General features: G+C 72.6%; 102 protein-coding genes, 1 tRNA gene and 1 pseudogene (2 of these 104 only partly in view). 44 read left to right on the forward strand and 60 right to left on the reverse strand.

From position 1 onward, the window contains the following. Positions 1-434, reverse strand: partial view of a helical backbone metal receptor gene (locus tag ACIA79_RS15145; RefSeq protein ID WP_399428697.1) — the 5' portion only. It extends 283 nt beyond the left edge of the window; 434 of the gene's 717 nt are visible here — the first part of the coding sequence; it begins with the start codon at positions 432-434; its stop codon lies beyond the left edge, outside the window. Further along, positions 427-978 (reverse strand): helix-turn-helix domain-containing protein, encoded by a 552-nt coding sequence (locus ACIA79_RS15150; RefSeq protein ID WP_399428698.1) that lies wholly within the window; start codon positions 976-978, stop codon positions 427-429. Before ACIA79_RS15150 ends, ACIA79_RS15145 begins: the two co-directional genes overlap by 8 nt. A gap of 256 nt (positions 979-1,234) precedes the next feature. Between ACIA79_RS15150 and ACIA79_RS15155 the strand changes: the two genes are divergently transcribed. Then, positions 1,235-2,146: a 5'-3' exonuclease H3TH domain-containing protein gene (locus ACIA79_RS15155; protein WP_399428878.1), complete on the forward strand. Its 912-nt coding sequence runs from the start codon at positions 1,235-1,237 to the stop codon at positions 2,144-2,146. A gap of 58 nt (positions 2,147-2,204) precedes the next feature. Beyond that, a complete protein-coding gene (locus ACIA79_RS15160) occupies positions 2,205-3,053 on the forward strand; it encodes a siderophore-interacting protein (protein ID WP_399428699.1) in 849 nt (282 codons plus the stop codon). Between the two features lie 281 nt (positions 3,054-3,334). Here ACIA79_RS15160 and ACIA79_RS15165 read toward each other — a convergent pair whose 3' ends face one another. The 11 genes from ACIA79_RS15165 to ACIA79_RS15215 all read right to left on the reverse strand — a co-directional run bounded on the left by ACIA79_RS15165 (position 3,335) and on the right by ACIA79_RS15215 (position 14,625). Next, complete coding sequence (locus tag ACIA79_RS15165) at positions 3,335-6,160, reverse strand: DEAD/DEAH box helicase (RefSeq protein ID WP_399428700.1); 2,826 nt, start codon at positions 6,158-6,160, stop codon at positions 3,335-3,337. 103 nt (positions 6,161-6,263) lie between these two features. Further along, entirely contained in the window at positions 6,264-7,166 is a 903-nt protein-coding gene (gene tatC, locus ACIA79_RS15170) for a twin-arginine translocase subunit TatC (RefSeq protein ID WP_399428880.1), read from the reverse strand. A 96-nt stretch (positions 7,167-7,262) separates the two neighbouring features. Continuing rightward, positions 7,263-7,541 carry a Sec-independent protein translocase subunit TatA gene (gene tatA, locus ACIA79_RS15175; RefSeq protein ID WP_031075385.1) on the reverse strand — a complete coding sequence of 93 codons (279 nt, stop codon included), beginning with the start codon at positions 7,539-7,541 and terminating at the stop codon, positions 7,263-7,265. A 213-nt stretch (positions 7,542-7,754) separates the two neighbouring features. Next, positions 7,755-7,952, reverse strand: a complete 198-nt coding sequence (locus ACIA79_RS15180) for a hypothetical protein (protein ID WP_399428701.1) — start codon at positions 7,950-7,952, stop codon at positions 7,755-7,757. A 19-nt stretch (positions 7,953-7,971) separates the two neighbouring features. Then, on the reverse strand, positions 7,972-8,220 hold the full coding sequence (locus ACIA79_RS15185) for a hypothetical protein (RefSeq protein ID WP_399428702.1): 249 nt from the start codon (positions 8,218-8,220) through the stop codon (positions 7,972-7,974). A 79-nt stretch (positions 8,221-8,299) separates the two neighbouring features. Continuing rightward, complete coding sequence (locus ACIA79_RS15190) at positions 8,300-9,268, reverse strand: helix-turn-helix transcriptional regulator (RefSeq protein ID WP_399428703.1); 969 nt, start codon at positions 9,266-9,268, stop codon at positions 8,300-8,302. A 16-nt stretch (positions 9,269-9,284) separates the two neighbouring features. Continuing rightward, a complete protein-coding gene (locus tag ACIA79_RS15195; RefSeq protein ID WP_399428704.1) occupies positions 9,285-10,241 on the reverse strand; it encodes a helix-turn-helix transcriptional regulator in 957 nt (318 codons plus the stop codon). Positions 10,242-10,418: 177 nt separating this feature from the next. After that, positions 10,419-10,793, reverse strand: a complete 375-nt coding sequence (locus tag ACIA79_RS15200) for an FKBP-type peptidyl-prolyl cis-trans isomerase (RefSeq protein ID WP_399428705.1) — start codon at positions 10,791-10,793, stop codon at positions 10,419-10,421. Between the two features lie 41 nt (positions 10,794-10,834). Beyond that, positions 10,835-11,845 (reverse strand): FKBP-type peptidyl-prolyl cis-trans isomerase, encoded by a 1,011-nt coding sequence (locus tag ACIA79_RS15205; RefSeq protein WP_399428706.1) that lies wholly within the window; start codon positions 11,843-11,845, stop codon positions 10,835-10,837. A gap of 128 nt (positions 11,846-11,973) precedes the next feature. Continuing rightward, positions 11,974-13,335, reverse strand: coding sequence for a Pup--protein ligase (pafA, locus tag ACIA79_RS15210; RefSeq protein ID WP_031075399.1), 1,362 nt, complete (start codon positions 13,333-13,335; stop codon positions 11,974-11,976). A 9-nt stretch (positions 13,336-13,344) separates the two neighbouring features. Beyond that, entirely contained in the window at positions 13,345-14,625 is a 1,281-nt protein-coding gene (locus ACIA79_RS15215) for an MFS transporter (RefSeq protein WP_399428707.1), read from the reverse strand. 133 nt (positions 14,626-14,758) lie between these two features. On the opposite strand from ACIA79_RS15215, the gene ACIA79_RS15220 reads away from it, so the two are divergent. Further along, positions 14,759-15,784, forward strand: coding sequence for a LacI family DNA-binding transcriptional regulator (locus ACIA79_RS15220; protein WP_399428708.1), 1,026 nt, complete (start codon positions 14,759-14,761; stop codon positions 15,782-15,784). 99 nt (positions 15,785-15,883) lie between these two features. Here ACIA79_RS15220 and prcA read toward each other — a convergent pair whose 3' ends face one another. The 5 genes from prcA to arc form a co-directional block, all read right to left on the reverse strand. Further along, positions 15,884-16,636 carry a proteasome subunit alpha gene (gene prcA / locus ACIA79_RS15225; protein ID WP_399428709.1) on the reverse strand — a complete coding sequence of 251 codons (753 nt, stop codon included), beginning with the start codon at positions 16,634-16,636 and terminating at the stop codon, positions 15,884-15,886. A 34-nt stretch (positions 16,637-16,670) separates the two neighbouring features. After that, positions 16,671-17,516 carry a proteasome subunit beta gene (gene prcB, locus ACIA79_RS15230; RefSeq protein ID WP_399428710.1) on the reverse strand — a complete coding sequence of 282 codons (846 nt, stop codon included), beginning with the start codon at positions 17,514-17,516 and terminating at the stop codon, positions 16,671-16,673. Between the two features lie 161 nt (positions 17,517-17,677). Next, a complete protein-coding gene (locus ACIA79_RS15235; RefSeq protein ID WP_016325855.1) occupies positions 17,678-17,896 on the reverse strand; it encodes a ubiquitin-like protein Pup in 219 nt (72 codons plus the stop codon). Positions 17,897-18,073: 177 nt separating this feature from the next. After that, complete coding sequence (dop, locus tag ACIA79_RS15240; protein ID WP_399428711.1) at positions 18,074-19,585, reverse strand: depupylase/deamidase Dop; 1,512 nt, start codon at positions 19,583-19,585, stop codon at positions 18,074-18,076. A gap of 267 nt (positions 19,586-19,852) precedes the next feature. Next, on the reverse strand, positions 19,853-21,619 hold the full coding sequence (gene arc, locus ACIA79_RS15245; protein WP_031075408.1) for a proteasome ATPase: 1,767 nt from the start codon (positions 21,617-21,619) through the stop codon (positions 19,853-19,855). Between the two features lie 244 nt (positions 21,620-21,863). Here arc and ACIA79_RS15250 point away from each other — a divergent pair, with 244 nt between their 5' ends. Further along, positions 21,864-22,175: a ferredoxin gene (locus tag ACIA79_RS15250; RefSeq protein ID WP_399428712.1), complete on the forward strand. Its 312-nt coding sequence runs from the start codon at positions 21,864-21,866 to the stop codon at positions 22,173-22,175. Positions 22,176-22,179: 4 nt separating this feature from the next. On the opposite strand, the gene ACIA79_RS15255 is transcribed toward ACIA79_RS15250, so the two are convergent. The 3 genes from ACIA79_RS15255 to ACIA79_RS15265 form a co-directional block, all read right to left on the reverse strand. Further along, positions 22,180-22,758, reverse strand: a complete 579-nt coding sequence (locus tag ACIA79_RS15255) for a hypothetical protein (RefSeq protein ID WP_399428713.1) — start codon at positions 22,756-22,758, stop codon at positions 22,180-22,182. Positions 22,759-22,922: 164 nt separating this feature from the next. Next, complete coding sequence (locus ACIA79_RS15260; RefSeq protein WP_031075415.1) at positions 22,923-23,810, reverse strand: tRNA (adenine-N1)-methyltransferase; 888 nt, start codon at positions 23,808-23,810, stop codon at positions 22,923-22,925. Positions 23,811-23,828: 18 nt separating this feature from the next. Next, the gene (locus ACIA79_RS15265; RefSeq protein WP_399428714.1) at positions 23,829-25,058 is read right to left on the reverse strand and encodes a site-2 protease family protein; all 1,230 of its coding nucleotides are present in this window, start codon (positions 25,056-25,058) and stop codon (positions 23,829-23,831) included. Positions 25,059-25,172: 114 nt separating this feature from the next. Between ACIA79_RS15265 and ACIA79_RS15270 the strand changes: the two genes are divergently transcribed. Both ACIA79_RS15270 and ACIA79_RS15275 read left to right on the forward strand, forming a co-directional pair. After that, positions 25,173-26,123, forward strand: coding sequence for a RecB family exonuclease (locus tag ACIA79_RS15270; protein WP_399428715.1), 951 nt, complete (start codon positions 25,173-25,175; stop codon positions 26,121-26,123). Positions 26,124-26,140: 17 nt separating this feature from the next. Then, a complete protein-coding gene (locus ACIA79_RS15275) occupies positions 26,141-26,812 on the forward strand; it encodes a response regulator (RefSeq protein ID WP_399428716.1) in 672 nt (223 codons plus the stop codon). Positions 26,813-26,928: 116 nt separating this feature from the next. On the opposite strand, the gene ACIA79_RS15280 is transcribed toward ACIA79_RS15275, so the two are convergent. The 4 genes from ACIA79_RS15280 to metH form a co-directional block, all read right to left on the reverse strand. Further along, entirely contained in the window at positions 26,929-28,512 is a 1,584-nt protein-coding gene (locus tag ACIA79_RS15280; RefSeq protein WP_399428717.1) for an ABC transporter substrate-binding protein, read from the reverse strand. 66 nt (positions 28,513-28,578) lie between these two features. Beyond that, entirely contained in the window at positions 28,579-30,180 is a 1,602-nt protein-coding gene (locus tag ACIA79_RS15285) for an ABC transporter substrate-binding protein (RefSeq protein ID WP_399428718.1), read from the reverse strand. A gap of 475 nt (positions 30,181-30,655) precedes the next feature. Beyond that, positions 30,656-31,357: an HAD family hydrolase gene (locus ACIA79_RS15290; protein WP_399428719.1), complete on the reverse strand. Its 702-nt coding sequence runs from the start codon at positions 31,355-31,357 to the stop codon at positions 30,656-30,658. Positions 31,358-31,500: 143 nt separating this feature from the next. Then, positions 31,501-35,037, reverse strand: coding sequence for a methionine synthase (gene metH / locus ACIA79_RS15295; protein ID WP_399428720.1), 3,537 nt, complete (start codon positions 35,035-35,037; stop codon positions 31,501-31,503). A gap of 248 nt (positions 35,038-35,285) precedes the next feature. Between metH and ACIA79_RS15300 the strand changes: the two genes are divergently transcribed. The 5 genes from ACIA79_RS15300 to ACIA79_RS15320 all read left to right on the forward strand — a co-directional run bounded on the left by ACIA79_RS15300 (position 35,286) and on the right by ACIA79_RS15320 (position 41,469). Beyond that, a complete protein-coding gene (locus tag ACIA79_RS15300) occupies positions 35,286-36,053 on the forward strand; it encodes an IclR family transcriptional regulator (RefSeq protein ID WP_399428721.1) in 768 nt (255 codons plus the stop codon). Between the two features lie 233 nt (positions 36,054-36,286). Further along, a complete protein-coding gene (locus ACIA79_RS15305; protein ID WP_399428722.1) occupies positions 36,287-37,078 on the forward strand; it encodes an MIP/aquaporin family protein in 792 nt (263 codons plus the stop codon). 38 nt (positions 37,079-37,116) lie between these two features. Next, positions 37,117-38,664 (forward strand): glycerol kinase GlpK, encoded by a 1,548-nt coding sequence (glpK, locus tag ACIA79_RS15310; protein WP_399428723.1) that lies wholly within the window; start codon positions 37,117-37,119, stop codon positions 38,662-38,664. Positions 38,665-38,670: 6 nt separating this feature from the next. Continuing rightward, complete coding sequence (locus ACIA79_RS15315; protein WP_399428724.1) at positions 38,671-40,281, forward strand: FAD-dependent oxidoreductase; 1,611 nt, start codon at positions 38,671-38,673, stop codon at positions 40,279-40,281. A gap of 165 nt (positions 40,282-40,446) precedes the next feature. Continuing rightward, on the forward strand, positions 40,447-41,469 hold the full coding sequence (locus tag ACIA79_RS15320; protein WP_399428725.1) for a PAC2 family protein: 1,023 nt from the start codon (positions 40,447-40,449) through the stop codon (positions 41,467-41,469). A 277-nt stretch (positions 41,470-41,746) separates the two neighbouring features. On the opposite strand, the gene mshC is transcribed toward ACIA79_RS15320, so the two are convergent. The 4 genes from mshC to ACIA79_RS15340 form a co-directional block, all read right to left on the reverse strand. Beyond that, positions 41,747-42,976 (reverse strand): cysteine--1-D-myo-inosityl 2-amino-2-deoxy-alpha-D-glucopyranoside ligase, encoded by a 1,230-nt coding sequence (mshC, locus tag ACIA79_RS15325; protein ID WP_399428726.1) that lies wholly within the window; start codon positions 42,974-42,976, stop codon positions 41,747-41,749. Between the two features lie 112 nt (positions 42,977-43,088). Continuing rightward, positions 43,089-43,916 (reverse strand): SCO1664 family protein, encoded by an 828-nt coding sequence (locus ACIA79_RS15330; RefSeq protein WP_399428727.1) that lies wholly within the window; start codon positions 43,914-43,916, stop codon positions 43,089-43,091. Further along, on the reverse strand, positions 43,880-44,470 hold the full coding sequence (locus ACIA79_RS15335) for a DUF3090 domain-containing protein (protein WP_399428728.1): 591 nt from the start codon (positions 44,468-44,470) through the stop codon (positions 43,880-43,882). The genes ACIA79_RS15330 and ACIA79_RS15335 overlap by 37 nt, the downstream gene beginning before the upstream one ends. Positions 44,471-44,545: 75 nt before the next feature. Further along, positions 44,546-45,232, reverse strand: a complete 687-nt coding sequence (locus ACIA79_RS15340; RefSeq protein WP_399428729.1) for a histidine phosphatase family protein — start codon at positions 45,230-45,232, stop codon at positions 44,546-44,548. Positions 45,233-45,516: 284 nt separating this feature from the next. Between ACIA79_RS15340 and corA the strand changes: the two genes are divergently transcribed. Next, a complete protein-coding gene (gene corA / locus ACIA79_RS15345; protein WP_399428882.1) occupies positions 45,517-46,512 on the forward strand; it encodes a magnesium/cobalt transporter CorA in 996 nt (331 codons plus the stop codon). 34 nt (positions 46,513-46,546) lie between these two features. Here the strand turns inward: corA and ACIA79_RS15350 are convergent, their stop codons facing one another. Together ACIA79_RS15350 and ACIA79_RS15355 are read right to left on the reverse strand one after the other, a co-directional pair. Next, positions 46,547-47,332 (reverse strand): ferritin-like domain-containing protein, encoded by a 786-nt coding sequence (locus tag ACIA79_RS15350; protein WP_399428730.1) that lies wholly within the window; start codon positions 47,330-47,332, stop codon positions 46,547-46,549. Positions 47,333-47,643: 311 nt separating this feature from the next. Then, the gene (locus ACIA79_RS15355) at positions 47,644-48,696 is read right to left on the reverse strand and encodes an LLM class F420-dependent oxidoreductase (RefSeq protein WP_399428884.1); all 1,053 of its coding nucleotides are present in this window, start codon (positions 48,694-48,696) and stop codon (positions 47,644-47,646) included. A 155-nt stretch (positions 48,697-48,851) separates the two neighbouring features. Between ACIA79_RS15355 and ACIA79_RS15360 the strand changes: the two genes are divergently transcribed. Together ACIA79_RS15360 and ACIA79_RS15365 are read left to right on the forward strand one after the other, a co-directional pair. After that, positions 48,852-49,835, forward strand: a complete 984-nt coding sequence (locus ACIA79_RS15360) for an aldo/keto reductase (protein ID WP_399428731.1) — start codon at positions 48,852-48,854, stop codon at positions 49,833-49,835. Continuing rightward, positions 49,832-52,078 carry a helix-hairpin-helix domain-containing protein gene (locus ACIA79_RS15365; protein WP_399428732.1) on the forward strand — a complete coding sequence of 749 codons (2,247 nt, stop codon included), beginning with the start codon at positions 49,832-49,834 and terminating at the stop codon, positions 52,076-52,078. Before ACIA79_RS15360 ends, ACIA79_RS15365 begins: the two co-directional genes overlap by 4 nt. Before the next feature lie 75 nt (positions 52,079-52,153). Here ACIA79_RS15365 and ACIA79_RS15370 read toward each other — a convergent pair whose 3' ends face one another. Then, positions 52,154-52,813 (reverse strand): hypothetical protein, encoded by a 660-nt coding sequence (locus ACIA79_RS15370; protein ID WP_399428733.1) that lies wholly within the window; start codon positions 52,811-52,813, stop codon positions 52,154-52,156. 47 nt (positions 52,814-52,860) lie between these two features. Here ACIA79_RS15370 and ACIA79_RS15375 point away from each other — a divergent pair, with 47 nt between their 5' ends. Continuing rightward, the gene (locus tag ACIA79_RS15375) at positions 52,861-53,049 is read left to right on the forward strand and encodes a DUF5703 family protein (protein WP_014671721.1); all 189 of its coding nucleotides are present in this window, start codon (positions 52,861-52,863) and stop codon (positions 53,047-53,049) included. A gap of 81 nt (positions 53,050-53,130) precedes the next feature. On the opposite strand, the gene ACIA79_RS15380 is transcribed toward ACIA79_RS15375, so the two are convergent. From ACIA79_RS15380 to ACIA79_RS15390, 3 genes are all read right to left on the reverse strand, one after another. After that, the gene (locus ACIA79_RS15380; protein WP_399428734.1) at positions 53,131-53,931 is read right to left on the reverse strand and encodes a chaplin; all 801 of its coding nucleotides are present in this window, start codon (positions 53,929-53,931) and stop codon (positions 53,131-53,133) included. 137 nt (positions 53,932-54,068) lie between these two features. Further along, positions 54,069-54,302: a chaplin ChpH gene (gene chpH, locus ACIA79_RS15385; protein ID WP_399428735.1), complete on the reverse strand. Its 234-nt coding sequence runs from the start codon at positions 54,300-54,302 to the stop codon at positions 54,069-54,071. 256 nt (positions 54,303-54,558) lie between these two features. Next, positions 54,559-55,893 carry a M20/M25/M40 family metallo-hydrolase gene (locus ACIA79_RS15390; RefSeq protein ID WP_399428736.1) on the reverse strand — a complete coding sequence of 445 codons (1,335 nt, stop codon included), beginning with the start codon at positions 55,891-55,893 and terminating at the stop codon, positions 54,559-54,561. Positions 55,894-56,035: 142 nt separating this feature from the next. Between ACIA79_RS15390 and ACIA79_RS15395 the strand changes: the two genes are divergently transcribed. Together ACIA79_RS15395 and ACIA79_RS15400 are read left to right on the forward strand one after the other, a co-directional pair. After that, a tRNA-Leu gene (locus tag ACIA79_RS15395) sits at positions 56,036-56,120 on the forward strand. 76 nt (positions 56,121-56,196) lie between these two features. After that, positions 56,197-57,432, forward strand: a complete 1,236-nt coding sequence (locus tag ACIA79_RS15400; protein ID WP_399428737.1) for an ROK family protein — start codon at positions 56,197-56,199, stop codon at positions 57,430-57,432. 218 nt (positions 57,433-57,650) lie between these two features. Here the strand turns inward: ACIA79_RS15400 and xylA are convergent, their stop codons facing one another. Next, complete coding sequence (gene xylA, locus ACIA79_RS15405; protein WP_399428738.1) at positions 57,651-58,820, reverse strand: xylose isomerase; 1,170 nt, start codon at positions 58,818-58,820, stop codon at positions 57,651-57,653. Positions 58,821-58,943: 123 nt separating this feature from the next. Here xylA and xylB point away from each other — a divergent pair, with 123 nt between their 5' ends. The 4 genes from xylB to ACIA79_RS15425 all read left to right on the forward strand — a co-directional run bounded on the left by xylB (position 58,944) and on the right by ACIA79_RS15425 (position 65,678). Next, the gene (xylB, locus tag ACIA79_RS15410) at positions 58,944-60,389 is read left to right on the forward strand and encodes a xylulokinase (protein WP_399428739.1); all 1,446 of its coding nucleotides are present in this window, start codon (positions 58,944-58,946) and stop codon (positions 60,387-60,389) included. Then, positions 60,386-62,728 (forward strand): alpha-xylosidase, encoded by a 2,343-nt coding sequence (gene yicI, locus ACIA79_RS15415; RefSeq protein WP_399428740.1) that lies wholly within the window; start codon positions 60,386-60,388, stop codon positions 62,726-62,728. The genes xylB and yicI overlap by 4 nt, the downstream gene beginning before the upstream one ends. Before the next feature lie 70 nt (positions 62,729-62,798). Further along, positions 62,799-63,755 (forward strand): pseudouridine synthase, encoded by a 957-nt coding sequence (locus ACIA79_RS15420; protein ID WP_399428741.1) that lies wholly within the window; start codon positions 62,799-62,801, stop codon positions 63,753-63,755. Between the two features lie 75 nt (positions 63,756-63,830). Then, the gene (locus tag ACIA79_RS15425) at positions 63,831-65,678 is read left to right on the forward strand and encodes a multicopper oxidase family protein (RefSeq protein WP_399428742.1); all 1,848 of its coding nucleotides are present in this window, start codon (positions 63,831-63,833) and stop codon (positions 65,676-65,678) included. A 132-nt stretch (positions 65,679-65,810) separates the two neighbouring features. Here ACIA79_RS15425 and ACIA79_RS15430 read toward each other — a convergent pair whose 3' ends face one another. Both ACIA79_RS15430 and ACIA79_RS15435 read right to left on the reverse strand, forming a co-directional pair. Then, on the reverse strand, positions 65,811-67,277 hold the full coding sequence (locus tag ACIA79_RS15430; RefSeq protein ID WP_399428743.1) for an amino acid permease: 1,467 nt from the start codon (positions 67,275-67,277) through the stop codon (positions 65,811-65,813). A 200-nt stretch (positions 67,278-67,477) separates the two neighbouring features. Continuing rightward, positions 67,478-68,179, reverse strand: coding sequence for a FadR/GntR family transcriptional regulator (locus tag ACIA79_RS15435; RefSeq protein WP_399428744.1), 702 nt, complete (start codon positions 68,177-68,179; stop codon positions 67,478-67,480). Between the two features lie 166 nt (positions 68,180-68,345). Here ACIA79_RS15435 and ACIA79_RS15440 point away from each other — a divergent pair, with 166 nt between their 5' ends. The 3 genes from ACIA79_RS15440 to ACIA79_RS15450 all read left to right on the forward strand — a co-directional run bounded on the left by ACIA79_RS15440 (position 68,346) and on the right by ACIA79_RS15450 (position 70,944). Then, positions 68,346-68,855 (forward strand): gluconokinase, encoded by a 510-nt coding sequence (locus ACIA79_RS15440; protein WP_399428745.1) that lies wholly within the window; start codon positions 68,346-68,348, stop codon positions 68,853-68,855. A 199-nt stretch (positions 68,856-69,054) separates the two neighbouring features. Continuing rightward, positions 69,055-70,452 (forward strand): gluconate:H+ symporter, encoded by a 1,398-nt coding sequence (locus ACIA79_RS15445; protein ID WP_399428746.1) that lies wholly within the window; start codon positions 69,055-69,057, stop codon positions 70,450-70,452. A gap of 105 nt (positions 70,453-70,557) precedes the next feature. Next, complete coding sequence (locus tag ACIA79_RS15450) at positions 70,558-70,944, forward strand: VOC family protein (RefSeq protein ID WP_399428747.1); 387 nt, start codon at positions 70,558-70,560, stop codon at positions 70,942-70,944. Positions 70,945-71,093: 149 nt separating this feature from the next. Here ACIA79_RS15450 and ACIA79_RS15455 read toward each other — a convergent pair whose 3' ends face one another. Further along, positions 71,094-72,749, reverse strand: coding sequence for an FAD-binding dehydrogenase (locus ACIA79_RS15455; RefSeq protein ID WP_399428748.1), 1,656 nt, complete (start codon positions 72,747-72,749; stop codon positions 71,094-71,096). Between the two features lie 233 nt (positions 72,750-72,982). Here ACIA79_RS15455 and ACIA79_RS15460 point away from each other — a divergent pair, with 233 nt between their 5' ends. The 3 genes from ACIA79_RS15460 (at position 72,983) to ACIA79_RS15470 (ending at position 74,366) form a co-directional block, all read left to right on the forward strand. Further along, the gene (locus ACIA79_RS15460; RefSeq protein ID WP_399428749.1) at positions 72,983-73,549 is read left to right on the forward strand and encodes an NUDIX domain-containing protein; all 567 of its coding nucleotides are present in this window, start codon (positions 72,983-72,985) and stop codon (positions 73,547-73,549) included. 92 nt (positions 73,550-73,641) lie between these two features. After that, positions 73,642-74,034, forward strand: a complete 393-nt coding sequence (locus tag ACIA79_RS15465; RefSeq protein WP_399428750.1) for a YidH family protein — start codon at positions 73,642-73,644, stop codon at positions 74,032-74,034. Beyond that, complete coding sequence (locus ACIA79_RS15470; RefSeq protein WP_399428751.1) at positions 74,022-74,366, forward strand: DUF202 domain-containing protein; 345 nt, start codon at positions 74,022-74,024, stop codon at positions 74,364-74,366. The genes ACIA79_RS15465 and ACIA79_RS15470 overlap by 13 nt, the downstream gene beginning before the upstream one ends. Before the next feature lie 15 nt (positions 74,367-74,381). Here the strand turns inward: ACIA79_RS15470 and ACIA79_RS15475 are convergent, their stop codons facing one another. Continuing rightward, positions 74,382-75,308 (reverse strand): NADP-dependent oxidoreductase, encoded by a 927-nt coding sequence (locus ACIA79_RS15475; protein ID WP_399428752.1) that lies wholly within the window; start codon positions 75,306-75,308, stop codon positions 74,382-74,384. 115 nt (positions 75,309-75,423) lie between these two features. Here ACIA79_RS15475 and ACIA79_RS15480 point away from each other — a divergent pair, with 115 nt between their 5' ends. Continuing rightward, a complete protein-coding gene (locus tag ACIA79_RS15480; RefSeq protein WP_399428753.1) occupies positions 75,424-75,723 on the forward strand; it encodes a hypothetical protein in 300 nt (99 codons plus the stop codon). 109 nt (positions 75,724-75,832) lie between these two features. Further along, positions 75,833-76,744, forward strand: a complete 912-nt coding sequence (locus tag ACIA79_RS15485; protein WP_399428754.1) for an MBL fold metallo-hydrolase — start codon at positions 75,833-75,835, stop codon at positions 76,742-76,744. Between the two features lie 53 nt (positions 76,745-76,797). Here the strand turns inward: ACIA79_RS15485 and ACIA79_RS15490 are convergent, their stop codons facing one another. Further along, entirely contained in the window at positions 76,798-78,096 is a 1,299-nt protein-coding gene (locus tag ACIA79_RS15490; protein ID WP_399428755.1) for an enolase C-terminal domain-like protein, read from the reverse strand. A 141-nt stretch (positions 78,097-78,237) separates the two neighbouring features. Here ACIA79_RS15490 and ACIA79_RS15495 point away from each other — a divergent pair, with 141 nt between their 5' ends. Further along, positions 78,238-79,266 (forward strand): phosphotransferase family protein, encoded by a 1,029-nt coding sequence (locus ACIA79_RS15495; protein ID WP_399428756.1) that lies wholly within the window; start codon positions 78,238-78,240, stop codon positions 79,264-79,266. A gap of 5 nt (positions 79,267-79,271) precedes the next feature. After that, positions 79,272-80,486, forward strand: a complete 1,215-nt coding sequence (locus ACIA79_RS15500) for an acyl-CoA dehydrogenase family protein (protein WP_399428757.1) — start codon at positions 79,272-79,274, stop codon at positions 80,484-80,486. A 219-nt stretch (positions 80,487-80,705) separates the two neighbouring features. Here the strand turns inward: ACIA79_RS15500 and ACIA79_RS15505 are convergent, their stop codons facing one another. Both ACIA79_RS15505 and ACIA79_RS15510 read right to left on the reverse strand, forming a co-directional pair. Next, a complete protein-coding gene (locus ACIA79_RS15505; protein WP_399428758.1) occupies positions 80,706-81,248 on the reverse strand; it encodes a hypothetical protein in 543 nt (180 codons plus the stop codon). 31 nt (positions 81,249-81,279) lie between these two features. Further along, on the reverse strand, positions 81,280-81,711 hold the full coding sequence (locus tag ACIA79_RS15510) for a matrixin family metalloprotease (protein ID WP_399428759.1): 432 nt from the start codon (positions 81,709-81,711) through the stop codon (positions 81,280-81,282). A 688-nt stretch (positions 81,712-82,399) separates the two neighbouring features. Between ACIA79_RS15510 and ACIA79_RS15515 the strand changes: the two genes are divergently transcribed. Next, positions 82,400-83,683: an ABC transporter substrate-binding protein gene (locus tag ACIA79_RS15515; protein WP_399428761.1), complete on the forward strand. Its 1,284-nt coding sequence runs from the start codon at positions 82,400-82,402 to the stop codon at positions 83,681-83,683. Between the two features lie 24 nt (positions 83,684-83,707). Here ACIA79_RS15515 and ACIA79_RS15520 read toward each other — a convergent pair whose 3' ends face one another. Next, positions 83,708-84,709 carry a hypothetical protein gene (locus ACIA79_RS15520; protein WP_399428762.1) on the reverse strand — a complete coding sequence of 334 codons (1,002 nt, stop codon included), beginning with the start codon at positions 84,707-84,709 and terminating at the stop codon, positions 83,708-83,710. Beyond that, positions 84,702-85,307 carry an RNA polymerase sigma factor gene (locus ACIA79_RS15525; protein WP_399428763.1) on the reverse strand — a complete coding sequence of 202 codons (606 nt, stop codon included), beginning with the start codon at positions 85,305-85,307 and terminating at the stop codon, positions 84,702-84,704. The genes ACIA79_RS15520 and ACIA79_RS15525 overlap by 8 nt, the downstream gene beginning before the upstream one ends. A gap of 195 nt (positions 85,308-85,502) precedes the next feature. On the opposite strand from ACIA79_RS15525, the gene ACIA79_RS15530 reads away from it, so the two are divergent. Beyond that, the gene (locus ACIA79_RS15530) at positions 85,503-86,654 is read left to right on the forward strand and encodes a hypothetical protein (RefSeq protein ID WP_399428764.1); all 1,152 of its coding nucleotides are present in this window, start codon (positions 85,503-85,505) and stop codon (positions 86,652-86,654) included. 60 nt (positions 86,655-86,714) lie between these two features. Here the strand turns inward: ACIA79_RS15530 and ACIA79_RS15535 are convergent, their stop codons facing one another. The 3 genes from ACIA79_RS15535 to ACIA79_RS15545 are packed head-to-tail and all read right to left on the reverse strand — an operon-like array spanning position 86,715 to position 89,801. Further along, entirely contained in the window at positions 86,715-87,308 is a 594-nt protein-coding gene (locus ACIA79_RS15535) for a TetR/AcrR family transcriptional regulator (protein ID WP_399428765.1), read from the reverse strand. Between the two features lie 46 nt (positions 87,309-87,354). Further along, positions 87,355-89,040 (reverse strand): AMP-binding protein, encoded by a 1,686-nt coding sequence (locus ACIA79_RS15540; RefSeq protein WP_399428766.1) that lies wholly within the window; start codon positions 89,038-89,040, stop codon positions 87,355-87,357. Then, the gene (locus ACIA79_RS15545) at positions 89,037-89,801 is read right to left on the reverse strand and encodes an SDR family oxidoreductase (protein WP_399428767.1); all 765 of its coding nucleotides are present in this window, start codon (positions 89,799-89,801) and stop codon (positions 89,037-89,039) included. Before ACIA79_RS15545 ends, ACIA79_RS15540 begins: the two co-directional genes overlap by 4 nt. A 155-nt stretch (positions 89,802-89,956) precedes the next feature. Between ACIA79_RS15545 and ACIA79_RS15550 the strand changes: the two genes are divergently transcribed. From ACIA79_RS15550 to ACIA79_RS15580, 7 genes are all read left to right on the forward strand, one after another. Beyond that, positions 89,957-91,201 (forward strand): exo-beta-N-acetylmuramidase NamZ domain-containing protein, encoded by a 1,245-nt coding sequence (locus ACIA79_RS15550; RefSeq protein ID WP_399428768.1) that lies wholly within the window; start codon positions 89,957-89,959, stop codon positions 91,199-91,201. A gap of 95 nt (positions 91,202-91,296) precedes the next feature. Next, a complete protein-coding gene (locus ACIA79_RS15555; RefSeq protein WP_399428769.1) occupies positions 91,297-92,568 on the forward strand; it encodes a serine-threonine protein kinase in 1,272 nt (423 codons plus the stop codon). Positions 92,569-92,882: 314 nt separating this feature from the next. Next, a complete protein-coding gene (locus ACIA79_RS15560; RefSeq protein WP_399428770.1) occupies positions 92,883-93,506 on the forward strand; it encodes a hypothetical protein in 624 nt (207 codons plus the stop codon). Positions 93,507-93,639: 133 nt separating this feature from the next. Further along, positions 93,640-94,356, forward strand: a complete 717-nt coding sequence (locus ACIA79_RS15565) for a 3-keto-5-aminohexanoate cleavage protein (RefSeq protein WP_399428771.1) — start codon at positions 93,640-93,642, stop codon at positions 94,354-94,356. A gap of 140 nt (positions 94,357-94,496) precedes the next feature. After that, complete coding sequence (locus tag ACIA79_RS15570; protein WP_399428772.1) at positions 94,497-95,564, forward strand: RNA ligase (ATP); 1,068 nt, start codon at positions 94,497-94,499, stop codon at positions 95,562-95,564. A gap of 104 nt (positions 95,565-95,668) precedes the next feature. After that, positions 95,669-96,091: an Hsp20/alpha crystallin family protein gene (locus ACIA79_RS15575; protein WP_399428885.1), complete on the forward strand. Its 423-nt coding sequence runs from the start codon at positions 95,669-95,671 to the stop codon at positions 96,089-96,091. A 99-nt stretch (positions 96,092-96,190) separates the two neighbouring features. Beyond that, entirely contained in the window at positions 96,191-96,595 is a 405-nt protein-coding gene (locus tag ACIA79_RS15580) for a DUF2267 domain-containing protein (protein ID WP_391812554.1), read from the forward strand. Here ACIA79_RS15580 and soxR read toward each other — a convergent pair. Continuing rightward, positions 96,550-97,071: a redox-sensitive transcriptional activator SoxR gene (soxR, locus tag ACIA79_RS15585; protein WP_399428773.1), complete on the reverse strand. Its 522-nt coding sequence runs from the start codon at positions 97,069-97,071 to the stop codon at positions 96,550-96,552. The two genes, ACIA79_RS15580 and soxR, sit on opposite strands and share 46 nt — an antisense overlap. A 103-nt stretch (positions 97,072-97,174) precedes the next feature. On the opposite strand from soxR, the gene ACIA79_RS15590 reads away from it, so the two are divergent. Beyond that, entirely contained in the window at positions 97,175-97,636 is a 462-nt protein-coding gene (locus ACIA79_RS15590) for a MaoC family dehydratase (protein WP_399428774.1), read from the forward strand. Between the two features lie 46 nt (positions 97,637-97,682). Here the strand turns inward: ACIA79_RS15590 and ACIA79_RS15595 are convergent, their stop codons facing one another. The 3 genes from ACIA79_RS15595 to ACIA79_RS15605 all read right to left on the reverse strand — a co-directional run bounded on the left by ACIA79_RS15595 (position 97,683) and on the right by ACIA79_RS15605 (position 99,912). Further along, positions 97,683-98,309: a TetR/AcrR family transcriptional regulator gene (locus ACIA79_RS15595; protein ID WP_399428775.1), complete on the reverse strand. Its 627-nt coding sequence runs from the start codon at positions 98,307-98,309 to the stop codon at positions 97,683-97,685. Between the two features lie 71 nt (positions 98,310-98,380). After that, positions 98,381-98,668: a YiaA/YiaB family inner membrane protein gene (locus ACIA79_RS15600; protein WP_399428777.1), complete on the reverse strand. Its 288-nt coding sequence runs from the start codon at positions 98,666-98,668 to the stop codon at positions 98,381-98,383. Between the two features lie 92 nt (positions 98,669-98,760). Then, entirely contained in the window at positions 98,761-99,912 is a 1,152-nt protein-coding gene (locus ACIA79_RS15605; RefSeq protein WP_399428778.1) for an acyl-CoA dehydrogenase family protein, read from the reverse strand. Positions 99,913-99,977: 65 nt separating this feature from the next. On the opposite strand from ACIA79_RS15605, the gene ACIA79_RS15610 reads away from it, so the two are divergent. From ACIA79_RS15610 to ACIA79_RS15620, 3 genes are all read left to right on the forward strand, one after another. Continuing rightward, positions 99,978-100,658, forward strand: a complete 681-nt coding sequence (locus tag ACIA79_RS15610; protein ID WP_399428779.1) for a TetR/AcrR family transcriptional regulator — start codon at positions 99,978-99,980, stop codon at positions 100,656-100,658. A gap of 107 nt (positions 100,659-100,765) precedes the next feature. After that, on the forward strand, positions 100,766-101,464 hold the full coding sequence (locus ACIA79_RS15615) for an ArsR/SmtB family transcription factor (protein ID WP_399428780.1): 699 nt from the start codon (positions 100,766-100,768) through the stop codon (positions 101,462-101,464). Between the two features lie 227 nt (positions 101,465-101,691). After that, on the forward strand, positions 101,692-102,639 hold the full coding sequence (locus ACIA79_RS15620) for a DMT family transporter (protein WP_399428781.1): 948 nt from the start codon (positions 101,692-101,694) through the stop codon (positions 102,637-102,639). Here the strand turns inward: ACIA79_RS15620 and ACIA79_RS15625 are convergent. The 8 genes and pseudogenes from ACIA79_RS15625 to ACIA79_RS15660 all read right to left on the reverse strand — a co-directional run. After that, on the reverse strand, positions 102,605-103,924 hold the full coding sequence (locus ACIA79_RS15625; RefSeq protein ID WP_399428782.1) for an MFS transporter: 1,320 nt from the start codon (positions 103,922-103,924) through the stop codon (positions 102,605-102,607). The two genes, ACIA79_RS15620 and ACIA79_RS15625, sit on opposite strands and share 35 nt — an antisense overlap. A 304-nt stretch (positions 103,925-104,228) precedes the next feature. Then, the gene (locus ACIA79_RS15630; RefSeq protein ID WP_399428783.1) at positions 104,229-105,308 is read right to left on the reverse strand and encodes a zinc-binding dehydrogenase; all 1,080 of its coding nucleotides are present in this window, start codon (positions 105,306-105,308) and stop codon (positions 104,229-104,231) included. A gap of 151 nt (positions 105,309-105,459) precedes the next feature. After that, positions 105,460-106,857, reverse strand: coding sequence for an aldehyde dehydrogenase family protein (locus ACIA79_RS15635; protein ID WP_399428784.1), 1,398 nt, complete (start codon positions 106,855-106,857; stop codon positions 105,460-105,462). A 99-nt stretch (positions 106,858-106,956) separates the two neighbouring features. Then, positions 106,957-107,439, reverse strand: a complete 483-nt coding sequence (locus ACIA79_RS15640; protein WP_399428785.1) for a DUF3574 domain-containing protein — start codon at positions 107,437-107,439, stop codon at positions 106,957-106,959. Positions 107,440-107,515: 76 nt separating this feature from the next. Beyond that, on the reverse strand, positions 107,516-108,913 hold the full coding sequence (locus tag ACIA79_RS15645) for an APC family permease (protein WP_399428786.1): 1,398 nt from the start codon (positions 108,911-108,913) through the stop codon (positions 107,516-107,518). Between the two features lie 631 nt (positions 108,914-109,544). Then, positions 109,545-109,733: pseudogene (locus ACIA79_RS15650) on the reverse strand (MFS transporter); the annotation flags it as partial. Between the two features lie 16 nt (positions 109,734-109,749). Continuing rightward, a complete protein-coding gene (locus ACIA79_RS15655; RefSeq protein WP_399428787.1) occupies positions 109,750-111,240 on the reverse strand; it encodes a CitMHS family transporter in 1,491 nt (496 codons plus the stop codon). 122 nt (positions 111,241-111,362) lie between these two features. After that, positions 111,363-112,867, reverse strand: the 3' portion of a protein-coding gene (locus ACIA79_RS15660; RefSeq protein ID WP_399428788.1) for a molybdopterin oxidoreductase family protein. The gene runs 706 nt beyond the window's last position; the window shows 1,505 of its 2,211 coding nt (coding positions 707-2,211); its start codon lies beyond the right edge, outside the window; it ends in the stop codon at positions 111,363-111,365.

The following is a 112,867-nucleotide window of genomic DNA, read 5'->3' on the forward strand; positions in this document are numbered from 1 at the left end:
ACCATCCAGGGGCGGCGCCAGATCGGCACGACGGCCCTGCGGTACGGGCCCGGCGGGAGCGCCGCCCACGCGGCCTCCGCCTCGTCCAGCCAGCGCGGCCGGCCGCGTACCCCGCAGGCGGCGAGCACCCGGTCCAGCTCGGCGAACGCCTGCTCCAGCGTGCGGACCTCGGTGACCAGCACCTCCAGTCCGGCGGCGCGCAGGGCGGCCAGGTCGGGGGCGCGGTTCTCCTCCTCGTTGGCCAGGACGAGGTCGGGGCGCAGGGCCGTGACGGCGGCGACGTCGGGGTTCTTCGTACCGCCGATACGGGTGACGTCCAGTCCCGCGGGGCGGGTGCACCAGTCCGTGGCGCCGACCAGCAGCCCGGGGGCCGTGACGGCGACGGTCTCGGTGAGGGACGGGACGAGCGAGACGACACGGCGGACGTCAGCCATCGTGCGGCGCCGTCCCCAGGTGCTCGGCGACGGCCACCACCAGGATGCGGGTGGCCGGGCCGGTGGCGCGCCAGCGGTGGCGCACGCCGCCGGAGAGGTAGAGCGTGTCGCCGCGTTCGAGCCGGTACGCCCGGCCCTCCGCCTCCACCTGGGCGGCGCCGTCGGCGACGTACAGCAGGGCGTCGTTGCGCAGGACGAGCTCGCGTCCGGCGTCGTGCTCGCCGGTGAACTCGTCCGCGTGCATCTGGTGCTCGCCGCGCACCAGGGGCCGTACGCCGGCCACGCCGGAGGTGTCACCGGCCCGTACGACGTCGACGGTGCGCGTCGAGTCGGCCGCGTACAGCAGCTCCACCGCGGTGGTCTCCAGGGCGTCGGCGACGCGCTCCAGGGACCGGGTGCTGGGGCGGGCGCGTTCGTTCTCGATCTGGCTGAGGAACGGAACGGACAGCCCGCTGCGCGCGGCGACCGCGGCGAGGGTGAGCGACAGTGCTCTGCGCCTCCTGCGGACGGCCGCTCCCACGCGGAGCGTCTCCTTGTCGTCCATCTCTTCGGCTCCCTCCCTCTCCGACCACCTTACGCAGCGGCGGTACCACCGAGTAGCGCAACGGAGGGGAAAGGCGGACGGCGGACGCTCCGGGAGGGCCTGCGGGGAGGGGCCGGCTCGTCGGCGCGACCGGGTTCTCCCCCGGCCGGGCGGGGGCGGCAGGCCGCTTCCCGCACCTGCCGGCCGCGGTCCGCCCCCGGGCTCCGGGGCGCTGTCGGTGGGGTGGTGCATGATCGGGGGTGTGACGCGACGCCTGATGCTCCTCGACACCGCTTCCCTGTACTTCCGCGCCTATTTCGGGGTGCCGGACTCCGTGAAGGCCCCGGACGGCACGCCGGTGAACGCCGTGCGCGGGCTGCTGGACTTCATCGCCCGGCTGGTCCAGGACCACCGGCCGGACGACCTCGTGGCGTGCATGGACGCGGACTGGCGGCCGCACTGGCGGGTGGAGCTGATCCCGTCGTACAAGGCGCACCGGGTGGCGCAGGAGGCCGGGCCGGGGGCGGGGCCGGACGAGGAGGAGGTCCCGGACACGCTCTCGCCGCAGGTGCCGGTGATCGAGGCGGTGCTGGACGCGGTGGGGATCGCCCGGGTGGGCGTCGCCGGGTACGAGGCGGACGACGTCATCGGCACGCTCGCGGGGCGGGCCGCCGGACCGGTGGACATCGTGACCGGCGACCGCGACCTGTACCAGCTGGTGGACGACGCCCGCGGTGTGCGGGTGCTGTACCCGCTCAAGGGCGTCGGCAGCCTGCAGGTGACGGACGAGGACTGGCTGCGGTCCAAGTACGGCGTGGACGGCTCGGGATACGCCGACCTGGCGCTGCTGCGCGGCGACCCGAGCGACGGGCTGCCGGGGGTGCCGGGCATCGGCGAGAAGACCGCCGCGAAGCTGCTGGCGACCTACGGGGACCTGGCCGGGATCATGGCGGCGGTCGGCGACCGGGCGTCGAAGCTGACGCCTGCGCAGCGCAGGCGGCTGGACGAGGCACGGGACTACCTGGCGGTGGCGCCGAAGGTGGTACGGGTGGCCGGCGACGTGCCGCTGCCCGACTTCGACCCGGCTCTGCCCGCCGGACCGGCCCGGCCGGCGGAACTGGAGGAGCTGGCGGAGCGCTGGGGGCTGGGGGGTTCGCTCGACCGGTTGCTCTCCATTCTCCGGAAGTGAGGTGTTAGCTTAGGTAAGCCTAAGCAGACATCCTTTTCCGGGAGACGGGGAGATCACCGTGGCGGACCAGCCTGCCCGCAAGGCACCCAGGGCCCATGAGGCCCGGGTGGTGCGTACCGAGCGCCTCACGCCGCACATGGTGCGCGTCGTCCTCGGCGGAGAGGGCCTGTCCGCGTTCACGACGGGCGAGTACACCGACCACTACATCAAGCTGCTGTTCGCCGCCCCCGGGGTGACGTATCCCGAGCCGTTCGACATGGACCGGATCCGCGAGGAGTTCCCGCGCGACCAGTGGCCGACGACGCGCACGTACACGGTGCGGGCGTGGGACGCCGACCAGCGCGAGCTGACCGTCGACTTCGTCGTGCACGGCGACGAGGGGCTGGCCGGCCCCTGGGCGGCGCGTGCCGAGGCGGGCGAGACGGTGCGCTTCCTGGGGCCGGGCGGCGGGTACGCGCCGGACCCGGCGGCGGACTGGCACCTGTTGGTGGGCGACGAGAGCGCGCTGCCGGCGATCGCCGCGTCGCTGGAGCGGCTGCCGGAGGGCGCGGTGGGGCACGCCCTCATCGAGGTCGAGACCCCCGCCGACGAGCAGAAGATCACGGCTCCCTCCGGTGTCGAGCTCCGCTGGCTGCACCGCGGCGCGCGCCCGGTCGGCGAGGCGCTCCTGGCCGCGGTCGAGGAGCTGGACTTCCCGTCCGGGGACGTCCACGCCTTCGTCCACGGCGAGGCCGGCTTCGTCAAGGAGCTGCGCCGCCACCTGCGCCTGGAGCGCGGGATCCCGCGCGAGCGGCTCTCCATCTCGGGTTACTGGCGCCTGGGCCAGACGGACGAGGCATGGCGCGCGGTCAAGCGCGACTGGAACGCCCAGGTCGAGCGCGAGCAGGAGTCCCCGGCGGCGGCCTGACCCGCCGGGCCGCGGCAGCATCGTGCACTGGGTGAAGTACCGTCCGCCTGTGCGCGCCTGACGCCTCCTGAGCCCACGTCATGGCCGCACCGACCGCCCGGACCGGCCACCGGCGCCGTCGCCGGCCCAGCTCGGCGGCGCCTCGGCGCGAACCGAGGTGACAGCCGAGAAGGACCCGACAGTCTGCCCGGTGCGGGGACGGCCCGGACCTTGCCCGGACACGCCGAGGGCCCGGCCGGTCTCCCCGGCCGGGCCCTCGGCGGTGGACGCGAACGGGGGCGTCAGCCCACCGAGCTGTACGCCACCACGCCGCGCAGCAGCCCGTCGACCGCCTTGCGTGCGCTCTTGGCGACCGTGCTGTCCTCACGCGGCGCCGCCGCGGCGATCTGGCCCAGGACGTCGATGACCTGCTTGCACCACCGGACGAAGTCACCGGCGGGCATCTCGGCCTCGCGCAGCACCTCGTCCAGCCCCCGTCCGGAGGCCCACTGGTGGGCGGCCCAGGCGAAGCCGAGGTCCGGCTCGCGCTGGCCCACGCCCTCGGTCTGGTTGATCCTGAAGTCCTCCTCCAGGGCGTCCAGCCGTCCCCAGATCCGCACCATCTCGCCGAGCGCGGCCTTGGCGCGTCCCGTCGGCACCTTCGGGGCGACGGCGTCGTCGGCCTGCCGCGCCTCGTACACCAGGGCAGAGACGCACGCGGCCAGTTCGGCCGGATTGAGCCCCTCCCACACGCCTTCGCGCAGGCATTCGCTGGCCAGCAGGTCCAGTTCGCCGTACAGCCGGGCGAGCCGCTTGCCGTGCTCGGTGACCTCGTCGCCGCGGAGGTAGTCCATCTCGGTCAGCAGCGCCACGATCCGGTCGAAGGTGCGGGCGATGGTGTTCGTCCGCCCCTCGATGCGGCGCTCGAGCTGCCGGGTGTCCCGCTGCAGCCGGTGGTACCGCTCGGCCCACCGGGCGTGGTCCTCGCGCTCGTCGCACCCGTGGCAGGGGTGCGCCCGGAGAGCCGCGCGGAGCCGGGCGATCTCGCGGTCGTCGACGGCGGCGGAGCGCTGCTTGCGGTGCCGGTCCGGCACGATGTGCCCGGCCTTGGTGCGCAGCGCGGAGGCGAGGTCCCGCCGCGACTGCGGGGAGCGCGGGTTGAACGTGCGCGGGATGCGCATGCGCTCCAGCGGTTCCACCGGCACCGGGAAGTCGATCGACGCCAGCCGCTTGACCTGCCGCTCGGCTGTGAGCACGAGCGGGCGCGGCCCGTCCGCGTGCTCGAAGCCGCGGTGGCCGTTGGACCGGCCGGCGGACAGGCCCGGGTCCAGGACGAGCGCCAGGCCGGCGAACTTCCCCGTCGGGACGTGGATCACGTCGCCCGGCTTGAGCTTCTCCAGGGAGGAGGCGGCGGCCGCCCGGCGCTGCGCCGCGCCCTGCTTGGCCAGCTCGGTCTCCCGGTCCTTGAGTTCGCGGCGGAGCCGCGCGTACTCCTCGAAGTCGCCGAGGTGGCAGGTCATGCCCTCGCGGTAGCCCTCCAGGCCCTCCTCGTTGCGCTGGACCTGCCGGGAGATGCCGACGACGGACTTGTCGGCCTGGAACTGCGCGAACGAGGTCTCGAGCAGTTCGCGCGAGCGGTGCCGCCCGAACTGGTCGACGAGGTTCACGGCCATGTTGTACGACGGCTTGAAGCTGGAGCGCAGCGGGTACGTCCGGGTGCCGGCCAGGCCCGCGAGGTACTCGGGGTCCATACCGCGCTGCCACAGCACGACGGCGTGGCCCTCGACGTCGATGCCGCGCCGCCCGGCCCGCCCGGTGAGCTGGGTGTACTCGCCGGGGGTGATGTCGGCGTGCTGTTCGCCGTTCCACTTGACGAGCTTCTCCAGCACCACGGACCGCGCGGGCATGTTGATGCCCAGCGCGAGGGTCTCGGTGGCGAAGACGGCCTTCACCAGGCCGCGGACGAACAGCTCCTCGACGACCTCCTTGAAGGTCGGCAGCATGCCGGCGTGGTGCGCGGCGATGCCCCGCTCCAGGCCCTCCAGCCACTCGTAGTACCCGAGGACGTGCAGGTCCTCGGACGGGATGGACGCGGTGCGCTGCTCGACGATCTCCCGCACCCGGCGGCGCGCCTCCTCGTCGTTGAGCCGCAGCCCCGCGTACAGGCACTGCTGTACGGCGGACTCGCAGCCGGCCCGGCTGAAGATGAAGGTGATGGCGGGCAGGAGTCCCTCGGCGTCGAGGCGCTCGATCACCTCGGGCCGCCCGGGCGTCCAGATCCGCGAGCGCTGGCGGCGCTCGCGCTCCCGGTCGGCCTCGCTCATCCGGCCGCGCCGGCGGTCACGGCCGTTGAACGGTCGTGAGTTCTCCATGCGGGCGAGGCGGACGAGGTCGGGGTTGACCTCGCGCCGGCCGGCGCCGCGGCCGCCGTGGTCGGTCTCCTCCTCGAAGAGGTCGTACATCCGGCGGCCGGCCAGGACGTGCTGCCACAGCGGCACGGGACGGCTCTCGGAGACGATCACCTCCGTGTCGCCGCGGACGGTGTCCAGCCAGTCGCCGAACTCCTCGGCATTGGACACGGTCGCGGAGAGCGACACCAGGGTCACCGACTCGGGGAGGTGGATGATGACTTCCTCCCACACCGCGCCGCGGAACCGGTCGGATAGGTAGTGCACCTCGTCCATCACCACGTAGCCGAGGCCGCGCAGCGACTGGGAGCCGGCGTACAGCATGTTCCGCAGGACCTCGGTGGTCATCACGACCACCGGCGCCTCGGAATTGACGCTGTTGTCGCCGGTGAGCAGGCCGACCTTGTCGGCTCCGTAGCGTTTGACCAGGTCGGCGTACTTCTGGTTGGACAGCGCCTTGATGGGCGTGGTGTAGAAGCACTTGCGCCCCTGCTCCAGGGCCAGGTGCACGGCGAACTCGCCGACGATGGTCTTCCCGGAGCCGGTGGGCGCCGCGACGAGTACGCCCTTGCCCGCCTCAAGGGCCCGGCATGCCTCGATCTGGAAGGGGTCCAGTTCGAACTCGTACAGGTCTCGGAAGGGCGCGAACGCGGTGGCCTGCTCGGCGGCGCGGCGCCGGGCGGCCGCGTACGCCTCCGCGGGTGTGAGGTCCTCTGTCATCGTGTTATCGAGCCTACCCGTCGGCACTGACAGTCAGCTCGATCTTTAATCCGCCTTGCACAACGGTGCGTACGGCGACCCGGTGACCACCGGGCGTCACCGGTCAGGTGATGTCGTCGTAGCCGTTCAGCCGCTGCGGGCGGGTGCCGGAGTCGCCGCCGGCCTGCTCGGGGAGGGCGGCCCGGGTGGACGTCAGGGCCTCCACCTCGCCGATGGGGGCGGGCGTGAGGTCGACCGCGGACGCCTCGTCGTCGTCCAGCTCGGCGTCGGGGTTCTTGCGCCGCCTGCGCCGGTCGTTGAGCAGGGCCACGCCGACCGCGAGGAAGTAGAGCACGATGATGGGCCCGGAGAGGGCGATCATGCCGAGCGGGTCCGTCGACGGGGTGGCGATCGCGCCGAAGACGAAAATGCCCATGACCACACCGCGCCACCAGCCGGCCATCCGCCGGCCGGTGACGACACCGGCCGCGTTGAGCATGATCAGCAGCACGGGCAGTTCGAAGGAGAAGCCGAAGATCAGGACCATCCGGACGGTGAAGTCCAGGATCTTGTCGACGTCGAGAAGGTTCGCCGCGGGGTCGGGCGTGATGCTCAGCAGCACCTTCATGCTGACCGGCATGATCAGGTACGCGACGTAGACGCCGGCCGCGAAGAGGGGCACCGCTGCGGCGGCGAAGTAGTACGTGTACTTCTTCTCGTTCCGGTGCAGACCGGGCGCGACGAAGGCCCACAGCTGGTACAGCCAGACCGGGCAGGACAGGACGATGCCCGCCATCAGGACCACCTTGACCGTGGTCGTGAACGGCGAGAGCAGGTCGTTGTAGACGATGGTGGCGCACTTGCCGCCGGTCTCCATGACGCCCTTGGGGCACCGCTCGACCGGTGACGAGAGGAAGTCCATCAGCTCCTGGCTGTAGAAAGCCGCCGCGATGGACGTGATGACGATCGCCAGCATCGCCTTCGCGAGCCGGTTGCGAAGCTCGCGCAGGTGGTCCGCGAGCGGCATGCGCCCCTCGGGATCCTTCTCCTTCTTACTGCGGGCAGGCTTGAGCAACCCACGTCCTCATCTCGTGCGGCAGGCCGCGGGCGGGCGGCCTTGGGGTCAGCGCTGGGTGGTGTCGGACGGCTCGGTGACCGGACGGGCGCTGGTGACGTCGCCGGGCGCCGCCTTGATGGTGCGCTGGGCCGGGGGCTGCTCGGCCGGCGGGTCGGCCGGGGCGGGCTGCTGACCCTCCGACTTCATCGCCTTGGCCTCGCTCTTCAGGATTCGGGCCGACTTGCCCAGCGAACGCGCCATCTCCGGGAGCTTCTTGGCACCGAAGAGGAGGACGACGACGAGGAGGATCAGGATGATCTCGGTGGGGCCGATCTGTCGGAACATAAGTGGTGTCTACCTTCTCACCGAGGCGGCATGGGGCGGGCTGTCGGCCTGGAAGCGGACGGGTGTCCGCACCGCGACCGTCAGCGATCGTAACGCGCACGGGTGAACGCCCGGCAATCCCCGTGCGTACGCCCGTTTGCGGCGGATGGTGGGAAACCGCCGCGACCAGCAGCGTACCTCCCGGCCCCGGACGGCAGGAGGCCGCCGATGCTTTCACCGCAAGGTCTGGCCCGACTTGGCCAGGTCGGTGGCCGCCCGCTCCAGTTCCTCGGCGGCGCGGTTGATGCGCTCTGTGGTACGCGTCACTTGACGGCCGAGGCGCTGGGCCTCCAGGAACACCCGGACGCCGAGGACGCCGAGGACGGCGATGCCGAGGAAGCCGAGGGCGATGGCGAGCATGGGCCAGAACATGCGCAGAGCCTAGGGGTAGTCAGACCGTGGAGTGGAGCCGCAGCGTCCGCACGCCGCCCCCGGTGAGGAGTTCGACGATGCGTTCGCCCGCGGGTTTGCGTACGGCGGAGCCGCACGCGGGGCAGGTGAAGGAGTAGAAGGTGGTGCGGCGGCTCGCGCCGATGGCGAGCCGCAGGGAGCCGGCGGCGAGCTCGAAGCGGGCCCGGCAGTGGGGGCAGGCGGCCTTGAAGAGGACCGGCGCGAGCTGCGGCGAGACAGTTCCGGACATCGCGGACATATCCCTCAATTACCTCGATTCCTCAACTCGCTGTACCCCTGCTTCCCCGGCGCTCCGAAGCACGTCCCGTTCACGGCGCGCTGTCGTACGCGGCCAGCGCCTCGGCGGCCGCCCGGCGCGCGCTGTCGGCGAGGTCCGGCGGCGTGACGATCCGCCCGTCCCGGCCGAGCCGCAGCGCCAAGCGGCGCAGGGAGGCCGGATCCGGCGTCCGCAGGCTGATGCGCAGCCCGCCGTCGGGCAGTTCCTCCGCGCTGTCGTGCGGGTAGTACTCGGCGACCCAGCGGCCGCCGGGTCCGACCTCCACGACCACTTCGGGGTCGTCGGCCGACGGCTGGACCAGCCCTTCGGAGAGGTCGCGCAGTTCTATCTCCGGCGGCGCCGACGGCTCGTCCAGGATCCGGATCTCGGCCACGCGGTCGAGCCGGAAGGTCCGCCGCGCCTCGGAGAGCCGGCACCAGGCCTCCATGTAGGTGTGGCCGACGGCGAAGAGCCGGATCGGGTCGACCTCGCGCTCGGTCAGCTCGTCGCGCGCGGGCGAGTAGTACCGCACCCAGAGCCGGCGCCGCTCCGAGATGGCCCGGTCGACCTCGGCGAAGACACCGCCCTCCGACTCGAAGGTCACCGACAGCCGGGAGCTCGCCCCCGCCGCCTCACCGGCCGCGGCCTCCAGCTTCGCGGTGGCGCGCAGCAGCGCCTCGCGGTCGCCCTCGCGCAGCCCGGGCAGGGTGGCGACGGCCCGCGCGGCGACCAGCAGCGCGGTGGCCTCGTCGGCCGCGAGCCGCAGCGGCTCGGCCGCCTCCGCCGCGAGGGCGGCCGGGTTGTGCCACCAGATCCGCTCGCCGTCGGTGTCGATGTCCAGCAGGTCCCCGCCGCGGAAGCTGGTGCCGCACATCGGCAGCACGTCGAGGTCGGAGATCAGCTCGTCCTCGGTGATCCCGAAGGCCCGGGCGACGTCGCCGACGTGGGCGCCGGGGCGCTCACGGAGGTACGTCACCAGCGAGAGCATCCGCCGGGTCTGGTCGATCGCGTTCGTGGCCATCGTTCCCACGTCCCCCTCAGCCCTTGGCCACGGCGCGCAGCCGGTCCACCACGTCGGCCCGCAGATCGGCCGGTTCCAGTACGACGACGTCCGGCCCGAACTCGACGAGCCAGGCGTCCAGTCCGTGTCCGTACGGGATCTCCAGCTCGTCCCAGCCGTTGCCCAGCTCCCGTACGGACAGGGCGCGGGCGCGCAGCGGGTAGCCGCAGTCGGTGCGCAGCCGGATCAGCGCGGAGCGGGTCGCGGTCTCCCCCGCCCACCGCTCGACGGTCTCGCGGACGGTGGAGACGTCCGGGACCGGGGCGGTGAAGGCACCGGCCCGGGAACGGACCCTGCCGGTGATCCGGGAGAGGCGGAAGACGCGCTCGGCGCCGCGCTCGCGGTCCCAGCCGGCCAGGTACCAGTGGCCGCGCCAGCACTCCAGCGTCCACGGCTCGACCTGACGGGTCTCGGGCCGGGCGGCGTTGGCCTTGCGGTACTCGAAGACGACGGGGCGGCGGTCGCGGCAGGCCAGCATGAGCGGTTCGAAGGCGGCCTCGTGGACGGGGATGCGCGGTTCGAGGGCGCTGTGCCGGTCGTCGTACGCGTCCTGCGTCTCGGGCATGCCGGCGGCGCGCAGCTTCTGCAGGGCACCGCTGGCGGCGCCGGCGAGCCGGGCCTGCTGCCACACCTTGGCGGCGAGGCCCAGGGCGGCGGCCTCCTCGGCGTCGAGCTGGATGGGCGGCAGACGGTTGGAGTCGCGGCGGGCGAGGTAGCCGGTCTCGCCGTCGAGGTTCTCCACGGTCTCGATGACCAGCCCGAGTTCGCGCAGATCGTCCTTGTCCCGCTCGAACATGCGGTTGAAGGAGTCGTCGGAACCGGCCTCCAGGTAGGCCTCGATGGAACCGCGCAACTCGCGCTTGCTCAGCGGGCGCCGGGTTCCCAGCAGGCACAGCGCCAGATTCATCAGCCGCTCGGCCTTGGCAATGGCCATCGACGCCCTGCACCTCTTCTTATGGAGTCGTAGTCGCCCGGTCAACGTACCGCCCCGGGGTGTCGCGGCAAAAGTCGCGGCGGAAGCCGAGGGCCCGTGCCGCGGCCCCGGGACGGGAGTCCGGGGTGGGCGGCACGGGCCCTCGGGAACGGCCTGTCACCGGCCGTGGGTCACCGGTCAGCCGACCGCGACGAGGTCGCAGACGAAGATCAGCGTCTCGCCCGGGGCGATGGCCGAGCCGGCACCCCGGTCGCCGTACGCCAGGTGGGCGGGGATGACCAGCTGACGGCGGCCGCCGACCTTCATGCCCTGCACGCCCTGGTCCCAGCCCGGGATGACCTGGCCGACTCCGAGCTGGAACTGCAGCGGCGTGCCGCGGTTCCAGGACGCGTCGAACTCCTCGCCGGTGGAGAAGGCCACGCCCACGTAGTGGACCTTGACGCGGTCACCGGCCTTGGCCACGGCGCCGTCGCCCTCCCAGATGTCCTTGATCTCCAGCTCGGCCGGCGGCTCGCCACCCGGGAAGTCGACCTCGGGCTTGTCGATGCTCACTGAGTGCTCCTACTTGATCGCTTGTGTGCAAGGAGACAGTCTTACATTGCGCCCAGGATGTCGACGACGAAGACCAGCGTGGAGTTCGCCGGCAGCTCCGGGCCCTTGTCCTGGTCGCCGTACGCCTGGTCCGGCGGGATGACCAGCAGGACGCGGCTGCCGACCTTCTTGCCGATGAGGCCCTTGTCCCAGCCCGGGATGACCTGGCCCTGACCGATGATCGTGTCGAACGGCTTGCCGGCGTTCCAGGAGGAGTCGAAGTTCTTCGCCGGGTCCTTGCCCTCGTTGATCTTCCAGGCGGCACCGGTGTACTGCATGAACACCCGCTGCCCGCTCTTGACCTCGGCGCCCTTGCCCTCGATGAGGACATCGCTGACGAGCTTCGCCGGCGGGTCGTTCTTGGGGATCCTGATGGTGGCCGGCGCCTCCTTCGAGGCGTCGATCTGCGGCAGGTTCGCCGGGATCTCCTTCTGCTGTCCCTCGGCCTTCTTCGGCATGATGCTCTCGATGTCGAGGACGAAGACCAGGGTGTCGGTGCCGGAGACGCCGATCTGCGGGTTGCCGGAGGGCCCGAAGGCGGCGGCGGGCGGGGCGACGACCAGGACGCGGCTGCCGACCTTCTGGCCGGTCACGGCATCGGCGAAGGCCGGGATCACGGTCGGGGAGCCGGCGGTGATGACCTGCGGGACGCCGCCCTCGTCGTAGGAGCTGCCGAGGTTCTTGTTGCCCTTCCAGATCTTGGCGGTGAAGTCGGCGACCACCAGGTCGTCCTTCTTCACCTCGGCGCCCGTGCCCGGGGTGAGGGTCTTCACGACGAACGACGTGCTCGGCTCGTCCTTGGGGACGGTGATCGTCGCCTTCTTGCCCTTGTCACCGCTGACCTGCGGCAGCGGGGAGGCCGACTCGACCGGCTTCGGCACCGGCGGCCGCGAGGGCGACTGCGTCGCGCTGGGCGACGCGGAGGCGTCGTCCTTCGGCTTCTCGTCCTCACCCCCGCAGGCCGTCAGCAGCAGGGCGGGCACGATGACCAGAGCAGCGAGTCGACGTCGCACAGTTGTCCTCGGGGGGTTGGTGGGATGTCAGTGCGGTCACTCTACGGCCCGCCCTTCCCCCGGCCCCCGTCCGGCATGCGCCGGGCCCCGCACCCGAGGGGGTGCGGGGCCCGGTGCGGCCGGCCGGGTCACATCCCGGCGATCAGCTTCTCCACCCGGTCGTCGACCGACCGGAAGGGGTCCTTGCAGAGCACGGTGCGCTGGGCCTGGTCGTTGAGCTTGAGGTGGACCCAGTCGACGGTGAAGTCCCGGCGCTGCTCCTGGGCGCGGCGGATGAAATCGCCGCGCAGCCTGGCCCGGGTGGTCTGCGGGGGCACCGACTTGCCCTCGAAGATCTTCAGGTCGTTGCAGATCCGGGCGGCCTGGCCCTTCTTCTCCAGCAGGTAGTACAGCCCGCGCCGGCGGTGGATGTCGTGGTAGGCGAGGTCTATCTGGGCGACCCTCGGGTGCGACATGGTCATGTTGTGCTTGGCGCGGTAGCGCTCGAGGAGCTTGTACTTCATGACCCAGTCGATCTCGGTGTCGATCCGGTCGAGGTCCTCCTGCTCGATGGCGTCGAGCGTGCGGCCCCACAGCTCCAGGACCTGGGCGACCGTGCCGGTGCGGATGCCGCGCCGGTCCACGAAGTCGACGGCCTTGTCGTAGTACTCCCGCTGGACCTCCAGGGCGGACGCCTCGCGCCCGCTGGCCAGGCGCACCTTGCGCTGGCCGGTGATGTCGTGGCTGACCTCGCGGATCGCCCGGATGGGGTTCTCCAGGGTGAGGTCGCGCATCACGGTGCCCGCCTCGATCATGCGCAGCACGAGGTCGGTGGCGCCGACCTTGAGCAGCATGGTCGTCTCGGACATGTTCGAGTCGCCGACGATGACGTGGAGGCGGCGGTAGCGCTCGGCGTCGGCGTGCGGTTCGTCGCGGGTGTTGATGATGGGCCGGGAGCGGGTGGTGGCGGAACTGACGCCCTCCCAGATGTGCTCGGCGCGCTGGCTGACGCAGTACACGGCGCCGCGCGGGGTCTGCAGCACCTTGCCGGCGCCGCAGATCAGTTGCCGGGTCACCAGGAAGGGAATGAGGATGTCCGCGAGCCGGGAGAACTCTCCGTGACGGGCGACGAGGTAGTTCTCGTGGCAACCGTAGGAGTTTCCCGCCGAGTCGGTGTTGTTCTTGAAGAGGTAGACGTCGCCCGCGATTCCCTCCTCGTGCAGACGGCGTTCTGCGTCGACGAGCAGACCTTCCAGAATGCGCTCGCCGGCCTTGTCGTGGGTGACCAGTTCGGTCACGTTGTCGCATTCGGGCGTTGCATATTCCGGATGCGATCCCACGTCCAGATACAGGCGGGCGCCGTTCCGCAGGAAGACGTTGCTGCTGCGGCCCCATGACACGACACGGCGGAAGAGGTAGCGCGCCACTTCGTCAGGAGACAGCCGGCGCTGTCCCCTGAACGTGCACGTGACGCCGTACTCGTTCTCCAGCCCGAAAATGCGGCGGTCCATGACTGAACATTACGCCTGATGACGTGAGCTGAAACCGGGTTCGACGGTACCGTTTCGATCATTTTCCGATACCGCCACCACGTCACCGGCGGGTTGTGCCGTACGAGGGGGAACTGCCAGTACGCGCCGGGTGGCCAGCAGGACCAGCAGGGCGGCGAATCCGGCCGCCGCGGCGACGCCGAAACCGGCGGTCGTGCCGGACAGCTCCACGGCCGGGCCGGCCGCGGCCGTTCCGGCGGCGGCGCCCACGCCGAACGTGGTCACGAGCCAGGAGAACGCCTCGGTGACCGTGCCGCGCGGGGCGTGCCGGTCGACGACGATGAACGCGCAGGCGATGGCCGGCGCCAGGAAGAGGCCGGCGACCGCGGCCAGGGCCGTCATCGGGGCGACACCGGGCGTGAGGAGCAGCGGCAGGTAGCCGAGCGCCAGCAGGCCGATGAGGAGCCGCAGCCGGCGTTCGGGGGCCCCGGCCCACTGGCGGGCGCCGTAGAGGCCGCCGCCGATCAGCGCGCCGAGGCCGAGGGCGGCCATCAGCCAGCCGTAGACGGACTCCCGGCCGTGGTCGTCGGCGTAGGCGACCCCGGCCACGGTGATGGACCCCATGGCCAGGCCCACGAAGAAGAAGGCGCCGAGCAGGGCGAGCAGCCCGGGCGAGCGCAGGGCGCCCAGCCAGTGCGCCTCGCGGGGCGCGGAGCGCCAGGTCCGCGAGGGCTCGGACAGGACGACGGACAGCGCGCCGAGTACCCCGAGGGCGTTGATGACGAGCAGCGCGGCGGCCGGCGACTGGAGGGCGACCAGCAGCGTCACCAGCAGCGGGCCGACGGTGAACATGATCTCCTGGGCGACCGCGTCGAGGGCGTAGGCCCGGTGGACCCGGTCCTCACCGCCGAGGACGCCGGGCCACAGCGCCCGCAGACCGCCTTCCAGCGGCGGGGTGAACAGACCCGCGACGGCCACGGCCGTGTACGCGAGCGGGAGCGCCCCGGTGCCGGCCAGGACCAGCAGCGCCATGCCGAGCGCGGAGAGGACGGCCGCGGGGAGCTGGACGCGCGGCTGGCCGTGGAGGTCCACGGCGCGGCCGAGGAGGGGCTGCCCGACGGCGTTGGCCAGGCCGTACACGGCGGCGAGGGCTCCCGCGAGGCTGTAGCTGCCGCCTTCGGCGCGGGTGAACAGCACGATCGCGATGGGAGCGGTGGCGTTGGGCAGCCGCCCCACGAGGGTGCCGGCCAGGAGCCGGACGGCGTGGGGCGCCCTGAGTATGTCGGCGTATCCGCCGGAGGCCGCGGCCATGGAGTACCCCTCTCCCCCGGACTGCCGGGGCGACCGGACCGAGGTTTTACGTATAACGTCTCCGTCATACGTACCATGACGGCATTCCCCGGGTCCACCTCGCGGCCCGTGATCGTCGACCGCGGAGGCGTGCGTGCACCACCCGGAGAGCCCCGGCGGGCGTCCGACCAGCCGGGACGTGGCGCGGGAGGCCGGGGTGTCGCAGGCCACCGTGTCCCTCGTCCTCGGCGACAAGTGGCGCGGGCGGGTCTCGGAGCGCACCGCCGCCCTGGTGCGCGACACCGCCGACCGGCTCGGGTACCGGCCCAACCTCGCGGCACGCCATCTGCGGCTCGGCCGTACCCGCACGGCGCTGCTGGTCGTCCCGGCCCTCACGAACGAGTTCTTCGCCCGCGTCTACACCGGCGCCGCCGCGGTCGCCGCCGAGCACGGCTTCGGCGTGGTGCTGTACCCCTCCCCCGAGGGTGTCGGCCCGGCGAGGGACCCGTTCGCCTCCGCGCGGGCCGCGCTGGACGGTGTCATCGCCTCCTCGATGGCCGCCGGCGCGCTGCGGGCGATCCGCGGGACCGACCTCCCGCTGGTGATGCTGGACAGCGACCCGGACGACCCGGACGCGGCCGCGCACGTGAACCTGGACATCCCCGACGGAATGCGCCAGGTGACGGAGCATCTGCTGGGCCTGGGCCACCGCCGCTTCCTGCACCTGTCGTCGGCCGTGGCGTCCTGGACGTTCGACGTACGGGCCCGGGCGCTGGCCTCGTGCCTGCGCGGCGTCCCCGGCGTCGAGCTGCGGACCGTGCCCGCACCGCTGGACGTGGCGGGCGCGCGGGAGGCGGCGGAGCGTGCGCTGAGCGGGCCGGGGCCCCGCCCGACGGCCGTGGTGTGCGACGACGACATCCTGGCGGCCGGCGCCTGCAAGGCGGTGCGGCGCCTGGGTCTGCGGGTCCCCGAGGACGTGTCGGTCACCGGCTTCGACGACCTGGCGCTGGCGATGGCGGTGGAGCCGGAGCTGACCACCGTGCGGCTGCCGGCGGAACGGATCGGCGAGCGCGGCATGGCGGCGCTGCTCGCGGTGCTGGGAGGCCGCCCGCCCGAGGCCGGCGACCTGCCCGTCACCCTGGTGCCCCGCGGTTCCTCGGGCCCCGCGCCCACCGCCTGAGACGCCGGTGCCCCGGACCGCACGGGCGGTCCGGGGCACCGGTGATGGCGCGGTGCGTCGGTGAAGGGCACCGGCGCAGCGGCTCTGCGGCGGCCGGGGCTACTCCTCCTCGGCCTCGTCGGACGGGGCGTCCGTCGGCGTGGAGGCCGCTCCGTCCGCCTCCAGCAGGCGGACCAGCTGGCGTCCGACGATCCGCTTGAACTTGCGCTGCTGCGGACGCGTGCGGTCCAGGACGGCCACCTCCAGCCGCTCCGCGGGGATCTCCCGCTCGCTGCCGTTGGTGTCCCGGGAGAGGGCCTGGACGGCGAGCTTCAGCGCCTCGGCGAGCGACATCCCGTCCCGGTGGCGCTGGTCGAGGAAGTTGCTGATCTGCTCGGCGTTGCCGCCGACCGCGACCGAGCCGTGCTCGTCCACGATCGAGCCGTCGTGCGGCAGCCGGTAGATCTGGTCGCCCTCCGGGGAGGTGCCCACCTCGGCGACGACCAGCTCGACCTCGTACGGCTTCTCGCCCGCGCTGGAGAAGATGGTGCCCAGCGTCTGGGCGTAGACGTTGGCGAGCCCGCGGGCCGTCACGTCGTCCCGGTCGTAGGTGTAGCCGCGCAGGTCGGCGTAGCGCACGCCGCCGATCCGCAGGTTCTCGTACTCGTTGTACTTACCGGCCGCGGCGAAGCCGATCCGGTCGTAGATCTCGCTGAACTTGTGCAGGGCGCGGGACGGGTTCTCACCGACGAAGACGATGCCGTCGGCGTACTGCATCACAACCAGGCTGCGACCGCGGGCGATGCCCTTGCGGGCGTACTCCGCACGGTCCTGCATGGCCTGTGCGGGCGAGACATAGAACGGCGTCGTCACCGGCTATCCGTCCCTTTCTTCAGTGGCGGGTTCATCAGAGCAGCGCGGCGCGCGGGCCGTCGGGCTGTTCGAGGCGGCGCTCCAGGATCGAGCGGGCGGTCTCGGAGGCCTCGGCCTCGGTGAGCCGCCGGAATCCCTCGTCCGTGATCACGGTGATGATCGGGTAGATCCGGCGCGCCACGTCCGGCCCGCCGGTGGCCGAGTCGTCGTCGGCGGCGTCGTAGAGCGCCTGCACGACCAGGGTGACCGCCTGCTGCTCCGTGAGGTCGTCGCGGAAGAGCTTCTTCATCGAGCCGCGCGCGAAGATCGAACCGGAGCCGGTGGCGGCGAAGCCGTGCTCCTCGGAGCGGCCGCCGGTCACGTCGTACGAGAAGATGCGGCCCTTCTCGCGGTCGACGTCCCAGCCGGCGAAGAGCGGGACCACGGCCAGGCCCTGCATGGCCATGCCCAGATTGCTGCGGATCATGGTCGAGAGCCGGTTCGCCTTGCCCTCCAGGGAGAGCTGCGTGCCCTCGACCTTCTCGAAGTGCTCCAGCTCCAGCTGGAAGAGCTTGACCATCTCCACGGCGAGACCGGCGGTGCCGGCGATGCCCACAGCCGAGTACTCGTCGGCCGGGAAGACCTTCTCGATGTCGCGCTGCGCGATCATGTTACCCATCGTCGCCCGCCGGTCACCGGCGAGGACGACGCCGCCGGGGAACGTGGCGGCCACGATGGTGGTGCCGTGCGGGGCCTCGATGACACCCTGCACCGGCGGCAGCGTGCGCTTGCCGGGGAGCAGCTCCGGTGAGTGGTCGGCCAGGAAGTCCATGAACGAGGACGAGCCGGGCGTCAGGAAGGCTGCCGGCAGACGCCCGGTGCTACGAGGGTTGGCTTCCACGCGATTCCTTCCGAAATGTGGCGGCGGCCCGCCGCAGCGGCGGTCGGGCCGATCATGCGTGCTGTGCACGGACCTTACCCGTGCCGTCGCCGGTCATCCGTCCCGGTGCCGCCGGGCTTCGGGCTGGGCCCCCCGGCGGCACCGGACACGGACAACGTCCTTTACTGCCCGCCCTTTTGCACGAAGGACCGGACGAAGTCCTCGGCGTTCTCCTCGAGCACGTCGTCGATCTCGTCCAGTACGGAGTCGACGTCGTCGGACAGTTTCTCCTGGCGCTCCTTGAGGTCCTCGGAAGCCTGCGCGTCCTGCGCCTGCTCCTCGACCTCCTCCGTGGAGCGCGTCGCCTTCTGCTGCCCGCCGCCGGTGTCCTTGGTCGCCATATCCCTCACCCCGCTCGGTTTGCCCGCTTGGTTCGGTCTCTCAAGATCAGACCCTACAAGGAGGGTCCGACATCGGCCCTGTGGTTTCCTCAACGTCCGGGGACCATCCCCATGATTCCCCCGGAGCCCCGGGCGAAGCTCTTTTCGAACGATCGCGTAGCGTGACCGGCCGTGGTCTCAGTGGCCGGACAGGACGCGGACCAGCTCCTCTGCCGTGCGGCAGCGGTCCAGCAGCTCCTTGACGTGGTTACGTGTACCACGCAACGGTTCCAGGGTGGGAACCCGCTGCAGCGAGTCGCGGCCCGGCAGGTCGAAGATCACGGAATCCCAGGAGGCCGCGGCGACGTCGTCCGCGTACTGCTCCAGGCACCGGCCCCGGAAATAGGCCCTGGTGTCCTCAGGAGGGCTGCTCTGGGCCCGCAGGACCGCGTCCTCGTCCAGCAGCCGCTTCATCCTCCCCCGGGCCGCCAGGCGGTTGTACAGGCCCTTGTCGGGCCGTACGTCGGCGTACTGGAGGTCCACCAGGTGCAGGCGCGCGGCGTCCCAGTCCAGGCCGTCCCGGCGGCGGTAGCCCTCCATGAGCTCCCGCTTCGCGATCCAGTCCAGCTCGCCGGAGAGGCTCATCGGATCGTTCTCGAGCCGGTTGAGGGTGTCCTCCCAGCGGGAGAGCACGTCCTTGGTCTGCTCGTCGGCGTCCGCCCCGAACCGTTCCTCCACGTACTTCCGGGCCAGCTCGAAGTACTCCATCTGCAGCTGGACAGCGGTGAGCGTCCGGCCGTTACGGAGGGTGATCAACCGCTTCAGATCCGGATCGTGCGAGACCTGGTGGAGCGTGCGGACGGGCTGGTCGACGGCGAGGTCGACGGTGACGAAACCGTCCTCGATCATGGAGAGGACCAGCGCCGTCGTGCCGAGCTTCAGGTACGTCGAGATCTCGGACAGGTTCGCGTCACCGATGATCACGTGGAGCCGGCGGTACTTCTCGGCGTCCGCGTGGGGCTCGTCGCGGGTGTTGATGATCGGCCGCTTGAGGGTGGTCTCCAGGCCGACCTCGACCTCGAAGTAGTCCGCCCGCTGGCTGATCTGGAAGCCGTGCTCGCGGCCGTCCTGGCCGATGCCGACCCGGCCGGCGCCGGTGACCACCTGCCGGGAGACGAAGAACGGCGTCAGGTGCCGCACGATGTCCGAGAAGGGGGTCTCCCGCTTCATCAGGTAGTTCTCGTGCGTGCCGTAGGAGGCGCCCTTGTTGTCGGTGTTGTTCTTGTAGAGGTGGATCGGCTGGGCCCCGGGCAGCTGGGCCGCCCGCTCGGCGGCCTCCGCCATGATCCGCTCGCCGGCCTTGTCCCACAGGACGGCGTCCCGCGGATTGGTGACCTCGGGGGCGCTGTACTCGGGGTGGGCGTGGTCCACGTAGAGCCGTGCGCCGTTCGTGAGGATCACATTGGCCAGGCCGATGTCCTCGTCGGTCAGCTGACTGGAGTCGGCGGCCTCGCGGGCGAGGTCGAAGCCGCGGGCGTCCCGCAGCGGGTTCTCCTCCTCGAAATCCCAGCGGGCGCGGCGCGCCCGGTGCATCGCCGCCGCGTACGCGTTGACGATCTGGGACGAGGTGAGCATGGCATTGGCGTTCGGGTGGCCAGGGACGGAGATGCCGTACTCCGTCTCGATGCCCATTACTCGCCGTACAGTCATGCGGCCCTCCTTGCCCGGCGGCGTTCCCCTGCGGGTACGCCGCTAAGTACCGCGGCTTCCCCGAGGCGTATGCGGTGCCCGTCCCCGCACTGCGCGACTCGGCGGTACGGAAGAGCCTAGAACGCCTCCGCGCCGGTGGGGAGATCAATTGCGTCATTGCTGCGGTGTGGTCGGAATGATGCCCCCGACCGTGGAATGCAACCGGCTGCGGATGCCCTTCCTGCCTCCGGCGAGGAAGGCCCAGGACATCCGCAGCCGGTCCGCGCCCTACAGGTACTGGCCGGTATTCGCCACCGTGTCGATGGAGCGACCGGTGTCCGCGCCCTGCTTTCCGGTGACGAGGGTGCGGATGAAGACGATCCGCTCGCCCTTCTTTCCGGAAATACGGGCCCAGTCGTCCGGGTTCGTGGTGTTCGGCAGGTCCTCGTTCTCCTTGAACTCGTCCACGCAAGCCTGGAGGAGGTGGGAGACCCGGAGGCCCTTCTGGTTGTGGTCGAGGAATGCCTTGATGGCCATCTTCTTGGCCCGGTCGACGATGTTCTGGATCATCGCGCCGGAGTTGAAGTCCTTGAAGTACAGGACTTCCTTGTCACCATTGGCGTACGTGACCTCGAGGAACCGGTTCTCCTCGGATTCCGCGTACATCTGCTCCACGACCGACTGGATCATGGCGTCGACCGCGGCTTCCTTGGAGCCGTTGTGCTCGGCCAGGTCGTCCGCGTGCAGCGGCAGCGAGGATGTCAGGTACTTGGCGAAGATGTCCTTGGCCGCCTCCGCGTCCGGACGCTCGATCTTGATCTTCACGTCGAGCCGGCCGGGCCGCAGGATGGCGGGGTCGATCATGTCCTCGCGGTTGGAGGCGCCGATGACGATGACGTTCTCCAGGCCCTCCACACCGTCGATCTCGGCGAGCAGCTGCGGGACGATGGTGTTCTCCACGTCCGAGCTGACACCTGAGCCGCGGGTGCGGAAGAGGGACTCCATCTCGTCGAAGAAGACGATGACCGGGGTGCCCTCGCTCGCCTTCTCACGAGCGCGCTGGAAGACCAGGCGGATGTGCCGCTCGGTCTCGCCCACGTACTTGTTGAGGAGCTCGGGGCCCTTGATGTTGAGGAAGTAGCTCTTCCCCGCGGGCTGGCCGGTCACCTCGGCGACCTTCTTGGCAAGGGAGTTGGCGACGGCCTTCGCGATCAGCGTCTTGCCGCAGCCGGGCGGGCCGTAGAGCAGGATGCCCTTCGGCGGCCGCAGTTCGTGCTCCTGGAAGAGGTCCGGGTAGAGGTACGGGAGCTCGACCGCGTCACGGATCAGCTCGATCTGGTTGCCCAAGCCGCCGATCTTGGTGTAGTCGACGTCCGGGACCTCCTCGAGGACGAGCTCCTCGACCTCGCTCTTCGGGATGACCTCGTAGACGTAGCCGGACCTGGGCTCCAGCAGCAGGGCGTCGCCGGGGCGGATGGTGGTGTCCAGCAGCGGCTCGGCGAGCCTCACCACCCGCTCCTCGTCGGTGTGCCCGATCACCAGGGCGCGCTCGCCGTCCTCGAGGATCTCCTTGAGGGTGACGATGTCCCCGGCGCGCTCGTACTCCATGGCCTCGACCACGTTGAGCGCCTCGTTGAGCATGACTTCCTGGCCGCGCCGGAGCTCTTCGAGCTCGACGCTGGGGCTCACGTTCACCCGGAGCTTGCGGCCCCCGGTGAAGATGTCGCACGTGCCGTCCTCGTTGGCCTGAAGGAACACACCGAAGCCCGCCGGCGGCTGCGCGAGCCGGTCGACTTCCTCCTTGAGAGCCACGATCTGGTCACGGGCCTCACGGAGCGTGTTGGCGAGCCGCTCGTTCTGCGCGGACACGCCGGCCAGATTGGTCTGCAGCTCGACGATCCGCTCCTCGAGAATCCTCGTGTGCCGCGGAGAGTCGGCGAGCTTGCGTCGCAGGACGGCGATTTCCTGCTCGAGATAGGCAACCTGGCCGGCTGGGTCCTCAGACCCCCGCCCCGGCCGGATGCCGCGGTTGATGTCGTCGTCGTGGGCTGCCACGGTCCTCACCTCCTCCAAGGGGAGCTGGACGCTTCCTGACCCTACCTGGGTGGGTGGTGATTGAAACCCCTAGATCACAAAGACTCTCGGGGTGTGTCCGATCTTCACCCTTGCGCTCTCCCTCACTGCCAGGGGGATACCCACCCATCAACATTCGAAAGCGGGCGGTTGTATGGTCGGAGTGGTCAACACCCGTCAGGGGTGGCCCGACTGAGAAGAACGACGCTCCGGAATGGCAGGCGATATGACCGCGCAGCACGAGGCTCCGACCACGGGCGCCGACGAGGCGCTGGAGGTCTGGATCGACCAGGACCTCTGCACCGGTGACGGGATCTGCGCGCAGTACGCCCCCGAGGTCTTTGAACTGGACATCGACGGCCTGGCGTATGTCAAGAGTTCCGACGACGAGCTGCTGCAGGAGAAGGGCGCCACGACGCCCGTGCCGCTGCCCCTGCTGCAGGACGTCGTCGACTCCGCCAAGGAGTGCCCGGGCGACTGCATCCACGTGCGCCGCGTTTCGGACAGCGTGGAGGTCTACGGTCCGGACGCGGAGTGACGGATCACATACCGCGCGCTTCCAGCGGCCCCGACCGCACGAACTTTCCGCCCGTCCACCGCCACTTGACCGTTTCCTCCTGATCGGGGCAGCAGCGCGGTACGTCCGCCGAGGAGTACCCCAGCAGGGTGGCGGTGACGGCTCCGTCACGGACCGCCAGATCGCGCAGGAGCAGCCGCTCGGCCGGTTCCACCAGGGTGGCCACCACACGGGGCGCGGAGCCCTCCCCCCGGGTGAGGACGTAGACGCCGCTCGGCGGGGTACCGGAACCGGCGTCGCAGTGGGCGGCCGCGACCGTCTCGGGGCGGCCGTCGCCGTCGAGGTCCCCGGACGCCTGCTTCGCCACCACGCCGGGGGCGCCCGCGCAGTCCAGCGGATACGTCACGGCGCTCGCGTCCGGGGCGGGCGCCGGGGCCGCGGGGGCGGCGGCGGTGGCGATGCCGCCCGTCTGCGAAGCCGTGGCGGCTCCCGGCTGCAGCAGCGCGGCGAGCGCGACCACCGCGGCCATCGCCGTCGCCGTGGCCAGCCAGTGCACCGGGCGGGCGTGGGTGTGCGCGAGGTCCGGGACGGCGGAGGTCTGCACGCGGAGTGTCTCCTGTGGGCTGTGCGACGGGGTGGCCAGCATCGTGCCATACGTCACAGAGGGGCGGAACCGCGGGGTCGGTAAGGCGAACGTAAAGGAGCCGCCGTCCAGTTCCCGGTGGCGGATCGGGAACTGGACGGCGGCAGGCGTGCGTTGTCGGGGCGTCAGCCCTTGTTCGGGCCCTCGTAGTCCTCGCCGTACGCGCCCTTGGCGGGACGGCGGCGGCGCATCGGGGGCTCGACGCCGTCGGCGAGGCGGCGGGCGGTGACCAGGAAGCCGGTGTGTCCGATCATCCGGTGGTCGGGCCGGACGGCCAGGCCCTCGACGTGCCAGTTGCGGATCATCGACTCCCACGGCTGCGGCTCGGCGTAGCAGCCGATCTCGCGGATCGATTCCACGGTGCGCGCGAGCTGGGTGGTCGTGGCGACGTAGCAGCAGAGGATGCCGCCGGGGACGAGCGCCTTGGACACGGCGTCGAGGCACTCCCAGGGGGCGAGCATGTCCAGGATGACCCGGTCGACGTCGGTGTCCGAGAGGTTGTCCTGGAGGTCGCCGACGGTGAGCTGCCAGGCCGGGTGCGGGCCGCCGAAGTAGCGCTCCACATTGGCCTTGGCGATCTCGGCGAAGTCCTCGCGGCGCTCGTAGGAGTGCAGCATGCCGCTGTCGCCGATGGCGCGCAGCAGGAAGCTGCTGAGCGACCCGGAGCCCACCCCCGCCTCCACGACGCGCGCGCCGGGGAAGATGTCGGCGAAGGCCAGGATCTGCCCCGCGTCCTTGGGGTAGACCACGGCGGCGCCGCGGGGCATGGACAGGACGTAGTCGGGGAGCAGGGGGCGCAGCGCGAGGTAGGCGACGTTTCCCGTGGTACGGACAACACTGCCCTCGGGAGCACCGATCAGCTCGTCGTGCGGGAAGGAACCCTTGTGGGTGTGGAAATTCTTCCCGGCCTCGAGCGTGAACGTGTAGTGGCGTCCCTTGGGGTCGGTGAGCTGGACCTGGTCCCCGACCTTGAAGGGCCCGCGACGGCGGGCGGCACCGGTCGGTTCGGACATGTGACCAGTGTATGGGGTTTACGAACCGGGCCGTGCCATGGCCTGGACGAAGGCGCGCTCCACGTCGGCCGTGGACAGGACGCCGTAGATCTCGCCGGTCTCCTCGACGACGAGGTACTCGGTGGCGGGGGTGGCCCGCAGGCGCTCCAGGAGGGCCTCGCCGGCCAGCTCGGCGGGGACCTTCATGCCCTCGGTGAGCTCCTGCGCGAGCCCGCTGACCGCGACCCAGGGGCGGCGGTGCTGGGGGACGCCGACGATGGCGGTCTCGCGGACCAGCGCGGTCGGCTCGCCCTGGCCGTCGACCACGACGAGGGCGCGGGCGCCGGCGTCGTTGGCGCGGCGCAGGGCCTCGGAGAGGGGGGTGTCGGACTCGACGGGGACCGCGCGGCGGGTCAGGGTACGGGCGCGCAGGTCGGGGAGGTGCTCGCGCAGCCGGGCCATGCGCAGGCTGTTGCCGGCGCCGGTCCAGATGATCGCGGCGAGGATGGCGGCCAGCAGGGCGTCGGTGACGGTCTCCATGCCGCTGATCCCCTCGCCGGCGGCGCCGGTGTGGGTGAGCAGCGGCAGGCCGACGAGGACGGCGACGGCCAGTGCGCGGCCCACCCAGGCGGCGGCGACGGTGCCGGTCATGGGCCTGCCGGTGACCTTCCACACGACGGCGCGGAGCATGCGGCCGCCGTCCAGGGGGAGGCCGGGCAGCAGGTTGAAGGCCGCCACGAGCAGGTTGGAGGCCATCAGGCCGCCGAGCAGGAAGCCGGGGACCGTGCCCGGTTCGACGGCGTGCATCGCGGCGTAGAAGCCTCCCGCGAGGACCAGGGAGAGCAGCGGGCCGACGAAGGCGAGGACGAACTCTCGGCCCGGTGTCTCGGATTCCTTCTCGATCTCGGAGACGCCGCCGAAGAACTGGAGCTGGATGCGCCGCACCGGCAGCTTGAAGCGGAGCGCCGCCACGGTGTGGGCCAGTTCGTGGACGAGCACGGAGGCGTAGAAGGCGACGGCGAAGAAGAGGGAGACCAGGTACCGGACGCTGCCGAGCTCGGGCAGCACGCGGTCGAGCTGGGCGCCGAACACCCAGGTGATGAGGGCGGCCACGAGGAACCAGCTGGGGGCCACGTACACGGGCACGCCGAAGATGCGGCCCATGAGGATGCCGCCGCCCGGTCCCTGCGGTTTGCCGCTGTCGGGCGTGGATCCGGCCGTGTCGGACCGGGGGCGGGGGGTCTCGCCGCTCTCGTCGTCCTTGTTCACGCGTTCCCTTCGGGTGCGAAGCGTCACTCGCCAGTCACGATCATGCAATGTCGGGGGGTCTGGCGTCGATGGTATGCCGCTCGGTGTCAGTGGCGGGCCGTAGGGTTCTTCACCATGACCACGAGCCCTTCCAGCTCCCCGAGCACACCGCCCGGCTCTCCGGAGGCCGGCCCGGCCGGTTCCGCGAGCGCCGGTCCGGCCGGCGCTCCGGGCGCCCGGCCGCCCGTCTCGCTGTCGCCGTCGCGGGCGAGCGACTTCATGCAGTGCCCGCTGCTGTACCGGTTCCGGGTGATCGACAAGCTGCCGGAGAAGCCGAGCGAGGCGGCGACGCGGGGCACGCTGGTGCACGCGGTGCTGGAGCGGCTCTTCGACGCCCCGGCGGCCGAGCGTACGGCTCCGCGGGCCAGGGCGATGGTGCCGGGCCAGTGGGAGCGGCTGCTGGAGGCGCGGCCGGAGCTCGGGGAGCTGTTCGAGGGTGACGCCGAGGGCGAGCGGCTGACGCGCTGGCTGGCCGAGGCGGAGCAGCTGGTCGAGCGGTGGTTCACGCTGGAGGACCCGACGCGGCTGCAGCCCGCGGAGCGCGAGCTGTTCGTGGAGACGGAACTGGAGTCGGGGCTGCGGCTGCGGGGAGTGATCGACCGGGTGGACGTGGCGCCGACGGGTGAGGTGCGGATCGTCGACTACAAGACGGGCAAGGCGCCGCGGCCGGAGTACAGCGAGGGGGCGCTGTTCCAGATGACGTTCTACGCCCTGGTGGTGTGGCGGCTGAAGGGCGTGGTGCCGCGCCGGCTGCAGCTGGTGTACCTGGGGAGCGGCGATGTGATGACGTACGACCCGGTGGAGGCGGATCTGCTGCGGGTGGAGCGCAAGCTGCTCGCGCTGTGGGACGCGATCCGCCGGGCGACGGAGACGGGCGACTGGCGGCCGCGGCCGACGAAGCTGTGCGGGTGGTGCGATCACCAGTCGTTCTGCCCGGAGTTCGGCGGTACGCCGCCGGTGTACCCGCTGCCGGTGGTCCCGGCGCAGCGGACCGAGGGGCCAGGGCAGAATGGGACGGTCAGCTGAGCCCCTAAGGAGTACCCGTGGCGATCCGCGTCCTACTGGTCGACGACCAGCCGCTGCTGCGCACCGGCTTCCGGATGATTCTGGAGGCGGAGCAGGACATCGCGGTGGTCGGGGAGGCCGGGGACGGCCTCCAGGCCCTCGACCAGGTGCGGGCGCTCCAGCCCGACGTGGTGCTGATGGACATCCGGATGCCGCGGATGGACGGGGTGGAGGCGACCCGTCAGATCACCGGGCCGGGGCGGGACGGGCCGGCGAAGGTGCTCGTGCTGACGACGTTCGACCTGGACGAGTACGTGGTGGAGGCGCTGCGCGCCGGTGCGAGCGGTTTCCTGCTGAAGGACGCCCCCGCCCATGAGCTGGTGCAGGCGATCCGGGTGGTCGCCGCGGGCGAGGCGCTGCTGGCGCCGAGCATCACGCGCCGGCTCCTGGACAAGTACGCCGGGCACCTGCCGTCCGGCGAGGAGCCGGTGCCGGACGCGCTGAACAGCCTGACGGACCGTGAGGTCGAGGTGCTGAAGCTGGTGGCGCGCGGGCTGTCGAACGCGGAGATCGCCGCCGACCTGTTCGTCAGCGAGACGACGGTCAAGACGCACGTGGGCCATGTGCTGACCAAGCTGGGCCTGCGTGACCGGGTGCAGGCGGCGGTGTACGCGTACGAGAGCGGACTGGTGCGCCCCGGCGCGCAGTGAGCGCGGCCCCGCCGCGGTGCGGGGCGGAGAGAGCACCGAGGGGGGTACCCGGCCGGAGCCGGGTACCCCCCTTTCGTGTGCGGGGCCTGCGGGCAGGCCCGCTGCCGCGCCGGGCGTCAGCCCTTCTTGATCTCCCAGAAGCGGAAGACGGTGGAGGCGTCCAGCGTCCACTCCAGGCCCGTGATGCCGTCGCGCGCCACGGCGTACTGCTTGGCCTGCCACAACGGGAGGATCGGAAGGTCCTGGGCCACCATGTCCTGGATCTTCGCGTAGTCCTCCTCGGTGGAGGTCCGGTCGGGAGAGGCCGCCGTCTTGGGGATGATGGCCTCGACCCGGCTGTTCTCGTAGTTGTTCCCGAGGACGTTGCCCTCGCCGAAGAAGGGCGCCGTGAAGTTGTCCGCGTCCGGGTAGTCGGGGACCCAGCCCTTGACGTACACGCCGTACTTACCGGCCTTGATGTCCTTCTCGTACTGCTCGTACTCGGCGGACTTCACGGTCGCGTCGAACAGGCCACTGGTGTTGAGCTGCTTGGCGATCGCCTTCAACTCCTGCTCGGTGGAGGCGCCGTAGCGGCTCGGCGTCGACCACAGGGTGAGCTCCACCTTGCTGGTGATCCCGGCGGAGCGCAGCGCCTGCTTGGCCTTCTCGGGCTGCGGGCGGTCGCCGTAGGTGTCGAAGAAGGCGGTGTTGTGGCCGGTGATGCCGGCCGGGACGATCGAGTACAGCGAGGAGGCGGTCGCCCGGTGGATGTCCTCGACGAGCTCGTCGCGGTCGACGAGGTACGCGATCGCCTTGCGGACGCCGAGCTTGCCGACGACCGGGTCCTTCATGTTGAAGACCAGGTGCTGCACCTCGGCGCTGGTGCCCTCGACGACCTCGATGCCCTTGGAGCCCGACGCCGTGGACTCCTTCAGCTCGGCGATGTCGGCCGGGGCGAGGCCGCGGTAGGCGACGTCGACGTCGCCCTTCTTCAGGGCCTCGCCCAGGGACTTGCGGTCGCCGTTGTAGAACTTCAGCGTGACACCGCTGTTCTTCACCTTGGCGGTGCCGTTGTACTCGGAGTTGACCGAGAAGACGGCCTGGCCCTCGGAGTAGGAGTCCAGCTTGTACGGGCCGGACCCGACGGCCTTGCCGTCCTTGCGCAGCGCGTCCTCCGGGTACTCGCGGTGGTCCACGATGGAGCCGGCGCCCGAGGCGATCTTGCTGGGGAAGGTGGCGTCCGGCACCTTCAGCTTGAAGACGACGTTCTGCTCGTCCGGGGTGTCGATCGAGTCGATCGTGGAGAGCAGCGGGGCCGGGCCGGCCGGGTCGTTGATCTTCAGGGCCCGCTCGAAGGAGAACTTGACGTCCTTCGCGGTGAGCGGGTTGCCGTTGCTGAACTTCAGGCCGTCGCGCAGCGTGCACCGGAAGACGGTGCTGCCGCCTTGGTCGAAGCCGCACTTCTCGGCCGCCTCCGGCTGGGGCGTCGAGGCGCCCTTGGGGAAGCTGAGCAGGGACTGGAAGACGTTGTTGAACAGCAGCCAGGAGCCGGGGTCGTAGCCGGCGGCCGGGTCGGTCGCCACGACGTCGTCGGACATGCCGATGAGCACCGTGACGCCGTCGTCACCGGCGGCGCCCTTCTCCGAACCGCAGCCGCTCAGCATCGCGGCCGCCAGCGCCGCCGAGAGGGGGGCGGTCAGCCACTTGTTGTGCACCTTCACAGGAACCTTGCCTCTGGATCTTCATGGCGCCGGCCGCGCCCATCGCGCGGCCGGGTACATCGTGGGTCAGGCGATGCCTCGGCCGAGCTCCCAGAGCTGCAGGTCCGAGGAGGTGTTGAGGGCCCATTCGACGCCGTTCAGGTCGTCCCGGTGGGCGACGTACTGCTTGCCCTGCCAGAGCGGCAGCACGGGAACGTCGTCGGCGACGATCTCCTGCAGCTGCTCGAAGGCGGGGGACGCGGCGTTGCGGTCGGCGGCGCGGCGCGACTGCGGGATGAGCCGGTTGCGCGCCTCGCTGCTGGTGTAGGGCGAGTTGAGGAAGTTGTCCGCGTCGAGGAACGGCGCGATGTAGTTGTCCGGGTCCGGGAAGTCGGGGACCCAGCCGAGCCCGTAGACGGCGTACTCGCCCCGCTTCTGCGCGGGCCGGAACTCGGACCACACGCTGCCCTGGACGCGGACGTCGAAGAGCCCGGTGGCGTTGAGCTGGTCGCGCAGCGCCTCGAACTCCTTGGCCGTGCCCGGCCCGTAGTAGTCGCTCGTGTAGTGCAGCGTCAGCTTGACCGGGGTGGTGATGCGGGCGCCGCTCAGGATGCCGGCGGCCTTCTGGCGGCTGGGCTCGCCGTACTTGTTGAAGAACGAGTTGGTGTGCGCGGCGATCGTCGAGGGGATCAGCGAGTAGAGCGGGGTCGCGGTGGAGCCGTAGACCTTGCCGGCGATCTGGTCGCGGTCGACGACGGCGGCGATGGCCTGGCGGACGGCCTTGTCCTGGACGGAGCCCGCCTTGGTGTTGAAGGCGAGGTAGCGGATCTCCAGGCCGGGCATCTCGCGCAGCTCGATGCCGTCCTTGGGGTGCTCGGCCAGGTCCTTGATCTGCTCGGGCGACATCGTGCGGGTCATCATGTCGATGTCACCGGCTTCCAGGGCCTTGCCCATGGCGTCGGTGTCGTCGAAGGAGCGCAGCTCGACCTTGTCGTTGCGGAGCTTGATGTCGCCCTTGTAGTGCTCGTTGCGGGTGAACACGATCTTCGTGACCCGGTCGTCCCGGACCTGGGCCTCCATCGTGTACGGGCCCGAGCCGTCGATCCGGAAGCCGTCGCGGAGCTTGCCGGCGTCGTACTTCTCGCTGCTCAGAATGCCCGCGACGGGCGTCGAGAGCTTGTACGGGAAGGTGGCGTCGGGGGTCCTCAGGTGGAAGACGATCTCGTCGTCGCCCTTGGGCTCGATGGTGTCGATGTTCGCCAGGAGGCCGGCGGCGCCGTTGTCGGACTTGATGGCGAGGACGCGCTCGATGGAGAACTTCACGTCCTTGGCGGTGATCGGCGTGCCGTCGGAGAACGCGAGCCCCTCGCGCAGGGTGCAGCGGTAGCTCTCGCTGGCCCGGTCGGTGAAGGAGCACCGGGAGGCCGCCTCGGGCACCGGCGCGCCGCCGCCGCGCGGGATGCGCATCAGCGTCTGGACGGTCTGGCGCAGGACGTTCCAGGCGCCGGCGTCGTACGCGAAGGCCGGGTCGAAGGGGGCGGAGGCGTCCTTGGTGGCGGTGAACCGGTCCGTGGTGCCGACGACGATGCCGTCGTGGTCGCCGGAGCCGGCCTGCGCGCCTCCGCAGGCGGCGAGCGCGGGGGCCAGGAGGCCCACTACGGCCGGCAGCACCAGGGTCTTGCGGTTCATCGTGGACGTTCTCCTCATCCGGCACTGGGTACGGCGTGCGGTGCACTCCGCCGCGGCCGCCCGGTCGGGGCGGGGCGATCGGGCCGGGATACAGAGCGATCGGACCTGTGTTCACGGTGGCTGATGGCTTGACGCGAACACGCGGATTAGTGCGGCGAAGTTCTCGGCAAGAGATTAGTCGGAGGCGTCAGGCATGCCGGAACCACCTTGAGTTGAGGCGGCATCAGAGGGTGATGAGTAATGCGTGACCGTCGATCACTATGCGCCGGAATGATTCGTACACCCGCTCATGAATCGGGACACATGGCAGCTCCCGAAGGACCACGAACCAGGCGTCACGCCCCTCGACCGCCCGCGGGAGCACCACGCTGCGTGACCAACATCACGCCGAATTCCCTTTTCAGCGGTCACGGAAAACACCCGTCCGGATGCCCTGTGTTTCGACTGCATTCACGCAGCACGCACCGTGCGCGTATCAGTTCGTCCGCGTGATCAATGTACGCAGAAAGCGGAGGTCGACCTCTTCCAGGGACCGGACGACGACCCGTCCGTCGGCGGGTGCGATGGGGGCGACGGACGGTACGGCGACCACGCGGCAGCCCGCGGCCTCGGCGGCCGCCACCCCGGTGGCGGTGTCCTCGATGACGGCGCATCTCGCCGGCTCGGCACCCACTCCGCGGGCGGCCAGCAGGTACGGGTCTGGGTGCGGCTTGGTCCGGGGCACCTCGTCGCCCGCGACGGTGAGCGTGAAGCGCTCGGGCCCGAGCGAGCGCACGACACGGTCGATGATGCGGCGGTGCGAGGCGGAGACCAGGGCGGTGGGGACGTCGTGCGCGGTGAGCTCGGCGAGCAGCCGCTCGGCGCCCGGCATCATCGGCACGCCGCGCTCGATCCGCTGTTCGAAGCGGTCGTTGAGCAGCACGGTCAGCTCGGGCAGGGTGATGTCGGCGCCGGTGGCCTCGATGAGGAACCCGGCGCTGCGGGTCATGGGCCCGCCGACCACCACGTCGCGCCAGGACTCGTCGAGCCGGTGACCCAAATCGGCGAAGACCTCGACCTCCGCGTCCCACCAGAAGCCCTCGGTGTCGACCAGTGTGCCGTCCATGTCGAGGAAGACGGCCTGGAGGGCGGCTCCGTCGGCCGTACGGGTCAAGGACGCGGGGACCGTGCTGGTCATCCGGCACACCTCCATCGGGGACGAGAAGGCCGGTCGCGCCCCCGCGGGGAATCCCCCGGTGGGGAACGGCGACCGGCCTGCACTGGACCGACCAGTGTACGTCGCGTTCCGCTGATCCGCGCTGACGGCGGCGCGCGGCGCCGTCAGCGGGCGTTGAAGTATTTCGCCTCCGGGTGGTGGATGACGATGGCGTCCGTGGACTGTTCGGGGTGGAGCTGGAACTCCTCGGACAGGTGGACGCCGATCCGCTCCGGCTGCAGGAGGTCGGCGATCTTCGCGCGGTCCTCCAGGTCGGGGCAGGCGCCGTAGCCGAGGGAGAAGCGGGCGCCCCGGTACTTCAGGGCGAACATGTCCTCGACGTCGGCCGGGTCCTCCCCGGCGAAGCCCAGCTCCGCCCGCACGCGCGCGTGCCAGTACTCGGCGAGGGCCTCGGCGAGCTGGACGGACAGGCCGTGCAGTTCGAGGTAGTCGCGGTAGGAGTCGGCGGCGAACAGCTCGGCGGTGGCCTCGCCGATCCTTGATCCGACCGTGACGACCTGCAGCCCGACGACATCGGTCTCGCCGGAGTCCTCGGGGCGGAAGAAGTCGGCCAGGCACAGCCGCCGTCCGCGGCGCTGGCGCGGGAAGGTGAAGCGGGTGCGCTCGTTGCCGCTGTCGTCCAGGATGATCAGGTCGTCGCCCTTGGACACGCACGGGAAGTAGCCGTAGACCACGGCCGCTTCGAGCATGTTCCGGGTGTGGAGCTGGTCCAGCCAGCCGCGCAGCCGCGGCCGGCCCTCCGTCTCCACGAGCTCCTCGTAGGTCGGACCCTCACCGGTGCGGGCCTGCTTCAGGCCCCACTGGCCCTTGAACAGCGCGCCCTCGTCCAGCCAGGAGGCGTACTCCTTGAGCTGGATGCCCTTGATCACGCGGGTGCCCCAGAAAGGGGGCTGCGGGACGGGGTTGTCGGTGGCGACGTCGGAGCGGACGCCGCCCTCCGGGGCGGGCTCGTCGGCCGGCACGGCGCTCGTCGCGCGGACGCGGCGCTGCTTGAGCTCGGGCAGGGTGGCGCCGGGCACCCCCCGCTTGACCGCGATGAGGGCGTCCATCAGGCGCAGGCCCTCGAAGGCGTCGCGGGCGTAGCGCACTTCGCCCTGGTAGATCTCGTGGAGGTCCTGCTCGACGTACGCACGGGTGAGGGCGGCGCCGCCCAGGATGACCGGGTAGTCGGCGGCCAGGCCCCGCTGGTTGAGCTCCTCCAGGTTCTCCTTCATGATCACGGTCGACTTGACCAGGAGACCCGACATGCCGATGACATCGGCCTTGTGCTCGTCCGCGGCCTCCAGGATGGCCGAAACCGGCTGCTTGATACCGAGGTTGACGACGTTGTAGCCGTTGTTGGACAGGATGATGTCGACCAGGTTCTTGCCGATGTCGTGCACGTCACCGCGGACGGTCGCCAGCACGATGGTGCCCTTGCCCGCCTCTTCGCCCTCCACCTTCTCCATGTGCGGTTCGAGGTGGGCGACGGCGGACTTCATCACCTCCGCCGACTGGAGCACGAACGGCAGCTGCATCTGCCCGGAGCCGAACAGCTCCCCGACCACCTTCATGCCGTCCAGCAGCGTCTCGTTGACGATGTCCAGCGCCGGCCGGGTCGTCAGCGCCTCGTCGAGGTCGGCCTCCAGGCCGTTCTTCTCCCCGTCGATGATGCGCCGCTTGAGCCGCTCCTCCAGCGGGAGCGCCGCCAGCTCCTCGGCCTTGCCCGCCTTCAGGGACTTGGCCGTGGCGCCCTCGAAGAGCGCCATCAGCTTCTGCAGCGGGTCGTAGCCCTCGGTGCGCCGGTCGTGGATGAGGTCCAGGGCGGTGGTGACCTGCTCCTCGTCGAACCGGGCGATCGGCAGGATCTTCGACGCGTGGACGATCGCCGAGTCCAGGCCCGCCTTGACGCACTCGTCCAGGAAGACGGAGTTCAGCAGGATCCGGGCCGCCGGGTTCAGCCCGAAGGAGATGTTCGACAGGCCCAGCGTGGTCTGCACCTTCGGGTGGCGCCGCTTGAGCTCGCGGATCGCCTCGATGGTGGCGATGCCGTCCTTGCGGGACTCCTCCTGGCCGGTGCAGATGGTGAAGGTCAGGGTGTCGATGAGGATGTCCTCCTCATGGATGCCCCAGTTGCCCGTCAGGTCCGCGATCAGCCGCTCGGCGATCTCGACCTTCTTCTCCGGCGTACGGGCCTGGCCCTCCTCGTCGATGGTCAGCGCGATCAGCGCCGCCCCGTGCTCCTTGGCCAGGGCCGCGACCTTCGCGAACCGCGACTCGGGGCCGTCGCCGTCCTCGTAGTTCACCGAGTTGATCACGGCGCGGCCGCCGAGCTTCTCCAGCCCGGCGCGGAGGACCTCGACCTCGGTGGAGTCCAGCACGATCGGCAGCGTGGAGGCGGTGGCGAACCGTCCCGCGAGCTCCTCCATGTCCGCCACGCCGTCCCGTCCGACGTAGTCGACGCACAGGTCGAGCATGTGGGCGCCCTCGCGGATCTGGTCGCGGGCCATCTCCACGCAGTCGTCCCAGCGGCCCTCCAGCATCGCCTCACGGAACTTCTTGGAGCCGTTGGCGTTCGTCCGCTCGCCGATCGCCAGGTACGACGTGTCCTGGCGGAACGGCACGGTCTGGTACAGCGAGGCGGCACCCGGCTCGGGGTGCGGCTCACGCGGCGCCGGGGCCAGGTCGCGCACCCGCTCGACGACCTGGCGCAGGTGCTCCGGCGTCGTACCGCAGCAGCCGCCGACCAGCGACAGCCCGTACTCGCGGACGAAGTTCTCCTGCGCGTCGGCCAGCTCCGGCGCGGTCAGCGGGTAGTGCGCCCCGTCCTTGCCCAGCACGGGCAGACCGGCGTTGGGCATGCACGACAGCGGGATGCGGGAGTGCCGGGCCAGGTAGCGCAGGTGCTCGCTCATCTCCGCCGGGCCGGTGGCGCAGTTCAGTCCGATCATGTCGATGCCGAGCGGCTCCAGCGCCGTCAGGGCCGCGCCGATCTCGGAACCGAGGAGCATGGTGCCGGTGGTCTCCACGGTCACGGAGACGATCAGCGGCAGGTCGGTGCCGGTGGCCTCCAGGGCGCGGCGGGCGCCCAGGACGGCGGCCTTGGTCTGCAGCAGGTCCTGGGTGGTCTCCACCAGCAGCGCGTCGGCGCCGCCGGCGATCATGCCCTCGGCGTTCTGCTGGTAGGCGTCGCGGAGCGTGGTGTAGGGGGCGTGGCCGAGCGTCGGCAGCTTGGTGCCGGGGCCCATGGAGCCGAGGACCCAGCGCTGCCGGCCGGTGGAGGCGGTGAACTCGTCGGCGACCTCGCGGGCGATCCGGGCTCCCGCCTCGGACAGCTCGTGGACGCGCTCGGAGATGTCGTACTCCCCCAGGGCGCTGTGGTTCGCGCCGAAGGTGTTGGTCTCCACGCAGTCGACGCCGACGGCGAAGTACGCCTCGTGAACCGAGCGCACGATGTCGGGACGGGTGATGTTGAGGACCTCGTTGCAGCCCTCCAGGTTCTGGAAGTCCTCGAGGGTGGGGTCCTGCGCCTGGAGCATGGTGCCCATGGCACCGTCGGCCACGACCACGCGGGTGGCGAGGGCCTCACGGAGGGCGGCGGCTCGGGTCCTGCTGTCAGTGACGTGGGCGCTGTCAGCGGACGGGGTCGGCAACGAGGCCATGGATGTGCTCCCTGGGATGCGACGGCTGTCGGCTTTGCACCTCCCGGCGGGGAAGGCGCACCGGGCCAGACTAACCGCGTACCCCCCGCCGCGGACATGGTGTCCCACGTGGCGGACGGCATGCTGTCACCGTGTTGTCGGGGGGCGTGTCCGGTCCTGCTCGGTTCCGGGGTTCCTCCATGTGGCTCAAGGTCGGCAACGACCGATAGTGTTCAGCATTGTCGAACTGAGGAAGAAGGGCCGGGGCGATGCCGAAGAACATCCAGTCGCTTGAACGGGCGGCGGCGATGCTGCGACTGCTCGCGGGTGGGGAGCGCCGTCTCGGACTGTCCGACATCGCCTCGTCGCTGGAGCTCGCCAAGGGCACGGCGCACGGCATCCTGCGCACCCTCCAGGCGGAGGGCTTCGTCGAGCAGGACCCGGCCTCCGGGCGCTACCAGCTGGGCGCGGAGCTGCTCCGCCTGGGCAACAGCTACCTGGACGTGCACGAGCTGCGCGCCCGCGCGCTGGTATGGACGGACGACCTGGCGCGCTCCAGCGGCGAGAGCGTCCACCTCGGCGTCCTGCACCAGCACGGCGTCCTCGTCATCCACCACGTCTTCCGGCCGGACGACAGCCGCCAGGTCCTGGAGGTCGGCGCCATGCAGCCGCTGCACTCCACCGCGCTCGGCAAGGTGCTGTCGGCGTACGACCCGGTGGCGCACAGTGAGGCCCTGGAGGTGGAGCGGGAGGCGTTCACGCCGCGCACCGTCACCTCCCTGGAGGACTTCGAGTCCGTCCTGGACATGACCCGCGCGCGCGGGTGGGCCGCGGACGTGGAGGAGACCTGGGACGGCGTGGCGTCGGTGGCGGCACCGATCCACGACCGGCGGCGGATGCCCGTCGGCGCGGTGGCCATCACGGGTGCGGTGGAGCGCGTCTGCAACGGCGGCGGCGAGCTGCGCTCCGAGCTGGTGGCGGCGGTACGGGACTGCGCCCGGGCGGTCTCCCGCGACCTCGGCGCCGGGCGCTTCTGACGCCTCCGGCTTCCCTCCGGTAACGATGGCATTTCGGCCAGCGGAACCCTTGACGCCACGTTTACCCGGGGGCAAAACTGCCGTTCATCGGTCGGCATTGTCGAACACTTACCGGCAATCGCGGTACAGTATGGCAACGCCAGGAGGCCGGTTAACGCCCTCAGCCGAGGGCGCGGACCACCGGAGGGACCCGGGGTTCGCCTTCCCCTGGACGAAGGACAAAGGAGTCGCGGGTGTCCAGCTCCGACATCTTCATCGGCGAGATCATTGGTACCGCCGTACTCATCCTGCTCGGCGGTGGCGTCGTCGCCGCCGTCGTACTCAAGCGCTCGAAGGCGCAGAACGCCGGCTGGCTGGCCATCACCTTCGGGTGGGGCTTCGCGGTCCTGACCGCGGTCTACATGACAGGCACCCTGTCCGGCGCCCACCTCAATCCGGCTGTCACGGTCGGCATCGCGATCAAGGACGGGGACTGGAGCAACGTCCCCGTCTACTTCGCGGGACAGCTCCTCGGCGCCATGGTCGGCGCCGCGCTGGTCTGGATCGCCTACTACGGCCAGTTCCACGCGCACCTCACCGACCCCGAGATCGTGGGCGACCCCGCGGAGAAGGCCATCGAGGGCCCGCACGACGAGGCGAAGAGCCACGCCGGACCGGTCCTGGGCGTCTTCTCCACCGGCCCGGAGATCCGCAGCGTCTGGCAGAACCTCGCCACCGAGATCATCGGCACCGTCGTCCTGGTCCTCGCGGTCCTCACGCAGGGCCTGAACGACAGCGGCAAGGGCCTCGGCACGCTCGGCGCGCTGATCACCGCACTGGTCGTGGTCGGCATCGGCCTCTCGCTCGGCGGCCCGACGGGCTACGCGATCAACCCGGCCCGCGACCTGGGCCCCCGGATCGTGCACGCCCTCCTCCCGCTGCCGAACAAGGGCGGCTCCGACTGGGGCTACGCCTGGATCCCCGTCGCCGGCCCGCTGATCGGCGGAGCGCTCGCCGCGGGTATCTACAACATCGCGTTCGCCTGAGCCGTCCTTCGTCCTCTCACCGACTTCCGGGAGCAACCGTGACCGACGCACACACCACCAGCACCTCCTCCCACGGCGCGGGGCCGTTCATCGCGGCCATCGACCAGGGCACCACCTCCAGCCGCTGCATCGTCTTCGACCGCGACGGGCGCATCGTCTCCGTCGACCAGAAGGAGCACGAGCAGATCTTCCCCAAGCCGGGCTGGGTGGAGCACGACGCCGCCGAGATCTGGGCCAACGTCCAGGAGGTCGTCGCCGGCGCCATCGACAAGGCCGGCATCACCGCCGCCGACGTCAAGGCCATCGGCATCACCAACCAGCGCGAGACCACCCTGCTGTGGGACAAGCGGACCGGTGAGCCCGTCCACAACGCCATCGTCTGGCAGGACACCCGCACCGACGCGCTCTGCCGGGAGCTCGGCCGCAACGTCGGCCAGGACCGCTTCCGCCGCGAGACCGGCCTGCCCCTCGCCTCCTACTTCGCCGGCCCCAAGGTCCGCTGGCTGCTGGACAACGTCGAGGGCCTGCGCGAGCGCGCCGAGCGCGGCGAGATCCTCTTCGGCACCATGGACTCCTGGGTCATCTGGAACCTGACGGGCGGCGCGGAGGGCGGTCACCACGTCACCGACGTCACCAACGCCTCCCGCACCATGCTGATGAACCTGCACACCATGGAGTGGGACGACAAGATCCTCCAGTCCATGGAGATCCCGGCGGCCGTGCTGCCCGAGATCCGCTCCTCCGCCGAGGTGTACGGCCACGTCAAGGGCGGCGTCCTGGACGGCGTGGCGGTGGCCTCCGCACTCGGCGACCAGCAGGCGGCGCTGTTCGGCCAGACCTGCTTCTCCGAGGGCGAGGCGAAGTCGACGTACGGCACGGGAACGTTCCTGCTGCTGAACACCGGCGAGAAGATCATCAACTCCTACTCGGGTCTCATCACCACCGTCGGGTACAAGATCGGCGACCAGGCCCCGGTGTACGCCCTGGAAGGCTCCATCGCCGTCACCGGCTCCCTGGTGCAGTGGATGCGCGACCAGATGGGCCTGATCAGCACCGCCGCGGAGATCGAGACCCTGGCCTCATCGGTCGAGGACAACGGCGGCGCGTACTTCGTGCCGGCCTTCTCCGGTCTGTTCGCCCCGTACTGGCGCTCCGACGCCCGCGGTGTGATCGCCGGCCTCACCCGGTACGTCACCAAGGCGCACATCGCCCGCGCGGTCCTGGAGGCCACGGCCTGGCAGACCCGCGAGATCACCGACGCCATGACCAAGGACTCCGGCGTCGAGCTGGCCGCCCTCAAGGTCGACGGCGGCATGACCTCCAACAACCTGCTGATGCAGACGCTCTCGGACGTCCTCGACGCACCCGTGGTGCGCCCGATGGTCGCCGAGACCACCTGCCTCGGCGCCGCTTACGCCGCCGGCCTGGCCGTCGGCTTCTGGCCCGACACCGACGCGCTGCGCGCCAACTGGCGCAGGGCCGCCGAGTGGACCCCCCGCATGGACGCTGACAAGCGTGACAGCGAGTACAAGAACTGGCTCAAGGCCGTCGAGCGGACCATGGGCTGGATCGAGGACGAGGAGTAAATCGACATGACCACCCTGCAGAGCGTCCCCGCCCTCGGGACGCACCCGGCTGCCGGTTCCCTGCCGAGCCGTGCCGAAACGCGGGAGCAGCTCTCCAAGGCCACCTACGACCTCCTGGTGATCGGCGGCGGCATCCTGGGCATCTCCACGGCCTGGCACGCCGCGCAGTCCGGGCTGCGGGTGGCCCTGGTGGACGCCGGCGACTTCGCCGGCGCCACCTCCTCCGCCTCCTCCAAGCTCCTCCACGGCGGTCTGCGCTACCTGCAGACCGGCGCGGTGAAGCTGGTCGCGGAGAACCACTTCGAGCGCCGTGCGGTCTCCCGCCAGGTGGCCCCCCACCTGGCGAACCCGCTCACCTTCTACCTGCCGGTCTACAAGGGCGGGCCGCACGGCGCCGCCAAGCTCGGCGCGGGCGTCTTCGCGTACTCGGCGCTCTCCGCCTTCGGCGACGGCGTCGGCCACCTGCTCAGCCCCGCCAAGGCCGCCCAGGACGTGCCCGAGCTGCGCACCGACAACCTCAAGGCCGTGGCCGTCTACGGCGACGACCAGATGAACGACGCGCGCATGGCGCTGATGACGGTGCGCGCCGCGGTCGACGCGGGCGCCACCGTCCTCAACCACGCCGAGGTCACCGGCCTGCGCTTCACCCGCGGCCGGGTCACCGGCGCGGACCTCAGGGACCGGCTGGGCGGCGAGGAGTTCGGCGTCGACGCCCGTCTCGTCCTCAACGCCACCGGACCCTGGGTCGACCACCTGCGCCGGATGGAGGACCCGAACGCGGCCCCGTCCATCCGCCTCTCCAAGGGCGCGCACCTGGTCCTGAAGCGGACCGCCCCCTGGCGGGCCGCGCTCGCCACCCCGATCGACAAGTACCGCATCACCTTCGCCCTCCCCTGGGAGGACATGCTGCTGCTCGGTACGACCGACGAGGAGTACGAGGGCGATCCGGGCGAGGTGGCGGTCAACGACAAGGACGTCACCCAGATCCTGGACGAGGCCGCCTTCTCCATCCGCGACCAGCAGCTGTCCCGTGACCTGATCACGTACTCCTTCGCCGGTCTGCGGGTGCTGCCGGGCGGCCCCGGCGACACCTCCAAGGCCAAGCGCGAGACGGTCGTGACCGAGGGCCGCGGCGGCATGCTCTCGGTGGCCGGCGGCAAGTGGACGACCTTCCGCCACATCGGCCGTACGGTGATGAACAAGCTGGCGTCCCTGCCCGGCGGACCGCTCGGCGAGGACATGGAGCCGATCTCGGCCCTGCCGAAGAAGCTCCCGCTGCCCGGCATAGCCAACCCGAACGCGGTCGCCCACCGGCTGCTGGTCGACGGCGGCACGCCCGGCCCGCGCATGGCCGCGGACACCGCCCGCCACCTGGCCACGCACTACGGCTCGCTGTCGTTCGACATCGCGCGCATGGCCTACGAGAGCCCCGAGCTCGCCGAGCGCATCCACCCGGACGCGCCGGAGATCTGGGCACAGGTCGCCTACGCCCGCGACCACGAGTGGGCCGAGACGGCGGACGACGTGCTGCGCCGCCGTACGACGCTGACGATCCGGGGCCTGGCGACGGACGACATCCGCAGCAGGGTCGAGGACATGCTCGGCAAGAAGGCCTGATCCCGCGGGGTCGTGCGACGACGAGGGCGGCTCCGGGGGAGCCGCCCTCGTCCGTGCGTCCCGCCAGGTCGAACAGAGCACTCGGACGTGTACAGGGGCTGCGGTGGGGGGCATGCGAAGCCGTAAGGTTGGTTCGTACGCACGGAACTTCGGAAGGAGGCCTGGGTGATCGAGCTCGAGGGGGTTCCCGAGCTGATCGACCCGGTCATGGTGGCCGCGTTCGAAGGCTGGAACGACGCCGGCGACGCCGCCTCCACCGCGGTCGCTCACCTGGAGCGGGAGTGGAAGGGAGAGGTGTTCGCGGCGCTCGACGCCGAGGACTACTACGACTTCCAGGTCAACCGCCCCACGGTGTGGCTGGACGGCGGGGTGCGGAAGATCACGTGGCCGACCACCCGGCTCTCCGTGGTGCGGGTGGGTGGCGACAAGCCACGGGACCTGGTGCTGGTCCGCGGCATCGAACCGTCGATGCGCTGGCGCTCGTTCTGCAACGAGATCCTCGGCTTCGCCCACGAACTGGGCGTGGAGATGGTGGTGATCCTGGGCGCGCTGCTCGGCGACACCCCGCACACCCGGCCGGTGCCGGTCAGCGGCGTCACGTCCGACCCGGACCTGGCGCGCACGATGGACCTCGAGGAGACCCGGTACGAAGGGCCGACGGGCATCGTCGGCATCCTCCAGGAGGCCTGCACGCACGCGGGCGTCCCGGCGGTGAGCCTGTGGGCCGCGGTGCCGCACTACGTGTCCCAGCCGCCGAACCCGAAGGCGACGCTGGCGCTGCTCAACCGGCTGGAGGACCTCATCGACCTGCGCATCCCACTGGGTGAGCTGGCGGAGGACGCACGGGCCTGGCAGGTCGGCGTGGACCAGCTCGCCTCCGAGGACAGCGAGGTTGCGGAGTACGTCCAGACGCTGGAGGAGGCCCGGGACACGGCGGAGCTGCCGGAGGCCTCGGGCGAGGCCATCGCCCGGGAGTTCGAGCGGTACCTGCGGCGGCGCGACGGCGGACCGGCCACCGGGCCGGGCGCGGGGCCGGCGGCGGGGCCGGGCGGCGGGCCCGGGCATGCGACGGACATGGGCGACAGCTCCTACCTGCGCGACACGTCGAGCGGGCGGACGCGGCCGCCGAAGCCCCCCAAGCGGGAGCCCGAGGCGGGCGACGAGGACGGCGGCCCGGCCGAGGAGTGAGACCGGCAGGGCGGGGGGGGGGGGGGGGGGGGGGGGCCCCGGGCCCCCCCCCCCCCCCCCCCCCCCCCCCCCCCCCCCCCCCCCCCCCGCGTTCCCGGGCACGTCCGCCTCCACCGCGGGCGGCTGACGGTCCGTGAGGCACCCGCCTGACACCGGATCAGCCCCTGGACGCACGAAACCCGCTCCCCGACCGCGCGGGTGCGGCACGGTCCGGGAACGGGTCTGCGTCAACCTGGCGTCTTGTCGATCAGGCGGGACGTGATCGACAAGACATGCCCTAGAGCGCCACGCCCATCAGCGCGTCGACGGTACGGGAGACCACGCCGGGCGCGCTCTCGTCCGTGCCGCCGCCGGACTGCTGGAGCGCGACCCAGCGGTCCACGGCCGCGAGGGCCCGCGGGGTGTCGAGGTCGTCGGCCAGCGCTTCGCGGACCTCCTCGACGAGGGCTTCGGCGGACGGCCCGTCGGGCCGGGAGACCGCCGCGCGCCACCGGCCGAGCCGCTCCACGGCCTCCTGGAGGACGTCGTCGGTCCACTCCCAGTCGGCGCGGTAGTGGTGGGCGAGCAGGGTGAGCCGGATGGCCGCCGGGTCGACGCCGGCGCGCCGCAGCGCCGAGACGAAGACGAGGTTGCCCTTGGACTTGGACATCTTCTCGCCGTTCAGCGCGACCATCCCGGCGTGCACGTACGCCTTGGCGAACGGGTGCTCGCCGGTCAGCGCCTGGGCGTGGGAAGCGCCCATCTCGTGGTGCGGGAAGACCAGATCGGAGCCGCCGCCCTGGACGTCGAAGCCCATGCCGAGGTGGTCCAGGGCGATGGCGACGCACTCGATGTGCCAACCGGGGCGGCCGGGGCCGAGGCTCGCGCCGTCCCAGCTGGGTTCGCCGTCGCGGGCGGCCATCCACAGCATCGGGTCCAGCGGGTTCTTCTTGCCCGGGCGGTCGGGGTCGCCGCCGCGCTCGGCGGACAGCGCCCGCATGACCTCGTGGTCGTAGCGGGACACCTCGCCGAAGTGCGGGTCCGCCTCGACGGAGAAGTAGATGTCGCCCTCCAGCTCGTACGCCGCGCCGGCGGACAGGAGGCGCTCGATGAGCGGCACGATGCCGGGTATCGCCTCGACGGCGCCGATGTAGTGCCGCGGCGGCAGCATGCGCAGGGCGGTCATGTCCTCGCGGAAGAGCGCGGTCTCGCGCTCGGCGAGGGCGACCCAGTCGATGCTGTCCCGGACGGCCCGCTCCAGGAGCGGATCGTCGACGTCGGTGACGTTCTGGACGTAGTGGACCTGCCGCTTGGTGTCGAGCCACACGCGCTGCACGAGGTCGAACGCGTTGTAGGTCGCCGCGTGCCCGATGTGGGTCGCGTCGTACGGCGTGATGCCGCACACGTAGATACGGGCGACGGGACCGGGGTCGAGGGTCACTCGTCCGCCGGTCGCGGTGTCGTGGATCCGGAGGTCGCGGCCCTTGCCGGGCAGGGCGGGGACCTCAGAAGCGGGCCAGGCATACATGCCACGAGCGTAACCGGACGGGTGTTCCGGATACGAACCGGATGCAGGATCATGACGCGAACGGCACTCTTGCGCCGCGGGCGCGAATGTGCAGGTGGGCGCCTCGGAGGGGTCAGACCGGGGGCCACGGGATGGCCGGCCACCGTCCCGACGGTTCCGGGTGGCGGCCGGACGCGCGCAGGGCGGCCACCCGCTCGCGGACCGCCGTCACCTCGGCCGCCGTGAGCAGCTCCGCCAGACGGGTGGCCAGGCGCGCTCCGGGCGCCAGGGAGGCCTCCAGTGCGGCGAGCACCTCCAGGGCCTCCTCCGGCAGCGGCTCGCCCGCCCATCCCCACAGCAGGGTGCGCAGTTTGTCGTCCACGTGGAAGGTGACGCCGTGGTCGATGGCGTACAGCCGGCCGTCCGCCGCGGGCAGCAGGTGGCCGCCCTTGCGGTCGCCGTTGTTGATCACCGCGTCGAGGACGGCGAGCCGCCGCAGACGGACGTCGTCGGCGTGGACGAGCAGCGCCGTACGGTCCTCCGCGACCTGGGCGAGGCCGACCGCCTTCCAGCCGTCCCCGGGGTCCTCGCCGTCGACGAGCGCGAGGAGGGACGCCGACGGGTCGCCCTCGATCCACAGCTGGACCATGCCGGGGCCGTACGGCCCGTCCCGCAGGACCGTCGGCGGCACCAGGCCCCATCCGGTCGCCTCGGAGACCTCGTACGCCGCGACCTCGCGCCGCGCCAGCGTCCCGTCCGGGAAGTCCCACAGCGGCCGCTCCCCCGCGACCGGCTTGTAGACGCACTCGGCCTCCCGGCCCTCGTACGCGACGGAACACAGCAGGACCGCGTTGGACGCCTCGCGGACCTGGCCGCGCACGGTCAGTTCCCCCCGGGCGAGCAGGCCGAGCCGGTCCGGCACCGTCAGGCTCCCCGGCGGTATCCGTTCTGACGCGGGCATACGTGTCCTTCCGGATCGAGCGGCAGGCTGCACAGCGGGCAGGGCGGGCGTCCGGCGTTGACGACGTCGAGCGCCCGCTTGGCGAAGGCTCTGGCCTGCGCGCCGGTGAGGCGGACGCGCAGCATCGGGGGGCCGTTCTCCTCGTCCTGCAGCAGCCGTTCCTCGGCCTCGGCGAGGTCCTCCTCGGTGTCCGCGTCGAGTTCGACGAGCGCCTGGGCCTCGACGATCATGCGCTGGTTCTCGCCGTCCCACGCCAGCGCCATCGTGCCGACCCGGAACTCCTCCTCGATGGGCGAGTCCAGGGGCGCGGTGTCGGTGGTGTCGGGGGGCGCGACGGCCGGGACGGGGGCGTTGCCGCCGGTGCGCCGGACCACTTCGTCGAGCAGTTCGTCGATCCGCTCGGCGAGCGCGGCCACCTGCGTCTTCTCCAGGGCGACGCTGGTGACCCGCCCGCCGGCGGACGCCTGCAGGAAGAACGTACGGCGCCCAGGCAGCCCGACCGTGCCGGCCACGAAGCGCTCCGGTGGGTCATAGAGGAACACCTGACGGGACACGTTCCCTCTCCCTTGCGTCCTTGAGTGGTGAGCTTCGGCGCCCTGCGGCGTCGTCCACCCTACTGTGCGGAGCGATCACGGTGCTCCCGCGCCGCCGCCCACCTCCGCCGCCCCTCCGCGGGTGTCCTCGCGCGGCATCAGCGCGCCGAAATCCCCGGTGTCGCCGAGCCGCACGAGAAACGGCCGCAGCCGGGTGTAACGGACCACTGTCACGGAACAAGGATCCACATGGATCCGCTGGAAAAGATCGAGATGCATGCCGAGGGCATCGGCCACGACGGACTTGATGATGTCGCCGTGCGAGCACATCACGTAGGCCGCGTCCTCCCCGTGGTCCGCCTCCACGCGCGCGTTCCACTCGCGTACGGCGTCGACGGCACGCGCCTGCATGGCGCGCATCGACTCGCCGCCGGGGAAGGCCGCGGCCGACGGGTGCTGCTGGACGACGTCCATCAGCGGCTCGTCGGCGAGCTCGGCGAGCTTGCGCCCCGACCAGTCGCCGTACCGGCACTCGCCGATCCGCTCGTCGGTGTGCACCGCCAGCTCGGGGCGGGCGTCGAGGAGGGGCCGGAGCGTCTCCAGGCACCGCTGCAGCGGGCTGGTGACGGCGACCGCGATCGGCACGCCGGCCAGCCGTCCGGGCAGCGCGGCGGCCTGCGCGGCGCCGCGCTCGTCGAGGGCGACGCCGGGCGTCCAGCCGGCGAGCAGTCCGGCGGTGTTGGCGGTCGAGCGTCCGTGCCGTACGAGGATCAGCGTGGCCATGTCTGCCAGCGTAGGGGGTCTCGTGTCGATCAGGCCGGATCAGTGAGCGGCGTTCGGTGCCCTGCATCGCAAGGCGGAGGAGGGAGCGCCGACGCGGTGGGGGCACCTCCCGTGCAAGGGCAACGGGGGCCGTCGGCGACCGACGACAACGCAGCGAGGTGCGGTGCCGAACGCCGCGAGCCCGGCGTGATCGGCAAGACACCCCCCGAGCCCTGGCCGGCGGATCGGTCCGGGCGGAGGCCGGGGCCCCCGCGCGGGTGCAAGGGGGCCCGGGCGGGGGAAGGATACGCGCCGTGATCGTGGACTGTGCCATCTACCGGGACGGGCACCGCAGTGACGGGCCCTCCGACTTCTCCGACGCCCTGGAGCAGGCGCGGACGTGGGGCGGTGACGCCTTCCTGTGGATCGGGCTGCACGAGCCGACGGAGGGCGAGTTCGATCACGTCGCCGAGGAGTTCGCGCTCCACCCGCTGGCGGTGGAGGACGCGCTCAAGGCGCACCAGCGGCCGAAGCTCGAGGTGTACGACGACTCGCTGTTCATGGTCCTCAAGCCGGTGGTGTACGAGCCGGAGAGCGACACGGTCTCCACCGGCGAGCTGATGGTGTTCATGGGCGACTCGTTCGTGGTGACCGTCCGGCACGGCGAGGGCGCCCCGCTGGGGGCCGTGCGCAAGCGGCTGGAGGCGGAGCCGGAGGTGCTCAGGCACGGGCCGACGTCCGTGCTGTACGCGATCAGCGACGCCGTGGTGGACCACTACATCGAGGTGGCCGGGGAGCTCCAGGTCGACCTGGAGGAGATGGAGACGGAGGTCTTCCAGCCGGCGGACGGCAACGCCAAGAACACGGCGTCGCGGATCTACACCTTCAAGCGACAGGTCCTGGAGTTCCGCCGGGCCACCGGTCCGCTGGCCGCCCCGATGACCCGTCTCGCGGGGGCGGGTGTGCCGTTCGTCAACGAGCACGCGCAGCCCTTCTTCCGGGATGTCAGCGACCATCTGACCCGGGCCACCGAGCAGGTGGAGGGGCTGGACCGGCTGCTGTCGGACATCCTGTCGGCACACCTCGCCCAGATGGGTGTGCGGCAGAACGACGACATGCGCAAGATCTCGGCGTGGGCGGCGATGGCCGCGGTGCCCACGATGGTGGCGGGCGTCTACGGCATGAACTTCGAGCACATGCCGGAGCTGGGGTGGGTCCTCGGCTATCCGATGGTGCTCGTGGTGATGGCCGTCGCCTGTGTCGGGCTGTACCGGCTCTTCAAGCACCGGGGCTGGCTCTGAGGGGCCGGCGCCGGGCGGTGCCGGCCGCGGCGGGTCAGAACACCGGGGCGGGTTCGGCCGGTCCGCCGAGCGCGTTGCGCCGCTGCGGCATCCTGAGGTCGACCATGCGCCGCCAGCCGCCGAGCCGCTCGAAGGTGTACATGCCCCGGATGCCCAGGGCGAGCGCCGCCCGTTTGGGGCGCGGCCAGCCCAGGATGCGGCCCATGTGGTCCATGACGGCGAGGCTGACGTCGCGGTAGACCTCGATCTCCGCGAGGGCGCTCTCGCGCAGCGTGCGCTGGATGGTGCGGCCGTGCCCGGCGCGCGCGAGGCGGAGCAGTTCCTCGTGGCAGTAGGCCAGGTGGTTGTCCTCGTCGTTGCAGATCATCTTGATGGCCTTGCCGACCTCGGGATGGTCGGCGAAGTGCTTGACGAGCATGTCCATCTGGTCGGCGGCGCGCTGTTCGGTGACCCGGCTGTGCGAGAGGTACACGACGATGTCGTGCTCGGTCAGCGGCTCGTCGCGGCGGAGCTTGTCGTGGGTCAGGCCGATGCCGCGCCGCTCCAGCAGCATCGTGTAGTCGGTCTCCGGGGGGACGGGGACCGGTTCGAGTCCGCGCTTCTTGAGCAGCGCGGTGAAGATGCGGCCGTGCTTGTCCTCGTCGGCTCCGTGCCGGGTGATCTTGGGGGCGAGTTCGCGCATGCTCTCGGGGACCAGGGCGGCGATCCGGGCGTTCTCCCAGCCGCCCTGGGCCTCGCCGCTGGCGGCGATGGAGCAGAACAGCTGGTAGGAGTCGTCGTTGTCGATGATCTCCTGGAACAGGCTTCGGGCCGAGAGCATCACTGCACCTCCATGCAGGCGGGCGACCGTTTGCCCGCACTTCCGCAAAGAACGAGTCAAATGCGGCGGGGAGGGTGGTGGCAACACGACGACCGGACGACTCCCCCGAAAGGAGGAGCGCACCGGGCGAACGCCATGGTCGCGGCCCGGGCGGCCGCCGGACCGGCCGAAGCGGCGCGGGCTCGTGGCCGCCGGGGAGTAACCGAGGGGGCCCGTGGCGCGTTGTGCTGCGTGACGGCCGTGGCGGGGATGACCCCGAGCCCCCACCACGGCCGCAGACTTGCTCCGGCGCGGTGACCGGGTGCGGTGGCTCAGTCCACCAGGCCGGCGCGCTCCAGGGCCTCGGTGCCCGCCCGCAGCGCGGCGATCCGCTCGTCGAGCGTGAAGCCGGCGGGCGCGAGCGTGAGGGTGGTGACGCCGGCCTCGGCGTACGCCCGCATCCGGTCGGCGATGCGCTCCACCGGGCCGAGCAGGGTGGTCTGGTCGATCAGCTGCTCCGGGACCGCGGCGGCCGCGCCCGCCTTGTCGCCGGAGAGGTACTTCTCCTGGATCTCGGCGGCTTCCTTCTCGTACCCCATGCGCTGGGCGAGCTGGTTGTAGAAGTTCTGCTTGCGGCTGCCCATGCCGCCCACGTACAGGGCGGTGTACGGGCGGAAGGTGTCGGCGAGGGCGGCGATGTCGTCGCCGAGGGCCAGGGGGACGGTGGGAACGACGTCGAACCCCTCCATCGTCAGGCCCGCCTTCTCCCGCCCGGCCCGCAGGTGCCGGATCGCGGTGTCCTCCAGGTGCTCGGCGGACGGGAAGATCAGCAGGGCGCCGTCGGCGATCTCGCCCGTCTGCTCCAGGTTCTTCGGGCCGATGGCGGCGATGTAGAGCGGGATGTGCTCGCGCTGCGGGTGGACCGTCAGCTTGATGGGCTTGCCGGGGCCGCCGGGCAGCGGGAGCGTCCAGTGCTCGCCCTCGTGGGTCAGGCGCTCGCGGGCCATGGCCTTGCGGACGATCTCGACGTACTCGCGGGTGCGGGAGAGCGGCTTGTCGAACTTCACGCCGTACCAGCCCTCGGAGACCTGCGGCCCGGAGACGCCGAGGCCGAGGCGGAACCGGCCGCCGGAGAGCGTGTCGAGGGTGGCCGCCGTCATCGCGGTCATGGCCGGCTGGCGGGCCGGGATCTGCATGATCGCGGAACCGATGTCGATGTTCTCGGTCTGGGCCGCGACCCAGGCCAGCACGGTGGGGGCGTCGGAGCCGTACGCCTCGGCGGCCCAGCACACGTCGTAGCCGAGGCGGTCCGCCTCCTGGGCGACGGCGAGATTGTCGCCGTCCATGCCGGCGCCCCAGTAACCGAGGTTGATGCCGAGCCGCATACCGGTCCCCTCACTCATTTACCCATCAGTAACGTTCCTGCCCGGGACTCTAGCGCGCGGGGCCGCGCCGCGGCAGAGGGCGGCGCGGGACGGAGCGGGCGGAGTTGTCCACAGGGGTCTCTGCGCGTGGGCCCTTGGCCAGTAATCTCCCGACCATGGAGCAGAGGCATCTCGGCCGGACGGGCCTGCGCGTGTCCCGTATCGGGCTCGGCACCCTCACGTGGGGGCGGGACACCGACGAGCACGACGCCGCGGACCAGTTGAAGGTGTTCTGGGAAGCGGGCGGGACCCTCGTCGACACCGCCGACGTGTACGGGGGCGGCGAGGCGGAGTATCTGCTCGGGCAGCTCGTGGAGCGGCTCGTGCCGCGCCGCGAGCTGGTCATCGCGACGAAGGCGGGCAGCGTCCCGGACCCGGACCGGCGGTTCGACGGCTCGCGCGGCCATCTGCTCGCGGCGCTCGACGCGTCGCTGGCCCGGCTCGGCACGGACTACGTCGACCTGTGGCAGCTCCACGCCTACGACCCGGGGACACCGCTGGAGGAGACCCTCCAGGCGCTCGACATCGCGGTCGCCAGCGGGCGGGCCCGGTACGTGGGCGTGTCCAACTTCTGCGGCTGGCAGCTGGCGAAGGCGGCGACCTGGCAGCTGGCGCCCGGCGGGGTCCGCGCGAGGCTGGCCAGCACGCAGATGGAGTACTCGCTGCTGCAGCGGGGCGTGGAGCGCGAGGTCCTGCCGGCCGCGCGGGACCTCGGGGTGGGCCTGCTCCCGTCGTCCCCCCTGGGGCGGGGTGTGCTCACGGGGAAGTACCGGCACGCCACGCCCGCCGACTCGCGGGGGGCGTCGGAGCAGCTGGCACCGTTCGTGGAGCCGTACCTGGACGAGGCGGGGACCCGGATCGTGGACGCGGTGACGACGGCGGCGGACGGGCTGGCGACGACCCCGCTTCAGGTGGCGCTGGCCTGGGTACGGGACCGGCCGGGGGTGGTGGCCCCGATCGTGGGCGCGCGCAACGCGCAGCAGCTCGCGGCGGCACTGTCAGTGGAGAGCCTTAGTCTTCCTGACGAGATCCGCCGGGCGCTGGACGATGTGTCCGCCCCGGTGCACCGCTATCCCGATCAGGACTGGAGCACGCTGTGACCGCGCTTCCCCGGGGGGCCGCCCCCGGTCCTTCCTCCTCCGACGACCCGACCGCCGCGGAGCCCGAGCCGGGCGCGCCGGCCGAAACGGGCGAGCCGGGCGGCTCCGCCGGGGCCGAGGACGCGGGCGAGGGCGACGGCGCCGGGGAGACGCCTGGGGAGGAGCCCGCCGAGCAGTCCACGGAGCCCGCGGAAGAGCCCACCGAACAGGGCGCGGAGGAGTCCGCGCAGGCGCCCGGGGAAGGGGCGCCGGAAGGGCAGGGCCAGGCGCTTTCGGAGGCGGAGGCCGAGCTGGCCGCCCAGCGTGCGCTGCGCGCGCGCATCGAGCAGCGCAAGGCCGAGCAGGGCGGCCCCATCGAGGCGGGCACCAAGCTCAGTGGGAAGGCGGCGGACCTCCTCGCGGCGGTCCGTGCCGTGGAGAGCGGCGCCAAGCCCGGTGCGGCCTTCCTGGACTCCCCCGCGCCTGCCCCCCGGCGGCCCGCTCCGGCGCCGGCCGCGTCCCCGCGCCCGGCGGTCCCCGTGAGCGCGCCCGCGCCGCGGACGGCCGGCGCGGACACGGTGGCGGCCGTGCGGGCGGTGCTGGCCGAGGGCGGCGCTCCGGAGGCGCTCGCGGTGCCGGTGGCCACGGAACTCGGCGAGCAGGCGGCGGACGCCCTGCGAGCGGATCCGTGGCGGCTGCTGGAGGTGCCGGGAGTACGGCCCGAGCAGGCGGACGGCTTCGCGCGGGCGCTCCTCGGCCCCGCGTGCGGGCCCGGCGACGAGCGCCGGACGACCGCGCTCATCGGCCGGCTGCTCCAGCGCGCGGCCCTGGAGGGGCACACGGCGCTGGAGGCGGCCGCCGTGCGCGCGTCGCTCGCCGGGCAGTCGGTGCCGGATCCGGACGAGGCGGTGCAGCACGCCATCGCCGAGGGGACCGTACTGGTCTTCCACGACGGACCGGACGACGAGGCGGCGGCGGAGGAGAGCGAGGACGCGACCGCGGACCCGGCCGCCGACCCGGTCCCGGTCCTGCTGGGGCTCGACCGGTACGCGCTGGCGGAGGAGAGCCTCGCCGACGGCCTCGCCCGGCTGGCCAGGACGGGACCGGACGCCCGCTGGGAGGCCGCCGAGCCGACGGCGCTCAGCCGTGCGGTCGCCGAGCACGGACTGGTCGCGCACACGGGCGGTGAGACGGCCCGGGCGGAGCCGCTCGCCCTGGCCGCGGCGGCGCGCGGGCTCGGGCTGCGGGCGGCGGTGGCCGCGTACACGGAGAACGGCCGTCGCCGGCTGGGCGCGGACGCGGCCGTGGACGCGGTGACGGTCGCCGGTCTGCTCTCGGGCGCGGAGGGGCCGGGCCGGGACGAGGAGGGTGCGCTGGCGCTGGACCTGCTGGTCGTGCTGGACGCCCCGCAGCTGGACGTGGAGACGGCCGCGATGCTCGTCGAGTCGCTGCCGGACGGCTGCCGCCTGGTGCTGAGCGGCGATCCGGGGGTGCTGTGGTCGGCCGGCGCGGGACGGGTGTTCGCGGACGTCCTGGCGGCAGGGGCCTGCCCGCACATCGCCTCGCGCACGCCGGATCCGGGCCCTCTCGGTGAGCTGGTCTCCGGCATCGGGATCGGCGAGCTGAACCAGGTGGAGGCTCCCGGCAAGGAGGTCGTGATCGTTCCCGTCCGGGACGCGGGCGAGGCGGTGCACCGCACGGTGCAGCTGGTCGCGGACTCGGTGCCGCGGGCGATCGGGGTGCCGGCCGGACAGACCCAGGTGATCACGGTCGGCCACGGCGGTTCGGCGGGGACACGGGCGCTGAACGCGGCGCTGAAGCAGCGGCTCAACCCGGGGCCGGGCCGCTTCGGCGGCTTCGACCCGGGTGACCGCGTCGCGTACGCCCCGGCCCTGGGGCGTACGGTCCCGGGCACGGTGGTGTCGGCCGATGCCGAGGGGCTGCACCTCGACTGCGAGGGCGAGCGGGTCGTCGTGCCGAAGGAGCGGGTCGAGTCGGCGGTCCGCCACGGCTGGGCGCTCACGGCCCACCAGGCGGCGGGCATGCGCTGGCCGGCGGCGGTGGTGGTCCTGCCGGGCGACGCGGCGCAGGGCCTGCACCGCGCCTGGGTCTACACCGCCTTCAGCCGCGCGGAACGCCACCTCTCGGTGGTGCACGGCGTCGACCAGGCGCTCCCTCGCGCCGTCGCGGAGATCCCGCCCCCGCCCCGCACGACCCGTCTGCGGGCTCTGCTGGAGTCCCTCCTGGCCGCCCCGGAGGAGTAGCCCCGGGTTTGCGGACGGACGACGAGGCGGCGCGGCCCCTGGGGGGGGCGGCGCCGCCTCGTCGTGGTCCGGGCGTCAGGAGGCGCCGGGGAGGGTGTCGTCCGGGTCGCCGTGGAGCTCGTCCTCGTCGAAGACGGCACTCACGTCGAAACGGCAGATCACCCGGCTCGGATCCGCCTGGTCGAACGGCGTGCTCAGCCACTCGCCGGGTTCCGGCAGCTCGTCCGCCGCCGCGACCCAGAGCGTGGAGTCGCCCTCCTCCAGGCCGAACTCCTTGTGGCGCGACGCGATCTCGTCCGGTTCGTACTCGCCGAAGAGCACGCCGAGCGCCGCGTGCACGCTCGTGCCGACCACCGCGGCCGCCCCCGTGCGTTCCTCCCCGTGGTCCAGGTCCGCGGTGCGCTGGGCCTGGGCGAGCAGGCGCAGCGGCTCCGCCACCGCGTAGTCGCGGCGGATGAGCACGGTCAGCGCGCTCGGCTCGTCCGGCCCCTCGTAGGGCGGCAGCGAGTCCTCGACGCCCGGGATCTCGAAGGGCGTGACCTCGTCGTAGCGGTCGTAGAGACGCTCGTCGTACGCCTCTGCCGCGGCGGCGAGCTCGTTGAACGCGGCGTAGACGGCCGGGTCGTCATCGCCTGTGCGGTTCTCGACCGCCTCCAGGTGGCGGTCCAGTGCGGCTTTGACGGCCTCGGCGGCGGCGCGTACCTCGGCAGCGGTGGGCTGCGCAGCATCAGACATAGTGCAGACGCTATCCGTACCGGGCCTCTGCCCGCACAATAGATGCGATGCCGGAATACGAATTTGTCGACGTGTACGTACCTCGCGGGGTCTCCCGCAAGGAGGCGACCCGTCTGCTGACCGACCATGCCGAGTACGGACACTGGGAGTTGGACCGACTGAGCCTGCTCCGGGACGGCAGCCGCAGGGTGCGGCTGCGCCGGCGCATCATCCGTCAGGTACGCGCCACGTGGTGAGGTGGCACACAGCAGGGAGCGGGCCCCGCGGTGCGGGGCCCGCTCCGTCGTCGCGCGTAGGCCTGTGACTACGGGCAGCGACTAGGAGGCCTGCCGGGTGCGGCGGTAGAGGACCGCCCCGCCGATGAGCAGGCCCGCGCTCGCCGGGATCAGCATGCCGAGTCCGGAAGCACCGGTCTGCGCCAGCTCCTCCTCCGCCTGCGGCGGGGTGCCGGTGTGCACGCCGGGCTCGTTCGGCTTGTTGGGCTCGACCGGCGTACCGGGCTGCTCGGGGCTGGCCGGCTGTCCCGGCTTGCCGGGCTCGCCCGGCTTACCGGGGTTGCCCGGGTTACCGGGGTTGCCCGGGGTACCGGGATTCCCCGGGTTTCCAGGGTTGCCGGGGTTCCCAGGGTTGCCCGGGTTACCGGGATTGCCGGGATTGCCGGGGTTCCCCGGGTTACCGGGGTTGCCCGGGTGACCCGGCTTGTCCACGTGGCCGTTGGCACAGCCGTTGCCGAAGGTCGGGTTCAGCGCCCCGACGACGTCGACGCTGTTGCCGCAGGCGTTGACCGGCACGCTGACCGGCGCCTGGACGTTGTTGCCGGACGCGACGCCCGGCGAGTTGCTGGTCGCGCCGCTCGCCTCGGCACCGCTCGACTTGTTGGCGCACTTGTTCCCGAACGCGGGGTTGAGCGCCCCCACGACGTTCACGGAGTTGCCGCACGCGTTCACCGGCACGCTCACCGGCACCTGGACCGAATTCCCGGACGCGACGCCCGGGGAATTCGACGCGGCTCCGTGGGCGCCGGCGCCGTTGTGCGCCTGTGCGTACCCGCCGCCGAGAGCGAGTACCCCGCCCGCGGCCGCCATGATGGTCAGGCCTTTTCGCGTGACCTGTCGCATAGCTAGTTTCCTGCCTTCCAGGCTCCGGAATACCTCCGGGCACAGCGCGCGGAGGCGTAATGCTTACCGGCCCCGGAGCGCGTCGCGCGCGCTCCGGGGCCGACCGGGCTCAAACCCTCACGGGTCGACGCACAACGTCAGTCGTTGATGCAGACGTTGCCGAAGGCCGGGTTCAGCAGGCCGACGAGGTTGATCGTGTTACCGCACACGTTGACCGGGATGTGGACGGGAACCTGAACCACATTGCCCGAAATGACACCCGGGGAGCCCACGGCAGCACCCTGAGCGCCCGCGTCGGCGACGGCCATGCCCGCGCCGGCCAGGACGAGACCCCCGGTGGCGGCCGCAACAGCGACGACCTTCTTGATCATTATTCCTCCTTGTTGGCAATGCGATCCCAGCCTCGGACCGCACCACCTGTAACGAGAGGGAATTAACGGGGCTACGTGGCGATGACCGCGTTCACCCTTTTCGGTCGCATGTGCACAGGCGGTCGATTATTGGAGTTTCGTTTCAGCCGACTAATCGCCCCGCCGGGCGCCCGCCCGGAACGGAACGGCGCCCTCCGCACCCACCGCGCCCTCTGCGCCTCCTGCGCCCTTCCGCTCCGGCCGGCACCCCGGCGCGTCAGCTCGCGTCGATGAAGCGGTCCAGCACCCGGACCCCGAACTTGAGGCCCTCCACCGGCACCCGCTCGTCCACGCCGTGGAACATCCCCGCGAAGTCGAGCTCCGGCGGCAGTCGCAGCGGCGCGAAGCCGAAGCAGCGGATGCCGAGGTCGTCGAAGGACTTGGCGTCCGTGCCGCCGGAGAGCATGTACGGCACCGCGCGGGCGATCGGGTCCTCGGCCCGCAGGGCGGACTGCATGGCGTCCACCAGGTCCCCGTCGAAGCTGGTCTCCAGCGCCTTGTCGGCGTGCACGTCCTCGCGCCGCACGCGCGGCCCGAGGATCCGGTCGAGGTCGGCCAGGAACTCCTCCTCGTACCCCGGCAGGAAGCGCCCGTCGACGTGGGCGGTGGCCTGCCCCGGGATGACGTTGACCTTGTAGCCGGCGCCGAGCATGGTCGGGGCGGCGGAGTTGCGCAGGGTGGCGCCGATCATCTTGGCGATGCCGCCCAGCTTGGCGAGGGTCGCCTCCATGTCCTCCGGGTCCAGGGGGGTGCCGAGCGCATCGGACAGCTCGTCCAGGAAGGACCGCACGGTCTTGGTGACCCGCACCGGCCAGGTGTGCCGGCCGAGCCGGCCGACCGCCTCGCACAGCTCGGTGATCGCGTTGTCGGAGTTGGTCATCGAGCCGTGCCCGGCCGTGCCCTCCACGGTGAGCCGCATCCAGTGCATGCCCTTCTGGGCGGTCTCGACCAGGTACAGGCGCAGGTTCTCGTTGACGGTGAACGAGAAGCCGCCGACCTCGCCGATCGCCTCCGTCACGCCCTCGAAGAGGTCCGGGTGCTTGTCGACCAGGTAGCGCGCGCCGTACGTGCCGCCGGCCTCCTCGTCGGCGAGGAAGGCCAGCACGATGTCGCGCGGGGGCTTGCGGCCGCTGCGCAGCCTGTCGCGCACGACCGCCAGGGTCATCGCGTCCATGTCCTTCATGTCGACCGCGCCGCGGCCCCAGACGCAGCCGTCGGCGACCTCGCCAGAGAACGGGTGGTGCGTCCAGTCCTCGGCGTTGGCGGGCACCACGTCGGTGTGGCCGTGGATCAGCAGGGCGGGCCGGGACGGGTCCTCCCCCTCGATCCGCGCCACCGTGGACGCCCGCCCCTTGTGCGACTCGATGATCCTCGGTTCCAGTCCGACCTCGGCGAGCTTCTCGGCGACGTACTCGGCGGCGGCCCGCTCACCGGGGCCCGAGTGGTCGCCGTAGTTGCTGGTGTCGATCCGGATGAGGTCGCGGCAGAGGTCGGTGACCTCGTCCTCGCCCGCCGTGACGCCTGCCGCTCGCGCCGTGCTCGACTCGCTCACGCTCGTTCCTCCCGCGTAGCTGCTGCTGAGTCCTCCCATCCTGCCCCCTCCCGGGGTGCGGGCGGGGGCGTGATCGGGCACCTCGAATGTTTGCTATGGTTTTCCACGTCGGAACGGCCACGGGCCGCGAGACAGACACCTTGTCCGGGTGGCGGAATGGCAGACGCGCTAGCTTGAGGTGCTAGTGCCCTTTATCGGGCGTGGGGGTTCAAGTCCCCCCTCGGACACAGAGAAGAGCGGGTTCGGCCGGTGGCCGGACCCGCTCCTTCGTGTGCGGGCACGTCGCATAGGCTCGGCCGCACGATGAACGACACTCTGGATCCGCTGGAGCCCAAGGCCGACAAGGCGACCGTGCGGCGGCACAACCTGAGCCTGGTGCTGAGGGCCGTGCACGACGAGGGCGAGGCGACCCGGGCGGCGGTGGCGGCGCGGGTGGGGCTGACCCGGGCCGCGGTGTCGTCGCTGGTCGAGCAGTTGCTGGTGAGCGGCTTCCTCACGGAGTCGGGCAAGACCTTCAGCGGGCACGCGGGGCGGCCCGGGACCGCCCTGCGGGTGGCGCGCACCGGACCGGCCGGGCTCGGCGTGGAGATCAACGTCGACTATGTGTCGGTGTGCGTGGTGGACCTCGCGGGCACCGACCGGGTACGGCTGACCGAGCACCTCGACCACCGCGGCGTACCGCCCGGCGAGGTGCTGGAGCGGGCGGCGCGGATCGCCGCGCGGACGCTGCGGTCGGCGGCGGAGCAGCACCTGGAGCCGGTAGGGGTCCGGCTGGCGCTGCCGGGGCTGGTGTCGGGCGGCCGGGTCCGCCAGGCGCCGAACCTCGGCTGGAACCGGGTACCGGCGGAGGGGCTGTTCGGGCAGGCGCTCGGCGGGCTGCTGCCCGGCGGGCGGGCGCTGCCGGTCGGCTCGGACAACGAGGCCAACGCCGCCGCCCTGGCCGAGCTGTGGTTCGGCGGGCCGGGGCGGGTGCGCAGCTTCCTGTACCTGTCGGGCGAGATCGGCGTGGGCGGCGCGATCGTCGTGGACGGCGAGCTGCTGCGCGGGGCTCACGGGTTCGCGGGCGAGATCGGGCACGTGGTGGTGGACGCGGAGGGCCCGGAGTGCCGGTGCGGTTCGCGGGGCTGCCTGGAGCAGTACGCGGGTCAGGCGGCGCTCCTGCGCGGCGCCGGCCTCGACGGGTCGGCGGGGATGCCGGGCGTGGCGGAGCTGGAGCGGCGGGCCCTCGCCGGGGACGCCCGGACGGTGGCGGCGCTCGAACGGGCCGGGCGGATGCTCGGGCTGGTGGTGTCGGGAGCGGTGAACCTGCTGGATCCGGACGCGGTGGTGCTGGGCGGGATCTACCGGGGGCTGATGCCGTGGCTCGGCACGGCGGCGGACCGCGAGCTGACCGCCCGCGTCGTCTCGGGCCTGTGGCCCGAGGGGTGCGGGCGGCTGCGGGGGGCGTCCTCCTCGGGGGACGCGGCGCGGGGCGCCGCGGCGGCGGTGGTACGCGACGTGATCGCGGACCCGGCGGCCTACGTGGTGCGGGCCGGCTAGGGAGCGTCCGCACGCACACTCCGCCTCGCCGGGGCGCGACCGCGCGGACGCGGCGCGGCCCCTTCCGGAGCGGTGCGCGTCCGGCGCTGATCCCCGCGGACACCGGGCCCGCACACGCGGTGACGGCGGCCGGCGGGCGCCGTGCCCCGGCGCGACGCCGCCGGGGCCTGCCTTCCGGATCGTGCCGGGTTCGCGCGGCCCGGTCCGGAAGACACCCGCTAGTGGGCGGCGAGGAGGTGGTTCCAGGCCAGTTGGTCGAGGCGCTCGAAGGCCATGGAGCGGGTGGCCGCCGCCGCGGGGTCGAAGGACTCGTAGGCGGAAGGGTCGGCCAGGAGGGCGGCGAGGCCGTCGTCGGCGGTGGGGCGGGAGAGGTCGGGGAGGCGGGACGCCGCCAGGGCCTCCTGGACCTCGGGGTCGGCGCGGAAGGCCGCGGCGCGGGACTTGAGGACCAGGTAGTTGCGCATGCAGTTCTTCGCGGACTCCCAGACGCCGTCGAAGCCGTCCGTGCGCACCGGCTTGAAGTCGAAGTGACGCGGGCCCGCGTAGCCGGCGCTCTCCAGCAGGTCGACCAGCCAGAAGGCCTGCCGCAGGTCGCCGGCGCCGAAGCGGAGGTCCTGGTCGTACTTGATGCCGGACTGGCCGTTGAGGTCGATGTGGAAGAGCTTGCCCGCCCACAGCGCCTGCGCGATGCCGTGCGGGAAGTTGAGGCCGGCCATCTGCTCGTGGCCGACCTCCGGGTTGACGCCGACCAGGTGGGGGCGCTCCAGGCGCTCGATGAAGGCGAGGGCGTGGCCGATGGTCGGCAGGAGGATGTCGCCGCGGGGCTCGTTGGGCTTGGGCTCGATGGCGAAGCGCAGGTCGTAGCCCTGTTCGGTGACGTACTCGCCGAGCAGGTCGAAGGCTTCCTTCATGCGGTCGAGGGCGGCGCGGACGTCCTTCGCCGCGCCGGACTCCGCCCCTTCGCGGCCGCCCCACGCCACGTACACCTCGGCGCCGAGTTCGGCGGCGAGGTCGATGGTGCGGATCGTCTTGCGCAGCGCGTAGCGGCGGACGTCGCGGTCGTTGGCGGTGAAGGCGCCGTCCTTGAAGACGGGGTGGGTGAAGAGGTTCGTGGTGGCCATCGGGACCTTCAGGCCGGTGCGGTCCAGCGCGGCGCGGAACCGCTTGACGGCGGACTCGCGCTCGGTGCCGGAGGACCCGAAGGGGATGAGGTCGTCGTCGTGGAAGGTCACTCCGTACGCGCCGAGGCCGGCCAGGCGCTCCACCGACTCGACCGGGTCGAGCGGCGGGCGGGTGGCGGTGCCGAAGGGGTCGACGCCCTGCCAGCCGACGGTCCAGAGGCCGAACGTGAACCTGTCCTCGGGGGTGGGGGTGAAGCGCTCCGGCATGGTCTGTGTCCCTCGTCGCGATTTGTTTGCTCAGATTATTAATAGGGTGACAGGGAGGCGAAGGCAAGACCGACGCGCCTATGTGTCTTCCACGGAACGATTTGTTTTGAGTACGATCAAAAAATGGACCGACTCAGCTATGTGATCGGTGTGGACAGCTCCACGCAGTCCACCAAGGCGGCCCTCGTCGACGCCGCCTCGGGCCGGGTCCTCGCCGTCGGGCGGGCCCCGCACGTCGTCACCGGGAGGGACGGGGCCCGGGAGAGCGACCCGGAGCTGTGGTGGCAGGCCCTCGTGGACGCGGTCACCCGCGCCATGGACGGGGTCGACCCCCGCGCCGTGACCGGCATCGCGGTCGCCGGGCAGCAGCACGGGCTGGTGGTACTGGACGGGACCGGGCACGCGCTGCGCCCCGCGCTGCTGTGGAACGACACGCGCTCCGCGCCCCAGGCCGCCGCCCTCACGGCCGAGCTCGGCCCGCAGGGGTGGCTGGAGCGCACCGGCTCCGTACCGGTGGCGTCCATGACGGCCGCCAAGTGGCGGTGGCTGCGGGAGAACGAGCCGCGTGCGGCCGACGCCGCCGCGGCCGTGCGCCTCCCCCACGACTTCCTCACCGAGCGGCTGAGCGGCGTGGCCGCGGCCGACCCCGGCGATGCCTCCGGCACCTGCTGGTACAACACGGCGACCGGCGCGTACGACCCGTTCCTGCTGGAGCTGCTGGAGCTGGACGGCTCCCTGCTCCCGGACGTCGCCCCGAGCGGGGCGGCGTGCGCGGGGCGGCTGACCGCGGCCGCGGCGAAGGAGCTCGGCCTGCCGGAGGGCATCCCCGTCGCCGCCGGCACCGGCGACAACATGGCCGCCGCCGTGGGCCTCGGTCTCGGCCGTCAGGGGCTCCTCGGCCACCCGGTGGTGTCGCTGGGCACCTCCGGCACGGTCTTCGCGGCCACCCGCACCCGTCCGGCCACGGCCGCGCTCGCCGGCTTCGCCGCCGCCGACGGCGCCGGGACGTACCTGCCGCTGGGCTGCACCCTCAACTGCACGCTCGCCGTGGACAAGGTCGCCGGGCTGCTGGGCCTCGACCGTGAGGACGCCGTGCCCGGGGGCGAGGCGGTCCTGCTGCCCTACCTGGACGGGGAGCGCACCCCCGACCTGCCCCGCGCCGCCGGGCTGCTCACCGGGCTGCGCCACGCCACCACCCCGCAGCAGCTCCTGGGCGCCGCGTACGAGGGCGCCGCGTTCACGGTGCTGCGCGCGCTCGACGCGCTGCCGGGTGCCGTGGCGGAGGCCCCCCTGCGGCTCGTCGGGGGCGGCGCGCGGGGGCGTGCCTGGCTCGCGACCGTGCGGCGGCTCTCCGGGCGGGCCGTCGTCGTGCCCCGTACCACCGAGCTCGTCGCCCTCGGCGCCGCTGCCCTCGCCGCGGGCGCGGCCACCGGCGAGGACCCGGTCGCCGTCGCCACCGCGTGGGGGGCCGGCGAGGGGGAGGCGTACCCGCCCGTCCCGCGCGACCGTGCCGCCGTGGACCGGATCGCCGCGGTCCTGGACACCTACGTCTCCGTGAGAGCCGCATGAAGTTCACCGACGGTTTCTGGCTGCTGCGCGACGGCGTCCGGATCTCGTACGCCACCGAAGTGCGCGACCTGCACGTCGGCGACGACCGCTTCACCGCGTACGCGGCCGTGCGACGCGTGGAGCACCGGGGGCACACCCTCAACTCGCCGCTGCTGACGGTGGAGTGCTTCTCACCCGCCGAGGGCGTCATCGGCGTCCGCACCACCCACCACGCCGGCAAGGCCCACCGCGGGCCCGACTTCGCCCTGGCGGACGCCCCGGCGCCGTACGCGGCCCGGACGCGGCGCGAGGGCTCCGTCACCGAGCTGACGAGCGGGCCGCTCACCGTCCGCCTCGACCGGGACGGACCCTGGGGGCTGACCTTCCTGGACGCCGGCGGGCGGCGGCTGACCGCCGTCGAGGAGAAGGGCACGGCCTTCGCCACGACCGGTGACGGCGGGCACCACATGGTCGCGCAGCTCGCGCTCGGTGTCGGCGAGTACGTGTACGGGCTCGGCGAGCGCTTCACGCCGTACGTGAAGAACGGCCAGAGCGTCGACATCTGGCAGGCCGACGGCGGCACCAGCAGCGAGCAGGCGTACAAGAACGTGCCCTTCCATCTCTCCTCGCGCGGGTACGGCGTCTTCGTCAACCACCCCGGGAGGGTGTCGTACGAGGTCGGCTCCGAGTCGGTCGGGCAGGTGCAGTTCAGCGTCGAGGACCAGACGCTGGAGTACTACGTCGTCGCCGGGCCGACGCCGAAGGAGGTGCTGGCGCGGTACACGGCGCTGACCGGGCGGCCGGCGCTGCCGCCCGCGTGGTCGTTCGGCCTGTGGCTGACGACGTCCTTCTGCACGGCGTACGACGAGGAGACGGTCACGTCCTTCGTGGACGGCATGGCGGAGCGCGGCATCCCGCTGTCCGTCTTCCACTTCGACTGCTTCTGGATGCGCGAGTACCAGTGGACCGACTTCCGCTGGGATCCGGACACCTTCCCGGACCCGGGGGGCATGCTGGCCCGGCTCAAGGAGCGGGGGCTACGGATCAGCCTGTGGATCAACCCGTACGTCGCCCAGAAGTCGGCGCTGTTCGAGGAGGCAGCGCACCTCGGCTACCTGGTGCGCAGGCCCGGCGGCGACATCTGGCAGTGGGACCTGTGGCAGGCCGGGATGGCCCTGGTCGACTTCACGCACCCGGGGGCGCGGGACTGGTTCCGGTCGAAGCTCAGGGCGCTGCTCGACCAGGGCGTGGACTGCTTCAAGACCGATTTCGGCGAGCGCGTGCCCACCGATGTCGTGTGGCACGACGGCTCCGACCCGGAGCGGATGCACAACTACTACGCGCAGCTGTACAACGAGTGCGTCTTCGGGCTGCTGGAGGAGGAGCGCGGCGCGGGCGGGGCGGTGCTGTTCGCGCGGTCGGCGACGGCGGGCGGGCAGCGGTTCCCGGTGCACTGGGGCGGGGACTGCTTCGCGTCGTTCGGGGCGATGGCCGAGTCGCTGCGCGGCGGGCTGTCGCTGAGCCTGTCCGGGTTCGGTTTCTGGAGCCACGACATCGGCGGGTTCGAGGGCACGCCGGACCCGGCGGTGTTCAAGCGCTGGCTGGCCTTCGGCCTGCTGTCGTCCCACAGCAGGCTGCACGGCAACATGTCGTACCGCGTGCCGTGGGAGTTCGGCGACGAGGCGGTGCAGGTGGCCCGGCAGTTCACCGAGCTCAAGCACCGGCTGATGCCGTACCTGTACGGGGCGGCCGTGGAGGCCCGTGGCAGCGGGGTCCCGCTGATGCGGCCCATGCTGCTGGAGTTCCCGGACGATCCGGCCTGCCGGACGCTCGACCGGCAGTACATGCTCGGCCCGGACCTGCTGGTGGCGCCGGTCTTCACGGCGGAGGGCGAGGTGGAGTTCTACCTGCCCGGCGGCGTCTGGACGCACCTGCTGACCGGCGAGACGGTCAGCGGGCCGGGCTGGCGGCGCGAGCGCCACGGCTTCGACAGCCTGCCGCTGTACGTGCGGCCGGGCGCGGTGCTGCCGCTGGGCGCGGACGACCGGCGGCCGGACGGCGACTGGCCGGAGGGCCTGACGCTGCTGGTCGCCCCGGGCGCCGAGGACGGCCGCAGTGTCACGGTGCCGGACCGCGGGGGTGCGCCGGCCGCCACGTACACCCTCCGGCACGACGGCGACGGCGTCGGCGACGAGCACGCCGTCGGGGGCGGGGACGGGCGCCCGGCGGGTGACGGGCCCCCGTCCCCGGGGGCGTGGCTGCGGGTCCGCGCGAGCGGCACGGACCGGCCGTTCCGTGTGCGGGTGGTCGGCGGCGGCTCCGCACGGGGCACCGGCGAGGTGACCGTACGGCTCCGCTGAGTCCGCGGGCGGTGGCGACCGGCCGGCCGGCGGCGGCGGGCATGCGGGCGCGGGGGTTTACCGTGGGGCCGTGAGACGGAGAACGAAAGCGCCCGCGGCGCCGTTGCCGCAGGTCGCGGGGGTCGACCCGGTGCGGCTGCGGCTGCCCGCCGACCCCGCCGGGACGTGGCCGACCGTGCGGGACCACCTGCTCGCGCGGTACGCGGGGGCCATCGGTGCGGCGCGGGTGGAGGCGATGCTCGCGGAGGGCCGGTTCGTCGGTGCGGACGGGGCCGCCGTCCGTGCGGACGAGCCGTACGCGGCGGGGCGCCATCTGTGGTTCCACCGGGACGTGCCGCCCGAGGAGCGGGTGCCGTTCGAGGTCGGGATCGTGTACCGCGACGAGCGCATCGTGGTCGCCGACAAGCCGCACTTCCTGGCCACCACACCGCGGGGGCGGCACGTGACCGAGACCGCGCTGGCGCGGCTGCGGCGCGGTCTGCGGCTGCCGGAGCTCCAGCCAGCGCACCGGCTGGACCGGCTGACGGCGGGGCTGGCGCTGTTCGTCGTACGGCCGGAGGACCGGGGCGCGTACCAGACGCTGTTCCGGGACCGGCGGGTGCGCAAGGAGTACGAGGCGGTGGCCCCGTACGATCCCGGCCTCGCGCTGCCCGTCACCGTACGGAGCCGGATCGTGAAGGAGCGGGGGGTGCTGACGGCCCGCGAGGAGCCGGGCGAGCCGAACAGCGAGAGCCGCGTCGAGCTGATCGAGCACCGGGGCGGGCTCGGCCGGTACCGGCTGGTGCCGTCGACCGGCCGGACCCACCAGCTGCGGGTCCACCTGAACCGGCTGGGCATACCGATCCTGCACGACCCGCTGTATCCGGTGGTGCGGGAGGACGGCCCGGAGGACCACACCCGTCCGCTGCAGCTCCTCGCCCGGTCCCTGAAGTTCACCGACCCGTTCACCGGGGCGGGGCGGCGGTTCGTCAGCGGCCTGGCGCTCGCGCCGCTGCCCGGCGGCGACGGAAAGGTTTCGGCCGGATGAGGCGGGAACGGCAACTCCTCGGCGCGGGGTTCTGTCCTCACTGACGCATGGTCGTCACTGCGTCACGGGGGAAACATGAACGAGGCCATCGAGGACATCGCCGCCAGGATCGTCGCGGCCGTGTCGGGCAGCGCCGCCGGCACGGACGGTGAGCTGGTCCCCTACTCGGATCCGCTGACCGTGCCGCCCGTGATCCGGCCCGGCCGGGACGGGCGGGAAGTGATCGAGATCGCGCTGCGGCCGGTGTGGGTGCGGATGCACTCGCAGGTGCCGCCGGCGCTGATGTGGGGGTACGGGGGCAGCGTGCCCGGCCCGACGATCGAGGTGCGGCGCGGGCAGCGCGTACGGATCGCCTGGACCAACCGCATCCCGCCCGGCAGCCCGCACCCGGTCACCGCCGTGGCGGTGGAACGGGAGCCGGGGCAGGCCGATCCGCACAACCGGCCCGGGCGGCAGGGCGCGGAGCCGGACGGGGACGTCGCGGCGCTGCCGGCCTGGTCGGTGACGGGCCTGCACGGCGCCCCGGCGGGCGGCGGCAGCGACGGCCGGCCGGACGACGCCGTCGGGTGCGGCGGCACGCACCTGGTGGAGTACCCGAACGACCACCGGGCCGCGCAGTGGTGGTACCGCGACCACGCCCGGGGCATCTCGCGGTGGAACGCGTACGCGGGCCTGGTCGGCACCTACCTCGTGCGGGACGACGAGGAGGACGCCCTCGGGCTGCCGTCCGGGGAGCGCGAGGTGCCGCTGGTCCTGGCCGACCGGAACCTGGACCGGGAGGACGAAGCGGCCGGCGGCCGGCTCAGCGGGCGCCTGCTGCACAAGACGACGCTCGTGACCCGTGAGCACCCGGAGACGGGCCGTCCGGTGACGCTGCCGTTCCTGGGCCCGTACACGACCGTCAACGGGACGATCTGGCCCTATCTGGACGTGGTGGACGGCTGGTACCGCTTCCGGATGGTGAACGCCTCGAACGCACGCGTGTACGACCTCGTCCTCGTCGACGACGAGGACAACCCGGTGCCCGGGGTCGTGCACCTGATCGGCAGTGACGGCGGGCTGCTGCCGCGGCCGGTGGCGGTGGACTTCGAGTTCGGCGCGCCGCTGACGATCGCGCCGGCCGAGCGGCTCGACCTGCTGCTGGACTTCCGGGAGCTGGCGGGGCGCAGCGTGCGGCTGGTGAACAAGGCTGCGGGGCAGGCGCCGGGCGTGCCGGACGCGGCGTGGGACGTGCCGTACCCGCAGGTCATGGAGTTCCGGGTGGCACGGGGCGCGGAGCCCGACGCCTTCGTGTTGCCGGCGGTGCTGTCCCGGTCCTTCGAGCGGACGGCGCCCGGGGAGACCGGGTGCCGGCGCCGGCTGATCGTGCTGACGCCGCCCATGACCGCGGGCGGGGGCGGCCGTCCGGAGCTCTGGGAGATGGAGGAAGTCGGCGCCCTGCGGGCCGGGCCGCCGGCGCCCGGGATCGTCCAGGTCCGCGGGCCGGACGGGACGGTGCGCACGTATCGGCGCAGGGCCCGCGGGGAGGGCCCCGGACCCGCCGTGCGGGAGGGCGCGTACGAGGAGTGGTCCCTGCTGAACCTGGGCGCGCCGCTGTGCCCGGTGCACATCCCCCTCGCGGAGTGCCGGGTAGCCGGACGGGAGGCGTACACGGTGGACGGGTTCGATCCGGCGCTGGGCGGGACGCGGGCGCCGGTGGCGTACGACGGGGGCCGGGGGATCGCGGTACCGCCCGGTGAGCAGGGCTGGAAGGACGTGTTCCGGGTGGCCGGGGGCGAGATGGTGCGGGTGCGGGGCCGGTTCGCGGGGGCGTACGGGCGGTTCGCGTACCGCTGCACCGTGCTGGAGCACGCGGACGCGGGGATGGAGCGGCCCTTCGTGGTGCTGCCCGGGGAGGTGGCGGGGTTCGCCGGCGGCGAGTGACCGGGGGCGGGGCGACCGGGTGCCGGGTGACCGGGTGCGGGTGCGGGTGCGCGCCATGGGGAGCCCCCGCCGGACGGGTGTCCGGCGGGGGCTCCGTGTCGGTCGTACGGTCCGGCGTGCGCGCGGGGTGCGTCAGTCCCGCGTGCCGGCCCGGGTCAGCGACAGGACGCGCCCCCGGACCAGGAACCAGCCGCCGACCAGCAGCGCCGCGATGAGCGGCACCATGTTCACGGTGGTCCGGCCGACGCCGCCGCCCCACCACATCAGGCCGAGGACGGAGGCCAGGAACACCAGGGTCACGATCTGCGTGTACGGGGCCCAGGGCAGCTGGTACGACGGCCGGCTGACCTTGCCCTCCTTCGCGCGAGACCAGAACAGCAGCGAGCAGAGCATGATCATGCCCCAGGTGCCGAGGATGCCGATCGAGGCGAGGTTCAGCACGATCTCGAAGGCCTCGCCGGGCATGAGGTAGTTCAGGCCGACGCCGAGGACACCGAACGCCGCGGTGAGCAGGATGCCGCCGTAGGGCACCTGGCCCTTGTTCATGAGGCCGGTGAACTTCGGCGCGGAGCCGGACATGGCCATCGAGCGCAGGATGCGGCCGGTGGAGTACAGGCCCGAGTTCAGGCTGGACAGGGCGGCGGTCAGGACGACCAGGTTCATGATGCCGGCCGTGCCGGGGATGCCCAGCTTGTCGAAGACGGTGACGAAGGGGCTCTGGTCGGCGGAGTACGAGGTGTACGGCAGCAGCAGCGCGAGCAGCACGACGGAACCGACGTAGAACAGGCCCACGCGCCACATGATCGAGTTGATCGCCTTCGGCATGATCTTCTCGGGGTTCTTGGTCTCACCGGCGGCGACGCCGCACAGCTCGACCGAGGCGTAGGCGAAGACGACACCCTGGACGACCATCAGCATCGGCAGCATGCCGGCGGGGAAGATGCCGCCGTTGTCGGTGACCGTGGCCAGACCCGGGGTGTGGCCGCCGACGTCGTGCTGGGTCACGACGAGGAAGATGCCGACGCACATGAAGATGACCAGCGCGGCGACCTTGATGATCGCGAACCAGAACTCCATCTCGCCGAAGTACTTCACCGAGATCAGGTTCGCGGTCAGGACGACGGCGAGCGCGATCAGGGCGAGGACCCACTGCGGGATGTCGCTGAACATGGCCCAGAAGTGGGCGTACGTCGCCGCGGCGGTGATGTCGGCGACCGCGGTGGTCGACCAGTTGAGGAAGTACAGCCAGCCGGCCGTGTAGGCGCCCTTCTCCCCCATGAACTCGCGCGCGTAGGAGACGAAGGCGCCGGAGGACGGACGGTAGAGCACCAGCTCACCGAGGGCCCGGACCACGAAGAAGGCGAAGACGCCGCAGACGGCGTACGCGATGGCGAGGGACGGTCCCGCTCCCGCCAGGCGGCCGCCGGCGCCGAGGAACAGGCCGGTACCGATCGCGCCGCCGATGGCGATCATGTTGATGTGGCGGGACTTGAGGTCCTTGCTGTAACCGGCGTCACCGGCGTCGATGTGGGGGGCGCCCGTCGCCGCGGGGGTTCCGGGGCTCAGGGTGTCGGCCGCAGGCATGGTGCGGTCACTCATCTGGAAGTCGCCTTTGTGAGGGGTCGTGCGGTATCAGCCGTACGCAGGTGATGAGGGTGGTCACCGTGGCACGCAGGCCAGGGCACATAGTCACGGCTGCGCTGCCGTTTTGGCTGTGGCCTATGTCACGTACGGGCGTATCTGAGGTGTTTTTGAGGTTACCGGCCGGTTAATCGGCTTCAGCAGTTTAAGCGCGCCGGTCAGGGGGCGAGCACATCGAGCTCCCGCAGCGCCCCGACGGCGATCTGCCGGGTGAGCTCCTCGGCGCGCACCGCGTCCCGCTCCCGGACCGCCTCGGCGACCTGGACGTGGAGGGTGACGGCGGCCGGGTCGGGGTCCTCGAACATCACGCGGTGGTGCGTACGGCCGGTGAGCACCTCGGCGACGACGTCGCCGAGCCGCGCGAACATCTCGTTGCCGGAGGCGTTGAGGACGACGCGGTGGAAGGCGACGTCGTGGACCAGGTACGCGTCGAGCCGCCGGCCGCGGGAGGTGGCCACCATCCCGAGGGCCTGCTCGGTGAGCTCGCGGCACTGCTCGGGGGTGGCGTGGACGGCGGCGAGCCCGGCGGCCACCGGCTCCACCGCGGAGCGCAGCACGGTGAGCGAGCGCAACTGGCGGGGGCGGTCGGCGCCGGCCAGCCGCCAGCGGATGACCTGGGGGTCGTAGACGTTCCACTGCTCGGTCGGGCGGACGGTCACGCCGACGCGGCGGCGGGACTCGACCAGGTGCATCGACTCCAGGACGCGCACGACCTCGCGGACGACCGTGCGGGACACCTCGAAGCGCTGGGCGAGCTCATCGGTGCGCAGGACGCTGCCGGGCGGGTACTCCCCCGCGGTGATGGCGAGACCCAGGGTGTCCAGCACATGCGTATGGAGCCCCCGGGCCTGAGTCGTCATGTGCTCAGCGTAACCGGCGCCATAAAAGTACGACTTTTATGTCACAGGCTCTTGAATACGTCGTACCTGATGGGTTTCAGTGTGCGGCGACACCTCGTCCGCATGTCGCCGCGGGCCGGTGCCGGACCCGAGTCGATGTCGAGGAAGACAGCGAGGCGCAGCACCCATGCAGAAACCCCCAGTCGTCGTCGTGATGGGCGTGGCGGGCACCGGGAAGACCACCGTCGGGCCGCTGGTCGCCGAGCGCCTCGGTGTGCCGTACGCCGAGGGCGACGACTTCCACCCCGAGGCCAACATCGCCAAGATGTCGGCGGGCGTCCCGCTGGACGACACCGACCGGTGGCCCTGGCTCGACGCGATCGGGCGGTGGGCGCACGGCCGCGACGGCCTCGGCGGAGTGGTCAGCAGCTCCGCGCTGAAGCGCTCCTACCGCGACCGGCTGCGGACGGCCGCGCCGGGCATCGTCTTCCTGCACCTGACCGGTGACCGGGCGCTGATCGAGGGGCGGATGGCCGCGCGCACGGGGCACTTCATGCCCGCCGCGCTGCTGGATTCGCAGTTCGCGACGCTGCAGCCGCTGGGCGAGGACGAGGCGGGCGTCGCGGTCGACGTGGCGGGCGGTCCCGAGGACATCGCCGACCGGGCCGTCATCGCGCTGCGCCGGTTCACCGTCTGACCCGTCCGTCCTTGCGTTTTCGTCGGGACGGCCGCCGGATCCCGGCTCTTCACTGCTGGTCGGCGCCCGGCCCCTGGGTCCCGGCTCCGGCTGCCGGCTCTCGCTGCCCGCTCCCCACGCCCGCCCGCCCGCCGTACGCCCCCGTCTCCCCGACATCCGTCAACCCATCCCCTTCCCCCAAGCCGCGAGGACTCCCCCTGTGACCAGTCTCAGCGTCGAGACGCTGGCAGCGGACGCCACCGAGCCGATCACCTCGGCGGGCAACGCCCACCTCGGCATCGCCGTACTGGCGGGCATCGCCGTCATCGTCCTGCTCATCACCCGCTTCAAGCTCCACGCCTTCCTGGCGCTGACCATAGGCTCGCTGGCGCTCGGCGCCTTCGCCGGCGCCCCCCTCGACGCGACCATCGCGTCGTTCACCAAGGGGCTCGGTGCCACCGTCGCGGGTGTGGGCGTGCTCATCGCGCTCGGCGCGATCCTCGGCAAGCTGCTCGCCGATTCCGGTGGCGCGGACCGGATCGTCGACACGATCCTCGCGAGGGCGAGCGGGCGGGCCATGCCGTGGGCGATGGTGCTGATCGCCTCGGTGATCGGCCTGCCGCTGTTCTTCGAGGTCGGCATCGTGCTGCTGATCCCGGTGGTGCTCCTGGTCGCCCGGCGCGGCAACTACTCGCTGATGCGGATCGGTGTCCCGGCGCTGGCGGGCCTGTCCGTGATGCACGGGCTGATCCCGCCGCACCCGGGACCGCTCGTCGCGATCGACGCGCTCGGCGCGAACCTGGGCGTGACGCTGGCGCTCGGCGTGGTCGTCGCCATCCCCACGGTCATCGTCGCCGGACCGCTGTTCTCGCGGTACGCGGCCCGCTGGGTGGACATCCCGGCACCGGACCGCATGATCCCCCAGCGGCCGTCGGAGGAGCTGGAGCGGCGGCCGGGCTTCGGCGCCACCGTCGCCACGGTGCTGCTGCCGGTGGTCCTGATGCTGGCCAAGGCGCTGGTGGACATCGTCGTCGACGATCCGGAGAACCACGTCCAGCGGGTCTTCGACGTCGTCGGCTCGCCGCTCATCGCCCTGCTGGCGGCGGTGCTCGTGGGCCTCTTCACCCTGGGCCGGGCGGCCGGCTTCACCAAGGAGCGGATCTCCTCGACGGTCGAGACGTCGCTCGCCCCCATCGCGGGCGTGCTGCTGATCGTGGGCGCGGGCGGCGGCTTCAAGCAGACGCTCATCGACGTGGGCGTCGGCGGGATGATTCTGGACCTCTCGGAGAACTGGGCCATCCCGGCGCTGCTGCTCGCCTGGCTGATCGCGGTGGCCATCCGGCTCGCGACCGGATCGGCGACGGTCGCGACGATCTCGGCGGCCGGACTCGTGGCCCCGCTGGCCACCGACATGTCGACGACGCACGCGGCGCTGCTGGTGCTGGCGATCGGGGCCGGCTCCCTCTTCTTCAGCCACGTCAACGACGCCGGGTTCTGGCTGGTGAAGGAGTACTTCGGCATGAGCGTCGGCCAGACCGTCAAGACCTGGTCCGTGATGGAGACGATCATCTCGGTCGTCGGGATCGCCGTGGTGCTGCTCCTGTCGCTGGTGCTGTAGACCGGGCACCACGACGGTGCCTCGCGGGGTGCGCGGGCCGGCGGGGGCGCGCGCACCCCTGCGGCGTCGGCGGGGCCGGCCCGTCGCGGGCCGTAGGCTCGGGCCATGGTGCATGTACTGGGCAGCAGGATCCTGTTGAGCCCCGTGGACCCGCAGCGGTCGCGCGACTTCTACGGCGGGGCGCTCGGCCTGGCCGTCTACCGGGAGTTCGGGACCGGCCCGGAGCGGGGCACGGTGTACTTCCTCGGCGGCGGCTTCCTCGAACTCTCCGGCCGCTCCGACACCCCGCCCTCCCCCGGGATGCGGCTGTGGCTCCAGGTGGCCGACGTCCGGGCGGCCCACGCGGAACTGCGCGAGCGCGGCGTGGAGATCGTGCGCCCGCCGCGCACGGAGCCCTGGGGCCTGATCGAGATGTGGATCGCGGATCCGGACGGGGTGCGCATCGCGGTCGTGGAGGTACCGGAGGACCACCCGCTGCGCCACCGCCCCTGACGGAGTGTTCGGCGGGCGCGGACGCCGCGGGCGCTGCCCGTCGGTGACGCGGACGCCGCAGGGGCAGGTCGCCGGTGACGCGGACGCCGCAGGGGCAGGTCGCCGGTGACGCGGGCGCCGCGCACCCGGCCCGGGCGGGCCGGCCGGGCTCAGCCGGTCGCCTTCGCCGCCGCGCGGCCCGCCGTACGGCCGGAGAAGAGGCAGCCGCCCAGGAAGGTCCCCTCCAGCGCGCGGTAGCCGTGGACGCCGCCACCGCCGAAACCGGCGGCCTCGCCGGCCGCGTAGACGCCCGGCAGGGGCGTGCCGTCGGCGGTCAGGACGCGGGAGGAGAGGTCGGTCTCCAGCCCGCCGAGCGACTTGCGGGTCAGGATGTTGAGACGGACCGCGATCAGCGGCCCCGCCGCCGGATCGAGGACGCGGTGCGGCGCCACCGTGCGGATCAGGCGGTCGCCGAGGTACTTGCGGGCGCCGCGGATCGCCGTGACCTGGAGGTCCTTGGTGAAGGGGTTGGTGACCTCCCGGTCCCGCGCGACGATCTCGCGGCGCAGGTCGGCCTCGTCGATCAGCGCTTCCTTGGTGAGCGCGTTCATCCCCCGCACCAGCGAGGGCAGGTCCTTCTCGACGACGAAGTCGGCGCCGTGGTCCAGGAACGCCTTGACCGGCCCCGGGACATCGGCGCGGGCCCGGTCCAGCACACCGCGCACGGACCGGCCGGTGAGGTCGGGGTTCTGCTCGGAGCCGGAGAGGGTGAACTCCTTGCCGACGATGCGCCGGTTGAGGACGAACCAGGTGTAGCCGTACCCGGACCGCATGATGTGTTCCAGGGTGCCGAGCGTGTCGAAGCCGGGGAACAGCGGGACCGGCAGGCGGCGGCCGCGTGCGTCCAGCCACAGGGAGGACGGGCCGGGCAGGATGCGGATGCCGTGCCGGGCCCAGATCGGGTTCCAGTTCTCGATGCCCTCGGTGTAGTGCCACATCCGGTCACGGTTGATGTGGTGGGCCCCGGCCGCCTCCGCGATGCCGAGCATCAGGCCGTCGACGTGGGCCGGTACGCCGGAGAGCATCTTCTCGGGCGGGGTGCCGAGCCGCTCGGGCCACTGGCTGCGGACGAGGTCGTGGTTGCCGCCGATGCCGCCCGAGGTGACGATCACCGCCTGGGCCCGGTACTCGAACGCCCCGACGACCTCGCGGCTGCTCGCGGCGCCGCGCTCCACGTCCGAGGCCGCCAGGACCTCGCCGCTCACCGTGTCCACCGCGCCCGCGGTGCGGCCCAGCCCGGTGACGCGGTGACGGAACCTCAGCTGTACGCGTCCGGCGGCGACGCCCCCGCGGACGCGCCGCTCGAAGGGAGCGACGAGTCCGGGGCCCGTGCCCCAGGTGATGTGGAAGCGCGGCACCGAGTTGCCGTGCCCGGTGGCGTCGTACCCGCCGCGCTCGGCCCAGCCGACGACGGGGAAGAAACGGACGCCCTGCCGGTGCAGCCAGGGCCGCTTCTCGCCAGCGGCGAAGTCGACGTACGCCTCTGCCCACCGCCGCGGCCAGTGGTCCTCGGGGCGGTCGAAGCCGGCCGTGCCGAGCCAGTCCTGCAGGGCGAGGGCGTGGCTGTCCCGGATGCGCATCCGGCGCTGCTCGGGTGAGTCGACGAAGAACAGGCCGCCGAAGGACCAGTGGGCCTGGCCGCCGATCGACTGCTCCGGTTCCTGGTCCAGCAGGATGACGCTGCGTCCCGCGTCGACGAGCTCCGCGGTGGCGGTCAGGCCGGCGAGGCCCGCTCCGATCACGATCACATCAGCGTCGTAGGCCATGGCTTCTTCCTTGTCGCAGGGTGCTCCGATCTTCGGTACGCGCGGGTAACTCGTCAACAGGGCGGACGGGAATGCCGGCGCCGATGTGCGGCGAGGCGGCCGGCGGGCGAGGGCGCGCACCGGGCCGGACAGCGCTGCGGCCGGCGGGCGGGAGCACGCACCCCGCGCCGGCCCTCCGGAGCCGCCCGGGTACCGGGCCGGGGCGGTGGTGCGGCCGGTGGTTTCATGGCGGCATGACTCCTCCTGCTCCCCCTTCGGCCGCTTCCCCCGCGCCCTCCCCCGCCGACGAGGTCCTGGACGTCGTCGACGAGCACGACGTGGTGGTGGGGCGGGCCCCGCGCGGCGAGGTGTACGCGCGGGGGCTGCGGCACCGCTGCGTGTTCGTCCTGGCGAGGGACGCCGAGGACCGGCTCTTCGTCCACCGCCGGACCGCGACGAAGCTGGTCTATCCCTCCCTGTACGACATGTTCGTGGGCGGTGTCGTGGGTGCGGGCGAGGGCTACGACGAGGCGGCGCTGCGGGAGGCGGAGGAGGAACTGGGCGTCCGCGGCCTGCCGCGCCCCACGCCGCTGTTCCGGTTCCTGTACGAGGACGGCGGCGGGCGCGGGTCGTGGTGGTCGGCCGTCTACGAGGTGCGGTGCACGCTGCCCGTGGCACCACAGCCCGAGGAGGTCGCCTGGCACACCTTCCTTCCGGAGTCCGAGGTCGAGGCGCGGCTGGCCGACTGGGAGTGGGTGCCGGACGGCTTCGCCGCGTACGAGCGGCTGCGGGCGTACCGGTCGGGCCGCACCGCCGGGTGACGCGGACGGCACGGCCGTCGGGGCGGGGCGGGCGAGCGGCCACGGGTGCGGCAGCGCGTGCCGCCGGCGGGGCACGCCGTTAGGGTGATCAAGTGAGCGATTTCGTGCGAGGGCTGCGGTGGTGGATCGCGCCGCAGCGGATCCGGGACGAGGGCGACACGCCCGATTACCGCTTCTCCCTCGCCAACGAACGCACCTTCCTGGCCTGGATACGCACCGCGCTCGCGCTCGTCGGGGGCGGGTTCGCCGTCGACCAGTTCCTGCCCGACCTGCGGTGGGGCGTACGGGTCGGGATGGCGCTCGCGCTGCTGGCGGCCGGGGCGCTGTGCGCCCTGCGGGCGGTGAACCACTGGGTCCGGTGCGAGCGGGCGATGCGGCGGGGCGAGGACCTGCCGGTCAGCCGTTTCCCCGCGCTGCTGAGCGTGGCCGTGGGTGTGGTCGCCGTCGCGATGGTGCTGGTCGTGCTGTTCGGATGGCGGGGCTGATGGCGGCCGGTGGCGCGGCGGGGCCGCCCGACCTGCGGGACCCGGGGCTCCAGCCGGAGCGGACGCGGCTCGCGTGGCGGCGTACGACGCTGTCGGCGACGGTCGCCGCGGTACTGGCCGCCCGGCAGGCGCTGCACGACGACGTCACGGCGGGCGGCCTCGTGGGCTCGGCGCTGTCGCTGCTGGTGTGGCTGGCGTTCCTGGGGCTGGCCCACCGCCGGATGCGGGCGCTGGGGACGGCGCGGCCCCGGGCGCTGGCGCCGCGGGGCGCGGTGGCGACGGCGGCCTGCACGGTGGCGCTCGCCGCCTTCGCGGTCGCCGTGGTGGTGTGAGGCGCGGCCGGCCGGTCAGCCGACGGTGACGACGACCTTGCCGTGCAGGCCGCCCTCCCGGTTCGCCCGCTGCGCGTCGGCGGCCTTCTCCAGCGGGAACGTGGCGGCCACGCGTACCGTCAGCGCGCCCTGGTCGGCCAGGTCCGCGAGGGCGGCGAGGTCGGCCGGGTCGGGGCGTACCCAGCAGTAGCGGCCGCCGAGGCCGATCACCTCGCCGTCCGCGACGGACGCGAGGCGGCCCTCCGGGGCGAGCAGGTTGGCCGTGTCCTTGAGCACCTGGCCGCCGACGGTGTCGAAGGCGGCGTCCACTCCGTGCGGGGCGAGGGCCTTGACCCGGGCCTTGAAGCCGTCGCCGTACGCGACCGGTTCCGCGCCGAACTCGCGGACCCGGTCCTGGCCGGTGTCGCGTGCCGCGCCGATCACCCGGGCGCCGAGGTGCCGGGCGATCTGGACGGCCATCGACCCGACGCCGCCCGAGGCGGCGTGCACGAGCAGGGTCTCCCCCGCGCGCACCCGCAGGGCGTGGTGCAGCACCTGGTACGCGGTCAGGCCCGCCAGGGGCAGCGCCGCCGACTCCTCGAAGCCGAGGGTGCGCGGCTTGCGGGCGAGCGTGCGGACGGGGGCGGCGACGTACTCGGCGAAGGTGCCGTGGCAGACCACGTCCTCGCGCACGTACCCCATGACCTCGTCCCCGACGCCGAACTCCGTGACGCCGATCCCCGGCTGGACGACCACTCCGGAGACGTCCCATCCGGGGATCACCGGGAAGAAGGCGTCGAGGGCCGTGTCCAGGTAGCCGGCCTGCACCTTCCAGTCGACCGGGTTCACGGCGGCGGCCCGCACCCGGACGAGCACCTTGTCCGGACCGACCTTGGGGTCCGGGCGCTCGCCGTACTCCAGGACCTCGGGGCCGCCGTACCGGCGGAAACTGATCGCCTTCATGGTCCGACCCTCCGGCCGGTTCCGCCCCCGCGCAAGCCGGAACGGATCTTCCATGACAAAAGGGCTAGCCTGGAGGTGTCACGATTCTCCGTACCGGCGCCGCAAGGGGCTCGTCATGACCGTCCCCCTCCACCGCGAACACTCCGCCCACGACCACGAGCACGGCCCGGCCTGCGGGCACGAGGCCGTCGTCCACAACGACCACCTCGACTACTCCCACGACGGGCACCTGCACCGCGAGCACTCCGGGCACTGGGACGAGTGCGAACCGGGTGAGCACATCGCCCACAGCGGGCACGCCCACGAGCACGGCGCGGGCTGCGGACACCCCGCCGTCTCGCACGGGGACCACCTCGACTACGTGCACGACGGACACCGGCACGCCTTCCACGGCGGGCACTGGGACGACCACTAGGGCCCGTCCCCTCCGGATGCCGCCGGGCCCCGGCGAGGCCCCTTCTGCCGGGCGCGGCCCGACTGGCAGGCTCTGACCGACCAGTTCGGCCACGACCCGAGGGGCACCGATGCCTGCCAGCGATCCGTACACCGTGCAGCTCACACCTGGAGTGCACGCCTACATCCAGCCCGACGGCGGCTGGTGCCTCAACAACGCCGGTTTCGTCAGCGACGGCGGGACCACGGTCCTGGTGGACACCGCCGCCACCGAGCGGCGCGCCCTGCACCTGCGCGAGACGCTGCGGGAGCACGGTGACCCGCTCCCCGGGATCGTGGTGAACACCCACCACCACGGCGACCACACCTACGGCAACGCCGTCTTCACGCCCGGGGCGACCGTCGTCGGCCACGCGGCCTGCCGGCGCGAGGTGCTCGCGGCGGGGCGCCAGCTGCATCTGTTGTGGCCGCAGACCGACTTCGGGGACATCCGCGTGACGGCGCCGTCACTGACGTACGAGGAGCGGCTCACGCTGTTCGTGGGCGGCACCGAGGTACGGCTGATCCACCCGGGCGTGGCGCACACGGCCGGCGACACGATCGTCCACCTGCCGGAGCAGTCCGTGGTCTTCACCGGGGACCTCGTCTTCAACGGCGGGACGCCGTTCCTGGCGACCGGCTCGCTGCGCGGTTCGCTGCGCTCCGTCGAGGTGCTGCGCTCACTCGGCGCGCGGACGGTGGTGCCCGGGCACGGGCCGCTCGCCGACCCCTCGGTGTACGACGCGACCGAGCGCTATCTGCGCTACGTCGCCCGGCTCGCCGAGGAGGGGCACGCGAAGGGCCTCACGCCGCTGGAGGTGGCCCGCGAGGCGGACCTGGGCGAGTTCGCGGCGTGGCGCGAGAGCGAGCGGCTGGTGGCCAATGTGCACCGGGCGTACGCGGAGCTGAACGGCGAGCCGGAGGGCTCGCCGCTCGACGTGGCGGCGGTCTTCGGCGACATGGCGGCGATGAACGGCGGCGTACCGGTCGCCTGTCACGCCTGAGTCCGCGGCCCGGAGCCGGGTGCGCCGCCGGGTGGCCGCGACCGTGACCGTGGCTACCAGCGCGGGACGGCCGGCGTGACCCAGCCCGGGTCGGCCTGCCGCATCGCCGCCGCGTCGTCGCGCTCGCGCAGCGTGCCGTCGTCGTCGAGCCAGCGCCGGTGGAGCGCGGCGAGCCGCTCGCGGTCGAGTTCGATGCCGAGGCCCGGTGCGTCGGAGACGGTGAGGCGCCCGCCGTCGAAGACGTGGCGTGCGGTGAGGACGTCCTCGGTCTGCCACGGGTAGTGGCTGTCGCACGCGTGATCCAGGTTCGGGACGGTCGCGGCGACGTGCGTCATGGCGGCGAGGCTGATGCCGAGGTGGGTGTTGGAGTGCATGGACAGGCCGACCCCGTGGGCCCGGCAGATCGCGGCCAGTTCCCTGGTCCGGTGCAGACCGCCCCAGTAGTGGTGGTCGCAGAGCACCACCTGGACGGCGTCGCGGGCGAAGGCCCCGGCGATCTCGGGCAGCGTGGTCACGCACATGTTGGTGGCCAGGGGTACGCCGCCGCGGGCGGCGACCTCGGCCATCCGGTCGGTGCCGCTGACCGGGTCCTCCAGGTACTCCAGGAGTCCGCCGAGCTGTCCGGTGACGTACAGGGCGGTGTCCACGGACCATGCGCCGTTGGGGTCGAGCCGCAGCGGCCGTCCCGGGAACGCCTCGGCGAGCGCCCGGATGGCGGCGATCTCCCGGTCCGGCTCGAAGACGCCACCCTTGAGCTTGAACGAGCCGAAACCGTGCTCGCCGGCGAAACGCCGGGCCTGGGCGACGATCCCGGCCGGATCGAGGGCGGCGCCCCAGTCGTCCCGCTCGCCGCCGGCGGGGTGTTCGGCCCAGCGGTGGAACAGGTAGGCGCTGTACTCGACGGTGTCGCGGACCTTGCCGCCCAGCAGCGCGTGGACGGGCAGGCCGACGGCCTTGCCGAGCGCGTCGAGGCAGGCGACCTCGACGGCGGACACGACCGAGAGCCGCAGCTTGTCGGCGGTGCGGATGCCGCGCAGTCCCGCCGCGTCCACCCCGTCGTCCGGGGCGGGTGAGCCACCGCACACCTGGTCCGCGAGGTGCGCCAGCCCGTTCACGTGGGTGACCGGATATCCGGGCAGCGCTTCGGCGAGCGACCGGGCGAGGTCCAGATACGCCGTGTCGCCGTAGGTCTCGCCCACTCCGGTGACTCCGCCGCGGGTGACGACCTCCACGACGAGCCGTGGGGTGTAGGGCTGGTGGACGCCCTGGGTGTTGAGGAGGGGCGGGTCGGCGATGAGGAGGGGGGTCAGCCGGACGTCCTCGATCAGGAGCGCACTCTGCACGGGATTCATATGTGAACCATATTCACGAGAACGATCACGCGGCCAGGGGTCGGCACACCCTTTCCCGTCCGGCACTGGACGACATACCGACTGGTCGGTCATGCTGCCTCCGTACGACCTGCCAGTCCTTTCGCCCCGGAGGTGCGAACGATGAGCTCAGCCCCGCCGCCAGGTCTCGATCCCGAGCAGTTGCGCGGCTTCCTCGACCGCCGACGGCCCGGACTGGTGGGCGGACCGCTCAGCGCCCGGATCGTCGAGGGCGGCCGGTCGAACCTCACGTACATCGTCACCGACGGCACGTCCCGGTGGGTCGTGCGCCGTCCGCCCCTCGGCCATGTGCTGGCGACGGCGCACGACATGAAGCGCGAGCACCGGGTGATCAGCGCCCTGCACCCCACGGCCGTACCGGTCCCGGAACCGGTGGTGCTGTGCGAGGACGAGGCGGTGCTCGGAGCGCCGTTCTACGTCATGGAGTTCGTTCCGGGCACCCCGTACCGCACGGCGGAGCAGCTCGCCCCGCTGGGCGCCGAACGCACCCGGGCCGCCGTCCTCGGCCTGGTCGACACGCTGGTGGACCTGCACGCCGTGGACCCCGAGGCCGTGGGGCTCGGTGACTTCGGGCGCCCCGAGGGGTTCCTGGACCGGCAGTTGCGCCGCTGGGGCAAGCAGCTGGACGCCTCCCGCAGCCGCGACCTGGCCGGCATCGACGAACTGCACGCCACCCTCGGCCGCCGGCTGCCGGTATCGCCCGCCGCCACCGTGGTGCACGGCGACTTCCGCCTGGACAACGCCCTGCTGGGCGAGGACGACCGGGTCAACGCCGTACTGGACTGGGAGATGTCCACCCTCGGCGACCCGCTGACGGACGTGGGCCTGCTGGCCATGTACAGCGTCCGGCTGGACCTGCCGCACTCCCCCGTCTCCACCACCGCCGCCGCCCCGGGCCACCCGGAGCCCGCCGAGCTGATCGAGCGGTACGCCGCCCGCTCCGGCCGCGACGTCTCAGCCCTGCCCTGGTACACGGCGTTCGCGTGGTTCAAGCTCGCCGTGATCCTGGAGGGCATCCACTACCGCTACACCCTCGGGCAGACCGTGGGCGCCGGTTTCGACCGCATCGGCGACCTGGTCCCCGTCTTCATCGAGCACGGCCTGTCCACCCTCCGCAGCAAGGAAGGCTGACCCCCATGGACTTCGCATTCGACGCGCGCACCGAGGAGTTGCGGTCCAGGCTGCTCGCCTTCATGGACGAGCACGTGTACCCGGCGGAGGCGGTGGCGGAGGAGCAGCGGAAGCGGCTCGCCTCGCCGTGGGACACACCGGCCGTGGTCGAGGAGCTGAAGACGGAGGCGCGCCGGCAGGGCCTGTGGAACCTCTTCCTGCCCGACGCGGAGTACGGGGCCGGGCTGACCAACCTCCAGTACGCGCCGCTCGCCGAGATCACCGGCCGCTCGCCGCACCTCGCGCCGACCGCGCTGAACTGCGCGGCTCCGGACACCGGCAACATGGAGGTGCTGGCGCAGTTCGGCGACGAGCGGCAGCGGAAGCAGTGGCTGGAGCCGCTGCTCGCCGGCGAGATCCGCTCCGCCTTCGCGATGACCGAGCCGGAGGTCGCCTCGTCGGACGCGACGAACATCGAGACCCGGATCCGGCGGGACGGTGACGAGTACGTCGTCGACGGCCGCAAGTGGTACATCTCCGGGGCGATGAACCCGGACTGCAGGATCTTCATCGTCATGGGCAAGACCGACCCGGACGGCGAGGACATCCGCCGTCAGCAGTCGATGATCCTGGTCCCCAGGGACACGCCCGGCGTCGAGGTGCGGCGCGCGATGCAGGTGTACGGGTACGAGGACCACTCCCACGGCGGCCACGCCGAGGTGGTGTTCGACGGCGCACGCGTCCCGGCCGCGAACCTGATCGGCGAGGAGGGCGGCGGCTTCGCCATCGCCCAGGCGCGGCTGGGCCCGGGCCGGATCCACCACTGCATGCGGCTGATCGGCATGGCCGAGCGGGCGATCGAGCTGATGTGCCGCCGGGCCGCCTCCCGTACCGCCTTCGGCAAGCCGCTGGCCGCCCAGGGGCAGGTGCAGGCGTGGATCGCGGACGCGCGGGTGACGGTCGAGCAGCTGCGGCTGCTGGTGCTGAAGACGGCCTGGCTGATGGACACGGTCGGCAACCGGGGCGCCCACACCGAGATCCAGGCCATCAAGATCGCCACCCCGCGTGCCGTGGTCGACATCATCGACAAGGCCGTCCAGGTGCACGGCGCGGGCGGGGTGAGCCAGGACTTCCCGCTCGCCGAGCTGTGGGCCGCAGCCCGGACGCTGAAGCTGGCGGACGGCCCGGACGAGGTGCACCAGCGGTCGCTGGCGCGGCGCGAGCTGAAGAAGTACGCGTAGGGCGCGGGGACCCGCACGCGGCTGCCCGCCTGACGACCGGGGGCCCGCCCCGCGGGGCCCGGTCCGTCCCGCGAGCCGGGCCCCCGCCTCGCACGGCCCGGCTCCGGGCGCGACGGCCGGGCGGGTACGCGGGAGCACGCCGGACGGCGGCGCCGTACGGGAGAAGTCCCGTCATGGGCGCCGCCGTCCGGCGATGTCAGCCGCGGCCGGCGAGAAGCGTCACCGCGCGGGCTGCTGCAGCGCGGATATCTGGACGCGGGTGAGGGATTTCGGGACGCGAGCCTCGCTCCCGCTCGCATATTCGTAGGCCTGCTTCTCCGAGCTGTAGCCGTAGATTCCTTGTTCCCCTGTGATGGTGTGCAGACCGGTGTGGTCGCCGGGGACGAGGTGGTACGGCTCCAGGAAAAGGATGTATTCCCGTCCCTTCTCGAGAAGCTGCGACGTATCCGGCGAAGCGAGTTCGAGAGAGCCGAGCTGCTGCACGGACAGCGTCCTGTTCTCGGTCTTTCCCTTCAGCACCTCCTGCACCTTCACCTCCGTGATGGTGAACGGCACGGTGTGCAATGTCCTGACCCGTGCGTGTGCGGCCGTCACGCGTACCACGAGACTGCTGTCCTCCCGGAGCTCGGCCAGGCTTTTGTACTCGTGCTGCAGGGAGGCGTGCAGGACCGGCGCGGATTTCTTCTCTGCCTCGGTCGTGGCGCTGCAGCCGGTGACGGCGAGCGCGGCCAGGACGACGAGTGCGGCTGTCTTCTTCAGCATGTCAGCTCTTCTCGGTGATCGGGCGGACCGCTCAGTAGAGGGCGTTCGCTCCATTGACGTCGTCCTGAGTGGGCACGTACATCCCGCACCTCAGCAGGTAATTGTCGACATACTTGTCCATCATGGTCACGGAGCCGCAAGCCCCGCTGTTGGGCCCGGTGTGAGCGAGCCCCAGGGCGTGGCCGACTTCGTGGACCCAGACCGACTGCTTCGCCCAGCCGGGCTGGTCGTCCAGGTAATACCTGTTCACCCAGGCGGTGTTGGTCTCGGTCCAGTACCCCTTGCTGTAGCCGTCGCTGCACTTGGCCAGCGGGTTGTCCTGCGTTGTGTCCACACCGCCGGCGTCCAGGAGCACGCCCCAGAGACCACCGGAGCCGAAGTTCCCGTCGGCGAGCCGGAGGTTGGCGCCGCTGTTGACGTTGGTGAAGTTGAACTGCGTGGAACTGGAATTCCATGCGTTCACCGCTGTCTGCGCAGGGTTCGAATAGGCGTAAGCAGAGGTGACGTTCGACCATTTGAGGTCGTTCCCGCTGCCCGCGTACTTGCATCCGAATACTTCGTAGGCCTGGGCGGCCGTGGCGCCCAGCGAGACGGATGCGGCGGTCATGGTGAGTACGAGCGCGATACGCGTGGTTCTTCCGCGGAGCACGGTTCCCCCCTATGGGATGGTGTGCGGATTTCAAGGACGGAGATCGGCCGGTCGAGACGTCGTTGCGTTCTCCGAAGGCAACGGGCGGACAGGATCAGGTGAATCCGCCCGCTCGCCGGAGGCCGCTCACCCGGCACCTGCTTTCACCCGCAGCCCGCAATGCGGTTCACGGCCCGGCCGGCCCGGGGACTTCCGCGCCGTCGTCTTGCGGTGTCTCTCTGCGGTCACTTCTCTTTACCCGCCGACCGCCATCCGGTTCACGGCAGCCGCTTGTCGTCCTGTGCTCCCTCCGGGCATGGCGGCGATCTCACCACGGACAACTCCCCGCCGGTACCGGAGCGGGGACGGGACGCCATGGCCGTGGAGCGGACGCACGCCGACTCCGTCACCTCTCCCCCGGGCCGTGCACCCACGTGACGTATTCTCTGGACGCTTGCAGCACAGGGCGATGGAACGGGGGCGTGGCCGTGCCACGGGGTCGCGCGAGGGGGGTGGACGGCTCATGGCATCGAAGCGGTCCGTTGTCCGGCGCGTCGTCGCGCCGCTGGCCATGGCCGTGCTCGCCTTCCTGCTCCCCGCGTGTACGCCGGGAGCGGATGCGCGCCGCCAGGCCGTCACCGTCTGGATGTACCCCGTCATCGCCGACCCCGGCGCGAGCAGGCGCTACTGGGCGGAGATCGAGCGCGACTTCGAGAGGACCGCGCCGGAACTGGATCTCGTCCTCACCCACCAGCCGTGGGAGGGCCGGGACGAGAAGCTGATCGCGGCGCTGGCCCGGGGGCACGGGCCCGATGTCGCCCTCCTGGCCCCGGACCAGATTCCCCGGCTGGTCACCGACGGGCTGATCAGCCCTGTGGAGCGGGTGCTCGGGGACCGTGCGGAGGCGTTCCTGCCGGCCGCCCTGGAGGTGGTGAGCCACGACGGACACGTCTACGCCGCGCCGGTGTACCAGACCGTCGCGACGACCATCTACAACATGCGGCTGCTGCGGGCAGCCGGTGTGAGCACGCCGCCCGGCACCTGGGACGAGATCGCGGCCGCCGCCCCCAGGCTGCGGAGCAAGGGGATCGCCCTCCTCGACTACTCCACCGGCGACGCGGCCTCCCTCAACCTCAACTTCTACCCGCTGCTGTGGCAGGCGGGCGGCAGCGTCTTCACCGAGGACGGCCGGAAGGTCGCCTTCGACGGACCGCCGGGTGTCGCGGCCCTGACCTTCCTCAGGAGGCTCTACGCGGCCGGCGCCATCCCTCCCTCGGCGATGACGAACACCAACCTCGTCGCCGGCCAGGCCCTCGGCAGGCAGGAGGCCGCGATGGGCTACTCGGTGGTGCTGGCCAACGCCGACGTGGCCGCCCGGCTCTGGGGACCCGAGAACGTACTCGTGGGCGGGCCCCTGAAGGGCCCGGTGAAGGAGGTCGCCTTCGGCATGCCCGGTTCGCTGGCCGTCAACGCCGCCGGGAACCGGGCGGGCGCCGAGCGGTTCCTCTCCTTCATGACGGAGCCGCGCCAGATCAGGTCGCTGGGCCGCGCGAGCGGATTCTTCTCTCCCCGCACGGACGTCACCGTGCCCAGCGATTCGCCCTATGCGCGGGAGTACCAGGCGGCCCTGGCCAGCGTCTTCCCCGGCGAACCGCACCCCGCGTCGCGACGGGTCATGATGCTGCTGTCACCCGAGATCCGCGCGGCGCTGACGGGCCGCAAGAGTCCCGGGCAAGCCCTGAGGGCGGCTGCCGCGGCCGCGAACGCCCTGCTGGCGCGGGAGCGCGGGAGCGGCGGTCCCCGGTGACCGCCCCTGCCGGGCCGGCCGGGATCACGTCCGACGGCCGGCTTCCGCGACGACGCCCGTGGTGATCCGGGTGGCCGTGGCGACGACGGTGCCCTTCTTCACCTCCGGACCCGGCGAGGACGCTCCGCCGACCCGGTAGTCGATGCCCGCGACGTACCGCACACCCAGGTACGCGTAGGTTGTCGGGTCGAGCAGCACCTGCATGCCGTTGCGCTCGTCCGAGTAGTCCCGGAAGTGGCCGTCCACGCCGAGGGCGAGCGCCGGGCGTCCCGCGCCGTCCGTCACCCGGACCGGCGCGGTGGCTCCCGGCAGGCTGCGGAGGACCTCGTAGAGCGTGCCCGCCTTGTCGGGGGCGACCCTGGAGCAGCCGGAGAGTACCTCCACGACCTCGGCGAAGTCCCGCTGCCCCTGCGTCATCCGGTGGGCACCGGCGAGACGGCTGGGTACGGACCGCTCGCGGATCACCCTCAGGGCCGCTCCGGGATCGTCGGGCAGGGCGGCCACCAGGGCGTCCGACGGTCGGGGCGGGAGCATCTGCCACGCCCCCTGGTAGCGGCCGTTCCACACGTCGACGTCGTCCGGGTCCGGGGTGCTCTCGTCGGGCGTGGCCAGCGCCCCGCCGTCGTAGCGGATCCACTTCTCCTGGTACCGGGGGCGCGCCGGCTCCGCACGGCACGACTGCGACGAGGGCCCGATGTTGAAGGAGCCGACCTCGCTGGGGCCGTACGTACTGGCGCCGGTGCCGCACTGCCAGGTGTCCCACCGGACCTTCTGGTACACCCACTGCGCTGCCGCGGGCGGGGGCGCTGCGGTGTGGCGGCCGGTGGTCGGCCAGGGCAGGACCGACAGCGTGGTCACCGCCGCCACCCCGCATGCCGCCGCGACGGCCGTGAGTCTCCACCCGCCGCGCCCCCGGCGCGGCTTGTGGATCTCCTCGTACAGCCGCCGGCCGGCGGGTGCCAGGCGCATGCGGTCGGGTTCGGGAGCGTCCTCCCGGAAGCGCCGGACCGCCGTGATCTCATCCAAGGCTCAGTGCCTCCCGGAGGTCGTACACGAGCGTGGGATCCTCCCCGCCGAGAGCGGCACGCACCTTCCTGCGGGCACGGTTGAGGCGCGAGCGCACCGTGCCGACGGGTATGGACAGGGCCTCGGCGACCTCCAGGTAGCTCAGGTCCGCCCACGCCACCAGCAGCAGCACATGGCGGTCGGCCGTCGACAGGCCCGCGAGTGCCTTGGCGAGCGGCCCGTGCAGGGCCTGGGCGGTGACCCGGCTGTCGGAGCGGTCGGTCCACGAGTCGGCCACCGGATCGTGCCCGCCGCGCGCCAGGGCCCGCAGCGCCCGCACCTCGGCCCGGTGCTGCTTGCCGATGAGGTTGGCGGCTATGCCGTACAGCCAGGGCAGGGCGTGCGGCCGGGACAGGTCGTACCTCTCCCGGGCGCGGAAAGCCGCGAGGAACGTTTCGGCGGTGATGTCGTCGGCTGCCTCCTCGCCCAGCCGGCGGGCCGCGTACCGGTGTATCCCGGCGGCGTGGCGGTGGAAGAGCGCGCCGAAGACCTCGGGCTGTGTGAGCGAGGCGGCGATGATCCCGGCATCATCCCCGCCCGTACTGCCCCGGCCGTTCAAGCGGTCCTCCGTGTCTGCTGTCCGTTGGGCACATCCCTCTTTACCCGACCCTTCCCAGCGGGTTCACGGCCGTGGACGGGACCGCCGTGAACCCGATCGGCCGCGGCGGGTAAAGAAGATCGCCGGCATGCGCCGGCACCGCACGAACCGCAACCGGCCTGCACGGTCACAGAGGAGTTTCCGTTGATACGAGTCGTGAGACGACTGACGAGGAGGACGACCGCGGCCGTACTCGCGGTGTTCGCTCTCTTCTCGACGATGCTGGTCGCCGCCGCGCCCGCCCAGGCCGCCCCGGCCTTGCCGGGCGGGAAGGCGAACTGGGTTGTCTCCGTGGGCCACATGGACCTGGCCGCCAGCAACAACTACCGCAACTGGGTGCGCCTGGGGTACTACGCCTTCGCCGCTGACGGCACGGTGACCACCACCTACTGGAACTGGGACCAGCGGGACCAGCCGGTGCGCGTGAACAGCGTGACCGCCGACTGCGGCGGGAACGTCCCCACGTGTGCGGTGCGCACGGTCGAGGGCTTCGCCGGCTCGCCCACGGGCGGTTTCCGGGGCACCTTCGCCTACGCGGCCGACGGGCGCCTCGTCGTCACCTGGTCCGAGGACAGCGCCGGCGCGGCGCTCACGCGGCCGCTCACCGAGTACTGGAACGTGGAGACCGGACTCGCCGGCGGAGCCGCGGCCCGCATCACCAGCCCGACCTTCTACGGCGCGTACGGCAACAACGTCGAGATCCCCGCCGCCGGTGTCTTCTCCGACTACACGGCCAACTTCGGCATCGGCTACGGGAGCAACGCGTCGCTCGACCGCGGCAGCCGCGCCACGATGACACAGCTGGTCACGGACCCCCGCTACAACGGGCAGCCGTACAAGGGCGCCTTCGTGGTGGCGAAGGCCTCCTCGTCCGACCCGGGCACCCGGGTCGGCATCGTGGGCCGGGAGGGTTCGGGCGGCACCTGGACCTTCGGCAACACGGCCGATCCGTGGAAGGTCTGCTCGGGCGGCGCCTGCATGGGCTGGCTGCAGCCGAACACCAGCTGTGCCGGCACCGACAAGGACCGGGTGCGCTACATCGCGGAGATCGGCGGAGGCCGCCGGAACACGGAGGAGTACTGGTGCCAGTCCCTGGCCCAGGGCCAGCCGTGCTACAAGTACAACTCGCACCCGCGGCCGATGCTGCAGGTCATCGATGACACCGGCACGTTTCAGGGCTGGGTCGGCGTCGAGGCGTTCACCCATGTGAGCACCGCGACCGGTCTGCCCGACAGCAGCTGGGTCGAAGGCTACTGGGGCATCTTCGACACCGTCTCGCCCGCCCTGCAACCGCGGCTGCCCGCCTGACGCCCGGGGGCCGGCCCCGTGCGGGGCCCGGGTCCGTCCCGCCCCCGTCGGGCGGGGCCCTCAGGGCCGCAGCGCCCTCAGCAGGAGGTCGGCCAGGTGGTCGGCGACCTGCTGGGGGCTGAGCGGCCCGTCCGGGCGGTACCAGGTCGACAGGTGGTGGACCGAGCCGAAGTGGTAGTCCACCACCAGGTCCGCCGGGGTGGCGGAGGAGAAGACGCCGCCGGCCTGGCCCTCCTCGATGAGCGCCCGGAACCGCTCGTGGTAGCGGCGCCGCTCCGCCCGCACCTGCTTGTTCTTCTCGGGGCTGAGGTGGTGCATGGAGCGGAAGAAGATGGACGCGTCGTCCAGGTTGTCGATGGTGGTGACCACGACGTCGGCGGCGGCGTCCCGCAGCCGCTCCTCCACCGGCGCGTCGGCGCCCGCGAAGGCGTCCAGCCGCTCCTGCTGGAGCCGCAGCACACGCGCGTAGACCTCCTGGAGGAGGTCCTCCTTGGAGCCGAAGTAGTGGTAGAGGGCGCCCTTGGTGACGCCCGCCGCCTCCACGATCTCCTGGACGGACGTCCGGTCGTAGCCCTGCTCCGCGAAGAGCCGGGTGGCGGCGGCCAGCAGCCTCTGGGGGACGGGGGTGCCGCTCCCGTCCGTCGTCCTGGCCATGTGCCGCCACCTCTCTCGTGTCTGTCGTGTCCGGATCTCGGCGCTCTTACCCGGGGAAACGCAGTTCCCGCCTGAGGATCTTCCCACTTGCCGTCTTGGGGAGCTCCGGCAGGATCTCGACCTCGCGGGGATATTTGTACGCCGCCAGGCGCTGCTCGCAGTACGCGGCCAGCTCGGCGGGCCCGGCCGAGGCGCCCGGGCGCAGGCTGACGTACGCCTTGACCGTCTCACCGCGGTAGGCGTCCGGCACGCCGACGACGGCCGCCTCGCGGACCGCCGGATGGGTGTGGAGGACGTCCTCGACCTCGCGGGGCCAGACCTTGAAGCCCGAGGCGTTGATCATGTCCTTCTTGCGGTCGACCACGTACAGCCAGCCGTCGGCGTCCATGAAGCCGATGTCGCCGGTGCGCAGTTCCCCGCCGGGGAAGGCCTCGGCGGTGGCCTCGGGCAGCCGCCAGTACCCCGGGACGACCTGGGGGCCGCGTACGGCGATCTCGCCCGGTTCGCCGATGGGCACCTCCCGGCCGGTCTCGTCGAGGATGCGCACCACGGTCTCGGCTCCGGGGAGGCCGACGGAGAGGGTGCCGGAGGCCGGGTCGACCGGCGCCTCCTTCTCCGCCGGGACGGCGGCGCAGGGGGCGGTGCATTCGGTCAGGCCGTAGCCGTTGCGGATGTACGGGCCGAAGCCGGCGCGGAACCTCTCCACCAGCGCGGCGGGGAGGGGCGCGCCTCCCGAGGAGATCACCTGGAAGGACGCGAAGTGGTCCCGGGTGGCGGAGGGGTGGGCTGCCAGCGCCATGAAGGCGGTGGAGGGCCCCACGGTGTAGGCGGGGCGGTGTTCGGCGAAGGCGTCGAGGACGACGCCCGCCTCGAAGCGGTGGGCCAGGACGAGGGTGCCCGCGTTGGCGGCGCAGGCGGCCAGTTCGCAGACCATGCCGGTGATGTGGAACAGCGGCGCGAGCGCGAAATAGGCGGCGCCTTCGGCGATGGGGTGGCCGGTGCGCTGGCGCTCGGCGTTGTAGGTGATGCCGCCGTGCAGGTTCATGGCCCCCTTGGGGGTGCCGCTGGTGCCGGAGGTGTAGCTGATGAGCGCCACGTCGTCGGCGGCCGGTTCCCGGTCCGCGGGCGCCGGGTGGCCGGCGCGGGCGACGGCGACCAGGTCCTCCGTGCCGGCGGGCCGCGGGATCCGCTCGAAGCCCAGCACACGCGCGTCGTCGCGGGTCTGGAGGTCCTTCTCGCAGGCGGTGAGGGCGACCCGGACGGACGAGGCGGCGGCCGTGTCGCGCAGGTACGCCTCCCAGGCCCGGTCCGCGCACACCAGGACGCTCGCGCCGGAGTCCGCGAGGGCGTGCGCGACCTCGGCGGACTTGTACATGGGGTTGAGGGGGACCACGGTGGCGCCCGCCTTCCAGGCGCCGAGCAGCGCGAGCACGAAGTGCGGGGTGTTCTGGAGCATGACCGCCACCCGGTCGCCGCGCCGGACGCCGCGGGCGGCGAGGAACCCGGCCACCGAGTCGGAGAGCGCGTCGGTCTCGCGGTAGGTCAGCCGCCCGTCGAAGTAGGCGAGGGCGGTGCGGCCGGGGGCGCGGGCGGCGGCGGCCCGGAAGGCGTGCACGACGGTCGCGGGCGGCCGCACCGGGGCGCGCTGGGCGTCGCTGAGCTGCGCGAGCCAGGGCTTGGCCGCGTAGACGGACGGCGCGGACGCGTCCGGGGCGCCGGGGGTCACGGTCACCGCTCGCTGCCCTCCCACTTCTGCTGGATGTGGCTCATGTTGTTCAGCCAGCGCTCCGGGTCGGTGGCGCGGGCGCGGTAGTAGCCGGCGACCTCCGGGTGCGGGAGGATCAGGAACCGGTCGGCCTCGATACCCGCGAAGAGCGCGTCGGCGACGTCTTCGGGTTCGATGGCGGTGGGGGCGAGGACGAGGTCGCCGGCCGATCCGGCGGCGGTGAGCATGTCCGTACGGACGCCCTGCGGGCAGATGGCGTGGACCTTCAGGCCGCGGTGGCGGTAGGTCAGGGAGAGCCATTCGGCGAAGGCGTACGCGCCGTGCTTGGAGACGCTGTACGGGGCGGCGCCGACCATGGTGAGCAGGCCGGCGGCCGAGACGGTGGAGACGAAGCGGCCGCTGCCGCGCTCCAGCCAGCCGGGCAGCAGGGTGCGGGCCGCGCGGACGTGGGCCATCACGTTGACGTCCCAGGCGGCCGCCCAGACGTCCTCGCCGGCGAAGGCGTCGCCCGGCGAGGCCAGGCCGGCGTTGGCGCAGTAGACGTCGACGGTGCCGCCGAGCGCGTCGCGCGCCTCCTCGACGATCGCGGAGGCGTCGCCCGCGACGGGGATGCCGCCGATCTCGTCGGCGACGGCCTTGGTGCGGCCCGGGTCGATGTCGTTGACGACGACGCGGGCGCCCTCCGCGGCGAATCTGCGGGCGAGCGCGGCGCCGATCCCGCCTCCCGCGCCCGTGACGACGACGTTCGTTCCCTGCACCGTGTTCATCGGGATCCGCCTCTCCGTGGTGTCTGCGACCGGTCGACAGACTAACCGGTCGGTATGTGACGGGGGAAGGCCGGTGCGCCCGCCTCGTTCCCGGGCGCCGGCGGGCGCGCTAACGTGCGGGAACCGGGTCGTCGAGCGGTCGCGGAGGTAAGCGGATGAGCGTGTCGAGACGGGGCCTGCTGATCGCCGGCGGGACGGCGGGCGTGGTCGCGGCCGGTGCCGCGGCCGCCGCTGCCCACGGCGCGGGCCGCCCCCGCGTGCGGACCGGCTTCGACCGGCTGGCGGCCGACGGGTACGCCGTGCTGGCGGGGCAGCGGGTGGGCGTGGTCACCAACCCGACCGGGGTCACGGCCGGCGTACGGCACGTCGTCGACGTGATGCACGCCGACGACCGCGTCGACCTGGCCGCGGTGTTCGGCCCGGAGCACGGCTTCCGGGGCACGGCGCAGGCGGGCGGTTCGGAGGGCCGGTACGACGACCCGGCGACGGGGCTGCCGGTCTACGACACGTACCTCAAGAGCGGGCAGGCGCTGGCGGACGTCTTCACGGCATCGGGGGTCGACACGGTGGTGTTCGACATCCAGGACGTGGGCGCGCGGTTCTACACGTACATCTGGACGCTGTACGACTGCATGGCGGCGGCCGCGCTGGCCGGGAAGCGCTTCGTGGTGCTGGACCGCCCGAACCCGGTGACCGGGCGCGCCGCGCTCGGGCCGGTGCTGGACAGGGCGTACGCGACCTTCGTGGGGCGCGAACCGATCGCGCAGGCGCACGGGATGACGGTGGCGGAGCTGGCGCGGCTGTTCCGCGGCGAGTTCCTCACGCGGCCGGTGGACCTCGCGGTGGTGCGGATGTCGGGGTGGCGGCGCGCGGACTTCTTCGACGCGACGGGGCTGCCATGGGTGCCGCCGAGCCCGAACATGCCGACGCCCGACACGGCGCTGGTGTACGCGGGGACGTGCCTGTTCGAAGGAACGAACCTGTCCGAGGGGCGCGGCACGACCCGCCCCTTCGAACTGCTCGGGGCGGAGGGCGTGGACCGGCGCTGGGCGGAGGCGGCGAACGCGCTGGAGCTGCCGGGGGTCCGCTTCCGGGAGGCGTACTTCACGCCCACCTTCTCCAAGTTCCAGGGCAGAACGGCCGGCGGGGTGCAGCTGCACGTCCACGACCGGGCGGCGTACGACCCGGTGCGGACGGGGATCGGGCTGCTGGTGACCGCCAAGCGGGCCTGGGGCGGGTTCGCCTGGCGGCCCGACCACTGGATCGACAAGCTGACCGGCTCGGCGACGGTGCGGACGCTGATCGACGCGGGCGCCGGGACGGACGACGTGGTGACCGCCTGGGAGGCGGACCTGGCGGCGTTCCGGGAGGTGCGGCGGGCGTACCTGCTGTACCCCTAGGCCGTGTCCGGACTCCGGGCCGGCACGGGCCTTTCCGTTCCTCCGCCGCGGCGGGATGCTGGGCGTGCAGCGATCCTCGGAGCGGAGGGGCGGGCATGAGCGGGATGGGTGTCAGGCCGTACCAGGAGATCACCTTCGACAAGGACGGCGACGCGGACGGCGCGCAACGGGACGCGCTCCTGCGGCTGGACGTCACCGATCTGGTGATGTTCGCCCACGGGTGGAACAGTTCGCGTGCCGTGTCGGCACGGCTGTACGCGCGCTTCTTCGAACCGTTCCCCGCGCTGGTGAACGGCTCGCCGGGGGTGCGGCTGGGGTACGCGGGCATCGTCTGGCCGTCGCTGCGGTTCGCCGACGAGCCGGTCCCCGACTTCGGCCGGGGGGTGCTGCCGGCGCCGCCGGCGGGCCCGGAGCTGGAGGAGGAGACGCGGCGCGGGCTGGTCGAGGTCTTCCCCGGCCGGGAGGCGGAGGTGGCACGGATCGCCGCCCTGCTGGGCGAGCAGCCCGAGCGGCGGGCGGCGTTCGACGAGTTCGGCGAGCTGGTGCGCCGGCTGGTGGCGCAGGAGGAAGGGGCTCCCGCCTTCGTGGGGGACCTGGGGGACGAGGGGCCGCCGGCCTTCCTGCGGGAGGACGTGGTCTCGGTGTGCGCCGACTTCACCGCCGCCCTGGACGGGGCGCGCCAGCCGCTCTTCATCGGCGGCGGATTCAAACGGCTGTGGAAGGGCGCCAAGGAGGTGCTGCGGCAGGCCGCGTACTGGGCGATGAAGCGGCGTTCGGGCGTCGTCGGCGAGCGGGGGCTCGGCCCGTTGCTGGGCGGGCTGGCGCGGTCGTCGCCCGGCGTCCGGGTCCATCTGGTCGGGCACAGCCAGGGGGCGCGGCTGGTGGCGTTCGCGTTGCGCGGTCTGCCCGGCGGGGTGCGGAACGTGGCGTCGGTGACGCTGCTGCAGGGCGCGTTCTCCCACTACGCGTTCGCGTCGCGGCTGCCGCACGGGCTGCGTGGCGGTGGCGCGCTGGAGGGGATGCACCGGCGGGTCGACGGTCCGGTGGTGGCCTGTTATTCGCGTCACGACACCGCGCTGTCGGTGATCTACCCCCTCGCGTCCCGGGCGGCCGGTGACGACCGGGGCGTGCTCCGCGGGGACGGGCGGTGGTGCGCGATGGGCTTCGACGGCATCCAGGCGGTGGACGGCACGCCCGATCTGTCCCTGGACGCGGCCCTGTCACGCGGGCTGCCCCGCTCCGGGTGCGTGAACGTCGACGCGGCGTCGGTGGTGCGGCGCGGCGGGCCCCCGGCGGGAGCGCACAGCGACATCTGCCACCCGGAGCTCGCGCGCGTGGTGCTCACTGCCGGCCGGATCGGGCGGTGAACCCCGGGGCCGGGCGCCGGCGTCACGGCGGGCGGCGCGCAGGGGCCACAACGCCGGTGACGGTTCTCGGACTTCCGCGCGCCGGCACGAGGAGCTCGTCCCGGGGGCGCGCCGCCGCAGGCGGGGCCGCCGCCGTCGAGCGTCAACGAGCTGAGTGGCCCTCACCCTGAGGAGTCGTCAGGGAGACCGTCCCAGCGACATTTCACGCCAGATCCACCGATGAGGGGTCCCCTCCGTTTTTCGATGGAGCCGAAACGGGCACTCGTACGTCCATTCATCGACGCCGAAGTACCAGCGACGGAGGTGGCAGTGCGATGGCCGGTTTCCGAAGTCTTGCCAGACAGGTACGTGATCCGGGGTGCGACCTGGCCCTGCGGCGGTATTCGCTGCGCAAGTGCCTGGAGCGGTTCGCCCCTTACGGGCACCGGGCTACCTGGGACCACCTGTGCACGAGGCACAGGTTCGGGCCCGAGGACCGGGAGCCGGATCCGGCGCGGCTGGTGGCCGCGCTCGACGAGGTGGAGGAGGCGCGCAGCGTCTGGCTCGCGTACGAGGAGGAGTTCGCGGAGCGCCGCAAGCGCGAGAAGCACGACGGGCTGCGCCGGCCCGGCTGGATCGACGACTGGCACCGGCGCACCTGGGGCGGCAACGGCATCGCCCGCTGCGACGACCCGTCGCTGCACCCGACGCTGCCGCTGGCCGAGGCTCTGCGGCGGTTGATCACCGCGCTGGAGTCGGCGCCCGGGCACACCTGTCCGGTCTGCGCCGGGGACGGCATCGTGTGGCGGCCCGAGCTGAACGGGGAGCCGTGGTTCGGGCCGGTCTGCACGGACTGCGGGATCGTCGTGCCGCAGGCCGTGCTGTCCCCCGACGCCCTGGCGGCGGCCAAGCGGCGGATCCGGCTGCAGCCGCGCAGGGAACTCGTGTCGGTGGCGTGACGGGGCACGCGGTGACGGGGGTACGGGGCGCGGGGGCGGGCGACGACGTCGGCACGTCCCCGGCGCCGGTTCCGCCGCCCATGCGCGTGCCGTTGCCGGTGCCGGTGCCGGTGCCGGAGGGGAGTATCGGGGCGTGATCCAGGTCTGTCTCAACGGCCGCCGCGGACCGGGCGAATCCGCCGCCGTACCCCTGTCCCCGGACGCCCTGGCAGGGTCCGCCGCCCGGGCGGTGGCGGCAGGGGCGGCGGATGTGCACGTGCACCCCAGGACGCCGTGCGGGGACGACACGCTGTCGCCCCGTGCCGTGGCCGCCGTCCTCACGGCGCTGCGGGACGCGGTGGCGGTTCCGGTCGGGGTGACCACCGGGGCGTGGGCCGAACCCGATCCGGCACGCCGTGCGGAGCGGGTGCGGTCGTGGACGGTGCTGCCCGATCACGCCTCGGTCAACTGGCACGAGCCGGGTGCCGAGGAGGTCGCGGCGGCGCTGCTGGAGCGCGGGGTGGGTGTGGAGGCGGGCGTGTGGTCGGGCACGGACGGCGCGCGCCGCTTCCTGGCCTCGCCGCTGGCGTCCCGGGTGACGCGCGTGCTGGCCGAGGTGACGGACCCCGGCCCCTCGACCGCGGAGGCGACCGCCCGGACCCTGCTGGCGCAGCTCGGGGACGCCGGGGGCGTACCGGTGCTGCTGCACGGAGAGGACGGCGGCGCGTGGCCCGTCGCGCGGCTGGCGGTACGGCTGGGCCTGGACACCCGGATCGGCCTGGAGGACACGCTGTACCTGCCGGACGGCCGGCCCGCACGGTCCAACGCGCAGCTCGTGGCGGCGCTTTCGGGCCTCGGGTCCAGCTCCTGACGGGAGCCCGGTCCGGGGCTGCCGCCGCCCGGTGCCCGGCGAAGGGAACGACGCTACCAAGGGCGAAAAGCGGTGGGCCAGCGGATTCCGGCCCGCGAGAGTGGGGCCGATGACAAGCCCGCCCTGAGGGAGCCACCGCCATGTCGACGCTGCGCGTCACCGCCGAACTGCTGACCGTCCACGACCATCCCGACGCCGACGCCCTGGAACTGGCCCAGGTGGGTCTGTACCGGGCCGTCGTCGCCAAGGGCGCCTACCGCAGCGGCGACGCCGCCGTGTACATCCCCGAGCAGGCCGTCCTGCCGCCGGCGCTCGTGGAGGAGCTGGGGCTGACCGGGCGCCTGGCGGGCAGGGCGTCCGACCGGGTCAAGGCGGTGCGGCTGCGCGGCGAGCTGTCGCAGGGCATCGTGTGCCGGCCGCGCGCCTTGGCCGGGGTGGACCTGGTGCGGGCCGCCGCGGAGGGGACGGACTTCGCCGAGCTGCTCGGCATCACCAAGTGGGTGCCGCCGGTGCCGACGACGATGAGCGGCGACGTGGAGCCGGCGCCCGGCCTGCTGCCGTGGGTCGACATCGAGAACGTCCAGCGGTATCCGGGGATCTTCGAGCCGGGCGAGCCGGTGGTGCTGACGGAGAAGGTGCACGGCACCGCCTGCCTGCTGACCCACCTCACCGACGAGGGGCGGGTGCACGTCTCGTCGAAGGGCTTCGGCGCGAAGAACATGGCGCTCAAGGAGGATCCCCGCAACCTGTACTGGCGGGCCGTCCGTGCCCATGGCGTACCGGAGGCCGCCGCGCGCCTCGCCGCGCGGCTGGGCGCCACCCGGGTCGGGATCTTCGGCGAGGTGTACGGCGCGGGGGTCCAGGACCTGGCGTACGGCGCCAACGGCCGCAGCGAGGAGCTGGGGTACGCCGTCTTCGACGTGTCGGCCGAGATCGACGGCCGGGTCCGCTGGCTGGACGCGGCGGAGGTGCTCGGCGAGGAGCTCCCGCTGGTGCCGCGCCTGTACGCGGGGCCGTACGACATCGCGACGGTGCTGGAGCTGGCGAGCGGGCGGGAGACGGTCTCCGGGCGGGGGCTGCACCTGCGCGAAGGCGTGGTGATCCGGTCGGCGACGGAGCGGTACAGCCCGGTGACGGGCGGGCGCGCGATCGCGAAGGCCGTGAGCCCCGCCTACCTGACGCGCAAGGGCGGCACCGAATACGAGTGAGGTTTATTGAGTCTCCTCTTGTCAACTTGGGCCCGGCGGAGTTATAGAAGAAGAGCAACGGTCAGCACCATCAAGAACAGCGGAACACAGAGGAGGGACCGATGATGCTGATGCGTACCGACCCCTTCCGTGAGCTCGACCGGCTCACCGAGCGCCTGCTGGGGACAAGCGCGCACCCGGCGGCCATGCCGATGGACGCCTTCCGCGAAGGGGACACCTTCGTCGTGCAGCTCGACCTCCCCGGCGTCACGCCGGAGAGCATCGACCTGGACGTCGAGCGGAATGTGCTCACGGTCCGGGCCGAGCGCCGCACGACTCCCGCGGAGGGCGCCGAGATGGTGATCGCGGAGCGGCCGGCCGGCACGTTCAGCCGTCAGCTGTTCCTCGGCGAGACCCTGGACACCGAGCGCATCGAGGCCGCCTACGACATGGGTGTCCTCACGCTGCGGATCCCGGTCGCCGAGCAGGCGAAGCCGCGCAGGATCACCATCAGCGGCGGCAGCGACCGCAGGCAGATCAGCGGCTGACCGCCCGCCGCCGCACGGCACGGGGGCGGGGCCCTGCCGCCCCGCCCCCCGTGCGCCGCACCCGCTCACATCCGCCGGTCGAAAGGCTCGGGGAGAACGATGCGCATGCAGTGGGACACGTTCCTGGCCGCGGTGCAGGAGCGTGGCGAATACCCGTCACGGCGGGAGGCCGACCGGGCCGCCCGCGTCATCCTCGCCCTGCTGGGCGCCCATCTCGTCGGCAACGAGCGGGCCGAGCTGGCCGCCGGGCTGCCGGAGACCTGCGCCCTGGTGCTGCTCAACCCGCTGACCGCGGCGGAGCCCCTCAGCCCGGAGCGCTTCGTACGCGCCACCGCCGCGTGGATCGAGGGCGCCACCGAGGAGACCGCCCAGTGGGACATCGGCGCCGTGCTGAGCGTCGTGGCCGACTCGGCGGACGAGGACCTGATGCGCCGGGTCCTGCTCCAGCTGCCCCCGGGCTACGACCTGCTCTTCGGCCGGCCCGGCATGTCCGAGCCGTCCTGAACCTCGCCCTCCTCCGGGCGGCAGCGCTCGGGCATGAGGCGGGAGCCCGCCATGCGCTCGCCGAAGACGTCGTCGGGGTTGGACAGCACGCACGTCTCCAGCGACAGGCACCCGCATCCGATGCAGTCGGTGAGGTGGTCGCGCAGCCGGTTCAACTGCTTGATCCGCTCGTCGAGTTCCGAGCGCCACGCCGCGGACAGGCGCGCCCAGTCCTCACGGGTGGGCGTGCGCTCCTCCGGCAGCTCCGCGAGCGCCTCGCGGACGGTCGCGAGCGGGATGCCGACGCGCTGCGCCGCGCGGACGAAGGCGACCCGGCGCAGCGCGTCCCTTCCGTACCGGCGCTGGTTCCCGCTGGTGCGCCGGCTGCTGATCAGGCCCTTGGACTCGTAGAAGTGCAGGGCCGACACGGCAGCGCCGCTGCGCGCGGACAGCTGGCCGACCGTGAGCTCGTGGATCTTCTCTGGAATCTTCGGCACCCGCCCGACCCTACTGGGCGCGCTGCCGCCGTCCGTTGACAGGAGGGCCCCCGCCCAGCATGCTGAGCAAGCGCTTAGACATCAGGATGCAGGGAGCTGGGACATGGCAGAGCCGAGGGTCTTCACATCCGCCGAGGAACTGCGCGCCGCGGTCGGCGAGCAGCTGGGCCACAGCGACTGGCTGGAGGTGGACCAGAAGCGGATCGACCTGTTCGCCGAAGCCACGGGCGACCACCAGTGGATCCACGTGGACCCGGAGCGGGCCGCCACGGGACCGTTCAAGGCGACCATCGCGCACGGCTACCTCACGCTGTCGCTGCTGCCCCTGTTCGTGCCGCAGATCATGAGGGTCGAGGGCATGAGGATGGGCGTGAACTACGGGACGAACAAGGTCCGGTTCCCCTCCCCCGTGCCGGTCGGCTCGCGCCTGCGCGCGACCGCGGTGCTCAAGGGGGTCGAGGACGCGGGCGGCGGCGTCCAGGTGACCGCCGTGGTGACGGTGGAGCGCGAGGGCGGCGAGAAGCCGGCGTGCGTCGCCGAGTCGGTGTCGCGCTACTACTTCTGATCCCGCCGGGGCCGCCGCGCCGGGCCCTCGCGTCCGGCGCCGGGGCTCAGACCCGGGCGCCCACCATGCGCAGCACGAGGTCGGCGTACAGCGCGCCGACCTCGTCGGGCGTCCGGCGGCCTTCGGTGTTGAACCAGCGGGCGACGTCGATGCAGAGCGAGAGCACGGCCAGCGTGGTGCCGGACACGTCCGGCACGTCGAACTCGCCCGCCGCGACGCCCTCGTTGATGATGCGCCGCACGGCCGCGTCGCTCCTGCGGCGCAGCCCGAAGATCTCCTCGCGGTGCTCCTCGCTGAGCGAGTCCAGCTCGTACTGGACGACGCGCGCGGTGGTGCGCCGCCCGGCGTGCCACCGGACGAAGGAACGCACGGCGTCGGCGAGCCGCTCGGCGGCGGTGCCGGGGCCGTTCGCCGCGGCCTCCAGTATGGCCAGGGCCTTGTCGTGGCCGATGCGGCTGATCCGGTGGAGCAGCTCTTCCTTGGTCTTGTAGTGGATGTAGAGCGCCGCGGGGCTCATCCCGGCACGGCCCGCGATGTCACGGGTCGTGGTGGCGTGGTAGCCGCGCTCGGCGAAGGCCTCGACGGCGGCGACCAGCAGGCGCCGGGCCGCGTCGGGGGTCACCTCGTCCCACGGCGTGTCCTCGCCGCCGGCCGTCTCCTCCGCCGTACTCATCGTTCGCCCCTTCCGCCGACCACAGGACGAACACCATACCCCGACGGTGAGCAAGCGCTTAGGGGCACGCCTCAGACCTTCTGGAACGGGTCGTGCTCGGCGAGGAGCTTCTCCAGCCGGGCCTGGTCGACCCGGCTGACGATCTGCCCGGCCTCCTGCCGGTCGCGGACGACCTTGGCGAGCGTGAAGGCGGAGGTCGTGAGGTACAGGACCGCGATGCCCAGGAAGGCGCGCACCCACGCGTCCGTCTCCAGGTTGAAGATGCCCAGGGCGACCGCGCCCAGCGCGATGGCGAAGGACGCGACGGCCTGGCCGTAGTAGGCGGCCGTGTTCTGCTGCTTGACCGGTGTGTCACTCATGCCGGCCAGGATGCGGCGCCTGTGGCGCGGGCCACATCCGTCCCGGTACTCAGACGCGTACTCAGAGAGGGCCCGCGGGGCCGGGAGGGGGCTCAGAACGCCGAGACGCCCGTGAGCGCGCGGCCGATGATGAGCTTCTGGATCTGGCTGGTGCCTTCGTAGAGGGTCATCACGCGCGCGTCGCGCAGCAGTTTGCCCACCGGGTACTCGTCGATGTAGCCGTACCCGCCGAAGACCTGGAGCGCGTTGTTGGCGGCGCGCACGGCGGCCTCGGAGGCGTACAGCTTCGCCGTGGAGGCGGCGGTGGCGAACTCCTGCCCGCGGTCGACGAGGTCGGCGACCCGCCACGTCAGCAGCCGCGCCGCGTCCACGTCGACGGATATGTCGCTGATCAGTTCCTGGACGAGCTGGTACGAGGCGATCGGCTTGCCGAACTGCTCGCGCTCGCCCGCGTACCGCACGGCCGCGTCCAGCGCGGCCTGGGCGATGCCGACGCACCCCGCCGCGACCGACATGCGGCCCTTGGCGAGCGCGGACATGGCGATGGAGAAGCCCTTGCCCTCCGGGCCCAGGAGCGCGGAGGCGGGCACCCGGACGTCCTCCAGGACCAGTTCGGCGGTGGCCTGGCCGCGCAGCCCGAGCTTGCCGTGGAGGGCGCGGCGCGTCAGGCCCGGGGTGCCGGCGGGCACCAGGAAGGCGGAGACCCCGCGGTGGCCCGGCGCGTCGCCGGTGCGGGCGAAGAGCAGCACCACATCGGCCCAGGTGCCGTTGGTGATGAACATCTTGGTGCCGTTGATGACGTAGTCGTCGCCGTCGCGCACCGCGCGCGTGGCGAGGTTCCCGGCGTCCGAACCGGTGCCGGGCTCGGTGAGGCCGAAGCAGCCGAGGGCGTCCCCGGCGGTGAGGCGGGGGAGCCAGTGCCGCTTCTGCTCCTCGTCGCCCCAGGCCGCGACGGTCTTGGCGACCAGGCCGAGCGAGACGGAGACGATGCCGCGCACCGAGGAGTCGCCCCGGCCGAGTTCCTCGGTGACCAGGCAGTACGCGAGGTGGTCGCCGCCGGAGCCGCCGTACTCCTCGGGGATGGTCAGGCCGAGGAAGCCGACCTCGCCGAGCTTCTTCACGATCGACCTGTCGACGCTCTCGGCGCGGTCCCAGGCGGCGGCGTGCGGGGCGATCTCGCGCCGGACGAAGTCCTCGGCGAGCTGCCGTACGGCCGTCTGCTCCTCGCTCAGCTCCAGGTTCATGGTGCGGCACCCACCCTTTAACTATCACTGCTAGTTTCTCTTCGGCAGGCCCTACTATGTGCCGCATGGCCCGACCGCGCAAGCCCCTCCTCAGCCGAGACCGCATCGTCGCCACGGCGGCGGCGCTCGTGGACGCGGAAGGGCTGGACGCGGTGTCGACGCGCCGCCTCGCCGCCGAGCTGGGGGTCAGCGGCCCTTCCCTCTACAACCACTTCCGCACCAAGGACGAGATCCTGGACGCGGTCGCCGACGCGGTCAGCGCCCAGGTCGATCTGTCGATGTTCGACGAGGGCGACGGCCGCGACTGGCGTACCGCGCTGCACGACTGGGCCCTGTCGTACCGGGCCGCGCTCACCGACCACCCGAACGTCGTCCCGGTCCTCGCCCGCGGCCCCGGCCGCCGCCCGGCGGGACTGCGCGTCGCCGACGCGGTGTTCGGCGCGATGGTCCGCGCCGGCTGGCCCCCGGCCCAGGCCACCCGCATCGGCGCGCTGATGCGCTACTTCATCACCGGCTCGGCGCTCGGCTCGTTCGCCCGCGGCTTCGTCGACGACGAGGCGGCCTACGACCCGGCCGACTACCCGCACCTGGGCCAGGCCCACCTGCTGGCCGAGCGTCAGGAAGAGGTCGACGAGGGCGCCTTCGAGACGGGGCTGCGGGCCCTCCTCGACGGACTGGCCATGCAGTACGAGTCCGGCGTACGGGGCGCATGGGCGGCGCGGCAGCCCCCGGCGGAAACCCCCTAGGGACCGCCGGCCGGGGACCCGGACGGCGTACCGGCTCCTTGAGGGCGCACCCGGCGGCGGCGACGGTTCGGCCGGTGCCGAACAGCGGGTGCGCCATGCTGGGGGGCATGGCTCCCCGAGACCTCGCCGCGCTGGCCGCGCTGTTCGCCGACGAAACCCGTGCCGCCTTCTGCCTGGCGCTGCTCGACGGGCGGGCCTGGACGGCGGGCGAACTCGCCCGGCACGCGGGCGTGGCGGCGTCCACGGCGAGCGAGCACCTGGGGCGGCTCGTCGCGGGCGGGGTGCTGGCGGAGGAGCGGCAGGGGCGCCACCGGTACGTGCGGCTGGCCGACGAGCGGGTCGCGCACCTCGTGGAGGACCTGGCCGCCCACGCCGCCCCGGGACGGGCCGGCGAGCCGCCGCGGTCGCTGCGGGCGGCGAGCGCGGGCAGCGCCATGGCGCGCGGGCGCACCTGCTACGACCACCTCGCCGGGAGGCTCGGGATCGCCGTCACGGACGCGATGACCGCCCGCGGACTGCTGCGGCAGGACACCGGGTTCGCGCTCACGGACGACGGCGTGCGCTGGTTCGGCGCGCTGGGCATCGAACTGGCGCGGGCGGGACGGCGGCCGATGGCCCGCGGCTGCCTGGACTGGACCGAGCGGAAGCCGCACCTCGCCGGGGTCGCGGGGGCCGCCCTGTGCCGGCACACGCTGGCCGAGGGCTGGTGCGTACGCATCGGCTCGCAGCGCGCCGTGAAGGTGACGGCGGACGGCGAACGGGCGCTGCACGCGCTGCTCGGCATCGAGCCCGCGACGGTGCGGTGATCGCCGGCTGTCGTGCCCGCGCACGATCGTGCGGTGAGCCGACCGGGCCGTCGCACCCGCACATGACGTTGCGGTGAGCCGACCGGGCCGTCGCACCCGCACATGACGTTGCGGTGAGCCGACCGGGCCGTCGCACCCGCCCGTGACCGTGCGGTGAACGCCGGGCCGTCGCGCCCCCGCATGACGTTGCGGTGAGCGCCGAACCGTCCCGCCCGTACGGTCGGCGCATGACCTCTTCCCGCCCCCGGTTCCTCCCCCTCGCCGCGGCCGCCGTCTCCGTCGTGCTGTGGGCCTCCGCCTTCGTGGCGATCCGCAGCGCCGGCACCGCCTACTCCCCCGGCCCGCTGGCCCTCGGCCGGCTGCTGGCCGGCTCCCTCGCCCTGGGCTGCGTCCTGCTGCTGCGCCGCGAGGGGCTGCCGCCGCGGGCTGCCTGGCCCGGGATCGCGGTGTCCGGGCTGCTCTGGTTCGGCGTCTACATGGTGGTGCTCAACTGGGGCGAGCAGGAGGTCGACGCGGGTACCGCCGCGATGATCGTGAACGTCGGGCCCGTCCTGGTCGCCCTGCTCGGCGCCCGGGTGCTGGGCGAGGCGCTGCCGCCGCGCCTGCTGGCGGGTATGGCGGTGTCGTTCGCGGGCGCGGTCGCGGTGGGCGCGTCCCTGTCGAGCGCGGACGGCGAGGGCCGCACCTCGGTGCTGGGGGTGCTGCTGTGCCTCCTGGCGGCGGCCGGGTACGCCGCGGGGGTCGTGGGCCAGAAGCCCGCGCTCGCGCACGCGAGCGCGCTCCAGGTGACGGCGTTCGGATGCCTGGCCGGCACGGTGCTGTGCCTGCCGTTCGCCGGGCAACTGGCGCACGAGGCGGCCCGCGCACCGCTGGCGGCGACGCTCACCATGGTGTACCTCGGCGTCTTCCCGACGGCGCTGGCGTTCACGACGTGGGCGTACGCCCTGGCCCGTACGACGGCGGGGCGGATGGGGGCCACCACGTACGCGGTGCCCGCGCTGGTGGTGCTGATGTCGTGGCTGTTCCTGGGCGAGCTGCCGGGCCTGCCGACCCTGGCCGGCGGTGCCCTGTGCCTGGCCGGAGTGGCGGTGTCGCGCTCCCGGCCGCCGGTGCGGAGCGGGGCCGGGAGCGCGGACGCCGTCAGCGGGAGGCCGCCCGCGAAGCGAGGATCCTGATGGAGACCAGCGCGACGGCGGCGAGGACGATGATGTAGGCGGAGACGGCCATCGACGTACCGGTGGCCTCCAGGAGCAGCACCATCACGAAGGGCGCCAGGCCGCCGCCCAGCACCGCGGCGATCTGGTAGCCGAGCGAGGCTCCGGTGTAGCGCATCTCCGCCGTGAACAGTTCGGCGAACAGCGCCGCCTGCGGCCCGTACATGATGCTGAGGAAGCAGCTCGTGACGAACGTGCCGACGGCGAGCCACAGCAGCGAGGCGGTGTCGATGAGCAGGAACATCGGCACCGCCCACACGAGCAGTCCGACCGCGCCCAGCGCGTAGATGCGCAGGCGTCCGATGCGGTCGGACAGGGCCGCCGCGGCCGGTATCAGCACGAGCTGGGTGAGGCTGACGCACAGGGACACGGTCAGGACCGCGCTGCGCTTCATGTCCAGCTCCCGGGTGGCGTAGTCCAGCACGCCGGTGATGATGATGTAGAACGTCGCGGTGTTGACGGCGAACGAGCCGCCCGCCAGCAGCACGGTGCCCAGGTGGTGGCGGAGGATCGTCCGCAGCGGGGAGCGGGACTCGCTCTTCTCCTGCTCCGCCAGGGCCCGTTCCGCCTCGCGGAAGGCGGGGGTCTCCTCCACGCGGGTGTGGATGTACCACGCGAGGCCGAGGACCAGGAAGCCGACGAGGAACGGCACCCGCCAGCCCCACGCGGCGAACGCGGCGTCGCTGGTGAACGCACCGGCCAGCAGGAAGACCGTGTTGGCGGTGACCACGCCGATCGGCACGCCGAGCTGGACGAGGCTGCCGTACAGGCCGCGCTTGCCCTCGGGGGCGTACTCCGTGGCCATCAGCATGGCCCCGCCCCACTGGGCGCCGACGGCGACGCCCTGCAGGACGCGCAGGAGGACGAGCAGCAGCGGGGCGGCGATGCCGATCGTGTCGTACGTGGGGAGCAGGCCGATGCCGACGGTGGCGATGCCCATGAGGGTCAGCGCCAGGACCAGCATGGGCTTGCGGCCGCGCCGGTCGCCGAGCTGGCCGGCGATGACGCCGCCCACGGGGCGGGCGAGGAAGCCGACGGCGAAGGTGGCGAAGGCGGCGAGGACCCCGGCCGACGCGCTGCCGGCCGGGAAGTAGAGGTCGCCGAGCACGAGGGCGGCGGCGATGCCGAAGACGAAGTAGTCGTACCACTCGACGGCCGAGGCGAGCGCGGCGGCGGTCGCCACTTTCCGCCGGCGGCGGTCGGTGGGCGCGGAGGAGGCGGGAGCGGAAGAGGGTGCCGTGTCCATGCGGTGCACGCTCCGAAGGGTGCGGGGACGAGCGGGGGGACGGAGAACGGGGGGCGGCGCCTTGATGGACGGGGACCGTACCGACCGGCTGGTATGTCGGTCAACGGTTCGGACGGACACGTTTCCGCGTCGGCTCGGCACCCCACCGCGGCACACCGTCGCTCCCGCCGGCACCCCGCCCGGTACGGGCCCCGGAGCCGGAGGCGGCCCGGTCCACGGCCCCGGACCCGGCGGCTGCCCGGTGTGCGGGCAGCACGAAGACCCCGACCGCTGGGGACGGCCGGGGTGTGCGGGGTCACGGGGGCTAGAAGACGACCAGGGCGCGGCCGCCCTTGCCCGCGATCATGTTCTCGAAGGCGCCGGGGATGCCGTCCAGCGCGATCCGCTCGGTCACCAGGGCTCCGAGGTCCAGGCGGCCGGCCCTGATGTGTTCGGCGAGGACGGGCAGGTCCTCGGCGGGGCGGGAATTGCCGTAGACGCAGCCGGAGAGGGTGCGGCCCCAGTGGAAGATCTCCAGGGCGTTGAAGGTGACCCGCTGGTCCTTGCCGCCGATGCCGACGACGGTGGTGCGGCCGCCCCGCCGGGTGGAGTCCCAGGCGGCACGGATGGTGGCGGCGCGGCCGACGCACTCGACCGCCACGTCGGCGCCGTGCCCCCCGGTGAGCCGGCGGATCTCCTTGGCGGTGGTGTCGGACGCGACGACGTACTCGGTGGCGCCGGCCCGGCGGGCCAGCTCCTCCTTCGCGGGCGACACGTCGACGGCGATCACGGGCCCGGCGCCCGCGATCCGGGCGGCCTGGAGGGTGGCCAGTCCCACCCCGCCGACGCCGAACACGACGACCGACTCGCCCGCCCGGACCCGGGCGGAGTGGTGGACGGCGCCCCAGCCGGTGAGGACGGCGCAGCCGAGCAGCGCGGCGTCGGTGAGCGGGACGCCGTCCGGCGCGGGCAGTACGCAGTTGGCCGCGACGACGGTCTCCTCGGCGAACGCGGCGACGTTGAGGCCGGGGTGGAGCCGGGTGCCGTCCTCGGTGACGGCGTGTACGTCGCCCGCGCCGGTGAGGGCGTCGGCGCACAGCCAGACCTCGCCGAGCGAGCAGGGGTGGCAGGAGCCGCAGGACGGCGCCCAGTTGAGGACGACGCCGTCTCCGGCGGCGACATGCGTCACGCCCTCGCCGACGGCGACGACGGTGCCGGCGCCCTCATGGCCGAGGACGGCGGGCACGGGCACCCTCATGGTGCCGTTGGCCAGGGACAGGTCGGAGTGGCAGACACCGGCTGCGGCGAGGCGGACCCTCACCTGGCCGGGGCCGGGCTCGGGCAGTTCTATGCCGGTGATCTCCAGCGGAGCACCTACGGCGGGCAGGACGGCGGCGCGGACCACGATCGGATTCCTTCTCGGCTCGGGACGACGGGCTCGGGACGACGGGCTCGGGACGGCGGCGGCTGGGGCGGGCTCGGGACGGCTGTCGGCTTGAGCGCGCTCTGGACGGCGGACGCGGATCCGCCGGCCGGGGCGGCCGGCGGGGGGCCGCTCAGAACTGGAGGGACTTCGTCTGGAGGTACTCGACGAGGCCGTGCGCCCCGAGCTCGCGCCCGACGCCCGACTGCTTGTAACCGCCGAACGGCGCCCGCGGGTTGAACCGGCCGCCGTTGATGTCGACCTGGCCCGTCTCCATGCGCCGCGCGAAGGCGACGGCCTCCGCTTCGTCGCCGGCCCACACCGCCCCGGCCAGGCCGTACACCGTGCCGTTGGCGATCCGCAGGGCGTCGTCCTCGTCCTCGTACCGCAGGATCGACACGACGGGGCCGAAAATCTCCTCCTGGGCGATGGTCATCTCCGGGGTGACGTCCGCGAAGACGGTCGGCCGGACGTAGAACCCCTTGTCGAGCGGTACGTCCGGGCCGCCGGCGACGATCCGCGCGCCTTCGGCGACGCCCTGCTCGATGTAGCCGCGCACGCGCTCCTGCTGCCTGGCGTTGACGAGCGGGCCGACGCGCTCGCCGGGGACGTACTTCTCGACGGCCTGGGCCGCGAGGGCGACGGCCTCGTCGTAGCGGTCGCGGTGGACCAGCATCCGGGTCCAGGCGCTGCACGTCTGGCCGGAGTTGGACATGACGTTGGCGATGCCGACGTTCACGGCCTTGGCGAGGTCGGCGCTCGGCAGGATGACGTTGGCGGACTTGCCGCCGAGCTCCAGCGCGACCCGCTTGACCGCGGCGCCGGCGATGGCGCCGATCTTCCGGCCGACGGCCGTCGAGCCGGTGAAGGACACGAGGTCCACGCCGTCGTGCTCGGCGAGCGCCTGGCCCGCCACCGGGCCGAGACCCGTCACCAGATTGAACACCCCGGCGGGCAGCCCGGCGTCGTGCGCGGCCTCGGCGAACAGCTGCGCGGTCAGCGGGGTGTCCTCGGCGGGCTTGAGGACGACCGTGCAGCCGGCCGCCAGCGCGGGCGCCACCTTGGCGACGATCTGGTGCAGCGGGTAGTTCCAGGGGGTGATGGCGCCGACGACACCGACCGGTTCGAGCAGCACGGTGGAGTTGCCGACCTTCTCCTCGAAGGCGTACGAGGCGGCCAGGTCGGCGTACGTGCCGGCGACCGCGACGGGCAGGCCCACGTGCACGTTCTGCGCCAGCGCCGGCGGGGCGCCGAGCTCCGCCGTGACCGTCGCGGCGATCTCGTCCTTGCGTGCCGCGAGTGCGTCGCGCAGGGCGGCGAGCCGGGCCGCGCGCTGGGCGGGGGCCGTGGCGGCCCAGGCCGGGAAGGCCGCGCGGGCGGCCCGTACGGCGGCGTCCACGTCCTCGGCCGAACCTGCCGGGACGCGGGCGATGACCTGTTCGTCCGCCGGGTTCACCACCTCGATGGTGCCGGCGTCGCCGACGGCGGGCACCCATGCGCCGCCGATGTACATGCCGTCGTGCGCCTTCATCCGCTTCTCTCCTTCGGGCCTGGCTCCACGGTCGTCCACAGCCCAAACTAGCGGCGATAGTTTTCCTTCACCAGAGGCTATGGGGCCGACCGCATCACATCAGAAGTCGGCCAGGGTCCGCTCGTCCAGCCGCAGCACGGACTCCTGGCCGAAGGCGCGCTCGTAGGCGTCCCTGATCCGCTCGATGTGCGGGTCGCGGGCCTTCGCCTCGGCGGCGGGGTAGAGCAGGACCAGCTCGTAGGAGCGCTCCCGCTCGATCCTGCCGCTCGCGTCGCGCCACTGCCCGCGCCCGTCCTGGACGGTGAGGCCCTCGGGGAAGCGCGGGGTGACCTCGCGGTCGATGAAGGCCGTGAACTGCTGGTCGGTGACGTCCGGGCCGCCGTCGGGGCGTTCGGTCCCGAAGAACAGGCGCGTCTCGACGTAGGAGCTGCCGCGGGCGGGAATCGCCGGGGCGGCGGGCGCGGAGGCCCGGTCGCCGGCGCCGAGGCCGGCGTAGGCGGCCGGGGCCCCCACGGCGACGAGCGCGACGGCCGCGCTGACGGCGAGGCGGGTGCGGGCGCGGGAGGTGGCGAGGATCTGCATGGCGATCACTCTGGCACCGGGAATCCGCCCGCGTCAGCTCCGCGCGGGGCCTTGCCGGTTACGGGCACGGACGGGCTCACCGCTCGGTGCCGGGGTGGGGGCCGGGGGCGGTAGGGGCGGGTTCCACGGCGAACCGGGTGTACACCTCGGGCCGGCCGCGGCGCAGCCGGAGGGCGAGCAGCACGCCGAGGAGGAACACTCCGGGCACGACGGCGACCAGGACGGTGTTCACGGCGGCCGAGGCACCGGTGAAGGCGTCGATCCTCGACACGACGAGCCCGGTCGCGGCGGTGAGGAGCACGGCCGCCGTCACGGGCGCGACGAGCGTGCGCACCACTCCCTCGGTGTGCGGCACGCGCCGGAAGTAGCAGGGGACGGCGATCGAGGCGAGCAGCTGGAGCACCATCACCCCGATGCCGCCCGGGGTGTTCACCCACAGCAGGAGCTGGGTGTACGGGTCGGCCCCGGCGAGCGCGAACGCGAGCACCACGACCAGGCCCAGGGCCGTCTGGGCGGCTCCGGCGACGTACGGGGAGCCGTACCGCGGGTGCACTGCGGCGAGGCGGGCGGGCAGGACGCCCTCCTCGGCGAGGGCGAGGCAGTAGCGGTTGACCGCGTTGTGGAAGGCCAGCAGCGAGGCGATGACGCTCGTGACGATGAAGACGTGCATCAGGTGGGCCGCCCAGGCGCCCACGTACGTCGTGATGGCGGAGAAGAACAGTCCGCCGGGGTCGTCCGCCGCGGCCGCGACGACCCGGGCGTCGCCGAAGGCCTGGATCACGGCCCAGACGACGAACGCGTAGAACACGGCGAGGAAGCAGACGGCGATGCAGGTGGCGCGCGGGATGGTGCGCTCGGGGTCACGGGCCTCGCGCCGGTAGATCACCGTGGACTCGAAGCCGGTGAACGCGATGAACGCGAAGGCCAGGACGGCCGCGGTGCCGGGGACGAGCACGTTGCCGGGGGCGAGTGAGGCCGCGGACAGCCCGTCGGCCCCGCCCCGGAGGAGCACGCCGCCCGCGAGGAGGACGAGGATGCCCGTCTCGGCGACGAGGAGGACGCCGAGTACCTTGGCGCCGAAGTCGATGGAGCGGTGGCCGCCGTACCAGACGAGGAGCAGGCCGGCGAGCGCGAGGGGCGGCCAGGGCACGTCGACGCCCCACAGGGCGAGCGCGGCGTCGGCGCCGGCGGAGCCGAGCAGCCCGTACAGGCCGATGCCCATGCCGTTGTAGGCGACCACGGCGAGGAGGGCGGCGCCGATGCCGGCGGGTGTGCCGAGGCCCTGGGCGATGTAGGCGTAGAAGGCACCGCCGCCGCGCACGTGGCGGCTCATGGTGGTGAACCCGACCGCGAAGACGGTGAGGGTGATGCCGGCGAGGAGGTAGGCGGCGGGGGCGCCGATGCCGCCCAGGACGATGGCGATGGGCGCGACGCCCGCCATGACGGTGAGCGGGGCGGCGGCGGAGACGACCAAGAACGCGATGTCGGCGGTACCGAGGGTGCCGGCGCGTAGCCGGCCCGGCGCCGGCGGCGGGGCTGTCCCCGGGGACGCCCCGGAGGCCGCGGACCTGGGTGCGGGTGGGGTCTTGCGCGTACGGGACGCGGGGCCGCGAGCAGGCGGGGACGACGGCCCGGGCGAAGAACTGACGGCTTTGTGTTCCGGCAAGGCAGCCTCCTGAGGTGCGTCCGGGACGACCCGGCGACTGGAGCCTGCGCCATGGGACGGCCGCGCACACCACTGCCGGGCGGCGTACACGGCACCACGGCGGCGCCGGAACCGGTCGGCGACCGGGACGGCGGGAGCCGGCCGTCGTCAGCTGGTCGCCGCCCCGGGGGCGGCCCTCGCCCCAGGGGTGCAGGGCGTTGCACCGGCGGTCCGTCTCCACGACGGAGTCGCCCCCGGCGTCGGGCGTGCCGCGGATCGCGGGACCCGGCGGGCGGAACGGGCCACGCCGACCGGGAGCACCGCCGGGCGGGGCGGGACGGGCCGCGCCGACCGGGAGCACCGCCCGGCGGCGCTCAGGCGCCCGGGGCCCGGCGCCCGCCGTCAGGCCCGCTGGCGCGCCCTGCGGCGCGCCGCCGGGTCGGGGGCCGTGCCCGGGCCGGGCCGCCGCTCCCCTGCCCGTACGCCCCAGCGGTACGGCGGCGAACAGCGGCAGCAGCGCGTACACGCCCGCGATGACGCCGATCGCCCGTTCGTCGGCTCCCAGGGACAGGGCCCGGTACGAGACGGCGGGCCGCGCCATCGACACCGCCCCCTGCGCGGAGCCGAAGGCGATGACGAGGCGCAGCAGTCAGCCCCTGCCCATGTCAGATGATCCCGAGGAGTATCCCGGCGCCGAGCACCACGAGCGAGGTGAGCGCGGCCCACTTCACGGTGAAGCGGGTGTGGTCGCCGAACTCGACCTTCGCCATGCCGACGAGGACGTACACGGCCGGCACCAGCGGGCTGGACATGTGCAGCGCCTGGCCGACCAGCGAGGCGCGGGCGATCTCCAGCGGGGACACGCCGTGCGCGGCTCCGGCCTCGGCGAGGACCGGCAGGACGCCGAAGTAGAAGCCGTCGTTGGACATGAAGTAGGTCAGCGGCAGGCTCAGCAGGCCGGTGACGAGCGCCATGTGCGGGCCCATGGCCTCGGGGACGGCCCCCACGAGCCAGTCGGCCATGTGCTTGACCATGCCGGTGCCGGTCAGCACTCCGGTGAAGACGGCGGCGGCGAAGACCATGCCGGAGACGTTGAGGACGTTGTCGGCGTGGGCGGCGATACGGGCCTTCTGGTCCGGCATGTGCGGGAAGTTGACCGTCAGGGCGAGGGCCGCGCCGATCAGGAAGAGCACCGGGATGGGCAGCAGCTCCATGATCATGGCGGCGAGGAGGGTGACCGTGAGGGCCGCGTTGAACCAGTACAGCCGGGGGCGCAGGGTCGGCCGGTGCGGGTCGAGCCCCTGGAAGCCGTCGCCGGTCTCCGGGCCGTCGCCGCTCTCCGCGCCGTGGTCCGTCCGGGGACCGCCGCCGGTCTCCGGGCCGCCGGGGGCGCCGCCCGTGCCGGTCTCGGGGCCCGTGCCGGTACCGGTACCGGTGACTGCGCCCGAGGCCGCGGCGCCGGGCCGGCCGGCGGCGCCCGGCGCGCCCGCCGTGACGAGCACGGCCTCGGAGCGCGGCTCCAGGGCCTCGTCCAGGGTGAGGTGGCCGAGCCGCTTGCGCTCGCGCCGGCCGAGCACGTACGCGAGCGCGAGGACGAAGAGGAGACCGGCACCGAGGGCGGGGATCATCGGGACGAAGATGTCCCCCGCGTCCAGCTTCAGCGCGGTGGCGGCGCGGGCGGTGGGGCCGCCCCAGGGAAGGGTGTTCATGACGCCGTTGGCGGTGGCGGCGACGCCCGTCATCACCACCAGGCTCATCTTCAGGCGCTTGTAGAGCGGGTACATCGCCGAGACGGTGATCATGAAGGTGGTGGAGCCGTCGCCGTCGAGCGACACGATCGCGGCGAGCACGGCCGTACCGACCACGACCCGCATCGGGTCGGCCTTGCAGAAGCGCAGGATGCCCCGGACGATCGGGTCGAACAGCCCGACGTCGATCATCACGCCGAAGTAGACGATGGCGAACATCAGCATCGCGGCGGTGGGCGCGAGGTTGCCGACGCCTTCGATGACGTAGTCGCCGAGCCGTGCGCCGTGTCCGACGGCGACGCAGAAGAGGGCGGGGATGAGGACGAGCGCCGCGATCGGCGACATCTTCTTCATCATGATCAGGACCAGGAAGGTCGCGATCATGGCGAAGCCGAGGATTGTCAGCATGGAGGACACCTAACGTTCACCCTTGAACTCCACCGGGGGAGCGGCGGCCCGGATGACGTTAGGTGCCTCGTTCAGCCGTCAGCAAGATGTCAGCGCGTGAGCAATACGAGCAAAACCCCAGGTCATGGGCGGGTCGCCGGGACGGGTGACACGTCGACGGGGAAGCCGTTGAGCACGGCGGTGCCCGACAGCGGATCGAGCCGGGACCCGTCGAGGAGCTGGTTGACGTTGACGCCGGGCCGTCCCGCGGCGACCGCCATGCGCGTACCGGGCCGGTCGTGCCCCCAGCCGTGCGGGAGGCTGACCACTCCCCTGCGCACCGCGTCGGTGACCTCCACCGGGACCTCCAGCTCCCCGCCGTCGGCCTTGATCCGGGCCGGGGCGCCGTCGGCCAGCCCGAGCCGGGCGGCGTCCTCGGGGTGGACCTGGAGGGTGCAGGTGTTGGTACCGCCGCCCAGCGCGCGGATGTTGTGCATCCAGCTGTTGTTGGACCGCAGATGGCGGCGGCCCACCAGGACGAGGCCGTCGGTGCCGGCGTCGTCCAGCGCGCGGCGCAGCCGGGGCAGGTCGGCGGCGACCGGTTCCGGAAGGAGTTCGATGCGCCCGCTGCGGGTCTTGAGCACCTGCGGGAGGCGGGGTTGCAGCGGGCCGAGGTCGATGCCGTGGGGGTGCTCCAGGAGCCGGTCGAGGGTCAGGCCGTACGGGCCGAGGCGCAGCATCAGGTCCAGGCGGCGCTCCGGGCCGCTGCGTCCGCCGAGCCCGGCCGCGTACTGCTCGGGGTCCTGGCCGTACGCGGGCGAGTGGGGCTCGGTGACGGCCTTGGCCAGGGTGCGTCCGATGACCATGGCGTCGACGGTGTCCGGGTCCGCGCCGTGCATACCGGTGGCGGCCAGGATCAGCCGGGCGTGGATCTCGCACTCGTCCATGCGCCCGGGTTCGAGGGGGACGGCCGCGGGCGTGTAGCGCACCTGGTTGCGGACGGCGAAGCCGTTGAACGCGAAGTCGAAGTGGGCGCTTTGGGAGGGCGGCGGCGGGGGCAGGACCACGTCCGCGTGGCGGGAGGTCTCGTTGAGGTACGGGTCGACGCTCACCATGAAGTCGAGCCCGGCCAGCGCCCGGTCGAGGCGGTCGCCGTCCGGCGCGGAGAGGACCGGGTTGGCGGCGATGGCGACGAGCGCGCGGATGCGGCCGTCGCCGGGGGTCTCGATCTCCTCGGCGAGCGCGGCCAGGGGCAGTTCGCCCTTGGCCTCGGGGTGTCCGGAGACCCGGCTGGCCCAGCGGCCCAGCGCGAAGCCCTTGCCGGGGCCGGCGGGTCGCGGTGCGAGGGCGGTGGCGGACAGCGGGAAGAGCGCGCCACCGGGCCGGTCGAGGTTCCCGGTGAGGATGTTGAGGACGTCGACGAGCCAGTTGGTGAGGGTGCCGTGGGCGACCGTGCTGCCGCCGATGCGCCCGTACACGGCGGCCGAGGGCGCCGCGGCCAGTTCGCGCGCGAGGGTGCGGATGGTGCCGGCGTCCACGTCGCAGGCGTCGGCGACGGCCTCGGGGGTGAACTCCCGCAGCGCCTCCTCGGCCTCCGCGAGGCCCTCGACCTGTTCGGCGAGCGCCCCGAGACCGGTGAGGCCCTCGG

Origin of the sequence: Streptomyces sp. NPDC051310 (genome assembly GCF_044455245.1) — a bacterium.
GTDB lineage: Bacteria > Actinomycetota > Actinomycetes > Streptomycetales > Streptomycetaceae > Streptomyces.

What these genes read in the sequence shown, in the direction of transcription:
- ACIA79_RS15150 (WP_399428698.1), bottom strand. Translation starts at nt 978, where the DNA reads ATGGACGACAAGGAGACGCTCCGCGTGGGAGCGGCCGTCCGCAGGAGG.
- ACIA79_RS15155 (WP_399428878.1), top strand. Translation starts at nt 1,235, where the DNA reads ATGCTCCTCGACACCGCTTCCCTGTACTTCCGCGCCTATTTCGGGGTG.
- ACIA79_RS15165 (WP_399428700.1), bottom strand. Translation starts at nt 6,160, where the DNA reads ATGACAGAGGACCTCACACCCGCGGAGGCGTACGCGGCCGCCCGGCGC.
- tatC (WP_399428880.1), bottom strand. Translation starts at nt 7,166, where the DNA reads ATGCCGCTCGCGGACCACCTGCGCGAGCTTCGCAACCGGCTCGCGAAG.
- tatA (WP_031075385.1), bottom strand. Translation starts at nt 7,541, where the DNA reads ATGTTCCGACAGATCGGCCCCACCGAGATCATCCTGATCCTCCTCGTC.
- ACIA79_RS15180 (WP_399428701.1), bottom strand. Translation starts at nt 7,952, where the DNA reads ATGTTCTGGCCCATGCTCGCCATCGCCCTCGGCTTCCTCGGCATCGCC.
- ACIA79_RS15185 (WP_399428702.1), bottom strand. Translation starts at nt 8,220, where the DNA reads ATGTCCGGAACTGTCTCGCCGCAGCTCGCGCCGGTCCTCTTCAAGGCC.
- ACIA79_RS15190 (WP_399428703.1), bottom strand. Translation starts at nt 9,268, where the DNA reads ATGGCCACGAACGCGATCGACCAGACCCGGCGGATGCTCTCGCTGGTG.
- ACIA79_RS15195 (WP_399428704.1), bottom strand. Translation starts at nt 10,241, where the DNA reads ATGGCCATTGCCAAGGCCGAGCGGCTGATGAATCTGGCGCTGTGCCTG.
- pafA (WP_031075399.1), bottom strand. Translation starts at nt 13,335, where the DNA reads ATGGACCGCCGCATTTTCGGGCTGGAGAACGAGTACGGCGTCACGTGC.
- ACIA79_RS15215 (WP_399428707.1), bottom strand. Translation starts at nt 14,625, where the DNA reads ATGGCCGCGGCCTCCGGCGGATACGCCGACATACTCAGGGCGCCCCAC.
- ACIA79_RS15235 (WP_016325855.1), bottom strand. Translation starts at nt 17,896, where the DNA reads ATGGCGACCAAGGACACCGGCGGCGGGCAGCAGAAGGCGACGCGCTCC.
- dop (WP_399428711.1), bottom strand. Translation starts at nt 19,585, where the DNA reads ATGACTGTACGGCGAGTAATGGGCATCGAGACGGAGTACGGCATCTCC.
- ACIA79_RS15250 (WP_399428712.1), top strand. Translation starts at nt 21,864, where the DNA reads ATGACCGCGCAGCACGAGGCTCCGACCACGGGCGCCGACGAGGCGCTG.
- ACIA79_RS15260 (WP_031075415.1), bottom strand. Translation starts at nt 23,810, where the DNA reads ATGTCCGAACCGACCGGTGCCGCCCGCCGTCGCGGGCCCTTCAAGGTC.
- ACIA79_RS15270 (WP_399428715.1), top strand. Translation starts at nt 25,173, where the DNA reads ATGACCACGAGCCCTTCCAGCTCCCCGAGCACACCGCCCGGCTCTCCG.
- ACIA79_RS15285 (WP_399428718.1), bottom strand. Translation starts at nt 30,180, where the DNA reads ATGAACCGCAAGACCCTGGTGCTGCCGGCCGTAGTGGGCCTCCTGGCC.
- ACIA79_RS15290 (WP_399428719.1), bottom strand. Translation starts at nt 31,357, where the DNA reads ATGACCAGCACGGTCCCCGCGTCCTTGACCCGTACGGCCGACGGAGCC.
- metH (WP_399428720.1), bottom strand. Translation starts at nt 35,037, where the DNA reads ATGGCCTCGTTGCCGACCCCGTCCGCTGACAGCGCCCACGTCACTGAC.
- ACIA79_RS15300 (WP_399428721.1), top strand. Translation starts at nt 35,286, where the DNA reads ATGCCGAAGAACATCCAGTCGCTTGAACGGGCGGCGGCGATGCTGCGA.
- ACIA79_RS15315 (WP_399428724.1), top strand. Translation starts at nt 38,671, where the DNA reads ATGACCACCCTGCAGAGCGTCCCCGCCCTCGGGACGCACCCGGCTGCC.
- mshC (WP_399428726.1), bottom strand. Translation starts at nt 42,976, where the DNA reads ATGTATGCCTGGCCCGCTTCTGAGGTCCCCGCCCTGCCCGGCAAGGGC.
- ACIA79_RS15330 (WP_399428727.1), bottom strand. Translation starts at nt 43,916, where the DNA reads ATGCCCGCGTCAGAACGGATACCGCCGGGGAGCCTGACGGTGCCGGAC.
- ACIA79_RS15340 (WP_399428729.1), bottom strand. Translation starts at nt 45,232, where the DNA reads ATGGCCACGCTGATCCTCGTACGGCACGGACGCTCGACCGCCAACACC.
- ACIA79_RS15350 (WP_399428730.1), bottom strand. Translation starts at nt 47,332, where the DNA reads ATGCTCTCGGCCCGAAGCCTGTTCCAGGAGATCATCGACAACGACGAC.
- ACIA79_RS15355 (WP_399428884.1), bottom strand. Translation starts at nt 48,696, where the DNA reads ATGCGGCTCGGCATCAACCTCGGTTACTGGGGCGCCGGCATGGACGGC.
- ACIA79_RS15360 (WP_399428731.1), top strand. Translation starts at nt 48,852, where the DNA reads ATGGAGCAGAGGCATCTCGGCCGGACGGGCCTGCGCGTGTCCCGTATC.
- ACIA79_RS15370 (WP_399428733.1), bottom strand. Translation starts at nt 52,813, where the DNA reads ATGTCTGATGCTGCGCAGCCCACCGCTGCCGAGGTACGCGCCGCCGCC.
- ACIA79_RS15375 (WP_014671721.1), top strand. Translation starts at nt 52,861, where the DNA reads ATGCCGGAATACGAATTTGTCGACGTGTACGTACCTCGCGGGGTCTCC.
- ACIA79_RS15380 (WP_399428734.1), bottom strand. Translation starts at nt 53,931, where the DNA reads ATGCGACAGGTCACGCGAAAAGGCCTGACCATCATGGCGGCCGCGGGC.
- chpH (WP_399428735.1), bottom strand. Translation starts at nt 54,302, where the DNA reads ATGATCAAGAAGGTCGTCGCTGTTGCGGCCGCCACCGGGGGTCTCGTC.
- ACIA79_RS15400 (WP_399428737.1), top strand. Translation starts at nt 56,197, where the DNA reads ATGAACGACACTCTGGATCCGCTGGAGCCCAAGGCCGACAAGGCGACC.
- xylA (WP_399428738.1), bottom strand. Translation starts at nt 58,820, where the DNA reads ATGCCGGAGCGCTTCACCCCCACCCCCGAGGACAGGTTCACGTTCGGC.
- xylB (WP_399428739.1), top strand. Translation starts at nt 58,944, where the DNA reads ATGGACCGACTCAGCTATGTGATCGGTGTGGACAGCTCCACGCAGTCC.
- yicI (WP_399428740.1), top strand. Translation starts at nt 60,386, where the DNA reads ATGAAGTTCACCGACGGTTTCTGGCTGCTGCGCGACGGCGTCCGGATC.
- ACIA79_RS15425 (WP_399428742.1), top strand. Translation starts at nt 63,831, where the DNA reads ATGAACGAGGCCATCGAGGACATCGCCGCCAGGATCGTCGCGGCCGTG.
- ACIA79_RS15430 (WP_399428743.1), bottom strand. Translation starts at nt 67,277, where the DNA reads ATGAGTGACCGCACCATGCCTGCGGCCGACACCCTGAGCCCCGGAACC.
- ACIA79_RS15435 (WP_399428744.1), bottom strand. Translation starts at nt 68,179, where the DNA reads ATGACGACTCAGGCCCGGGGGCTCCATACGCATGTGCTGGACACCCTG.
- ACIA79_RS15440 (WP_399428745.1), top strand. Translation starts at nt 68,346, where the DNA reads ATGCAGAAACCCCCAGTCGTCGTCGTGATGGGCGTGGCGGGCACCGGG.
- ACIA79_RS15450 (WP_399428747.1), top strand. Translation starts at nt 70,558, where the DNA reads ATGGTGCATGTACTGGGCAGCAGGATCCTGTTGAGCCCCGTGGACCCG.
- ACIA79_RS15455 (WP_399428748.1), bottom strand. Translation starts at nt 72,749, where the DNA reads ATGGCCTACGACGCTGATGTGATCGTGATCGGAGCGGGCCTCGCCGGC.
- ACIA79_RS15460 (WP_399428749.1), top strand. Translation starts at nt 72,983, where the DNA reads ATGACTCCTCCTGCTCCCCCTTCGGCCGCTTCCCCCGCGCCCTCCCCC.
- ACIA79_RS15470 (WP_399428751.1), top strand. Translation starts at nt 74,022, where the DNA reads ATGGCGGGGCTGATGGCGGCCGGTGGCGCGGCGGGGCCGCCCGACCTG.
- ACIA79_RS15475 (WP_399428752.1), bottom strand. Translation starts at nt 75,308, where the DNA reads ATGAAGGCGATCAGTTTCCGCCGGTACGGCGGCCCCGAGGTCCTGGAG.
- ACIA79_RS15480 (WP_399428753.1), top strand. Translation starts at nt 75,424, where the DNA reads ATGACCGTCCCCCTCCACCGCGAACACTCCGCCCACGACCACGAGCAC.
- ACIA79_RS15485 (WP_399428754.1), top strand. Translation starts at nt 75,833, where the DNA reads ATGCCTGCCAGCGATCCGTACACCGTGCAGCTCACACCTGGAGTGCAC.
- ACIA79_RS15490 (WP_399428755.1), bottom strand. Translation starts at nt 78,096, where the DNA reads ATGAATCCCGTGCAGAGTGCGCTCCTGATCGAGGACGTCCGGCTGACC.
- ACIA79_RS15495 (WP_399428756.1), top strand. Translation starts at nt 78,238, where the DNA reads ATGAGCTCAGCCCCGCCGCCAGGTCTCGATCCCGAGCAGTTGCGCGGC.
- ACIA79_RS15500 (WP_399428757.1), top strand. Translation starts at nt 79,272, where the DNA reads ATGGACTTCGCATTCGACGCGCGCACCGAGGAGTTGCGGTCCAGGCTG.
- ACIA79_RS15505 (WP_399428758.1), bottom strand. Translation starts at nt 81,248, where the DNA reads ATGCTGAAGAAGACAGCCGCACTCGTCGTCCTGGCCGCGCTCGCCGTC.
- ACIA79_RS15515 (WP_399428761.1), top strand. Translation starts at nt 82,400, where the DNA reads ATGGCATCGAAGCGGTCCGTTGTCCGGCGCGTCGTCGCGCCGCTGGCC.
- ACIA79_RS15535 (WP_399428765.1), bottom strand. Translation starts at nt 87,308, where the DNA reads ATGGCCAGGACGACGGACGGGAGCGGCACCCCCGTCCCCCAGAGGCTG.
- ACIA79_RS15545 (WP_399428767.1), bottom strand. Translation starts at nt 89,801, where the DNA reads ATGAACACGGTGCAGGGAACGAACGTCGTCGTCACGGGCGCGGGAGGC.
- ACIA79_RS15550 (WP_399428768.1), top strand. Translation starts at nt 89,957, where the DNA reads ATGAGCGTGTCGAGACGGGGCCTGCTGATCGCCGGCGGGACGGCGGGC.
- ACIA79_RS15555 (WP_399428769.1), top strand. Translation starts at nt 91,297, where the DNA reads ATGAGCGGGATGGGTGTCAGGCCGTACCAGGAGATCACCTTCGACAAG.
- ACIA79_RS15560 (WP_399428770.1), top strand. Translation starts at nt 92,883, where the DNA reads ATGGCCGGTTTCCGAAGTCTTGCCAGACAGGTACGTGATCCGGGGTGC.
- ACIA79_RS15570 (WP_399428772.1), top strand. Translation starts at nt 94,497, where the DNA reads ATGTCGACGCTGCGCGTCACCGCCGAACTGCTGACCGTCCACGACCAT.
- ACIA79_RS15575 (WP_399428885.1), top strand. Translation starts at nt 95,669, where the DNA reads ATGCTGATGCGTACCGACCCCTTCCGTGAGCTCGACCGGCTCACCGAG.
- ACIA79_RS15580 (WP_391812554.1), top strand. Translation starts at nt 96,191, where the DNA reads ATGCGCATGCAGTGGGACACGTTCCTGGCCGCGGTGCAGGAGCGTGGC.
- ACIA79_RS15590 (WP_399428774.1), top strand. Translation starts at nt 97,175, where the DNA reads ATGGCAGAGCCGAGGGTCTTCACATCCGCCGAGGAACTGCGCGCCGCG.
- ACIA79_RS15595 (WP_399428775.1), bottom strand. Translation starts at nt 98,309, where the DNA reads ATGAGTACGGCGGAGGAGACGGCCGGCGGCGAGGACACGCCGTGGGAC.
- ACIA79_RS15600 (WP_399428777.1), bottom strand. Translation starts at nt 98,668, where the DNA reads ATGAGTGACACACCGGTCAAGCAGCAGAACACGGCCGCCTACTACGGC.
- ACIA79_RS15605 (WP_399428778.1), bottom strand. Translation starts at nt 99,912, where the DNA reads ATGAACCTGGAGCTGAGCGAGGAGCAGACGGCCGTACGGCAGCTCGCC.
- ACIA79_RS15610 (WP_399428779.1), top strand. Translation starts at nt 99,978, where the DNA reads ATGGCCCGACCGCGCAAGCCCCTCCTCAGCCGAGACCGCATCGTCGCC.
- ACIA79_RS15615 (WP_399428780.1), top strand. Translation starts at nt 100,766, where the DNA reads ATGGCTCCCCGAGACCTCGCCGCGCTGGCCGCGCTGTTCGCCGACGAA.
- ACIA79_RS15620 (WP_399428781.1), top strand. Translation starts at nt 101,692, where the DNA reads ATGACCTCTTCCCGCCCCCGGTTCCTCCCCCTCGCCGCGGCCGCCGTC.
- ACIA79_RS15625 (WP_399428782.1), bottom strand. Translation starts at nt 103,924, where the DNA reads ATGGACACGGCACCCTCTTCCGCTCCCGCCTCCTCCGCGCCCACCGAC.
- ACIA79_RS15635 (WP_399428784.1), bottom strand. Translation starts at nt 106,857, where the DNA reads ATGAAGGCGCACGACGGCATGTACATCGGCGGCGCATGGGTGCCCGCC.
- ACIA79_RS15640 (WP_399428785.1), bottom strand. Translation starts at nt 107,439, where the DNA reads ATGCAGATCCTCGCCACCTCCCGCGCCCGCACCCGCCTCGCCGTCAGC.
- ACIA79_RS15655 (WP_399428787.1), bottom strand. Translation starts at nt 111,240, where the DNA reads ATGCTGACAATCCTCGGCTTCGCCATGATCGCGACCTTCCTGGTCCTG.